The organism is Microbacterium algeriense, assembly GCF_008868005.1.
Lineage (GTDB): Bacteria > Actinomycetota > Actinomycetes > Actinomycetales > Microbacteriaceae > Microbacterium > Microbacterium algeriense.
Window position 1 is genome coordinate 507,970 of record NZ_WAAO01000002.1, and the last position, 111,206, is coordinate 619,175.

The following is a 111,206-nucleotide window of genomic DNA, read 5'->3' on the forward strand; positions in this document are numbered from 1 at the left end:
TCCCGTCTCCATCGGCATGGGCATCACGCTCCTGGTGCTGGCGCCGATCGGCGCCTGGGCGCTCGTCCGCGAGATGATGTTCGGCTTCGGCGCGGATCGTCTCGGCCGCATTCTCGACGCCGAGGGCGGGATGCCGCCGGTCGAGACGGAGCTGACGCCGAGCGGCCGCATCGCCCGGGCCGACGCCGACCCGCTGATCGCGCGGTACGCGTCCGCCGCGGATGCGGCCGCCGACGACTGGCGCGCGCGGTACCGTCTCGGTGTCGTCCAGGATGCCGCGGGCCGCCGGAAGGACGCCAGGGCCAGCATCCGGGAAGCCATCCGACTCTCTCGGCGCTGACGGCTCCCGCCGACCCTGGTGGCCCGGGTTCAGGCGAGTGTGGCTTCGAGAGTGATCTCGATGCCGGCGAGGGCCTGCGACACGGGGCAGCCGGTCTTGGCTCCGTTCGCGATCTCCTGGAACGCCTCGGGGGTGAGACCGGGGACGGCGGCGTTCACATTGAGGTGACTGCCGGTGATCCCCACGCCGGGCTTGAAGGTGACGGACGCGGTGGTGTTGACGCGCTCCGGTGGCGTGCCGTTCTCCGCCAGTGCGTTCGACAGCGCCATGCTGAAGCAGGAGGCGTGCGCCGCGGCGATGAGTTCCTCGGGGGTCGTGGTGGTGTCGCTGCCCTCGCTGCGCGCCTTCCAGTCGATGGGGAAGGTGCCGAGGTGGGACGACGAGAACGCGACCGTGCCGGATCCCTCCAGGAGCGATCCTGTCCACGTGCTGGCGGCTTCGCTGGTGACGGGCATGATTCCTCCGGTTCTCGCGCTGCGCGACTGCAGCGTCGACTCGTGATCAGCCTAGCGAGAGCCTCGACCGGGCGGAACCGCTCTCAGGAGGCGGAGGCCTCGCGTCCGACGACCCCGGAGCGCTGCAGCAGCAGATAGATCTGGCAGCCGAGGCAGAACGCGAAGGCGGCGTTGAGGAAGGCGGCGATGAAGGCGGCGGCCGTCGCGATCGGCAGTGCCCACGGCACACCGAGGAGGTGCAGCACGAGGCCGATCCCGACGACGAGGAGTCCGACGCCCTGCGCGAAGCGGGGCGGGCGGGGATCCTCGAGCTCGGTCGGCGGCGCGAGACGAGGACGGACCACCGAGCGGAACAGCGCGCTCCACGGTGCGCTACGCGGGGAGAGCACGCCCCAGAGGAAGAGCAGCGCGAGCACGAGGGCCAGCAGGAACCCGGGGTCCAGCGCGCGCTGTGCGAGCGATGCGGACGAGATCGCCCAGGGCCCACCCGGGGGGAAGACGTCTCCCGACAAGGGAGCGGTCGCCACCCAGGTGGACCGTGCCGTCGAGATGCCGATCAGCGCCAGGAACGTGGCGACCAGAAGGAGGACGGCGGTGATGGTCGCGGCGAAGCGGGGGCCTCGCGGGTCGATGCCGGCGGGTGTGGTCATCTCTGCTCCTGTGTTCGTACCTCAGACGGCGGCGAGGGCCTCGGCAAGGGCCTGTGGCCGCGGCACTCCGTGGAATCGCGCACGGACGGCACCGGAGCCGTCGACCACGAAGGTCGTCGGCGTCTGCAGCACCCGGTAGCGCGTCGAGAGATCGGGACGGTGCGTCAGGTCCACCTCCAGATGGCGGAGCCCGTCGTGCTCGGACGCGTATGCACCGAGAAGTCGACGCACCTGCGGGCACCTCGCGCACATCTCCGTGCTGAACTGCACCAGCGTCGCCCGAGCGCCGAGTTCGGTCGCCGCGGCATCGGCGGGATCGAAGCGCAGCGCACCACCGTCGCGCCGCCGCCCGTCACGGCGGCGCAGCACGATCCCCGCGACCGTCGCGAGCGCGAGAAGGGCTGCGGCGATCCCCAGGGCGAGCACGGGAGACATGGCTCGAGCGTACGGGGCCTCGTCACCCGCCGGAGCCGATGTTTCAGACCATGACGTGCGGCCGCTGCGTGCCGGGGATCCGCCCGAGAGGAGGAGCGGGAAGGTATCGTGGCTCCCATGAGCGCAGCCGTTCCGACTCCCTATGAAGACCTGCTCCGTGACGTGCTGGAGACGGGCACGCATAAGTCGGACCGGACCGGCACCGGGACCACGAGCGTCTTCGGCAGGCAGATCCGCTTCGACCTGTCGAAGGGCTTCCCGCTGATCACCACCAAGCGCGTGCACTTCAAGTCGATCGCATACGAACTGCTCTGGTTCCTGCAGGGCGACTCCAACGTCCGCTGGCTCCAGGAGAACGGCGTCTCGATCTGGGATGAGTGGGCCGATGAGTCCGGTGACCTCGGTCCGGTGTACGGCGTGCAGTGGCGCTCCTGGCCGACCCCGGACGGGGGGAGCATCGACCAGCTCTCCGAGGTGATCGAGCAGATCCGCCGCTCTCCGGACTCGCGCAGACTGATCGTCTCGGCCTGGAACCCTGCCGACATCCCCGACATGGCGCTCGCTCCCTGCCACGCGCTCTTCCAGTTCTACGTCGCAGACGGCCGGCTCTCGTGCCAGCTCTATCAGCGCAGCGCCGACATGTTCCTCGGCGTGCCGTTCAACATCGCCTCGTACGCGCTGCTCACGATGATGATCGCCCAGCAGGTGGGTCTGGAGCCCGGAGACTTCGTCTGGACGGGCGGCGACTGCCACATCTACGACAATCACGTCGAGCAGGTGCGCGAGCAGCTGTCGCGGGACCCCTACCCCTACCCGACGCTGCGCTTCGCCCGAAAGCCGGAATCCATCCTCGACTACACGTACGACGATCTCGTGGTCGAGGACTACCAGCACCACGCCCCGATCCGCGCGGCGGTGGCGGTATGACCTGGGTCGGCCTGATCTGGGCCGAGGCGCACGGCGGCGTGATCGGTGCCGAGGGCGGCATGCCCTGGCACGTTCCGGAGGATCTCGCCCACTTCAAGGAGACCACCCTCGGCGCACCCGTCGTGATGGGGCGCAAGACCTGGGACTCCCTGCCCGAGCGGTTCCGTCCCCTCGCCGGCCGCGAGAACATCGTGGTGACGCGGCAGCAGGACTGGGCGGCGGAGGGCGCTCGGCGCGCCGCGACGGTCGCGGAAGCCGTGCGGGGTCTCGACCGGGTGTGGATCATCGGCGGGGCGGAGATCTTCCGCCAGGTGATCGGCGATGCCGACCGCCTGGAGGTCACGGAGCTCGACCTCGACGTCGACGGCGATGCCTACGCTCCCTCGAAGTCCGGCTGGCGCCTGATCGATGAGGGCGAGTGGCAGACCTCCCGCTCCGGAGTCCGCTACCGCTTCCTCGGATACGAGCGCTGATGCCCACCGCGCTGATCACCGGTGCCAGTGCCGGCCTGGGTGCCGAGTTCGCCCGTCAGCTGGCTCGACGCCGCGCCGATCTCGTCCTCGTCGCGCGAACCGAGGACGCACTGAACGCACTGGGGGCCGAGTTGCGCAGCGAATACGGCGTGGCCGTCGAGGTCCTCGCCGCGGATCTGGCGGACGAGTCGGGGGTGGAGAAGGTCGCCGAGCGGCTGCGTGACACGACCGATCCCATCGACCTGCTGGTCAACAACGCCGGTTTCGGTCTTCCGCTGCAGTTCGCCGACAACGACATCGACGACGAGGTCCGTCACCTCCGCGTGCACGTCGAGGCACCCATGCGGCTCATGCACGCGGCCCTGCAGTCCATGCGAGGACGCGGTGGACGCATCATCAACGTGGCCTCCGTCGCCGGGTTCATCTCGCGGTCGACCTATTCCGCCTGCAAGTCGTGGCTGATCGGATTCAGCCGGTGGGCCAACGCCGAGTACGCGAGCGACGGGGTCACCGTCACCGCCCTGTGCCCCGGCTTCACGCACACGTCCTTCCACGAGCGCATGGGCCTGGCCGTCGGCGACGAGGGTGTTCCCGGCTTCCTGTGGCTGAACGCCCGCGATGTCGTGCGCGCGGGCCTGCGGGACGCCGCGCTCGGCCGGTCGGTCTCGGTGCCGTCGCTGCGATACAAGCTGATCGTGGGGATCTCCCGTTCCCTGCCCAGCGCCCTCACGTCCCGCGTGGCGCGTCGCGGACGGGTCTGAGCCCGCGGCTCAGCGGAACCTTCCGAGCGCGATCCCCGCCTTGGCGATGGCCGCGATCGTCTCTCCGTCCGTGATCCCGCCTCGGCCGATCATGGCCAGCACCTCCGGGAACGGAACCCACGACACCGCCTCGATGCCCTCCTCCGCCTGACTCTCGGCCGCCTCGTGCGCGGACGAGACGGGTCGGAGGCCGCGGGCCAGGAAGACGTGCTCCGGCGCCTCGGCGATGCCGTTGAGAGCGTTCATCCTGCCCAGCGGAGTCCAGGCGTCGGCCGCGTAGCCGGTCTCCTCGAGCAACTCGCGCTGGGCCGCCACCAGCGGGTCCTCTCCGTCGCTTCCGCCGGCAGGGATCTCCGTCGTCATGCCGACGGTGTAGCGGTCGATCGTGACGAGACACACGCGCTCATCATCATCCACGGCGACGACGAACACCGCCGGATGCCGCATCGTGACGACGCCGTAGATGCCTTCGTCTCCGTTCGGTCCGGTGACGCGGTCCTCGCGCACGCGGATCCAGGCATTCTCGTATGCGGTCTCCGACTCGCGTGTCACCCAACCCATCTCTCGAGCGTAGAGTGCGTCACCGCGTCTGCAGCAGCACCATTCGAACCGATACGCTGGACGCATGACGCACTCGGGCAACCCTTTCGGACAGGTTCTCGTCGCGCTCGTCACTCCGATGACGGCCGACGGCGAAGTCGACTGGCCCGCCGTCGAGAAGCACATCGATGACGTGATCACCGCAGGAGCGGACGGCATCGTCGTGACGGGAACGACCGGCGAGACCTCGACGCTGACGGACCCCGAGAAGCTCAAGCTCGTCGAGGTGGGCAAGTCCGTCTCGGCGGGTCGCGCCAAGATCATCACCGGCGGCGGTTCCAACGAGACCGCCCACGCGATCGAGCTGTACAAGGCGAGCGAGAAGGCCGGCGCCGACGGCATCATGATCGTCACGCCGTACTACAACAAGCCGACCCAGGCCGGCATCCTGACGCATTTCCGGCTCGTCGCCGATGCGACCGACCTTCCGGTGATCCTCTACGACATCCCCGGCCGCACGGGCGTGCCGATCAAGTACGAGACGATCCTGCGTCTTGCGAAGCACCCGAACATCCTCGCGGTAAAGGACGCCAAGGGCGACTTCTCCGAGGTGAGCCGCGTGCTCAACCAGACCGACCTCATGTACTTCTCCGGCGACGACGCGAACGTGCTGCCGCACCTCGCGATCGGCGCCACCGGCCTCATCGGCGTCACGGCGAACGTCGCGGCCGCGCCGTACCGCACGATCATCGACGCGGTCAACGCGGGGGACCTGGCCACCGCGACCGCCGAGCACAAGCGCCTCGAACCGCTCGTCCGTGCGGTGATGACGCACGTGCCGGGCACGGTCGCCGCGAAGTACATCCTGCACGGCCTCGGGCGCATCACGAGCCCGCGTGTCCGCCTGCCCCTGGTCGGCCCCGAGGAATGGGAGGCCGCGCTCATCGAGGATGAGCTCGACCTCGTCAAGAACGTCCCCGGCGCCGACTTCTCGAACTTCCGACCCGACCGCAACGCGGCTGCGGGTGGTGCCCTGCCCAAGGTGCACGGCACGACGCGCTGAGCCGCGTCCCCATGAACGAACGGACGCGCGGAGTGTCCGACTGAGGAGACAGCATGTCCATTCCCCTGGTAGCACCGACCGCTCTCGACGAGGGGACGCTGCGGGTCATCCCGATCGGCGGTCTCGGCGAGATCGGCCGGAACATGACCATGTTCGAGTACGACGGCAAGATCCTGATCGTGGACTGCGGCGTGCTCTTCCCCGAGGAGCACCAGCCCGGCGTCGACCTGATCCTGCCCGACTTCGAGCCGATCCGTGACCGGCTCGACGACATCGTCGGCGTCGTGCTGACGCATGGACATGAGGACCACATCGGCGCGGTGCCCTACCTGCTGCGCCTGAAGAGCGACATCCCCCTCATCGGATCCGGGCTCACGCTCGCGCTGGTCGAGGCGAAGCTCAAGGAGCACCGCATCAAGGCCTTCACCCTCACCGTGAAGGAAGGCCAGCAGGAGAAGGTCGGCCCGTTCGACCTGGAGTTCGTCGCGGTCAACCACTCGATCCCGGACGCCCTCGCCGTGGCGATCCGCACGCCTGCCGGCATGGTGCTCGCGACCGGCGACTTCAAGATGGACCAGCTGCCGCTGGACGGTCGGATCACCGACCTGCGTGCGTTCTCGCGGCTCGGCGAAGAGGGGGTCGACCTCTTCCTCGTCGACTCGACCAACGCCGACGTCCCCGGCTTCACCCCGACCGAGCGCTCGATCGGCCCCGTGCTCGATCAGGTGATCGGCAAGGCGCCCCGTCGCGTCATCGTCGCGAGCTTCTCCAGCCACGTCCACCGTGTCCAGCAGGTGATCGACGCCGCAGCCGCCCACGGCCGCCGCGTGGCCTTCCTCGGCCGCAGCATGGTGCGCAACATGACGATCGCGGAGCAGTTGGGCTACCTGAAGGTGCCGGACGGCGTGCTCATCGACTTCAAGAAGGCGCGCGATCTCCCCGACGAGCAGATCGTCTACATGTCGACCGGATCGCAGGGCGAGCCGATGGCGGTGCTCAGCCGCATGGCCAACATGGACCACGCGATCGAGGTCAGCGAGGGCGACACCGTGATCCTCGCGTCCAGCCTCATCCCCGGCAACGAGAACGCGGTCTACCGCGTGATCGACGGCCTCACCAAGCTCGGTGCGAATGTGGTGCACAAGGCCAACGCCCGGGTGCACGTCTCGGGGCACGCGGCCGCCGGCGAACTGCTGTACTGCTACAACATCCTGAAGCCGAAGAACGTCCTTCCCGTGCACGGCGAGTACCGTCACCTGATCGCGAACGCGAAGCTCGCGCAGGACACGGGCATCTCCGAGGACAACACGATCATCGCCTCGAACGGCACCGTGATCGACCTGAAGGACGGCGTCGCGAAGGTCGCCGGCCAGCTCGACCTCGGATTCGTGTATGTCGACGGCTCGACCGTCGGCGAGATCACCGATGCCGACCTCAAGGACCGCCGGATCCTCGGCGAGGAGGGGTTCATCTCCGTGATCGTGGTCGTCGACGCTGCGACGGGACGCATCATCTCCGGTCCCGAGATCCACGCCCGCGGCGTGGCAGAGGACGACTCGGTGTTCGACGACGTGACGCCGAAGATCGTGGCAGCCCTCAAGGAGGCCTCCGGCAACGGCGTGCGCGACACGCATGCCCTGTCGCAGATCGTGCGCCGGACCATCGGCCGCTGGGTCAACCAGCGTCTGCGTCGTCGTCCCATGATCGTGCCGCTCGTCATCGAGGCGTGAGGGCGGGGGAGCGGCGCCGGCACTCACGGCTGCCCGACATCGCGACGTAACACCTCGGTCCTATGCTCGCGTCATGGACAGCGGGTTCGCCCTCCGGAGGGCCGCGCAGACGGATGCCGTGTTCCTCGGTGACATGCTCGTCGAGGCGGCGAACTGGCGCGCCGGGGGAATGCGTCCGCGGCACGAGGTGCTGATGTCCCCGGACCATCGGAGATACCTGGCGGGGTGGAAGCGCGCCGCCGACGAGGGCCTCGTCGCGACCGGTGCCGACGGTGTTCCCGTCGGCGCCGCGTGGTATCGCATGCTTCCACAGGATGCGCCGGGACTCGGCTTCGTCGGCGTCGCAGTCCCGGAGCTGATCCTCGGCGTGCATCCTCTCTGGCGGGCTCGAGGAGTCGGCCGAGCTCTGCTGCGTGGTCTCATCGAGCTGGCGGGAACGCAGGGGCACGCTCGGATCAGCCTCAGCGTCGAGCGCGACAACTTCGCGCGCAATCTCTACCGGGCGGAGGGTTTCGCTGTCGTCGCCGAGGGGCTCGCGCGTGACACGATGGTGCGTCGCACGGCGTAGCCGAGTGGCTTCGGATCCGTGGAAAGCCGCGTCATTACGCGGAGATGTCGGCTGTTGGTCGTAGCGTGGGAGCATGGCCAGGAGCACCACGAAGACTGAGCGCGCGTCGACGAGCGCACCGTCACGCCCCAAGCGGCAGACGGCTCCCAAGGCCCAGCCCGCGCCCAAGAAGTACATCGACGAGGCCGACAAGCCTCCCGTGATCGTGCGCGCCTGGGTCGGGCTGGCGCACGGGGTCGGCGGGCTCTTCCGCGCGTTCGGGCCCGAGACGCTTGAGAAGGACGACCGTCGCGACGGCTTCCCCTTCCTGCTCGTGCTGCTCGCCGTGCTCGGTGCGGTCAACGAGTGGTTCTTCATCGGCAACGAGGTCGCCGCGAACATCAGCGCCTACTCCGTCGGACTCTTCGTCGGCCGCGTGGCCTTCATCATGCCGGTGCTGCTTCTGCTCCTCGCCGGGTGGCTGTTCCGCCATCCCTCCTCGGTGCATGACAACGGGCGCATCGGGATCGGTTTCGGCATGTTCGTGCTCGCACTCGCGGGCATCTTCCATGTCGCCGGCCCGCGACCTCATCCCAACCAGGGCATGCCGGCCCTCAGTGAATCGGGCGGACTGCTGGGCTGGCTCGTCGGTCAGCCGCTGACGTACCTCACCGACATCCCCGCCTACATCGTGCTGTCGCTCCTCGTGGCACTCAGCATCCTGATCCTCACCAAGACGCCACCGAACCGCATCGGCGCGCGTCTCGGCGACCTGTACGCGTGGATGTTCGACGCCGAGCGTCCCGAGAAGCCCGCCAAAGATGCCGCCACGATCGACGAGGCCGACAAGGTCGACGACCCCGACGTGCTGCCGTGGTGGCGACGCAACAAGACAGGCCGTGAGGAAGACCCGGACGAGGGCACGCTCGGCTCCGACGACATCACCGCGCTGCTGACGACCTCTGACCCCACGCCGGCCTACGACCAGGCCGTCGTCGTCGAGAACCCGTACGATGCGGCCACCGAGGTGCTGTCCGAGGTCAGGTCGGTCGCCGACTCGCTCGCCGAGCAGCAGACGACCGCGCTGCTCGACGACTCCTCGGAGACGGGGGAGGTGCCAGAGCTTCCCGGCCTGGACGGATTCGGCACCGATGGGCCCGGCGACCGAGGTCCGCAGGCCCCGGTCGCGCCGTACATCCTCCCGTCACCCGGACTGCTCGTCGAAGGACCGCCGCCCGTTCTGCGTTCGGAGGCCACCGACAAGGTGATCGAGCAGATCACCAGCGTCCTGACGCAGTTCAAGGTCGATGCGAAGGTGACCGGGTTCTCCCGCGGACCGACGGTCACGCAGTACGAGGTCGAGGTCGGACATGGCGTCAAGGTCGAGAAGATCCTCCAGCTGAGCAACAACTTCGCCTACGCGGTGGCGTCGAACGATGTGCGCATCCTGTCGCCGATCCCCGGCAAGAGCGCGATCGGCATCGAGATCCCGAACGCCGACAAGGAGATGGTCGCGCTCGGTGATGTGCTCCGGTCTCCGGCCGCGCAGAAGAGCACCCACCCCATGACCATCGGGGTGGGCAAGGACGTCGGCGGCAACATCGTGATCGCGAACCTCGCCAAGATGCCCCACCTTCTGGTCGCGGGATCCACGGGTTCCGGTAAGTCCAGCTTCGTGAACTCCATGATCACCAGCCTGCTGATGCGAGCACGCCCGTCCGACGTGCGCATGGTGCTGATCGACCCGAAGCGCGTGGAGCTCACCAGCTACGCCGGCGTCCCGCATCTGATCACGCCCATCATCACGAACCCGAAGAAGGCCGCCGAGGCGCTGCAGTGGGTCGTGAAGGAGATGGACATGCGGTACGACGACCTCGCGTCGTTCGGGTTCCGCCATATCGACGACTTCAACCGCGCCGTCCGTGCCGGAGAGGTCGAGGTGCCCGTCGGCAGCGAGCGGGTGCTCAAGCCCTACCCGTACCTCCTCGTCGTGGTCGATGAGCTCGCTGACCTTATGATGGTGGCCCCGCGCGACGTCGAGGACTCGATCGTTCGCATCACGCAGCTCGCTCGCGCCTCCGGGATCCACCTGGTCCTGGCCACGCAGCGACCCAGCGTCGACGTCGTCACCGGTCTGATCAAGGCGAACGTGCCGTCTCGGCTGGCGTTCGCCGTCACCAGCGTCACCGACAGCCGCGTGATCCTCGACGCGCCGGGCGCGGACAAGCTCATCGGACAGGGTGACGCGCTGTTCTCGCCGATGGGCTCGTCGAAGCCGTTCCGTCTGCAGGGCGCCTGGGTCGACGAGAAGGAGATCGACGCGGTCGTCAAGCATGTGACCCGTCAGGCGCGTCCGGACTACCGGCCCGACGTCCAGGAGGCTCTCGAGCCGTCCAAGAAGAAGGAAGTCGACGAGGACATCGGCGACGACCTCGAGCTGCTGCTGGCGGCCGCCGAGCTCATCGTCTCGTCTCAGTTCGGATCGACGTCGATGCTGCAGCGCAAACTGCGCGTCGGCTTCGCGAAGGCGGGTCGGCTGATGGATCTGCTCGAGTCCCGGGAGATCGTCGGTCCGTCCGAGGGGTCGAAGGCCCGTGACGTGCTCGCGACGGCGGAGCAGCTGCCGCAGGTGATGGCGAAGCTGCGGGGCGAGGACGTGCCGTCGGCCTCCGCTCCGTCCGCCGCTCCGGCCGCTCCTCCCGTCCCGCCGCTGCCGGCGCAGCACGATCCGATCGCCGCGCAGTACGAGGGACTCCCCGAGGTCGAAGCAGAGGGCGACGAAGACGCCTGGGGCCTGACGGGACGCGACTGATGGCGATCCCACGGCAGCTGCCCAACGCCATCACCGTCGCGCGCATCCCGCTCGCGGTCGTCTTCTTCGTGCTGCTGCTGCTCGGCGGCACGTACGGCGACCTGGAGCCGGCGCTGCGCTGGACGGCGGCGATCCTCTTCATCGTCGGCATCTCGACCGACTGGGTCGACGGTTACCTCGCCCGCAGGTACGACATCGTCAGCGACTTCGGCAAGCTGTGGGATCCGATCGCCGACAAGCTGCTCACCGGAGCGGGATTCGTCGGGCTCGCCATCCTCGGCGAGGTGAACTGGTGGATCGTCGCGATCATCCTCGTCCGCGAATGGGGGATCACGATCCATCGACTGATGGTCGCGAGCGAGCATGTCGTCGCGGCAGCCTGGATGGGCAAGATCAAGACCGCGTTCCAGGGGGTGGCCCTCGGCTGGGCGCTGCTTCCGCTGCATTACCTCATCGGGCTGGATGCGTGGACGCTCATCACCTTCATCCTCATGCTCATCGTGCTCGTCCTCACCGTCGCCAGCGGGATCGACTACATCGTGGCGCAGGTCCGCGGCTCGCGACGGAAGCCATGACCGGTGCGGCGCCCGCACTGGCGGAGTTGCAGCGGCGCGGATGGACCCTGGGCGTCGCGGAGTCGCTCACCGGAGGCGCGCTGTGTGCGGAGCTCGTCTCCGTCCCCGGGGCCTCGGCGGTGCTGTTCGGCGCCGTCGTGGCGTATGCGACTCCCGTCAAGGCGTCCCTGCTGGGTGTCGACGCCGATCTCCTCGCTGCACACGGCCCGGTGCATCCTCTCGTCGCGACCCAGATGGCCGACGGGGTGCGGCGCGCCGTGAGCGTGGCAGGACGCCCGGCGGACGTCGGCATGTCCACGACAGGGATCGCCGGTCCCGATTCGCCGGACGGGCAGCCGGTCGGCACGGTCCACATCGGGATCGTGACTCCGACGGCATCGCGGACGGCCGCCTTTCACTTCGCGGGCGACCGCGCCTCGATCCGTCGGCAGACGGTCGATGCCGCCATCGGGCAGCTGCTCGACACGCTCCAGGAATAGCGCCGGGGTCTCGCGGGTTATCTCTGATGTGCTCACATTCAAACCACAGAGTGCAGGGGTAGATTCTGTGCAGGTCAGCAGTACTAGACTGGCTGTCTCTTCGGGGGAGACCTCGACCGAACACATGGGGAGGAGGTTCCGATGATTCTTGTACGACAGGAAATCGGCGATGTGCTGAGGGACTTCCGCCTGCAGAAGGGGCGTACGCTCCGGCAGGTCGCAAGCAAGGCGTCGGTCGCGCTCGGCTACCTCAGTGAGGTCGAGCGCGGGCAGAAGGAAGCATCGAGCGAGATCCTCGCGTCGGTCGCTGATGCCCTCGACGTGCCCATCTCGACGATCATGCGTGAGGTCGGAGATCGCATCTCCGTGCTCGAAGGCATCCAGGTGTTCCCGGATGTCGTTCCGGACGACCTCGTCGCGTCGGTCGAGCCGCAGCTCTCGCTGCACTGACGCGCGGACCGCGAAGCGATGCGTCGCAGCGAGTTCCTTCGCGCCGTGGACACGGAGTTCCAGGCGCGTGCGACTTCTCTCGTCAACGACCTCGGGCTGACGGCGCTTCGGGGACGCACGGCCGTGGAGGCGCTGGCCGACGGCACGCCGCCGCGCGACATCTGGCTGGCCCTGTGCTCCGAGATGGACGTTCCCGAGAGCCGGCGCTACGGCGTCGGTCGGCAGGAGCCCCGCGGGCGCTGAGCGCGTGCGCCGTGTGTCCGGAACGTACGGGACATGGGTGACGATATTCGGCGTGTCGTCGAAGATGTGTTCGAAACGGGCGTAGTCTTCTGCACAAGTGGTTCAGGGAAGCGGATCTGCACATCAGGTGAGATCGCCGACGCGATGTCGGTGGCCCCTCCTACGGTGGAGAACAAGCCAAGAGCCATACGCCTTGTCGGAGAGTTTCTCCCAGCCGGGAGCGCCGCGACAGCCTACAGGCGGCACCACGCGCGCAGAAGGAGCACATCATGCCATCACCCGCCGACCGCGAGAAGTCCCTCGAGACCGCCCTCGCCCAGATCGACCGCCAGTTCGGGAAGGGCTCGGTCATGCGGCTGGGCAGCGATGAGCGCGCCCCTGTGGCCGTCATCCCGACCGGCTCCATCGCCCTCGACGTCGCGCTCGGCGTCGGAGGTCTCCCGCGTGGTCGTATCGTCGAGATCTACGGCCCGGAATCCTCCGGTAAGACGACGCTGACCCTGCACGCGATCGCGAACGCGCAGCGTGCGGGTGGAATCGCCGCCTTCATCGACGCCGAGCACGCGCTCGACCCCGATTACGCAGCCAAGCTCGGCGTCGACATCGACGCCCTGCTGGTCTCCCAGCCCGACACCGGAGAGCAGGCGCTCGAGATCGCCGACATGCTCGTGCGGTCCGGCGCCATCGACCTCATCGTCATCGACTCGGTTGCGGCTCTGGTGCCGCGCGCCGAGATCGAGGGCGAGATGGGTGACTCGCACGTGGGTCTGCAGGCCCGCCTCATGTCGCAGGCGCTGCGGAAGCTCACCGGTGGTCTGAACCAGACGAACACCACGATGATCTTCATCAACCAGCTGCGCGAGAAGATCGGTGTCTTCTTCGGCTCGCCGGAGACCACGGCCGGTGGTAAGGCGCTGAAGTTCTACGCCTCGGTCCGCATGGACATCCGCCGCATCGAGACGCTCAAGGACGGAACCGACGCCGTCGGAAACCGCACGCGCGTCAAGGTGGTCAAGAACAAGATGGCTCCGCCGTTCAAGCAGGCGGAGTTCGACATCCTCTACGGCGTCGGCATCTCGCGGGAAGGCAGCCTGATCGACTTCGGCGTCGAGCACGCGATCGTCAAGAAGTCGGGTTCGTGGTACACCTACGAAGGCGATCAGCTGGGCCAGGGCAAGGAAAACGCTCGCACGTTCCTGCTCAACAACCCCGATATCGCCCTGGCCATCGAGACGCAGATCAAGCAGAAGCTCGGCATCGGCGGCCCGGCGGCCGCTCCAGCCGCAGACGAGCTCGCTGAGCGTCGTCCGGCCTAATGAGTGACACCCGTGGGGGCGATTCCGAGCGGATCGCCCCCATCATTCCTCTGTTCGGCGATTCCTCGCGAAGGTCCGGCGACGTCGCACCGCCTTCTGGTGCGGACTCCGCGGGGGAGAAGCCCGGACATCGGGCAGGCGCCGAGCTCTGGCGTTCGACCTGGGATGAGCCGCCAGCCTCGGCCGCGGGTGCCGATCGGAGCGACGGCACGCCGAGCGAGAGGCACCCCGCCAGGGGGGCCTCCGCGCGCACGGCGTCGGAGAGATCGCCGTCCGCCCCGGCCACACCGCGGTTGCGTGCCCTGCCGGATACCGGGACGGAGACAGCCGACGTCGATGCCGCGGACGACCGTCGCGCGACCGCCGAGGAAGCGCTGGTCCGAAAGCTCCGCGCCCGCTCGCTCTCCGTTTCGGAGGCTCGGACCGTGTTGCGCGGACACGAACTCGACGCGGGCGCGGTCGACGACGTGATCGACGACTTCTGCCGCCGCGGATACCTCGACGACGACGCTCTCGCTTCGGCGCTCGTGACGTCGGGCGTGGAGCGCAAGGGACAGGGGCGCGTCGCGCTCTCCCGTTCCCTCTCGCAGCGCGGGATCCCCCGCGAAGTGATCGATCGCGCGCTGGACGAACTGCCCGATGACGACGACGAGCGAGCCCTCGACTTCGCCCGGACGAAGGCTCGATCACTGAGTCGGCTCGACCCCGACACCGCGCTGCGTCGCCTGGTGGGGCAGCTCGCCCGACGCGGCTACAACGGCGCCGTCGCGATGAAGGCCGCGAAGACGGCGCTGCGCGAGACGACGTTCGGCTCGACGACGTCCGGGGTGCGTTTCGTCGATTCCGACTGAGTCGGGCCACCGCTCCGGCCGCGCAACGGCTCGTACAATGGGATCATCATGACTATCCCGCGCAGTGAACCGACGATCATCAGCGCGTCGTCGGCGGCCGTCGACGACGACGGGCGACAGCGATCATATGAAGTGCGCACCTTCGGGTGCCAGATGAACGTGCACGACTCCGAGCGGCTCTCCGGATCGCTGGAGAGTGCCGGCTATGTCCGGGCCGCAGATGGCGCCGAGGCCGACGTCGTCATCATCAACACCTGCGCCGTGCGCGACAACGCCGCGGGCAAGCTGTACGGCACGCTCGGGCACCTCGCCGCCGTCAAGCGCCGCAAAGAGGGGATGCAGATCGCGGTCGGCGGATGCCTGGCGCAGATGGACAAGCAGGCCGTCCTCGACAAGGCGCCCTGGGTGGACGTCGTCTTCGGCACGCACAACATGGGCTCCCTGCCCGGTCTGCTCGAGCGCGCTCGTCACAACGGCGACGCCGAGCTCGAGATCCTCGAATCCCTCGAGGTATTCCCCTCGACCCTCCCGACCAAGCGCGACTCCGCCCACAGCGGCTGGGTGTCGATCTCCGTCGGCTGCAACAACACCTGCACGTTCTGCATCGTCCCGAGCCTGCGGGGCAAGGAGAAGGACCGTCGCCCCGGCGACATCCTGAACGAGATCCGTCTCCTCGTCGAGGACGGCGCGATCGAGGTCACCCTGCTCGGACAGAACGTGAACTCCTACGGCGTCGAATTCGGAGACCGGCAGGCTTTCGGGAAGCTGCTGCGTGCGGCAGGCGAGATCGAGGGCCTCGAGCGGATCCGTTTCACCAGTCCGCATCCCGCCGCCTTCACGGATGACGTGATCGACGCGATGGCCGAGACGCCCAGCGTGATGCCGCAGCTGCACATGCCGCTGCAGTCGGGAAGCGACCGCATCCTGAAGGCCATGCGGCGGTCCTACCGGAGCGAGCGCTTCCTCGGGATCCTCGAGCGCGTCCGTGCCCGCATCCCGAACGCCGCCATCACGACCGACATCATCGTCGGCTTCCCCGGCGAGACCGAGGAGGACTTCGAGGACACCATGCGCGTCGTCGAACAGGCGCGCTTCTCCGGAGCGTTCACCTTCCAGTACTCGATCCGTGAGGGCACTCCCGCCGCGACGATGGAGAACCAGGTTCCGAAGGACGTCGTTCAGGCTCGATACAACCGCCTGATCGCCCTGCAGGAGCGCATCTCTCTCGAGGAGAACCAGAAGCAGGTCGGCCGCGAGGTCGAACTCCTCGTCTCGACCGGAGAAGGCAAGAAGGACGCGGAGACCCACCGTCTCACCGGCCGCGCCGAAGACAACCGTCTCGTGCACTTCGAAGTGACCCCCGGTTCGGATCTTCCTCGACCGGGAGACGTGGTCACCGTCGTCATCACGCATGCGGCCCCCTTCCACCTGCTCGCGGACGATCCGACGGGACGACCGCTGCGCATCCGTCGCACCCGCGGTGGCGACGCCTGGGACCGCAGTCAGTCCGAGTCGTGCGCTGTGCCGACGGCGAGCAGCGACGGTGCACCGCGCGCCGTCTCCCTGGGCCTGCCGACGCTGCGCGTGGGCGTGTGACCGCAGGACCGACCCTCTGGGCCGTGGTCGGCGCCACCGGCACCGGCAAGAGCGATCTCGCGATCGGCCTCGCCGAGCGACTGCGCGCCCGGGGGAACCCCGCAGAGATCGTCAATGCGGATGCCATGCAGCTGTATCGCGGCATGGACATCGGCACGGCGAAGGTGCCGCACGAGGAGCGGCGCGGAATCCCGCATCACCTCTTCGACGTCCGCGAGGTCCACGAGGATGCCGCCGTCGCCTGGTACCAGCCGAGAGCGCGAGAGGCTGTGGAGGACATCCAGCGGCGTGGCGGCGACGCGATCCTCGTCGGCGGATCGGGCCTCTACGTCTCGAGTGTGATCTACGACTTCCGGTTCCCGCCGCGAGATGCCGCGCTCCGCGACCGGCTCGAGCGCGAGTTCGAATCGAAGGGATCCGCACCCCTGCTGGAGCGGTTGCGAGCGCTCGACCCCGACGCCGCTTCCCGTGTCGATCCCCGCAACCCCCGGCGCATCATCCGCGCGCTCGAGGTCCGCGAGCAGGGGAGTGCGACCCACGGTGCCGCGCTTCCCGAGAAGCCGACGCTCTGGCTGCCGCACACGCGCGTGATCGGCCTGCGTGTCGAACGGGAGCAGCTCGTGGAGCGGCTCGACGCCCGCGTGCGGAGAATGTGGGAGGACGGCCTGCTCGATGAGGTCTCCGGGCTTCGTCGGAACGGACTCGAGCGCGGGGTCACCGCCCCGCGGGCGATCGGCTATGCGCAGGCGCTCGCCCAGCTCGACGGAGCCCTCTCGGAAGCCGAGGCCATCGCGCAGACGCAGGCGCTCACCCGCCGCTACGCGCGCCGCCAGGTGTCCTGGTTCAAGCGCTATCCCGAGATCGAGTGGTGGGATGCTCCGGCCGACGCGGACGCGGTCCTCCAGAGCTGACGAACCAGTGTCGGCGGCTCGTGGCACGCTTGCGGCATGACGACCCACTTCTACACCGCGTCCAGTCTCGACGGGTTCATCGCCACCGAGGAGCATTCACTGGACTGGCTGCTGAAACAGGACATCGACGAGGACGGCCCGATGGCGTACCCGGGATTCGAGAAGAACATCGGGGCGCTTGCGATGGGCGCATCGACGTACGAATGGGTGATGCGCCACGAAGAGGGCGTCTGGGGTTACGCGCAGCCGACCTGGGTCTTCACCCACAGGGAGCTGGCGCTGCCCGCCGACGCGGACGTCCGGCTGACCAGGGACGACGTCCGGTCGGTGCATGCCGAGATGGTCGCGGCGGCAGGGGAGCGCGACATCTGGGTCGTGGGCGGCGGCGATCTGGCGGGCCAGTTCGCGGACGCGGGGCTGCTCGACGAGGTGTGGGTGCAGTACGCACCGGTGACACTCGGCGCCGGAGCACCGCTCCTGCCTCGCCGTCTCGATCTCGAGCTCCTGGATGTGGCGCGCAACCGCAGCTTCCTGTGCGGCCGGTACCGCGTCGTCCGGGACGGAACCCCTGGCGGGGATCTCTAGACTGGGACCATGGTCGCATTCACCAAGGGGCACGGCACGGGCAACGACTTCATCATCATCGCCGACCCCGACGGACGGCTCGAGCTGACCTCGGAGCAGGTCGCGGTGCTGTGCGATCGACACTTCGGCATCGGGGCTGACGGCGTCCTGCGCGTCGTCCGTTCCTCCGCGATCCCCGAGGGCGCGTCCGCTCTCCAGGAAGAGGCGGACGCCGAGTGGTTCATGGACTACCGCAACGCCGACGGGTCGATCGCGGAGATGTGCGGAAACGGCATCCGTGTTTTCGCGCATTACCTCGTCCGGTCCGGCCTCGCCGTCATCGAGCCCGGGTCGACGCTGCCGATCGGCACGCGGGCCGGCGTGCGCGATGTGACGGCCGGCGCGACCGGCTACCAGGTCGACCTGGGACGGTGGAAGCTCTCCGGTGACGATCCCCTCGTGCGCGTCGATGGCCTGTCCGTCACGCGTCCGGGACTCGGTATCGACGTGGGGAACCCGCACGTGGTGGTCGCGCTCGCGTCCGAGAGCGAGCTCGCGGCTCTCGAGCTGCATCGCGCGCCCGGGCTGGAGCCGGTGCTCCCCGCCGGGGCGAACATCGAGTTCGTCGTGCCGGAGGAGCCGCTCGTGCGCAACGGCATCGGTCACGTGCGCATGCGCGTGCACGAGCGCGGCGTCGGCGAGACGCTGAGCTGCGGCACCGGAGTGGCCGCGACTGCTCTCGCCGTGCGCTACTGGGCAGGCGCCGATGCCCCCGACAACTGGCAGGTCGAGGTTCCCGGCGGAACTCTCGGCGTGCGGATGTTCCCTGCGGAAGACGGCGAGCACGTCGCGCTCTCCGGCCCTGCGCAGCTCGTCTACCAGGGTGAGGTCGACCTCCTCTGAGCGTCGCACCCGCCGCTCGGCGTCAGCTCAGGGTGATCGGTTCGGTCGGCGGGTTCCCGTGCTTGCGGACCTTGAGGATCCGGTAGCCCTTGCCCGTCGCGGTGCGGAACACGCTGTAACCGGGGTGGAAGGTCGAGCCGATCCACCGCTGGAGCGAGTCGGCGCCGAGGTTGCGCTGGACGACGAGCCAGGCATCGCTGCGCTCGTCGAGCCGGGGGATCCACCGCTCCAGGAGGCCGTGGAGCTCATTCTTGCCGACCCGGATCGGCGGATTGGAGCGGATCGTGCGGAAGGACACGTGCTCGGGAACATCGTCGGGCAATGATGCGTTGACATTGGTGAGACCGAGAGCCGCAGCATTGCGTCGGACGAGATCGAGCGCACGCTCGTTCACGTCCACCGCCCACACCGTCGCGTGAGGAGAGGCCAGGGCCATCGCCAGACTGATGGGGCCCCAGCCGCTTCCGAGGTCGAGAAGATCGCCGCCCGGGGGGACCGGGGGCATGTTGGCGAGGAGCACTGCAGTGCCGGCATCCAGACGGTCCGGGCTGAAGACTCCACCGGCGGTGGTGACTTCCAGCTCGCGGCCTGCGAGCGATACGCGGATCTTACGCAGGTTCTCGGGGCTTGCCGGGGCCGCAGTGAAGTAGTGATCGGACCCCATACGGTGAGCGTACCGGACAGCGCGGGCTAAGGTTAAGGCTCGCTATGAATCCCAGAGATCAGGAACGGATGACGGAGACCACGACACCCTCCACGGATGACCAGGCAGTCGAGCGCGTGCTCCTGAACGCAGAGAAGCGCTCCGAGGTGCACGTCTTCGGCGCGGCCCAGGCCTTGCAGGACGAATCGACCGCGGCGCACGCCACGACCGACGGAGCGCAATGGGACCTCGAGGACCGGCACGCGCTGCGCCGGGTCGGAGGTCTTTCGACCGAGCTCGAAGACGTCACCGAGGTCGAGTACCGGCAGCTCCGTCTGGAGAACGTCGTTCTCGTCGGGGTATACCCGCAGGGCGCTCAGGAGGACGCAGAGAACTCGCTCCGCGAACTCGCCGCGCTGGCAGAGACCGCGGGCGCCGTGGTGCTGGACGGCGTGCTCCAGCGACGCCCGCACCCGGACGCGGCCACCTATCTCGGTCGCGGCAAGGCGCAGGAGCTCAAGGACATCGTCGCCGCCGTCGGCGCGGACACGGTCATCGCCGACACCGAGCTCGCGCCCAGTCAGCGGCGCGCTCTGGAAGACGTCGTCAAGGTCAAGGTCATCGACCGGACGACCGTCATCCTCGACATCTTCAGCCAGCACGCGAAGAGCCGCGAGGGCAAGGCTCAGGTCGAGCTCGCTCAGCTCGAGTACCTGCTCCCGCGTCTGCGTGGATGGGGTGAGTCGATGAGCCGGCAGGCCGGTGGCCAGGTGGGCGCCGGCGGGGCGGGCATGGGCTCGCGTGGTCCCGGTGAGACGAAGATCGAACTCGACCGGCGACGCATCCGAACCAAGATGGCCCTGCTGCGTCGGCAGATCCGCGACTTCGGTCCGGCTCGGGAGGCGAAGCGCGCCGAGCGCAAGCGCAACACGATCCCCTCGGTGGCGATCGCCGGATACACGAACGCCGGCAAGTCGAGCCTGCTGAATGCGCTCACCAGCGCCGGAGTGCTCGTCGAGAACGCGCTGTTCGCCACGCTCGACGCGACCGTGCGTCGAGCGGAGACGGAAGACGGTCGTGTGTACACGCTGACCGATACGGTCGGCTTCGTCCGCAACCTGCCGCACCAGCTCGTCGAGGCGTTCCGCTCCACGCTGGAAGAGGTCGGCGAGGCCGACGTCGTGCTGCACGTCGTCGACGGCTCCCACCCCGACCCCGCGGGCCAGCTGCAGACGGTGCGCGATGTCCTCGGCGACGTCGGAGTGCGTGACCTGCCGGAGATCGTCGTCTTCAACAAGGCGGACCTGATCGACGATGACGAGAGACTGGTGCTGCGCGGGCTGCAGCCCAAGGCCCACTTCGTCTCGTCGCGCTCCGGGGAGGGCATCGACGAACTCCGGGCGGCCATCGAAGCGGCGCTGCCGAAGCCCGCCGTGGAGATCCACGCCGTGGTGCCGTACGACCGCGGAGACCTGGTGGCGGCGATCCATGAGAGCGGCATGCTGCTGTCCGTGGAGCACCGGGAGGAAGGCACGGCGGTGCACGCTCGGGTCTCCGAACGCCTCGCGGCGGATCTCGCTCCGTTCACCGGTCGGGACTGACCGGCGTCAGCGCGCGAGGAATCGGGCCTCCACGGTGGCGGAGACGGTGATCTCCTCCGGCTCGTATTCCATCGCGGGGCCGGATTCGGCCGCGAAAGCCACCGCATCGCGGGCCTTCATCAGCGGGGCGCCCGGGGCCGAGGGACCGGGGGAGATCAACCCGACGTCGGCGATCTCGAGAGGCGTGACCTCGTCGAGACCGAGCGCGCTCGCGTACGCCTGCGCCCGGGTCACGGCGACACCCACGGCCCGGGCTGCGACGTCACGCTCGAGATCCGCACGCGTCTCCGGCGTGAGGTGCCAGTCGACCCAGCCGACCTCGACGCCGTCCCAGGGTGAGATGTCGGACACCCAGAGGGACAGCTCGGAGGCTTCCGAGAACGTCGCCGTGAAGTCGATGCTGGCGTAGTAGACCGGGGCGAGGCGCTTGCCTTCGCTGTTCCAAGGGCGCTCGGCGCGGACGGCGAGTCGCTTGCTGGTCCAGTCCACGACGGTCCCCGCGTCTGCGCGTTCCGTGATGCTCCGCCGCACCGGCTCCGCGAGCCGCATGGCCGTGTCGACGACGGCAGCGCGATCCGGTCCCTCGGCGCGGACGCCGACGCGGATGGTGGCGCGCTCGGGCGCGACGCGCGCCTCATGCTCGCCGCGGACGGTGACGGTGACTTCGCTCATGCGGCGACTCTACGCCAGCAGTCTCGGCGGGCGCGGAATGGCGGAGCCGGCGCGAACGTTGTAGTCTGTGATGCTCGGGTGTTCGTCATCCGAGTTGGTAATTCCACAGTGTGACAGCGGCTCCTTCGAGAGAAGGACCACGGGGCTGATCGGTTTCGACAGCGCCTGTGAATCCACGAGAAGCGGGCCGAGGATGCAGAGTTATCTCGTAAACGCTCTCTGCAAAAAAATAGTTGCCGAAACCAAGCGCAACGACTTCGCCCTCGCTGCATAAGCGAGCCCGATAGTCCGTCAGGCCGTATGTGATTCCGGTACGGATCCTGGCGTCATCTAGGAATCTTGCTGCGTGACGGCGTCTGGACGTCACGTGGGACTCTTCCCAGGCTGGGCTCGTCGACTTAGGTGTCTGTGACAAAGGTCGGAGCCGAGTAGAACGTCTTCACAGACTGCGCCCGGAGAAGGCGTGGAGACTCAGCGTTGGACGGGGGTTCGATTCCCCCCAGCTCCACCAGGTCGCTGTCACAAGCATGAAGGCCCGCCTCCCTAGTAACCATTAGGGAGGCGGGCCTTTCTGGAATCGGGACAGGCTCCCGCGTCATCCGCTGAGCTGGTCGGTGCAGAGAGTGAGACGCGCGGACGAGATGATGGCGCTGCTGTCGGCGTAGATGTCGGCGTCGTTCTTCTGCTCACCTTCGATCAGAGACATGGTGTCTGGCACTTCTCCCGCGCGGAGCCGGTCGCATGCTTCCTGACCTGCTGCGAGGAGTTGTGCATCGGTGACGTCAGGGATGATCGTCTCCACGGGCAGGCTTTCGCCGACGAGGGCGAGGAACGCCGCTTCAGCGTCTGACGCCTCCGGCTCAGCGGTCGGCGATTCCGTCACATGGGGTGGCGCCGGTTCGCTCGCTGCTGGCGCTGTGCTCTCGTTCCCCGCGCTCGGCGTCGTCCCGGTGCACCCGGTGAGTCCGACGAGAAGCAGGGCCGTCACCGCGATGGTGGTGGCTGTCACTTTGGGCATCTCGATCCTCCCGATCGGCGTCTGACCCTCATCAGCGACGGCTGGTGAGGGAGGTGGTCGCAGGTTCTGCTGTTCAGCCGTGCTCGCTGAGCTTCATGTGGAGCAGTGGGTACGGCCGACCCGCTTCATCGGTCTCGCTGCGGCTGACGACCTCGAACCCGCGGTGCGCGTAGAAGCCCGCAGCGGAATCGTTCTGCTCGTTGACATCCACCGCGGTGACACCGTGCTCCGTGATCGCATGGCTCAGGAGAGCGGTGCCGATTCCTCCGCCGCGCTGCGCCGCATCCACGAACAGCATCTCCAGATTGCCGTCGAGAACGCCGGAGAATCCCACCGGGCGACCATCGAGATCAGCGACCGAGAGAGTCACGGCAGGGAAGTAGTCCGACTGCAGGTGGCTCTCGATCTCGTCGCGGTGAGCTTCCGCGAGGAAGCCGTGAGTCGCGTCCACAGCGCTGCGCCAGATCGCAACGAGTGCCGGATACTCCTCAGCGCCAAGGGACGATCGAATGCTCAAGGCGGTCATGAGGGGTCCTTCCTGGCGGACATAGACATCGTCCTCTCAGAGCCTATGCCCGGCTGTCGACGTCGTCGAGCGTGACGGCGTTCCCCCACACCCAGCAGCGGAACGTCCGATCGCCCGCGCGGAACTCGATTCCGGCGGCGAGGGGAGAGGAGCGGACGAGTCTCGCATCCACTCGGATCGCCTCAGGCCCGAAGCGCACCCACGCTCGCACGGACTTCGGTCGCGGGTGGATCGTCAACGGCTGTTCGCGCACGTCGAGCTCGCGATCGGTGAGCGACTGGAGCGGGCCGCGCTTCGCAGCCTCGAGAATCGATCGGGCCTGCGACTGCTTGTCGCGGTACGCGGAGAGCGTCGCCCCAGGGGTCCCCATTGCCGGTGTGTTCCTTCCTCCGGCCGAGAGATCGATTCTACGTCGAGGCCTCCGACGTCGACGCCGGTGTCGCAGCAGCAGCCGAGGGTCTTTCCCCGGGTTAGGGCATGATGTAGCGCATGATCAACGCTGGATCCGGCGGAGCGACGAACGGGATCTGCGTCTTCTGCGAGATCGTCGCGGGGCGGGTTCCCAGTGACAAGGTCGCGGAAGACGCAGAGACGCTGGCGTTCATGGACATCGACCCGGGCGCGGACGGGCACCTCCTCGTCATCCCGAAACGGCACAGTGCCGACCTGCTCAGCGTCCCGACGGACGATCTCGTGGCGACGACGGTGCTCGCCCAGCGGATCACCAAAGTCATGTACTCCGAGCTCGGAGCAGACGGCGTGAACCTCCTCAACTGCTGCGGCACCGCCGGCTGGCAGACGGTCTTCCACTTCCACCTGCACGTGATCCCGCGCTACATCGACAGGAGCAAGGACAGGATGGAACTGCCCTTCACCCCGGGGGCGCCGTCGGACGCCGAGGCCAGGAAGAGGTACGCAAGAACGCTCGCTTCCGCTCTTCAGACGGACGTGTAGTCCATGCCCATCGCCGTCCGCACTTCCCGCAGCGTCGCCGTGGCGATGTCGCGCGCTCGCTCGTGCCCCACACGGAGGACCTCCTGTGCGTCGCGGACCGTGAGGGCGGCAAGGCGGCTGCGGTGATCGGCGAGGAACTCGTTGACCGCCTCGATGGCGAGGCGCTTGAGCGCGCCGGCTCCTGCTGCCCCCAGTTCGTCCGCGATACTCTGCGGGCTGCGTCCGAGGACGACCGCGGCTGTCTCGAGCAAGGCGGAGACGCCCGGCCGATCATCGGGATCATAGGTGATCGCGCGCTCGGAATCGGTGCGGGCGCGGTTGATCGCCGCGGCAGTCTCATCGGCGGTCATGCCCAGAGCGATCGCGTTGCCATAGCTCTTCGACATCTTCCTGCCGTCGAGCCCCGGCAGCTCGGGGGCGTCGGAGAGGAGCGCCTGCGGCTCGGGGAACACCCGACCATAGCGCTCGTTGAAGCGACGCGCGATGGTGCGGGTGACTTCCACATGCGGCAGGTTGTCTTTTCCGACCGGCACGAGATTCCCCTTGCAGAAGAGGATGTCGGCGGCCTGATGCACGGGATAGGTGAGCAGAAGACCGCTGAGCGCGCGACCGGAGGCGGCGAGCTCCGCCTTGACGGTGGGATTCCTGTGCAACTCGGATTCCGTCACCAGACTCAGGAAGGGCAGCAGGAGCTGATGCAGAGCCGGCACGGCGGAGTGGGTGAAGATCGTCGTCGACCGCGGATCCAATCCGGCGGCGAGGTAGTCCAGAACGGCGCCGTGGACGTTCTCCCGGAGGTTGCCGGCGGAGTCGCGATCGGTGATCACCTGGTAGTCGGCCAGCACCACGAACGTCTCGACCCCGTGCGCTTGGAGGCGGACGCGCTCCCTGATCGTGCCGAAGTAGTGCCCCAGATGCAGTCGCCCGGTCGGGCGTTCTCCGGTGAGCACCCGGAAACGCTCCGGATGATCGATGGTCGCCTGACGAAGGTCGGGCATGCGCGCCGCGGTAGCGCTGAATGAGTCCATCTCTGCTCCTCGATAAGAGAGCTGCGCCGACCCTCGAGGCCGGATGGACTCGCGGACTGCCGGGCAGCCCGCGCGTGAAAGCGTTACGGCTGCTCGTGCAGCCACCACCAGGACGAAACGGTGAAACGCATAGGCCACAGGATACAGAGACTTCAGCAGCCGCCGTCATCCGTAAAGATTCGGCACTGCGCGATAGCGTGGGGACGGTGAGCAATCCCTTCGGAGAGGTGCCGGTCCTCCCGGTCGTCGTCCCTCTCGCCCTCGTGGTCTTCATCGTGCTGCTGTGGCGTCTGCATGCCCGGCGTCTCTTCTCCGTGCCGCGGGCGTCGGTCGCCGCCGCGATGGCCGTCTATGCAGCGGGCATCGTCGGGAACACCGTCTTCCCGATCTACCTCGACGCGCCGCAGACGGGCGAACCGTGGATCCCCGCGGTCGCGCTGATCCCGTTCGCCGACTACGAGATCGAAGACGCGGTGACGAACCTGCTGGTGTTCGTGCCCCTCGGTGTGCTCATCGCCCTGTTGATGGCACGGCCCACAGCAGTCAAGGTCATCGCGGTGGCTGCCGGGACGAGCCTGGGCATCGAGCTCGCCCAGCTGGCGGCGCAGGACTTCTTCTCGGGCGGCCACATCGCGGACATCAACGACTTCCTGTCGAACGTGGCAGGAGGGGCGGTGGGCTACGGTCTGTTCGTGCTCCTGTCACGCATCCCGCCTCTCGGACGCTTCCTCGAGCGGTTCCGCTGGCGAACCGGCGGAGGAGCCCCCGCCCAACCGCGGGACACGGCCGGACGGGCCACCCCGGCGGCCGGGTCCGCGGTGTCGGATCGGGACGCAGCGCCCTCGATCTGAGCCGGCCTCGTGGCGGGTCTTCGCCGGTATGGACGGCCGCACGACCCTAGGGCAGTGGCCGGTGCCACCTATATTGAAGTCTGTGGACACCACCGCAGCGGTCGCGACCGGCCTCACGTCCGCGGAGGTCGCAGACCGCGTCGCGGCCGGAACCACGAACGCCTTCGCACCGGATACGAGCCGAAGTGCCTGGAGCATCGTCCGTGCGAACGTGTTCACGCTGTTCAACGGGATCGTGTTCGCCTGCTTCTTCGTGCTGTTCCTCGTCGGCCGCTGGCAGGACGCGCTCTTCGGGCTGGCGGCGTTCGCCAACGCGATCATCGGCTGCGTCCAGGAGTTCCGGGCGAAACGTGCGCTCGACCGACTGGCGCTGATGAACGTCCCCCGCGCTCTCGTGTTCCGAGAGGGATCCGAGGAAGAGGTCGCATCCGCTGACGTCGTGCTCGACGACGTCCTCGTCCTGCGCGCCGGTGAGCAGGTCCCCGCGGACGCGGTGATCCTGACAGCCCACGGCTTGCAGATCGACGAGTCGATGCTCACCGGGGAGTCGGACCCTGTCGAGAAGCTGCCCGGAGATGACGCGCTGTCGGGAGCGATCGTCGTCGCGGGCGAGGGCATGGCGCGGGCCACGCGCGTCGGCGCCGAGTCGTATGCGAATCGCTTCGCCGGAGAGGCGCGTCGATTCTCGCTCGTCAGCAGCGAGCTCCGCTCCTCGGTCGATCGGGTGCTGAAGTGGGTGAGCTGGATCATCGGTCCGGTGGGACTCCTCGTGCTCAACGCCCAGATCATCGTCACCGGCGGCTACAGCACGGTGTTCTCGAGCGGGGCCTGGGTGCAGGCGGTCGTCAACACGATCGCGGCGCTGACCGCGATGATCCCGCTCGGGCTCGTGCTCATGACGAGCATCGCCTTCGCGGTCGGCGCCTCCCGATTGGCCCGGCGGCAGGTGCTCGTGAACGAGCTCCCCGCGGTCGAAGGGCTCGCGCGGGTCGACGTCGTCTGCCTCGACAAGACCGGCACCCTGACGGTGGGGGAGATTGCGTTCGACGCCGCCCACACGCTTCCCGGCGCGGAATCCGCCGCGCAGGACGCGGCTGTGGTCCTCGCCTGGTACGCGGACTCGCCCGATGCGAACGCGACCGCGCGATCGATGGCGGTCGAGTACCCGGTCGGGGAGCCGCTCGTCGTGGCAGGGTACGTTCCGTTCTCCTCGGCACGGAAGTGGAGCGCGGTGTCGTTCGCCGAGCCCGCCGGGACCTGGGTGATGGGGGCGCCGGAGATGGTCTTCGGCGACAGGGCGACGGACACGGGGGAGGCGCTCGGCCGCACGGTCACGGCCCTCGCGGAGTCCGGTCGCCGCACGCTGGTGCTCGGCCGTTCGGAGCAGCCGTTGACCGCGGAGGACATCGAGGCCGAGCGGCTTCCCGTCGGCGTCTCGCCCGTCCTCGTGCTCACGTTCCGGGAGCAGGTGCGGGCGGACGCCGCGCAGACCTTGGAGTACTTCGCCCGCCAGGATGTCGGCATCCGCATCATCTCCGGCGACAACCCGCGCACGGTCGCGGCGATCGCCCGCGAGGTCGGACTCGACGTCGCCGAGGGCTTCGACGCCCGTTCGCTTCCGGAGGACGACGCCGAACTCGCCGATGTGCTCGACCGGCACGCCGTGTTCGGCCGCGTGACACCCGAGCAGAAGAAGCGCATGGTCACGGCTCTGCAGAGCCACGGACACACCGTCGCCATGACGGGCGACGGGGTGAACGACGCTCTCGCCATCAAGGCGGCGGACATCGGCATCGCGATGAACTCGGGCTCGCCGGCCACGAAAGCTGTCGCGCGGCTGGTCCTTCTCGACGGACAGTTCTCGCATCTGCCGGATGTCGTCGCGGAGGGGCGTCAGGTCATCGCGAACATCGAGCGGGTCTCGATGCTGTTCCTCAACAAGACGGTGTACGCGACCCTTCTCGCGATCATCTTCGGGGTGCTCGTGCTCGAGTTCCCGTTCCTGCCGCGTCAGCTGTCCATCACCGATGGGCTCACGATCGGCATTCCCGCGTTCTTCCTGGCGCTCATGCCGAACGCCGCGCGGTACGTTCCCGGCTTCCTCCGCCGATCGTTGAGCTTCGCCGTGCCCTCGGGCATCGTCGTCGCGCTCGGCCTGACGTGGTACTCCTTCGTCGCGCGGGGTCTCGGAGCGCATCAGGACCAGCTGCGCACCGGAGCGACCGTGATCCTGGCCGTGGTCGGCATCTGGGTGCTGGCCGTCCTCGCCCGCCCCCTCAACCGGTTCAAGGTGCTCGTCGTCGGCGCGATGTTCGTCCTGCTCATCGCCGTGTTCTCGATTCCGCTCGCCCGCCGGTTCTTCGTCCTCGTCGACCCCGGTGAGGAGCTGGCGGTCGCGCTCACCGGCATCACGGTCCTCATGGTGGTCGCGATCGAGGTCGTGCGATCAGTGCATCGCCGGTTCGTGCTCCACGACGGTGCGCGGCAGACGAATCCGCGCATCTCGGCGGCATCGACCCCGCGTATCGTCTCGATCGTCACGACGGCCGTCGCGGCGCTCGCCTACGTCTCCGGAGTGCTGGCGACGGGCTTCGGCATCGTGGTCTTCCTCGGCCGGTACGATCCGGACGTCAGCACGTCGGCGTTCTCGCTGTCCGGAGCCGCCATCGCGCTGTTCGGGCTGCTCGTGCTGGCCGTCGCCGCGGGCGTCCGTCGCGGCAGCGGGCTCTCGCGACTCATGATCACGATCTTCCTCGGACTGCTCATCGCCGTGAGCGCGAGCGTGCTGATCTTCGGCGACCGCTGGGACTGGGGAGCGGCCGTCGCGATGGCGGGAGCGGCCGGGGTGATCACCCTGCTGTGGACGCCGCCGGTCACGCGTGGATTCGGACCGATCCGCGAGAGTTCGATGGGTACGGCGCGGACGTGAGGTGCGAAGGGGCTCAGCCGGCCCATTCGATGAGGATCAGTCCCTGACGGGTGTCGGCGAAGCGGACCCAGCCGTCTCCGAAGAGGTAGGTCATGCCGTAGCCCTCCTCATCCGTACCCATCGAGTAGCGGGGGTCTTCGGTGATGTACGTCCCGTCCGGGCCGTCTTCGCGCTTCCAGCCTTCAGCGAGCAGACCCGCTTGTGCCTCGGCTGCCGCTTCTGCGCCCAGCGCGGCCCACCCGTAGAGCTGCCCGTGGTCCGAGGCGACCGAGTAGTCCGCCCAGAAGCACAGGAGCCCTTCCGTGAGCTCGACGCCTCCCGCGACGAACTCCTTCGGCTTCGCCGTCCACCCGGCCTCGGTGAGGGCCGCGACGGTGCCCGCCGAGATCATCGACTCGCAGGTGAGCTCCGTGGCGGTGGCACTCGGCTCCGGCGACGCAGCGGTGTCGCCCCCGGATGACGGGGTCGGCGTGATGACGTTCGGCGTCGGCGCGGGAGCAGGTTCCGCGGGTGCCGCGCACGCGGTGAGGGCGGCGAGCAGAAGCAGCGTGCCCGCGGTCGCGGCAGTGATGCGGGGGATCATCGCAGGCCTCGCGGTTCGTTCAGTCCTGCAGGAGTGCCAGGAAATCGTCGTGGAGCACGCCGTTGGTGGCGAGCGTGGATCGCGCGGAGATCGTCTCGGCCCCGTCGATCGCGGTCATCCTTCCGCCGGCCTCGCGGACGATCGCCACGGCGGCGGCGATGTCGTACTCCTTGACGCCGAACTCCGCGACCATGTCGATCCGCCCCTCGGCGAGCAGCATGTAGGCGTAGACGTCGCCGTACGCCCGGTCGCGCCAGACGCGCTCGGCCAGCGCGAGCAGGGAGTCCAGGCGGCCCGCCTCCGACCATTGCGCGATGCTCTGGAAGCTGACGCTGGCATCATCGAGGGTCGACACCGAGGAGGTCTGCAGGCGGCGGATCTCGCCTTCGGCGGCGGTCCACGAGCCCGCGCCGGCGGAACCCCACCAGCGTCGTCCGAGGGCGGGCATGCTCACGACTCCGACCTGAGGGACGCCATCGATCGCAAGGGCGATCATCGTGCCCCACAGCGGGACGCCGCGGAGGAAGTTGGCGGTGCCGTCGATCGGGTCGATGATCCACTGCCGGTGGGTGCTGCCCTCTGCGCCGAACTCCTCGCCGAAGATGCCGTCCTCCGGGCGTTCCTGCGCCAGGATCGCGCGGATCGCGCGCTCCGTCGCGAGGTCAGCATCCGTGACATGCGAATTGTCGGCCTTGGTCGAGATCTCGAGGTCGGCGGCGTCGAAACGGGGGAGGGATTCGGCGTCTGCGGCATCGGCGAGGCGGAGCGCGAGTTCGAGATCGCTGGACAGGTCATCGGCGCGGGGGGAGGCGGTCACGCTCTCAGAATAGTCGGCGGATCCGGCGCCCCAGAGGGACCGATGGCCATGTTTCCCCCCGCGTCGACGGAGGGCCACGCCCGGGCCGAGCTCGATTTCGCGTGGGGCCGGTCGGCTGGTAATGTAATTCCTCGGTCGGGGTTATCCCGGGCCACGCACCTCTAGCTCAATCGGCAGAGCAACTGACTCTTAATCAGTGGGTTCAGGGTTCAAGTCCCTGGGGGTGCACGGATCAGCCTCGGAATCTCTCGCCAGATTCCGGGGCTTTTTCGCATCCGCGAACGGGCGCTATTTTTGTGCAGGAGTGCCGGATGGCGCTCGCACTCGGAAGGCACTCCATGCAGTTTCTCTCGGAACGGATCCTCGACGGCGGTGTCGTCGAGCGGGAGTTCCTTCTCGACGACTTTCCCGGCATCCTCTGGACACCGCCCGCAGCGTCCCCGGCTGCTCCCGTTCCGCTGATCCTGATGGGCCAGCCGGGCGGTATCGGCCTCCGACGGATGCATCCTCGTCTGGCGTCCCGTGCGCAGAGCTCCGCCGCGCAGGGATTCGCCTCCGTCGCCATCGAAGCCCCCGGGGCGGGGGAGCGTCCACCGCTTCCCGGAGCAGAGCAGGTGCGCGCGGAGCTCCGCCGCGTGCTCGGTGCCGGCGAGCGACCAACCGATGACCTCATCGACCGGTTGATCCTCCCTCTCGTCGAGCAGGCGGTGCCGGAGTGGCAGCGCACCCTCGACGAGGTCCTCGAGCTTCCGGAGATCGACGAGCGCGTCGGATTCTCCGGAGGTGTGATCGCCGTCGCCACACGCCTTGCCGTCGTCGACACGCGCATCCGGGCTGCGGGACTCTTCGCCGGCAGCTACGTGCCGCGCGTGACGATGGACGAGGCGCGCCTCGTCACCATCCCGCTGCACGTCCTCCTGCAGTGGGACGACGAAGGCAACGACCGAGGGATGGCGCTGGAGCTGTTCGACGCCTTCGGGTCAGAGGAGAAGACGCTCTACGCCAACATGCGCGGCCATACCGGCGTTCCGCGGTTCGCGGGTGAGGACGCGGCCCGCTTCTTCTCTCGCCACCTCGGCACGCCCGCAGGGTGACCTCGACCCGGTGAAGCGCTCAGGCGACGGGGACGACCGTGCCGCCGGTGAGCTCCCGCAACTGCGCGAAGGTCAGCGGCATCACTGTGTGCGGGTGTCCCGCCGCCGCCCATAGCTCGTCATGCTCCTGCAGCGCTTCGTCGATGAACGTGCGCAGCGGTGCGGGGTGGCCGACGGGTGCGACGCCGCCGATCGCCTGACCGGTGGCCGACCGCACGACGGGTGCCGGGGCCATCGTCACCTCCTCCGCTCCCATGCTCCGCGTCAGGACAGCGAGATCGACCCGATGACCGCCGCTGGTCATGACCAGCACCGGCTCGCCGTCGGCGACGAACACCAGGCTGTTCGCGATGGCGGCGACGTCGCATTCGATGGCCGCCGCCGCCTCTGCGGCCGTGCGGGCGGAGTCGGGCAGGACTCGGATCGTGGTCTCGACACCGGCCGCGGTCAGCTGGTCCTGCACAGGTCGGCTGCGTTCGGGAAGGGGCGCATCGATGCTCATCACCCCACGATATCCATCTGGCAGCGACGCCCGGCCGGTCGTCGCTGACCCGCCGGGCGCCGCAGTCCTGAGCTCAGGCGGCGTCGCCCAAGAGGATGGCCTCGGCGTCCTCGGTCACGGCGTCCGTCGGCTCGTCGTCGATGTGGGCCAGCACGCGGCGGCCGAGGAAGACGGTGAGCGCGGCGAGCAGCACCGACACGGCGGCGAAGACATACGGAACCGTCGCGTTGAACGCGTGCCACAGCAGAGCGGCGAGCGGGGGAGCCATCGCGCCGCCGAGGAAGCGCACCGCGGAGTACGCGGAGGACGCGACGGAGCGGGGAAGATCCGTGGCCTCCATCACCGCTTCCGTGAGGACGGTGTTCATCACGCCGAGCAGGAGTCCGCCGATGACGATGCAGACCACCAGCGCGGCCGCGCTGCCGACGACGAGTCCGGCCGCGACGAGGTCGACGGCGAGCAGCGGCAGCACGATCAGGATGATGCGCGTGCGCGGCATCCGACGCATCAGGACGGGTGCGACCCAGACGCTCGTGACGGCGAGGGCGACACCCCAGCCGAAGAAGGTGAAGCCGATGCCGAGCGCACCGAATCCGAGGGGGAACGGCGAGAAGGCCAGGAGCACGAAGAACCCGATGTTGTAGAACAGGGCGGCGACGGCGAGGATCGCGAGGGCCGGACGACGCAGCGCCGTGAACGGTGCGGAGAACGGCACCGGCACCCGCTTCTCGCCGGGGCCGCGCAGCAGGACGAGGACGGCGACGAAGGCGATGGCCATGAGGGCGACGACGCCGAAGAACGGTCCGCGCCAGCTCTGCTCGCCGAGGATGCCGCCGAGAAGCGGGCCGATCGCGATGCCGAGACCGAGCGCGGCCTCGTACAGGATGATCGCCGCGCTGCTGCCGCCGGAGGCGGCTCCGACGATCGTGGCGAGTGCTGTCGAGATGAACAGTGCGTTTCCGAGGCCCCATCCGGCACGGAACCCGATGACGGCGTCGACGCTGCCGCTCAGCGCGCACAGGAGCGAGAAGCAGACGATCAGCGCGAGGCCGATGAGCAGGGTTGCCTTCGCGCCGATGCGGCTCGAGATCCAGCTCGTGACGAGCATCGCCAGGCCGGTCACGAGCAGGTAGCTGGTGAACAGCAGCTCTGTCTCGACGGGCGTCGCCTCGAGGGACTCGGCGATCGCGGGGAGGATCGGGTCGACGAGCCCGATGCCCATGAAGGCGACGACGCACGCGAAGGCGACGGCCCAGACCTGTGCGGGCTGCTTCCACACCGATGGCGTGGTGGGGGCGGATGAGTTCACCGGGATTCTCCTGTCCGGTCGGCGATGGTACGAGCGGCGAGGATCTCCGCCGCCCGGGTGAGGGCAGCCCAGTCGTCGTCGCTCAGGTCGATGAATCGTGGGGCGATCGTGTCGCGGAACTCCGTGCGCCAGGCGCTGAGCGCGTCCGAGCCGTCGGGCGTGATGCCGACGACGATGGCTCGGGAGTCATCGGGGTCGGGGGAGCGGTGAACGAGTCCGTCCCGCTCCAGGCCGCCGATCAGTCGCGTCATGCCCGGCTGTGTGGTCCGCGCGGCTGCGGCGAGTTCTCCGACGCGCCGGGGCCCGGTCTGATCCAGGAGGCTCAGAACGCGCCACTGCGCGGCGGGTGCCTCGTTCCCGGCGTCCTGCGCGGCGATCCTCCCGAGCGCGTAGCCCGAGAGGACGAGTGAGGGGATGACCTCCGAACGATTCATACCAAGAAGTATATACCTGTTGGTATGTATGTGTCTTACCGCCTGGCGTTGGCGATCCGCGCGGAGAGCTGGTGCGCATGCGCCAGGAGGATGCGCCCGAGCTCCGCACGGCGCTCCGGCCCGAACCGGAACTCGACCCCCGTCAGGCTCAGCGCCCACTCCGGTCGTCCTGCCCGGTCGAAGACGGCCGCGCCCAGCCCCCAGCTGCCCTCGACGATCAAGCCGGGGTTGACGGCATAGCCGCGTTCCTTCGTCTCGGCGAGGCGCGTGCGAAGGGGCCGGACACCGTGCGCACGGCCCCAGCCGGTCTCGAGCTCGGGATGGCGTTCGAGGTAGGCATCCACATCGTGGTCAGGGAGGAAGGCGAGGATGGCCAGGCCGGCACTGGCGACACCGAGGGGGAACCGCACGCCCTCGCTGAGGACGAAGGAGCGGATCGGGAAGGATCCCTCTTCGCGAAGAAGGCACACGGTCTCGTCCGCCCGGCGAACCGAGAAGAACGCGCTCTCCTCGGTCTTGACGGCGAGCGAGCGGACGATGTCCCTGGCGAGGGCGGTCACGTCGTACCGAGCCGCCGCGACCGATCCCATCAGGAAGAGCTCGGGGCCGGGCATCCACCGAGCGCTCTCCTCGTCGCGGTCGACGAGTCCCTCGGCCTTCAGGGCGCTGAGGAGACGGTGAGCCGTCGAGCGCGAGAGCTGAGCGGCCTCGGCGAGCTCCTGCAGGGGGACGCCCTCCGCCCCTCCTGCGGTGACGAGTCGCAGCAGGCGAGCCGCCCGCGCGATCGCCTGGGCTCCGGCGACGGGAGTGGCCACCTGTTCCATAATGTGGACGCTACCGGTCGATTCGGCCACATCGCAAGATGCTGGTTCCGTCGACCCCGGTCACGGGCGGATGCTGGAGGGAGCACGGAATCGAAGGAGCTGACGTGATCGACAAGCAATGGGAGTCCGCGGCGCACGCCGTCGCGGACATCGAGGACGGATCCTCGCTCGCGGTCGGCGGATTCGGCCTGTCCGGCAACCCGATCGCCCTGATCGAGGCTCTGCTCGCGCAGGGCACCAGGGATCTCCGTGTCGTGAGCAACAACTGCGGCGTGGACGACTGGGGCCTGGGGGTCCTGCTCGCGGCCCAGCGCATCCGCAAGATGACCTCGTCCTACGTGGGGGAGAACAAGGAGTTCGAGCGGCAGTTCCTCAGCGGCGAGCTCGAGCTGGAGCTGACGCCCCAGGGGACTCTGGCGGAGAAGCTCCGCGCCGGCGGGTCGGGCATCGCCGCCTTCTACACCCAGACGGGCGTGGGCACCCAGGTCGCCGAGGGCGGCCTCCCTCGTCGCTACGGTGCCGACGGCAGCATCGCCGTGGCGTCGCCGGTCAAGGACGTCCGTTCCTTCCTCGTCGACGGCGAAGAGCGCGAGTTCGTGCTCGAAGAAGCCATCACCACCGACTTCTCGCTGGTGCACGCCGCGCGCGGTGACCGGCACGGCAACCTCGTGTTCAACAAGGCCGCGCGCAACTTCAACCCGCTCGCCGCGATGGCCGGTCGCATCTGCATCGCGCAGGTCGAGGAACTGGTCGAACCCGGCGAGCTCGACCCGGACGCCGTGCATCTTCCCGGTGTCTTCGTGCATCGCATCATCGAGGTCGGCGTCGACATCCCGAAACGCATCGAACGGCGCACCGTCGCCGCGGAAGGAGCCTGAGATGGCGCTCACGCGCGACCAGATGGCCGCCCGCGCGGCGGCGGAGCTCGAGGACGGCGCCTACGTCAATCTCGGCATCGGCCTTCCCACGCTGGTACCGAACCACGTGCCGCCGGACGTCACGGTGGTGCTGCAGTCCGAGAACGGCATCCTCGGGGTCGGGCCGTATCCCACGGAGGACGCCGTCGACCCGGACCTCATCAATGCGGGCAAGGAGACGGTGACGACCTTGCCGGGAGCCGCCTTCTTCGACTCCGCGACCAGCTTCGGGATGATCCGCGGAGGGAAGATCGACGCGGCGATCCTCGGCGCGATGCAGGTCTCCTCGTCCGGCGATCTCGCGAACTGGATGATCCCCGGCAAGATGGTGAAGGGCCCCGGCGGCGCCATGGACCTCGTGCACGGTGCCGGGCGGGTGATCGTGCTCATGGAGCACGTGGCGAAGGACGGATCCGCGAAGATCGTGGATTCGTGCACGCTCCCGCTGACCGGACGCGGAGTCGTCGATCGCATCATCACCGATCTGGCCGTGATCGACGTCACGGAAGCCGGACTCATCCTCGTCGAGACGGCCCCCGGCGTCGCCGTCGAGGACGTCATCGCCGCCACGGAACCGCCGCTCACCGTGGCCCCCGAACTGCTCACCGGAAGGACCAAGGACCATGACTGAGAACGATGTCGTCATCGTCGCCGCTGCCCGCACCCCGCAGGGACGGCTGAAAGGACAGCTCGCCGCCTTCACCGCGCCGCAACTCGGGTCCTTCGCGATCCGCGGTGCGCTGGAGCAGGCCGCCATCGACCCCGAGACGATCGATGCGGTGATCGTGGGGCAGGTGCTCGCCGCGGGCTCAGGGCAGAACGCCGCGCGACAGGCCGCGATCGGAGCAGGTATCGGCTGGGATGTCCCCGCCCACTCCGTGAACAAGGTGTGCCTGTCCGGTCTGACGGCGATCATCGACGCGGCCCGGATGATCCGCACCGGTGACGCCGAGGTCGTGGTCGCGGCGGGCATGGAGTCCATGACCCGCGCACCGCACCTGCTGATGGGCTCTCGCGAGGGGTGGACGTACGGCAGCGTCGAGGTGCTCGACCACATGGCCTACGACGGTCTCACCGACGCCTACGACAGGGAGAGCATGGGGGCATCGACCGAACGTCACAACGCCCGCTACGAGCTCACCCGCGAGGCCCAGGACCGCGTGGCCGCGCTGTCGCACCAGCGCGCCGCCGCGGCGCAGGAGGCCGGGGTGTTCGACGCCGAGATCGTCGCCGTCGACGTCCCGCAGCGCCGGGGCGAACCCGTGCGTGTGACGAAGGACGAGGGCGTCCGTCCCGAGACCACGGTCGAGACGCTCGCGGGACTGCGCCCCGCCTTCGCCGAGGGCGGCTCCATCACGGCGGGAAACTCCTCCCAGATCTCGGACGGCGCGTCGGCCGTGGTCGTCACGACGCGCGGCATCGCCGAGGCGAACGGGTGGCCGGTGCTCGTCACGGTCGGTGCGAGCGGGCAGACCGCCGGTCCGGACAACTCGCTGCAGGCGCAGCCGGCGCGGGCTATCCAACGGGCCTGCGAGAAGCAGGGCATCTCGCCGTCGGACCTGGACCTCGTGGAGATCAACGAGGCGTTCGGCGCGGTCGTCGCGCGCTCGGAGGTCGAGCTCGGACTGGACGACGAGATCGTGAACATCCACGGCGGCGGCATCGCGATCGGTCACCCCATCGGGGCGTCCGGCAATCGCCTCGTCGTGCACATCGCCCACGAACTGGTCCGCCGCGGGAGTGGGACGGCTGCCGTGGGACTGTGCGGCGGCGGCGGTCAGGGCGAAGCGCTCATCCTCACCCGGTGAGCGCGCGGTTCGCCGCCCCGCTCAGGAGCGCTCGTCCTTGGCGTGGTCCTGCGTGTCGGCCAGGGCCTTCTGCGAGCGGAACTGCAGGCGCTGCGCCTTCTTCGCCTTCTTGACCGACTGGGGCGAGTCGGCGTCGACCAGCACGCCGCGTCGCTCGCGGTTCATGTCGATCACGGCGCCGACGGCCAGGGCCATCGTGATGCCCCAGCTCACCCAGGACAGCACGGCGCGCCAGGTGATGGGCTGCTCGCGGGTGCCGCGCAACAGCGAGATTCCTGCGGAGATCGCAGCGACGAGTCCGGTGCTGAAGAGGTAGCGCATGTCCTTACGCTACCCGCCCGCACCCCAGCTCGCACCGAGCCTTGACAAGCCCTCCTCGATCCTGGCAGGGGAGTATGTCGTGAACGAGAGGCGGAGGGTGCGCACATCGGGGGTCCCGGAGAAGAAGGACGCGCCGGGGACGAACGCGACGTCGTGTCGGAGCGCCCGGCCGAGGGCTGCGGAGGCGTCCATTCCCTGCGGGAGCCGCGCCCAGACGAACATCCCGCCCTCCGGCCGATTCCAGGTGCTGTCCTGCGGGAGAGCCGCGGGCAGAGCCGCGAGCATGGCATCGCGGCGCTCCCTGTAAGCCTCCCGGATGCGTGCGAGGGCCGGTTCGCCGCGGCCGGAGAGCAGATAGTGTGCCGCCGCCGCCTGATCGATCGTCGAGGTGTGCAGGTCAGCGGCCTGCTTGGCGATCGTCACGGACGGACGCACGTCCGCGCTCATCCGGATCCAGCCGATGCGCAGACCGGGCGCGATCACCTTGGAGAAGCTGCCCAGGCTGATCACGTGGTCCGGCGCTGACGCCGCCAACGAGGGAAGCGCCTCGCCCGAGTAGCGCAGCTGACGGTACGGCTCGTCCTCGATGACGCGGAATCCGCGGCGCTCGGCGATCTCGGCGATCCGGCGTCGCGCCTCGAGTCCGTGTGTGCGGCCGGTGGGGTTCTGGAAGGTCGGCACCGTGTAGAAGAACTTCGGGGCGTGCGCGGCGGCGAGGCGGTCCAGCTCGTCCAGTTGGAGCTCGTCCTCCGCATACGGCACACCGATGACGCGGGCGCCCGCCAGCGCGAACGTCTGCAACGCAGCGAGGTAGCAGGGCTCCTCGACCAGCACCGTGTCGCCAGGGTCGACGAGCGCCGTCGCGAGCAGCCCGAGGCCCTGCTGGGAACCGGTGGTGATGAGCACGTCGGCGGCGGCCGTCGGGAGTCCGTCGGCGCTGTATCGACGGGCCACCTCCTCGCGCAGCACCGGGTTGCCCTCCGACGTGGAGTACTGCAGCACGGCGGGGGAGGTGAGCACCGCGTCGAACGCGGCACGGATGCCCTCGAGATCGAACAGCTCCGGCGCCGGAAGACCGCCCGCGAACGAGATCACCTCCGGCCGTTCGGTGAGGGCGAGCAGGTCGCGCACCGGCGATGTCCTGGTCTCGCCGACCCTCCGCGAGCGCAGTGGAAGGGCGGTGCGGGCGGCGCTGACCTGGGGGACGTTCGGCAATGGATCTCTCCTCGAGCTGGGCGCAGAGCCTGACAGGTGTCGCCAGACTAGTCCTCGCGTGCTCACGGCAGTCACCCGAGCACGCCCGGTATCATGGATGCCGTCGCGGCATGTCCGCGGCCGCACAACCGTGTATCTACCGGCCGTCGGCGCTCCGACGGACAGCGGCGGCACCCGACACCGCGTCTCCGACGCGCGAGAGCCATGACACACGTATCGACACATGCCTCGGAGGAGCAGCTCCACGAGCCGAGCCTTCTCCGCATCGCAGGCTTCCCGTACTTCCTGATCGCCTTCATCGCACGGCTGCCGTTCGCCATGATGGTCGTCGGCGTCCTGACCGTCGTGGTCGCGGCGCGCGGCTCCCTCTCCCTGGGCGGGCTCACCTCGGCGGCCGTCGGCCTCGGCACGGCCTGTTTCGGCCCCCTCCTCGGCGCGGCGGCCGACCGCTTCGGGCAACGCGCCGTGCTGGTCGTCCTCGCGCTCGCGAACGGGGCGATGCTGCTGCTGTTCACGCTGGTGGTCTACGGCACGGCTCCCGACGGCTTCGTCCTCCTGGCCGCCGTCGGCATCGGCGCCACCGCACCGCAGGTCGCTCCGCTCTCGCGTTCGCGGCTCGTGACGATCATCGGCGAGCGGATGCCGGAATCCCGCCGCGCCAGGACCGTGTCGGGCACGATGGCGTACGAGTCGGCGGCGGACGAGACGGTCTTCGTGTTCGGGCCGTTCCTGGTCGGGATCCTGGCATCGGCGATCGCTCCCTGGGCCCCGCTGGTGGGAGCAGCCGCCCTCACCGTGCTCTTCGTCGGTGCGTTCGCGTTGCACCCCAGCGGGCGCCATGTCTCCGCGGACCGCGACGCCGCGGGAAGGGCGCCCTCAGCGGTATCGGACCTGTTCCGTCCGCAGCTGCTCATCGTGGTCCTCGGCATTCTCGGCGTCGGCATCTTCTTCGGCACCATGCTGACCTCGCTCACGTCCTTCATGGCCGACCGCGGCGCTGCAGAGCAGGCCGGACTCCTCTACGGCGTGATGGGGGTGGGCTCCGCCGCGCTCGCCCTGGGCGTCGCCTGGCTGCCCGCGGCGTTCTCGCTCCGCGCGCGCTGGCTCGTCTTCTCCGGGATCCTGCTCGCCGGGACGCTCCTGCTCGGTTTCGTGGACTCCCCGGCGACCATGATGGTGGCCCTTGGGATCATGGGGATCGGCATCGGCCCGACCCTCGTCACGCAGTACAGCTTCGGTGCCGCGCGCAGTCCGCGCGGACGCTCGGCCACCGTCATGACGATGCTCGGATCCGGTGTCGTCGTGGGGCAGTCCCTCGGCGCGGCCGTGGCGGGCGAGATCGCCGAGAGCGTCGGCACGTCGGCGGCTCTGGTGCTGCCGATGGTCGCCGCCGCCATCGCGTTCGCGGCCGGTGTCGCGAACTGGTTCCTGAGTCGAGAGCACCCTCGTCAGGCGTCTGTCAAGGGATGACCCGCACTCCGGCGCCGATCGCGGAACCTGGGTAGGTTGGAATCAACCGTGAGGAGTCATACGTGACCGCTGCAGATTTCGTCGTCGTCGCAAACCGGCTGCCTGTCGACCGGGTGGAGGGGCCCGACGGCGAGGAGATCTGGCGCACTTCACCCGGCGGCCTGGTCGCCGCGCTCGAGCCCATGATGCGCAGTGTGCACGGGGCCTGGGTCGGCTGGCCGGGGCAGGCCGACGTGGAGCTCGAGCCGTTCGACGCCGATGGGATCCACCTCATTCCCGTGCCGCTCAGCGCGGAGGAGGTCGCCGACTACTACGAGGGCTTCGCGAACGACACGATCTGGCCGCTGTACCACGACGTCATCGCCCCTCCGCAGTACCACCGCGAGTGGTGGGAAGCGTACGTGATCGTGAACCAGCGGTTCGCGGAAGCCGCTGCCGCGGCCGTCGCCGAGAACGGCACGGTTTGGGTGCACGACTATCAGCTGCAGCTCGTCCCGCAGATGGTCCGTGACCTGCGCCCCGACGTCACGATCGGATACTTCCACCACATCCCGTTCCCCGCGCACGGCCTCTACGCCCAGCTACCCTGGCGGGACCAGGTGCTCCGTGGACTCCTGGGTGCCGATGTCATCGGCTTCCAGCGCGCGCAGGATGCCACGTACTTCCTCACGGCTGTGCGCCGTCGACTGCGCTACGAGGTCAAGGGCTCGAACATCGCGGTCCCCGAGGGCGACACCACCCGTACCGCGCTCGCCAGGGCGTTCCCGATCTCCATCGACACCGAGCCCTACCTGGAGCTCGCGGCGCGGGAGGACGTGCAGGCGCGTGCCGCCGAGATCCGCGCCAGCCTCGGCAACCCGAAGCGCATTTTGCTCGGCGTCGACCGCCTCGACTACACCAAGGGCATCGGGCACCGGATCAAGGCGTACGGCGAGCTCCTCGAGGACGGCCGGCTCGACCCCGAGGACGTCACCCTCATCCAGGTCGCGAGCCCGAGCCGGGAGCGCGTCGACGCGTACGCTCACCTGCGCGACGAGATCGAGCTGGCCGTGAGCCGCATCAACGGCGACCACGACACCGTGGGGCACTCGGCCATCCGCTACCTCCACCAGGGGTACCCGCGCGAGGAGATGGTCGCGCTCTATCTGGCGGCCGACGTGATGCTGGTCACGGCGTTGCGCGACGGGATGAACCTCGTCGCCAAGGAGTACATCGCGACCCGCGCCGACAACAGGGGAGTGCTGGTGCTCAGCGAGTTCACGGGCGCAGCGGATGAACTGCGTCAGGCGGTTCGGGTGAACCCGCATGACATCGCCGGCCTGAAGGACGCGATCATGACGGCGATCGAGATGCCGCCGGCGGAGCAGGCCAGGCGCATGCGCTCGCTGCGACGCCGCGTCCTCGACAACGACGTCAACGCCTGGTCGTCGTCGTTCCTCGCGGCCCTGGCCGACGTGCGCCGTCGCTGACGCACGCGTCTCCGCGATACTGGGATCATCCCCTCTGTGATTGGAGCACCCGTGACGCGCGCCTGGATTCCCGGAACACCCGACGCCGAGCTGAGCGCCCTGGCGGCGACGCCCCGGCTCGTCGTGGCCCTCGACTTCGACGGCACGGCCTCCCCGCTGGTCGCCGATCCGATGGCGGCGCGCGCGCTTCCGGAGGTCGCAGCCCAGGTCGCGCGCCTCGCCGCCCTGCCGGACACGGTGGTCGCCTACGTCTCCGGGCGCAGCATGCACGACCTCCGCGTGATCACCGAGCACGACGACGACTCCGCGATCGCTCTGGCCGGGTCTCACGGCGCGCAGTACTGGTTCCCCGGCGCGGGCGCTGCCGATGCGCCGGGCGAGGCCACCGAGGATGGAGCGCGCGAGGAGCTGTGGGCAGCGGCTCAGCCCATCATCGCCCGCTACGAGGGTGCGGAGTTCGAGCCCAAGACCTTCGGGATGGGCGTGCACACGCGTCGTGCCGACCGCGAGACCGAGCAGCAGGTGTTCGCCGAGATCGACGCCCTCGTCGCCGAGCGCTTCCCGCACTGGCGTCGGCGAGCGGGGCACCGCGTGCTCGAGTTCTCCTCGCGTGCCGAGGGCAAGGACGCCGCGATGACGACGCTCCGAGAGCGCTTCGCGGCGACGGGCATCCTGTTCGCGGGCGACGACGTCACGGATGAGGATGCGATGCGCGTGCTCGGCCCCGGAGACCTGGGGGTCCGTGTGGGACCGGGGGAGAGCGCTGCCGCACTGCGTGTGGACTCTCCACAACAGATCGCCGCGCTTCTGGAGACGCTGGCGGACGAACGGGCCGCCGCGCAGGAATAGACTCTCGTCATGTCCTCGCATGATCCCTCCTCCAGCGCGCCCATCGACATCAAGCCCCGCAGCCGCGTCGTCACCGACGGCATCGAGGCCACGACCTCCCGAGGCATGCTGCGTGCCGTCGGCATGGGAGACGCGGACTGGGACAAGCCCCAGATCGGCATCGCCTCCAGCTGGAACGAGATCACGCCCTGCAACCTGAGCCTGGATCGGCTCGCGCAGGGTGCGAAGGAGGGCGTGCACTCGGGGGGCGGCTACCCGCTGCAGTTCGGCACGATCTCCGTCTCGGACGGCATCTCGATGGGCCACGAGGGGATGCACTTCTCGCTGGTCTCGCGTGAGGTCATCGCCGACTCGGTCGAGACCGTGATGATGGCGGAGCGCCTCGACGGCTCGGTGCTGCTCGCCGGCTGCGACAAGTCCATCCCCGGCATGCTCATGGCCAGCGCGCGCCTCGACCTGTCGAGCGTGTTCCTCTACGCCGGATCGATCGCACCCGGCTGGGTCAAGCTCTCCGACGGCACCGAGAAGGACGTCACGATCATCGACTCGTTCGAGGCGGTCGGCGCCTGCCGTGCCGGGCTCATGAGCGAAGAGGACCTCAAGCGCATCGAGTGCGCTATCGCTCCCGGTGAGGGCGCGTGCGGCGGCATGTACACGGCCAACACGATGGCCTCGGTCGCGGAGGCGCTCGGCCTGAGCCTTCCCGGCTCAGCTGCTCCGCCCGCGGCCGACCGTCGCCGCGACTACTTCGCCCACCGCTCGGGCGAGGCCGTGGTGAACCTCCTGCGCCAGGGCATCACGACGCGCGACATCCTCACCCCGGAGGCGTTCGAGAACGCGATCGCGCTGGCGATGGCGCTCGGCGGCTCCACGAACGTCGTCCTCCACCTGCTCGCCATCGCGCGCGAGGCCGAGGTCGAGCTGAACCTCCACGACTTCAACCGCATCGGCGACAAGGTCCCGCACGTGGCGGACATGAAGCCCTTCGGCAAGTACGTCATGAACGACGTCGACCGTCACGGCGGCATCCCCGTCATCATGAAGGCCATGCTCGACGAAGGCCTGCTGCACGGCGACGCGCTCACCGTCACCGGCAAGACCCTCGCCGAGAACCTCGCCGAGCTCGACCCGCAGCCCATCGACGGCGAGGTCATCCACACGTTCGACAACCCGATCCACGCCACCGGCGGCCTGACGATCCTGCACGGCTCGCTCGCTCCCGAGGGCGCCGTCGTGAAGACCGCTGGCTTCGATGCGGCGGTGTTCGAGGGACCCGCCCGCGTCTTCGAGCGGGAGCGCGCCGCGATGGACGCCGTGGCCGAGGGCACGATCGAGCCCGGCACCGTCATCGTCATCCGCTACGAAGGACCCAAGGGCGGACCGGGTATGCGCGAGATGCTGGCGATCACCGCGGCCATCAAGGGCGCGGGGCTCGGAAAAGATGTACTACTCTTGACGGACGGACGATTCTCAGGCGGCACAACCGGCCTGTGCATCGGCCACATAGCACCCGAAGCGGTGGACGCAGGTCCTATCGCCTTCGTGCGCGATGGTGATCTGATACGGGTCGATATCGCAGCTCGCTCTCTCGACCTACTCGTCGACGACGCAGAGCTCGCCTCCCGCCGCTCTGGCTGGGAGCCGCTTCCCCCGCGCTACACCCGAGGCGTTCTCGCCAAGTACTCGCGCCTCGTGCGGTCCGCCGCCGAGGGAGCGACCACAGGCTGATCCATCGACAGGCTCAGGATCCCGTCTCCTCGGGCCTCCGCCTTCCTGCACCGTTCATCAGAAGGAAAGTCATGACTGCTGACTCCGTCTCGGCCGTGCCGAGGCCGCCCGCCCGTCAACCCTCTGCCCCGGAGATCACGGGTGCCGAGGCCGTCGTCCGCTCACTGGAGCTCCTCGGGGTCACCGACGTCTTCGGTCTTCCCGGCGGCGCGATCCTCCCGGTGTACGACCCGCTCATGGACGCCTCCGAGCTGCGCCACATCCTGGTGCGACACGAGCAGGGTGCCGGTCACGCGGCAGAGGGCTACGCCTCCGCTTCCGGCAAGGTCGGCGTCTGCATCGCGACGTCCGGCCCCGGCGCGACCAACCTCGTCACGGCGATCGCGGACGCCTACATGGACTCGGTGCCGCTGCTGGCGATCACCGGCCAGGTCTTCTCCACCCTGATGGGGACGGACGCGTTCCAGGAGGCCGACATCGTGGGCATCACGATGCCGATCACTAAGCACTCCTTCCTGGTGAAGGACGCCGCGGACATCCCCGGCGCGATCGCGGCCGCCTACGAGATCGCCGGCACCGGTCGTCCCGGGCCCGTGCTCGTGGACATCACGAAGGACGCGCAGCAGGCGACCGCGCCGTTCGTGTGGCCGCCCAAGATCGACCTGCCCGGATACCGCCCGGTGACGAAGGCCCACGGCAAGCAGATCCAGGCTGCGGCAGCGCTGCTCGCCGAAGCCAAGAAGCCGGTGCTGTACGTCGGCGGCGGGGTGATCCGCGGTCGCGCTGCGGCCGAGCTCCTCGAGCTGGCGGAGTCGACCGGCGCGCCCGTGGTGACGACTCTCATGGCGCGCGGTGCCTTCCCCGACTCGCACCCGCAGCACCTCGGCATGCCGGGAATGCACGGTACGGTTCCCGCCGTGCTCGCGCTGCAGGAGGCCGACCTCCTGGTCTCCCTCGGTGCTCGCTTCGACGATCGGGTGACCGGCAAGGCCGCGCTCTTCGCGCCGAACGCGAAGGTCGTGCACGTCGACATCGACCCGGCCGAGATCTCCAAGATCCGGACGGCGGACGTCCCGATCGTCGGCGACGTGCGCGATGTGCTCATCGACCTCGACGCGGCATTCCGCGGAGCGACCGCCGGGGGAAAGCCCGACATCGACGAGTGGTGGTCGTACCTCGACGGGCTGCGCACCGAGTTCCCGCTCGGATACGCCCCGACCACCGACGGCCTGCTGGCCCCGCAGTACGTGATCCAGCGCATCGGCGAGCTCACCGGACCCGAGGGCATCTTCGCCTCGGGTGTCGGGCAGCATCAGATGTGGGCGGCGCAGTTCATCAAGTACGAGCGTCCGAACGCCTGGCTGAACTCGGGCGGCGCCGGCACCATGGGGTACTCGGTGCCCGCAGCCATGGGCGCCAAGGTCGCCGAGCCGGATCGTCCGGTCTGGGCGATCGACGGCGACGGCTGCTTCCAGATGACCAATCAGGAGCTCGCGACCTGCACGATCAACAACATCCCGATCAAGGTCGCGATCATCAACAACTCCTCGCTGGGCATGGTGCGCCAGTGGCAGACGCTGTTCTACGACGGCCGCCACTCGAACACCGACCTGAACACGGGCCACGGCACGATCCGCATCCCCGACTTCGTGAAGCTGGCCGAAGCCTACGGCTGCCTCGCGATCCGCGTGGAGAAGGAGGACGAGGTCGACGCCGCCATCAAGCTCGCACTCGAGACGAACGACCGCCCCGTGGTGATCGACTTCGTCGTGAGCGCCGACTCCATGGTGTGGCCGATGGTGCCGCAGGGCGTGAGCAACAGCTACGTCCAGTACGCCCGCGACCACGCGCCCGCATTCGACGAGGAGGACTGACCATGTCGACCCACGTGCTGAGCCTGCTGGTGGAGAACACCCCCGGCCTCCTCACCCGCGTCGCCGGCCTGTTCGCCCGCCGCGGCTTCAACATCGACTCCCTCGCCGTCGGCGTGACCGAGGTGCCCGGCATCTCGCGCATCACCGTCGTCGTGGACGTCGACGAGCTCCCGCTCGAGCAGGTGACGAAGCAGCTCAACAAGCTGATCAACGTGATCAAGATCGTCGAGCTCGACTTCGCCACGTCGGTGCAGCGCGAGCACATGCTCGTGAAGGTCCGCACCGACAACGCCACCCGCTCGAACGTGATCGAGGTCGTGAACCTCTTCCGCGCTTCCGTCGTGGACTATGCCGCCGACGCCCTGGTCATCGAGGTCACGGGAGACAAAGGCAAGGTCGACGCGATGCTGCGGGCGCTCGAGCCGTTCGGGATCAAGGAGATCGCGCAGTCGGGTCTTCTCGCGATCGGTCGCGGCGGCAAGAGCATCACCGAACGCGTCCTGCGCGGCTGACCCTTCGAATAGCTCAGGGACCAGGTGTCCCGAACAACCACAACCAAGGAGAAACACATCGTGAGCACCGAGATCTTCTACGACGCCGACGCGGACCTGTCCCTGATCCAGAGCAAGAAGGTCGCGATCGTCGGCTACGGCTCGCAGGGCCACGCCCACGCGCAGAACCTGCGCGACTCGGGTGTCGAGGTCGCGATCGCCCTCAAGGAGGGCTCCAAGTCGGCCGCCAAGGCCGAGGAGGCCGGCTTCCCGGTCAAGACCGTCGCCGAGGCCACCGAGTGGGCCGATGTCATCATGATCCTCGCGCCGGACCAGCACCAGCGCACCATCTACAGCGAGTCCATCGCGCCGAACCTCACGGCAGGCAAGACGCTCGCGTTCGCGCACGGCTTCAACATCCGCTTCGGCTACATCGACGCTCCTGAGGGCGTCGACGTGATCCTGGTCGCCCCCAAGGCTCCCGGTCACACGGTCCGTCGCGAGTTCGTCGCCGGTCGCGGCATCCCGGACATCATCGCCGTCGAGCGCGACGCCTCGGGCAAGGCCTGGGACCTGGCGCTGTCCTACGCGAAGGCGATCGGCGGCACCCGGGCCGGCGTCATCAAGACGACCTTCACCGAGGAGACCGAGACCGATCTGTTCGGCGAGCAGGCCGTGCTCTGCGGTGGCGTCAGCCACCTCGTCCAGGCCGGTTTCGAGACGCTGACCGAGGCGGGCTACCAGCCGCAGATCGCGTACTTCGAGGTGCTGCACGAGCTCAAGCTCATCGTGGACCTGATGTGGGAGGGCGGCATCGCCAAGCAGCGCTGGTCGATCTCCGACACCGCCGAGTTCGGCGACTACGTCTCGGGCCCGCGCGTCATCGACGAGCGCGTCAAGGAGAGCATGAAGGGCGTGCTCGCCGACATCCAGTCCGGCGCCTTCGCCAAGCGCTTCATCGACGACCAGGACAACGGGGCCGAGGAGTTCCTCGCGCTGCGCGCCAAGGAGGAGCAGCACCCGATCGAGGTCACCGGCAAGGAGCTGCGTTCGCTCTTCGCCTGGAAGCAGCAGGACGAGGACTACGTCGACGGCAGCGCCGCGCGCTGATTCGATCCTCGAACGAACGGGCGTCCCTTCGGGGGCGCCCGTTCGGCGTTCTCCGCTCGAATTCCTCCGCAGACATCCGATGTCTATGCCAGGATGGACGCATGCGACAGGAATGGTTTGACCGGGCTCGGTTCGGCATGTTCGTCCACTTCGGGCTCTACAGCGGCGCTGCCCGGCACGAATGGGTGCAGAACTACGAGCGCCTCACCGACGAGGACTACCGGCCGTACTTCGAGCACTTCGACCCCGATCTCTTCGACGCCGCCGCTCTCGCGCGCACGGCGAAGGAGACCGGGATGGGCTACGTCGTGCTCACGACGAAGCACCACGAGGGCTTCTGCCTGTGGGACTCGAAGCTGACCGACTTCACCTCCGTGTCCAACGTCGGGCGCGACCTCGTGCGCGAGTACGTGGACGCTCTCCGCGCGGAAGGGCTCAAGGTCGGGCTCTACCACTCGGTGATCGACTGGCATCACCCGGACTTCACGATCGACTGGAACCACCCACGTCGCGACGACGAGAACGCGCAGGCGCTCAACGAGGGCCGCGACATGTCGCGCTACCGCGACTACCTGCACGGCCAGGTGCGGGAGCTGCTCACCCAGTACGGCGAGATCGACTACCTGTTCTTCGACTTCACCTATCCGGAGGAGAAGGACGGCTGGGCGGGCAAGGGACCCGAGGACTGGGATGCGACGGCGCTCCTCGCGCTGTGCCGCGAACTGCAGCCCGCCATGCTGGTGAACGATCGGCTGGGGATCCCCGCCGACTTCGTCACGCCGGAGCAGTATCAGCCGACGTCGCCCCTCACCAGGGACGGTGCGCCGCTGACGTGGGAGGCCTGCCAGACGCTGAACGGCTCCTGGGGCTACGACCGCGACAACACGGACCAGAAGTCGTCCACGCTCCTCGTCCAGATGCTCGTCGACTCGGTCTCCATGGACGGCAACATGCTGCTGAACATCGGGCCGGACGGGCGCGGTGCGATCGCGCCCCGTGATGCGGGCACGCTCGCGGAGATCGGCGAATGGATGCGCCTGCACCGCGACGCCGTGGTCGGGGCGGGGCATGCGCCGTTCGCCCCTCCGCGGGAAGGCGTGTACACGCGGCGCGGCGACCGCCTCTACCTGAGCCTGTTCAGCTGGCCGATGGGATTCGTGCACCTTCCGGGACTCGCCGACAGGGTGTCGTACGCCCGGCTGCTGAATGACGGATCGTGGCTGCGCACGAGCGTGTCTGATCCGGATCGCGAAGCCGATCTGATGACGCCGGCGGGGGAGGCGGAGGGCACCTTGACCGTGCACCTCCCGGTGCGGCGTCCGGACGTGCTCGTCCCCGTGATCGAGCTGACGCTCACCAGGGAGTGACGCCGGCGGTGGCGGCGGCTCAGGCCGTCGCCACCGGGATCTCCATGCCCTCCAGGGCGAGTCGAGCCGCCCCGAAGAGGATCGCGTCGGCTCCCGTGGCCGCCGATTCGATGCGCAGCCGCTGGGTCGCGAGCGGGTGGCACGCCTCGTAGACGCGGCTGCGGACGGCCGCGATGAACGGCTCCGACGCGCTCATGCTGCCGGTGAGGAACACGGCGTGCGGGTTGAAGAAGTTCACGACGCCGGACAGTGCCTGTCCGAGGTGGGTCCCGGCGGTCCGGACGAGGGTGGTCGCGAGGGGATCCGCGTCGCGCGCGAGGGCGAGCACGTCGGTGGTCGCCCGCACGCTCTGGTTGCCGCGCTCGCGCATCTGCCGGACGAGGCTCGCCCCGCTCGCGACCGTCTCGAGACACCCCGTGTTGCCGCAGGAGCAGGGGATGTCGCCGCTGCCGTCGATGCGGGTGTGGGTGATGTCTCCGGCTGCGGACGTCGCGCCGCGGTGGACGTGTCCGTCGACGATGATGCCGCTGCCGATCGCCGTCCCCGCCTTGACGGTGATGCTGTGGCCGGTGTGTCCGAAGCGTTCGCGGTGCTCGCCGAGCGCGGCGAGATTGGCGTCGTTGTCGACCGCGACGGGGACGCCGTAGCGCGCGGAGAGGTGCTCGCCGACGCGGAATCCGGGCCATCCGGGCATTCGTGAGGGCTGGTCGACGGACCCCGTGGCGATGTCGACGGGGCCGGGGAGGCTGATGCCGATCGCATGGACCCTGCCCCCGGTGCCGAGGCGGTCGAAGACGTCGGCGAGACGGTCGAGGGTCGCCTCAGGGCCCTCGGTCACGTCGACGGAGATCGACTCGCTGCCCAGCAGCGTGCCGCTGAGGGAGTGTCGGCCGATGCGGGCATGGCCGCCGCCGAGGTCGGCCGTGAGGACGAAGCCGTCCGCGGCTATCCGCAGCACCCGCGGCCGCCGACCGCCTCGGGATGTGCCGTCTCCTGCTTCTCGGAGGACGCCGGCGTCGAGCAGGGACTGCACCCGGAGCCCGACCGTCGATGCCGCCACGCCGAGCCGGGAGGCGAGCTCCGAACGGGACTGCGCCTCGCCGCGCGCGACGAGGTCGAGGATCCGCCGCGTATGGGGATCGTCGACGGTGGTGTCAGCGGTGTTCGTCATGGGAGCACTTTCCTGTCGGAGCATCGTCAGCGTAGCGGGGGATGGTCATGTTTCCCGGGAGTTACGAATTATCAAGGTCCGATAAACATCGGATGTTCAGCTTGCGGCCCGTTGCGAACTATGAAACGGTAACTTCATACGAAATCCTACTAGGTTGCTTCGGCTCTCGAAATAACCAGTTCCCTTCCAGGAGGCATTCAATGAAGAAGTTGCGTGTAGGGGCTGTGGTCGCCGTCACCGGCGTCGCAGTCGCGATGACCGGCTGCGCGAGCAGCAACAGCGGCGGGTCCGCCGACGGCGACACCATCGTCGTCGACATGTGGGCCGGCAGCGAGTCGGACGTGGACGCCCTCGAGGCCCAGGTCGCGTTCGCGCAGGAGCAGAACCCCGACATCACCATCAAGCTCCAGACGTCGCCGTGGAGCGACTTCTTCACGAAGCTGACCACGAACATGGCCAGCGGCAACATGGCCTGCGTCACCGGGATGAGCGGCGCCCAGTTGGGCGGGTACACGGGCGGTTTCCGCGAGCTCAGCGAGGACGACCTCAAGACGGCCGGCATCGACTGGGATGAGTTCAACCCGAGCGCCGACGGCATCCTGAGCTTCGAGGGCAAGGTCTACGGCGTCCCGTTCGACGTCGCGACGATGCTCGTGTACTACAACCAGGACCTGCTGACCGCGGCCGGTGCGGCGACCCCGGAGATCGGCTGGACGTTCGACGACTTCGACGCCATCGCCGCCGACGCCACGAAGGACGGCAAGTACGGCTTCGGCATGGGCATGGGCGGGTACCAGTGGATGTCGATGCCGATCGCGTACTCCGCGACCCAGCCGGCCTCCGAGGACGGAACGCTGCACATCGACGATGAGGACTTCGTCGACGCGGCCTCCTGGTACGCCGGACTGGTCACCGAGAAGAAGGTCGCCGCTCCCGTGGCTTCGGCCTCCGACACCGGCTGGGGCGAGAACCAGTACACCGGCGCCAACGCGGCGATGGCTGTCGACGGAACCTGGAACGCGGTCAGCTACCTGAACAACGAGTCCGGATTCGCCGCCGGCATGGTGCCGCTGCCCGCCGGCGTGGACGGCAACCCCGGTCCGATCCTCGGCTCCGGCTACGGCATCTCCGCCAACTGCAAGAACCCGGAGGCCGCGCTCAAGGTCATGGGATCGCTGCTCGGTGAGGACGCGCAGGACTACATCGCCTCGTCCGGTCGGTCGTACCCGGCGCGCATCTCGTCGCAGCCGCTGTACTTCGAGTCCATCGACGAGCAGTACCGCGACCAGGTGCAGTCCGTCTTCGAGGCAGCGTTCGGCGACACCGTCCCGCTCTACATGACGAAGAACTGGCAGAAGCTCGACAGCTACATCCAGCCCAACCTCGTCAGCGTCTACAACGGGCAGATGACGATGGAAGAGCTGCTGTCGAACGCGCAGGCGCAGTTCGGCGAGTGACCCGGCTCCGGCCACCGCAGCAGCAGTGCAGTAACAGAGAAAGAAACTGAGATGACGATCACGACGAGACGTCGACGATCGCTCGCCAAGGTGGAGGCCGGTCAGGCGCTGGGATTCGCAAGCCCAGCCCTGATCGGGCTCGCCCTGTTCACGATCGTGCCCGTCGGGCTGTCCATCGTGATGAGCGTCTTCGACTGGCCGACCTTCGGCGAGCGGACCTTCAACGGCGTGGACAACTACGTCAAGCTGTTCACCAGCAGCCCCGACTTCTGGCCGGCGCTGCGCAACTCGGCGGTGTACACCCTGCTGTACGTGCCGCTGAGCGTCGCTCTCTCGCTCGTGCTCGCCCTCGGCCTCAACTCGCGGATCCGCGGCCGCGGCGCGCTGCGGGTGCTGTTCTTCATCCCTGTCGTGACGCCGATGGTCGCCAACGTGCTGGTCTGGAAGATGATGCTGCAGCCGCAGGGACTCTTCAACGGCCTGTCCGTGAGCTGGTTCGGCATCGAGCTGCCCAACTTCCTCGCCGATCCGTCCTGGGCGATGATCATGGTCGTCGTGATGAGCGTCTGGCAGGGACTCGGCTACAACATGCTGATCTTCTCCGCCGCTCTCGAGCAGCTGCCCGAGAGCGTGCTGGAGGCCGCGAGCATCGACGGCGCCCAAGGGCTCCGGCGGGTGTGGAGCATCATCATCCCGATGATCTCGCCGTCGATCTTCTTCGCAACGATCATGACCATGATCACCTCCCTGCAGGTGTTCGTCCAGCCGCAGATGCTCACCGGCGGCGGCCCCGGCAACGCGACGAAGCCACTCGTCATGTACATCTGGGAGCAGGGCTTCACCTTCGGAGACCTCGGCCTGGCTGCCGCGGCCGCGTGGATCCTCTTCGCGATCATCATCGCCATCACGGGTCTCCAGTTCGCCGCGCAGAAGAAGTGGGTGCACTATGAGCACTGAGACCCTCATCCGCCCCACGGGTCGTCGGACCCGGACCGATCGCGAGCGCGCACGCGGAGCCGCGACCACGCCCGCCGCCCGCGCCCGTCTGATCCTGGCGCACGTCGCGATCTACGTCGCGGCCCTGATCTTCATCTCGCCCCTGGTCTACGCGTTCTTCTCGGCTCTCAAGCCCAACTCCGAGATGTTCTCGATGCCTCCGACTCTGGTCGGCTCGGAGCTGCGGTGGAGCAACTTCGTCGACGTGTTCGCCTACGGCCCGTTCGTGACCTACATCGCGAACTCGTTCATCGTCGCCATCCTCGGCACCCTCGTCGTGCTGATCGTCTCCACGACCGCGGGATACGCGTTCGGACGCCTGCGCTGGAAGGGGAGGGACGCCGTCTTCGTGCTGTTCCTCGCGACCCTCATGGTGCCGGCGGAGGTGCTCGTCATCCCGATGTTCCAGGTCATGCAGTGGTTCAACTGGGTCGACACGTACCAGGCGCTGGTGCTCCCGTTCGCCTTCGGGGCCTTCGGGACGTTCCTGATGCGTCAGTTCTTCCGCGGTATCCCGTACGAGCTGGAGGAAGCCGCCCGCGTGGACGGCGCGGGCCCCGTGCGGTCGTTCCTGCAGATCATCCTGCCGTTGTCGAAGTCGGCGGTCGCGGTGCTCGCGGTCTTCACGTTCCTGTCCTTCTGGAACAGCTACCTGTGGCCGCTCATCGTGACGGTCGACTACAACGCCCACGGCACGCTGCCCGTGGGCCTGGCGAGCTTCGCCGGGCTCACCGGCACGCGCTGGGATCTGCAGATGGCCGCCGCGATCATCTCGATGGTGCCGACGACGATTCTCGTGATCGTGCTGCAGAAGCACCTCGTCAAGGGCATCGCGATGGCCGGACTGGGCGGGCGCTGAACATGATCGGTCAGGAGCAGGGGATCACCATGCCCGGCGACAGCACCAGCGGCGCCGCTCTGGTGGGCATCGACATCGGAGGCACGAAGATCGCCGCCCTCCTCGTCAGCGGCGACGGAACGGTCCTCGCCAGGGGAAGCGTGCCCGCGCCGGCGGCCGCCGGGGGAGGAGCGATGGCGGATGCCGCCGCCCATCTCGCCCGAAGGCTCGCGGCGGAGGCCGGTGCGGACATCGCGGCGGCAGGGGTCGGCGCGGCCGGTGTCATCGACCACGACACCGGCACGATCCGGGCCGCCTCCGCGACTTTCGTCGGCTGGGCAGGGTTCCCGCTCGCGGACGAGCTGGAGGTTCGACTCGGCGTGCCGGTGCGGGTCGAGAACGACGTGAACGCCTTCCTGCTCGGCGAGGCGGCCGCCGAGGGTCGCGTCGAGGTCGATGTGCTCGGCGTCATGCTCGGCACCGGCGTCGGCGGCGCCCTCCTCATCGACGGCGAGCTCCACCACGGACCGCACGGCGCCGCGGGGGAGATCGGCCACACCCCCGGCTACAGCGACCTGGTGTGCACGTGCGGCCAGACCGGGCACCTGGAGACGCTGGCGTCCGGCACGTCGATCTCGCTGCGCTATCAGGAGCGGACGGGCGGTGCTCTGCTCGACGCCCGCGCGGTCGCGGATCGCGCTCGCGACGGTGACGCCGATGCGGTCGCCGTGTTCGACGCAGCCGGTCGGGCCGTCGCGCTCGCCTGCGCGAGCGCGGCGACGATCCTGGACCTGCCCTGCGCGATCGTCGGGGGAGGCGTCGCCGCCGCCTGGGACCTCCTGGAGCCCGCGATCGCCCTCACCCTGCGGACCGACTCCCCGGTGTCCGGCATCCCGCTGCGCATCATCCCCGCGGTCCTCGGCTCCGACGCGGTCGCGCTCGGCGCGATCGAGACCGCTCGCCGTGCGCTCGTGCCGGCGGGCGCACACTGAGTCCGAACCTCTTCCGACGAATCCGGCACCGACAAGGAGCGCACCCCGTGACCGCACGTCCCGAAGCCCACGAGATCTGGATGGGCGCCCTTCCGCCCGTCGCCGACGGGGGACTCCCGAAGCCCCGGATCGGCATCGCCGGGATCTCCATCGAGTCGAGCACGTTCTCCCCGCACATCTCCGGCGACGAGGCGTTCACCGTGCGCACGGGAGAGACGCTGCGGAGCTACTACCCGTTCCTGGACCGCGGGCGAGAACTGGCTGCGGCGGCCGAATGGGTGCCGCTGACGCACGGTCGTTCGCTGCCCGGCGGCGCCGTGGCTCCCGAGACGTATCGGCGGATGAAGGATGCGATCGTCGCCGGTATCCGCGAGCAGGGCCCCTTCGACGGGTTCTTCTTCGACATCCACGGTGCGATGAGCGTGGTCGGCATGGACGACGCCGAAGGCGATCTCGCGCTAGCGGTACGCGCGGCGCTCGGTCCCGACACGCTCGTGTCGACCTCGATGGACCTGCACGGCAACGTCTCGGAAGTGCTGCGCGATGCCGTCGACCTGCTCACGTGCTACCGGATGGCGCCGCATGAGGACTGGTTGAACACGAAGGAGCGGGCGGTGTGGAACCTGCTCGCCCGCCTGCGGGGGCCGCACGGCAGCGACCCCCTGCGCCGCCGGCCGTACACGGCGTGGGTGCCGGTTCCGGTGCTGCTGCCGGGCGAGAAGACCAGCACCCGGCTGGAGCCCGCGCGCAGCATCTACGCGCAGCTTCCCGAGATCGAGGCGCTCCCCGGTGTCGTCGACGCCTCGGTCTGGATCGGCTATGCATGGGCGGACGAGCCGCGGTGCCAGGCGTACGTGGTCGTGACCGGTGACGACGAGAAGCTGATCGCCCGCGAAGCGGAGCGTGTCGCCCGCATGTTCTGGGACGCCCGCGAGGACTTCGTCTTCGTGGCCGAGACCGGCTCACTCGATGAGGCGCTCGAGCGAGCCCTCGCCCCCGGCGCTCCCCATCCGTATCTGATCTCCGACTCGGGAGACAACCCGACCGCGGGCGGCGCCGGCGATGTGACGTGGACGCTCGCGCATCTGCTCGCGCGTCCGGAGCTCACCGACGGCAGTCGGACGACCCTCGTGGCCTCGGTGTTCGACAGGGAAGCCGTCGCGCACGCCGTGGCGGCGGGTGTCGGCTCCCCGGTGACGCTCGATGCGGGGGCCCGGGTGGATGCGGGGCCGAGCGGCCCCGTGCGCATCACGGGCACCGTGTTCTCGATCACGGACGGAGACGCCGACGCCGGCACCCAGGTCGTGATCGCGGTGGGCGGACTGCACGCCATCATCACCGAGCGCCGCAAGCCGTTCCACCACCTCTCGGACTTCCGGATGCTGGGCCTCGAACCCACCACCGCCGACATCGTCGTGGTGAAGATCGGCTACCTCGAGCCCGAGCTGTACGAACTCGCCGAGGGCTGGACCCTCGCCCTGACACCCGGCGGCGTCGATCAGGACCTGCTGCGGCTCGGGCATCACCGCCTCCAGCCCGGCGTCTATCCCTTCGACCCGGATGGGCGCCCCGACCTGACAGCGGTGGTCGTCCGCCGCGGAGCCGCCGAGGAGCAGAACGCATGATGAACTTCGAGAAGCGCACCGGCCCCGATCTCGGGGCGAACGCCCCCGTGTATCCGACGCAGGGCGTGCCCGAGTGGTACCGCGACGCGAAGCTCGGCTTCTTCGTGCACTGGGGCCTGTACTCGGTGCCGGCGTGGGCGGTGCAGCACGGGGAAGGAGTGAACATCCCCACCGAAGACGCCTACGCCTGGCACCAGTATGCGGAGTGGTACGGCAACACCGTGCGCATCGCCGGCAGCCCGACGTGGGAGCGGCACCAGCGACAGTACGGCCCGGGGACCTCGTACGAGGACCTGGCGGATCTGTGGGATGCTTCCGCCTTCGATGCGGATACGTTCGTGGGTGAGCTCGTCGGAGCGGGGGCGAAGTACATCGTGCCGACGACGAAGCACCACGAGGGCTTCTGCCTGTGGGACACCGCCACGACCGGCTTCAACACGGCCGCACGGGGTCCGCGCCGCGACCTGATCGCCGAGTTCCACGACGCGACGCGTCGAGCGGGCGCCAAGTTCGGCGTCTACTACTCCGGGGCGCTCGACTGGCACGTGAGCGACTTCCCGCCCATCGAGTCCGACACGGACCTCTTCCGGTACCGCCGCAACGATGAGCACTTCGCGCGCTACTCGGCCGCGCAGTTGGACGAGCTCGTGGCGCGCTTCTCCCCGGACGTGCTCTGGAACGACATCGAGTGGCCCGACGGCGGCAAGGGGCGGGACGAGTACGCGGTCGCCGCGCTCCTGGAGCGGTACTTTGACGCCGTACCCGACGGCGTCGTCAACGACCGCTGGGGCGTTCCGTACCACGGCTTCCTCACCCGCGAGTACACGGACATCCCGGAGATCATCCCGGAGCCGTGGGAGTCGACCCGCGGCCTCGGCTACTCCTTCGGCTTCAACCAGGCCGAGGACGAACGGCATTCGCTCTCGGGGGCGGCCCTGATCCGCCTGCTCGTCGACGTCGTGGCGAAGAACGGCAACCTGCTGATCAACGTCGGACCGGCCGCAGACGGCTCCATCCCGGAACTGCAGCGTCGCGCGATGCGAGAGCTCGGCGCGTGGCTGCAGACCAACGGCGCGGCGATCTACGGCACCCGCCCGTGGATCCGGATGGGGGAGCGCACCGGTGCCCCGCGGCGCTACACGACCACCGGAGAAACCGTGCACGTGCACGCTCTCGACCCGACAGTCGGCACGCTCGACCTCCCGGACGAACTCGTGCAGTCCGACCTGCGGTGGGCGGACGGCAGCGTGGTGGAGAGGGCCGACGGCGATCGTGCGGTCGTGGTGATCCCCGAGCGGCTGCGCGGCGAGGCTGTCGCGGTCCTGTCCGCAGGCTGAGACGGATCGGATCGCGACGAGGCATGGGCTCTCCCTGGATCATCCGGGAGAGCCCACGCCGTCTCGCGAGGATCAGGGGCGCGTGAGCTCGGCGAGCACTTCGATCACGTGGCGGTACGGTCGGCCGGTCGCGCGCGTCATGCCGATCTCGCAGGTGCGGTTCGCCGACACGAAGGCATCGAAACCGCCGCGTTCGACGTCGGCCGCGGCGATCTCCGCGGATTCCTGCGCGGTGGCGCTGGCGGTCAGTTCCGGGTGCAGCATGCCGCGGTCGCCCGCGAAGGCGCAGCAGCCCCATCCGTCGGGCACGAACACGTCGTCGGCGACGGCCTCGGCGATCGCGGTCAGCGCTCCCGTCGCTCCGAGCGCGGTGGTCGAGCACGTCGGATGCACGGCGACAGTGGGCAGCTTCGCGGGAACGCTCAGCCTCGGCAGCACTTCGCGCGCCACGAAGGTGGTCGCGTCCTCGATCCGCAGCCCGGTGTACCGCGGATTCTTCGCCACGGCCTGCGCGAGCATCACGTCCAGACCCTCGGTGCAGGAGGCCGCGTCGCACACCACGGGAAGGTCGCCGTGCCTGCTGGCCTCCCAGAGCGAGTCCAGCACGCGGTCGGCCATGAGCGCATAGCCGTCGAGATGTCCCTTCGACTTCCAAGGCGTGCCGCAGCAGAGGCCGCCGTTCTCCTCCGGGATGACGACAGGGATCCCGGCGCGGTCGAGCAGCTCGCGCAGGGCATCCCGCGATCCCTGGCCCTCGCCCTCGGCCCCGAACATCGTGCCGATGCAGGCGCCGAAGAACACGGCCTGCGCGTCGGACGGCGCCTCCGGGCGCGGCGGCTTCGATCCGCCGCCGGGGAGCCCGCGGTCGTAGAGCGGCACGGTGTCGGTGCCCAGAACCGCGCGGCCGAGGTGCGTGACCCCGCGGACCAGGGGTGCAGGGAGAGCGTCCGCGACGGTGAGCGCGACACCGCCGGCGCGGGTGACAGTACCCCAGTGCTTGGCGGCGGTGCCCCACACGGCACCCTCGACCGCGTTGGACTGCTCGGCCCGGAGACGGCGGACGAGGTCGCCCGTGTTGATGTCGACAGGACAGGCGACGCCGCACATGCCGTCCACCGCGCAGGTCTGGACGCCGTCGTAGTCGTAGTCCTTCTGCAGGTCGCGCAGCAGATCGGTGTCGCCCTGCTCCTCGGCCCACGCCATGTCGCGCCGGATCACGATGCGCTGTCGAGGCGTGAGCGTGATGCTCTTGCTCGGACAGGTCGGCTCGCAGTAGCCGCACTCGACGCAGCGGTCGACCTCGTGCTCGACCGTCGGCACCCGCTTGAGGTCCTTGAGGTACGACTCGGGGTCGTCGGAGAGCACGACGCCGGGATTGAGGATGCCGTCGGGGTCGAGCAGCGCCTTGATCTCCCACATCATGTCGGTGAGGGCGTCGCCGTATTGGCGACGGACGAACGGCGCCATGATGCGGCCCGTGCCGTGCTCCGCCTTCAGCGAGCCCTGCTGCGACAGTACGAGCTCGACGAGGTCGTCGGTGAAGCGCCGGTAGCGGGCGACGCTGTCGGCGTCGTCGAAGCGCTCGTTCAGAAGGAAGTGCACGTTGCCGTCCTTCGCATGCCCGAAGATGACGGAACCCTCGTAGCCGTGCGCGGCGAACAGCTCGATGAGCCGTTCGCAGGTGTGCAGCAGCCGGGGAACGGGGACCACGATGTCCTCGAGCAGAGCGGTCGTGCCGGATGGACGCGCGCCGGCGACAGCGGTGTAGAGCCCCTTGCGGACGTGCCAGAGAGCGGCACGTTCCGTCGCATCGGTGGTGAGACGCGGAGGCACCGCCAACGGCAGCGCCTCGAAGTGCGCCTGAGCGGACGCGCTCGCGTCCGCGAGGGCCTCGGCGCTCTCGGCGTGGACCTCGACGAGGAGCGCGGCGTGCCCGGCGACGGCGATCTCGGCGATCGCCGCCGGCACGTCGCTGAGGCCCTGTGCCACGCGCAGCGACGCCGCGTCCAGGAGTTCGATCGTGGCCAGACCGAGTCGTGTCAGGTCGGGGAGAGCCGTCATCGCGTCGGACAGCGTCTCGAAGACCAGGAGGCCGGTGGCGATGGCGGGTCGTACCGCGATCGTCCGGAAGCGGGCCTCCGCGACGAAGGCGAGGGTCCCCTCGGAGCCGATGATCAGGTGCTCGAGGATGCGCACGGGGTCCTCGAAGTCGAGCAGCGCGTTCAGCCCGTATCCCATGGTGTTCTTCATCGAGAACTGCTGGCGGAGGAAGGCCACGTGCTCCGGAGAGGAGAGCAGACGGGCGCGCAGGGCGAGCAGGCCCTCAGCGATCGCGGGCTCAGCCGCGCGCAGCACCTCGTCGGCGTCGGGGCGCCCGGTGTCGAGGACCGTGCCGCTGGGGAGGACGATCGTCATCGACTCGATGGTCTGATACGAGTTCTCCGTGATGCCGCACGCCATGCCGCTGGAGTTGTTCGCGACGACGCCGCCGATCGTGCACGCGATCTCGCTCGCGGGATCCGGGCCGAGCTTGCGGCGGTGACGGGCGAGACGGGTGTTGACCTGGCGCACGGTGGCCCCGGGACCGACCCGAACCGTCGCCCCGTCGTCCTCGACGCGGATGTCACGGAAGCCGCTGCGCGTGTCGACCAGGATGTCGCCGCTGACGCTCTGACCGGAGAGGCTGGTGCCCCCGGACCGGAAGGTGAGCGTGCGCCCGGCGGCACGGACGGCGCCGAAAGCACGCGCCACACCCTCGACGTCGGCGGGGGAGAGGACGGCATCGGGGATCAGCAGATAGTGAGAGGCATCGTGCGCGCGGGAGAAGCGGTCGATGGAGCGCGAGTGAACCCGGGTCGTCGAGCCCAGCAGGGCGGGGTCCAGCGGTTCGGCGAGTGTGGTCGGCACGGTGCTCCTCTGCTCCGTCGAAAGATTGTCAGACAAGTGTACCGAGCCGCGGTCCTTCATTAGGCTGGGGCGATGAGCACGACCGAGACCCCGCCCGCGCCCCTCGGGATCGTCGGCGTCGTGGACGCGGTGACCGCCCAGCTGCGGGAGCGCATCCTGAGCGGTGCCATCCGCTCCGGCGCGCCCCTCACCGAAGCGGCCGTCTCGCAGACGTACGGGGTGGCCAGACCGAGCGCGAAGGCGGCGATCGAGCAGCTCGTCGCCAGCGGGCTGCTGGTGCGCACGGCGCATCGCAGTGCTCGCGTGGTCGGCATCGACCCCGAGACGGTGCGCGACGTCTACCGCACCAGGACGCGGTTGGAGAGTGCAGCGCTGCGCGAGCTCTCCGCACGGCGAGCCGTCCCCGGGGCCGCGGTCGATGCGAACACCGAGCTCCTCGCGATGCCGGCAGGGCCCGACCCGGCGACCGTGGATCCCGACCTGCGCTTCCACACGGCTCTGATCGACGCGCTGTCGAGCGAGCGCACCGGCCGGATGTATCGCAGCGTCCTCGACGAGGTGCGGCTGTGCATGGCGCAGGTGCAGGGGAGGAAGCTGCTCGACGCCGCAGACATCGCCGCGCAGCACGCCGACATCCTCGACGCGGTCGCATCCGGGGAAGGGGAGCGCGCAGCAGCGCTCCTCGAGGCGCATCTCTCCTCCGCCGAGGAGCGCCTGGTCGAGGCGCTCTCCGGGGAGTAGCCGCGTCGCCGGCCTATTCGGCGGGCGCGTCCTCGACCTGGATCGGGGCTTCGGCGGGGTCAGCCCACTCGGGAGCGGGCAGCACGGTGTCGACCTCGCCGGCCTGGATCGCCCGCAGCGCTTCCGTGATCTCCTCGTCGTTCTCGGGGACCGGGAGGCCGCAGGTGCGCAGCTCCGAGGCGAACTGCAGCGTCAGACGGATCTTGCCGGCCTCGACGGCCTGCGCGGTCGTACCCGTGCGGATCTCGCTGCCGGTCTGGATCGCGGGCACCTCGTCGCAGACGTGATACACCTTGCCTCCGTCCACCCAGACGACCTCGTCCTTGCCGAGGAGCTGGATCACGGCCGACTGGTCGGCGGTGTACTGCTCGACGGACGGCGGGTCGAAGTCGGCGCCGATGAAGACCGCGAGGGCTGCGAGCACGACGCCGACGATCCCGGCCGTGGCCTTCTGTCCCTTGTCCATGTCCTTGTTCAGGAAGACCAGGATCACGAGCGGGAGGAAGGCGACCACCGCGATGATGGCCCCGAGCTGGTTCTGCACGAAGAACCGCGTCTTGTCCGATCGGCGTGCAGGGTCGAGGCGATTGGCCTTCTTCCACAGCACGGAACCGGTGATGGACAGGGCGGCGATCACGACGAGCAGCACGAGGAGTGTGATGAACGCCCACTGCGGGAACGTCGCCGTGACCCCCTGCTCCTCCAGCAGCCCCGTGTCGGGGTCGCGCACCAGCGTGCCGTCCTCGCCGACGAAGACCCGCTGACGCAGGAGCCAGAAGATGCCGACGCCCTCGCCGACGATCGCGAGCGCCCAGAGCACGCCGGCGATCCACCGGAAACGGGTGGCCTTCGCCTTCGCCGCGGGAGTCGGAACCCACCCTGCGGGCGGCTCTGTCGTCGGGGAATGCTCGATGCCGGCGTCGGTCCTGTCGCTCTCGGCCACGGTGCTCCCTTTCCGTCCGCTGCCCGCCGCTCCGGCTGAAGGCAACCCCGATCCTAGTGGACCGGGTGTCCTACGCTGGGGGACATGACTTCCGATTCCGACGACGCCCTGAGCTGGGACGGCGACGAGGTGGCACCCGCGAAGGACGGAGCGCTCCCGCCAGGGTGGAATGCCGTCGGCAGGGGGAGCGACGAGGTCGGACGCCTCGCGGACGACGGCACCGTCGTCGCCCCGCAGGAAGAGGAACCCGTTGGGTTGAGCACTCCGATGCTGCTGATCCTGGGCGTCGTCGGCGGCATTTACCTCCTCTACACGATCGGCTGGCTGATCGGCGGACTGCGGCTGCAGCCGCTGGCGTCGTTCCTCGTCTCGGACGCCATGTTCCTGCCGTGGTTCGTGCTGGCGATCGCCGCACCCGCGCTGTGGTTCCTCGCGAGCTGGGTCCTCACCCGAGGGCGGGCGGCGTGGATACGCATCGCGGTGCTGTTCGCCGGGGTCGTGCTGCTCGTTCCCTGGCCCTTCGTCACCGTAGGAGCGATCGGATGATGACCTCCCCCTCGAACACCGGATCGTCGGTCGCCCGATCGCCTCGCTGGCTGGTGGGTCTCGTCATCGGGCTCGCCGGACTCTTCTACGCGTATGCGGTCTGGAACGCCGTCGCCCACCTGATCACGATGGCGCAGACGGGACTGACGGGGGGCGGCTGGGCGACTCTGCTGTTCGGCGTCGTCTTCCCGGCCATCGTCTTCGCCTTCGCCTATGCCATCGGTCGGCGTCGCAGCGTCGGGGAGCTCGCGCTGGTGTTCCTCGCCGGTCTGGGCATCGTCGCCGTGTTCTGGATGAGCCTGATCGCGTTGAGCCTGACTCTTCCCAGCGCCTGATCGCTGCCGATCCCGCCCTGCGCGGGGTGTCACACGGCACGGGACCGCATGGGCCCTCGGGTAGAGTTGACGCGATCGCGCCCCCATGGTGTGCGGCGCATCGGCCCCTCCCGCCTGCCGCGCTGCCCCGAAGGATCCACTGTGCCGAAGCCCGTCGTGCTCATCGCCGAAGTACTCTCTCCCGCCACGATCGAGGCCCTCGGTCCCGATTTCGACGTCCGTGACGTCGACGGCACCGACCGCGAGGCGCTGTTCGCCGCGCTGGCGGATGCGGACGCCGTCCTGGTCCGCTCGGCCACCCGCATCGACGAGGAAGCGCTGACGCACGCCCCGAAGCTGAAGGTCGTCGCCCGAGCCGGCGTCGGTCTCGACAACGTCGACATCAAGGCCGCGACGGCTGCCGGTGTCATGGTCGTCAACGCGCCGACCTCCAACATCGTCTCGGCCGCCGAGCTCACGGTGGGCCACATCCTGAGCCTGGCCCGCCGCATCCCGGCCGCGCACGCCTCGCTGTCAGCGGGGGCGTGGAAGCGCAGCTCGTTCACCGGTGCCGAGCTGTTCGAGAAGACCGTCGGCATCGTCGGCCTCGGCCGGATCGGTGCTCTCGTCGCCGCCCGCCTGGCCGCCTTCGACATGCGCGTCGTCGCGTACGACCCCTACGTCACCTCCGCGCGCGCCCAGCAGCTCGGCGTGCAGCTCCTCTCGCTGGACGAGCTCGTCGCGGAGTCCGACTTCCTCACGATCCACATGCCGAAGACGCCCGAGACCACGGGCATGATCGGTGCCGAGCAGTTCAAGGCCATGAAGCCGACCGCCTTCGTCGTGAACGTCGCGCGCGGCGGCCTGATCGATGAAGAGGCCCTGCGCGAAGCGCTGATCGCGGGCGAGATCGCCGGCGCCGGGCTCGACGTCTTCACGTCGGAACCGCCCGTCGAAGGCGGCACGGCGCACGCGCTGCTCGGCCTGCCGAACGTCGTCGTGACACCGCACCTCGGCGCCAGCACGGAGGAGGCGCAGGAAAAGGCCGGCGTCTCGGTCGCCCGCTCGGTGCGCCTCGCCCTCGGCGGTGACCTGGTGCCCGACGCGGTGAACGTCGCCGGCGGTGTGATCGACCCCTATGTGCGCCCCGGTATCTCGCTGGTCGAGAAGCTCGGCCAGATCTTCGCCGCCCTGGCGACCTCGCCGCTCACCAGCCTCGACGTGGAGGTGCACGGCGAGCTCAACGAGTACGACGTGAGCGTGCTGAAGCTCGCTGCGCTGAAGGGCGTGTTCACCAACATCGTCAGCGAGACCGTGTCGTACGTGAACGCGCCGCTCCTCGCCGAGCAGCGCGGCATCGCGGTGCGGCTGCTCAAGGATGACGTGAGCGACGAGTACCGCAACGTGATCACGCTCACGGGAGCGCTGTCCGACGGCTCGCAGCTGTCCGTGTCGGGGACGCTGACCGGTCCGAAGCAGGCCGAGAAGCTGGTCGGCATCAACGACCACGCGCTCGAGCTGCCGATCGAGAAGCACCACGTCGTGATGCTCTACACCGACCGTCCCGGCATCGTGGCCGTCTACGGGCAGAAGTTCGGCGAGGCCGGCATCAACATCGCCGGGATGCAGATCGCCCGGCAGGCGGCTGGCGCACAGGCGCTGAGCGTGCTGACGCTGGATTCGCCCGTGTCGGACGAGCTGCTCGACGACGTGCGCGACGCGATCGACGCCGACCTGTTCCGTCAGATCGAGATCACCGAGATCTGAGCCGAAGCACGTCACGGGGGCGGGAGCGCGAAGCTCCCGCCCCCTTCCGTGTCCGCCGGCGTCAGGCGGTCGCCTTCAGGACCAGCGCGATCAGATCGGCGAGCTCGTGGCTTCGGGGGACCAGCCGCTCCGGTCCGTGCACGTCGAGCGAGTTGTTGAAGTAGAGCCCGTCGCTGACCAGCATCACGAGGTCGAGGCTGGCGCTGTCGCGCACGTGCGGGCGGATGGTCTCGGCCCACCGCCGACGGGTCTCGCGGAGAATGTCGCCCGCGCGGGTGGAGCCGCCCTGGGCGAGTCGGGTCGCGGCGATGAGCGCCCGGTCGAGCGCATCGTCCTCCATCACGGAGGTGCGCACGTAGTAGGCGACGGGACCCTCCTCGGCGGCCGTCATGCGCTCGAGGTCCAAGGTCGTGAGGTGATCGAGGCGCTCGAGGAGTCCGCCCTCGAGCTCCTCCTTCGAGCCGAAGTGATACAGCAGCCCGCCCTTGGAGACGCCCGCTGCTCTGGCGGTCGCTTCGAGCGTCGCGGCCCGCTCTCCCTCGGCGATGAGGATCTCTTCGAAGGCGTCGAGCACCTTCTCGCGGGCGAGGGGAGGTCGGGGCATCGTGGATCCTCTGCACAGCTGGGACGGGCCGGATTCTGTTACTATACCATCCGGACGGTTCACTAACCGTGCGATCACGAACCTGAGAGGTGTTCCATGACCCGTACTGCGTCGATCCCGACGACAGAGACGGAAGCTCCCCGCGTCGGAGTCCGCGGCTGGATGGCGCTCGTCGTCCTCATGCTGCCGGTGCTGCTGGTGTCGGTGGACAACACGGTGCTGAGCTTCGCGCTCCCGGAGATCTCCATCGCGCTCGCGCCGACCGGGGCCGAGCAGCTGTGGATCATCGACGTGTACCCCCTCGTGCTCGCCGGACTCCTCGTGACGATGGGCACGCTCGGGGACCGGTTCGGTCGTCGCAAGCTGCTCCTCATCGGCGCGACGGGCTTCGCCGCAGTCTCGGCACTCGCCGCGTTCGCCCCGACGGCCGGGCTGCTCATCGCGGCGCGGGCGCTGCTCGGCTTCTTCGGCGCCATGCTGATGCCGTCGACCCTCTCGCTCCTGCGCTCGATCTTCCAGAACCGCGACCAGCGCCGCATGGCGATCGCGGTGTGGGCCTCGGCGTTCTCCGCGGGGTCGGCCCTGGGCCCCATCGTGGGCGGTTTCCTGCTCGAGCACTTCGCCTGGGGCTCGGTCTTCCTCATCGCGGTCCCGGTCCTGATCCCGCTGCTGGTCGCCGCACCGCTCCTCGTCCCGGAGAGCCGCGACCCGAACCCGGGTCGCATCGACCTCCTCAGCATCCTCCTGTCCATGGCGACCATGATCCCGGTGGTGTACGCGATCAAGTCCCTGGCGGTCGACGGCCCGAGCCTCACGGCCGCTGCGTGGGCGCTGCTCGGCTTCGGAATGGGCTACCTGTTCGTGCGTCGTCAGCTCCGAGCCGCGACGCCGATGCTCGACATGGCCCTCTTCACGCGCGGCTCGTTCTCCGGGGCGATCCTGGTGAACCTGCTCAGCGTGGTGGCGCTCGTCGGCTTCCTCTACTTCGTCTCCCAGCATCTGCAGCTCGTCCTGGGCCTGTCGCCGATGGTGGCAGGGCTCGCGCTCGTGCCCGGAATGGTCGCGATGATCGTGGCCGGGCTCACCGTGGTGCCGGTCTCGCGGCGCGTCCCGCCGCACATCGTGATCCCCGCGGCCCTGGCCTTCTCCGTCGCCGGCTACCTGATCGTGGCCTTCACCACCCACGAGCACGGCGTGCTGCCGCTCGTGATCGCGTTCGTGGTGCTGGGTATCGGCATCGGCGCGGCCGAGACCATCTCCAACGAGCTGATCCTCTCGAGCGCCCCGGCGGCCAAGGCCGGTGCGGCGAGTGCAGTGTCCGAGACCGCGTACGAGCTCGGCGCCGTGCTGGGCACCGCGGTGCTCGGCGGCATCATCACGGCCTTCTACCGTGGTGCACTCGTGCTTCCGGATGGACTGCCCGCGGATGTCGCGCATGCGGCGGGGGAGACCCTCGCCGGCGCGTACACGGCCGCCCAGGAGCTGCCGGGCGCTCTGGGTGCGGCGCTGTGGGATGCCGCGGCCGCGGCATTCGGCTCCGGAGTCATGGTGACCTCGCTCATCGGCGCGGTACTCGTGGTCGCGGCGGGCGTGATCGCCGCCGTCACACTGCGCAAGGCACCCACGCACTGACCAGTACGCTGGGAGGACCGGCTCGCCTGCTCCCGGGCGGGCAGGAGCCGGTCCACCCCCGTGCAGTGCGCAAGGAGTCTCATGTCGCGTGTCGTGAAGCTGGCCGTCATCCCCGGTGACGGCATCGGTCCCGAGGTCATCGCCGAGGCGGAGAAGGTGCTCGACGCCATCACCGCGGACAGCGACGTGACCTTCGACAAGACCCGCTTCTCGCTCGGTGCCGGCCGGTTCCTCGAGACCGGCGACACGCTCACGGACGACGACCTCGCCGCGATCTCCGCCCACGACGCGATCCTGCTCGGAGCGGTCGGCGGCACCCCGGGGGACCCGCGGCTGAAGGATGCGAACATCGAGCGCGGACTGCTGCTCAAGCTCCGCTTCACGCTCGACCACTACGTGAACCTGCGTCCCTCGAAGCTCTTCGCCGGGGCGCCCGGTCCGCTGTCGAACCCGGGCGAGGTCGACTTCGTCGTCGTCCGCGAGGGGACGGAGGGGCCCTACGTCGGCAACGGCGGAGCGATCCGGAAGGGGACGCCGCAGGAGGTGGCGAACGAGACCTCCGTGAACACGGCCTTCGGTGTCGAGCGGGTCGTCCGCTATGCGTTCGCCCTCGCGGAGCGTCGTCGCAAGAAGCTGACCCTCGTGCACAAGACCAACGTGCTCGTGCATGCGGGTGCCATCTGGCAGCGCGTCGTGAACGAGGTCGCCGGCGAGCACCCCGACGTCGCCGTCGACTATCTGCACGTCGACGCCGCCACCATCTTCCTGGTCACCGATCCCTCGCGCTTCGACGTGATCGTGACCGACAACCTCTTCGGTGACATCCTCACCGACCTCGCCGGCGCCGTCACGGGCGGCATCGGCCTCGCCGCCTCCGGGAACATCAATCCCGATGGCAACTTCCCGTCGATGTTCGAGCCCGTGCACGGCTCGGCGCCGGACATCGCGGGTCAGCAGAAGGCCGACCCGACCGCCGCGATCCTCTCGATCGCGCTGCTGCTCGACCACCTCGGCCTGACGGCCGAGTCGGCGCGGGTGAGCGCCGCGGTCGAGGCGGACATCGCCGCCCGCAGCGGTGCCCGCACCACCGCGGAGATCGGCTCCGCGATCACTGCCCGTCTCTGAACGGCGGGCGTAGGCTGACAGGGCGCGAGGATGCGCCCGCCCCACGAGGATTGGATGATGACATGACGACGATCGACGCCGAGACGAGCGTGGCTCCCCTGGAGTTCGCCGTGACGAAGAACCTGAACGCGGCCTCGCCGGCCCGCCTCGCCGAGGTGCTGGAGAACCCCGGGTTCGGGGTCGTCTTCACGGACCACATGGTCGACATCTGCTGGTCGGCCAAGGGCGGCTGGCACCGTCCGCGCGTGCAGCCCTACGGTCCGATCCCGCTCGACCCCGCCGCCTCCGTGCTGCACTACGCGCAGGAGATCTTCGAGGGCATCAAGGCCTACCGGCACGCCGACGGCTCGATCCACACCTTCCGTCCCGACCGCAACGCCGCGCGCATGCAGGCGAGCGCCCGCCGCCTCGCGCTGCCGGAGCTGCCGACCGAGTACTTCATCCAGTCGTTGCGAGAGCTGATCGCGGTCGACGGCCGCTGGGTGCCCTCCGGCGCCGACCAGAGCCTGTACCTGCGGCCGTTCATGTTCGCCAAGGAGGCCTTCCTCGGCGTGCGGGCCGCGCAGAAGGTTGCCTACTACGTGATCGCGAGCCCCGCCGGCGCTTACTTCACCGGCGGCGTGAAGCCGGTCCGGATCTGGCTCTCCGAGGACTACGCCCGCGCGGGCCGCGGCGGCACCGGCAAGGCGAAGACGGGGGGCAACTACGCCTCCAGCCTCCTGCCGCAGGCCGAGGCCAGCGCGAAGGGCTGCGACCAGGTCGTGTTCCTCAACGAGAACCGCGATGTCGAGGAGCTCGGCGGCATGAACGTCGTGTTCGTGTTCAAGGACGGTCGGGTCGTCACACCCGAGTCCGACAGCATCCTCGAGGGCATCACGCGCGACTCGCTGCTGCAGCTCGCCGAGGACCGCGGCTACACGGTCGAGAAGCGTCCGATCTCGATCGACGAGTGGCGCGAGGGCGTGGCCTCCGGCGACATCGTCGAGGTGTTCGCCTGTGGCACGGCCGCGGTCGTGACCCCGATCGGCGCGCTCGTGGGCGACGGCTTCGACGAGCCGCAGCCGCTGGGCGAGCTGGCGCTGTCCCTCCGCGAGGAGCTCACCGACATCCAGTACGGCCGCCGCGAGGACAAGCACGGCTGGCTGCTCCGCCTCGACGCCTGACCCTCTCTCCCCGAGACCCCGCCTTCTCGCCGACACCCCGCCGTGTCGACGCGTGGAAGGCGGGGTCTCGGCGTGTAACCGGGGTCTCGCGCGCTGGGATGGTTCCTGCACAGGGGAGGAGGATGCGCGAGATGAGGGGTGGGAGTGTGGAGAACGGGGGGAGGAGGGGGTGAGCGGGGGAGAGTGAGGGGATGTCGCGGCGCCTCTCGTTCTCCGAAGCCTGGGATCTCGTGCGGTCGCGCGAGGAGGTCCTCGACGCGGGGATGACGGAGCGGGAGCTGGCGGCGGCGGTCGGAGTCGGCAGATTGATGCGCGTGCACCGCGGAGCGTACGTCGACGCGGATGTCTGGGACGAGCTGTGGCCCGAGGGACGGCAGCTCGTCCGGGTCTGCGCCGTCCGCAGAGCAAGCCCCGGCGGAGGTCCCGTGTTCTCGCATCTCTCCGCGGCGGCGCTCTGGGGGCTGCCGCTCGTGGGGCCGATCCGGGACGACGTGCACACCGCGATCCGCAGTCGTCGACACACCAGGACCGAAGCCGGGGTCATCCGACATCAGCTGGCGCTCGATGAGGCGGATATCGTCTCGCGGCACGGGCTCCGGTGTACGTCGCTGACTCGCACGGTGTTCGACCTCGCCCGACTGCTGCGTCCGGAGGCCGTCGTCGCCGCGGGGGACGCGGCCCTGCGCCTGGTCTCGGTCGAGGGGCACGCGGTCGACCTCGACGCCGTCGCGGCGTGGCGGGCCGAGGTCGAGGGGCTGTGCGCGGCAGGGCTCCGGGGTGTGCGGCGCGCGCGGTGGATCGCTGCCTTCGCCGACGGACGGGCCCAGCTCCCGGGCGAGAGTGTGAGCCGCCTCCAGCTCCATCGGCTCGGCTTCCGGGACGTCGATCTGCAGATCCCGATCGTGGGCTCCGACGGCGCACGCTATTTCGCCGACTTCGGTTTCCTGCGGTGGCAGGCGTTCGGCGAGTTCGACGGCGAGGACAAGTACCGGGACGCGGACCTGCGGACAGCCGCCACGGCGACCGATGCGGTGATGGCGGAGAAGCACCGCGAGGACGAGATCCGCGGGGTCACGGGATGGCGCGTGGTGCGCTGGGGCTCCCGACACATCCGCACGCCGGAGGACCTCGGGCGCCGGCTCGCCGCGTTCGGCATCCGCCCTCCCGGATGAGCTCCGCTGAGACCCCGGAATCCCCGCGAGACCCCGCCCTGCCTTCGCGAGCAGCCCGGGGTCTGGGCGACAAACCGGGGTTTCGACGGGTGGGGGACGGGACGCGGGGGATCTAGGCTGGGGGCATGAAGATCGCCCGGTTCAGCCACGACGAAGCCATCATGTACGGGATCATCGACGAGCGCGAGCTCGTGGTCCTGGCCGGGGATCCGATGTTCGCCGGATACGAGACCACGGGCGCACGCGTGCCGCTGGCGGATGCCGCTCTGCTCGCGCCGGTCATCCCGCGGTCGAAGGTCGTCTGCGTGGGGAAGAACTATCACGACCACGCGGCCGAGATGGGGGGAGTGGCGCCGGAGGAGCCTCTGCTGTTCCTCAAGCCGAACACCGCCGTCATCGGACCGGGCGACACGATCGTGCGCCCGACGCTCTCCGAGCGCACCGAGTACGAAGGCGAGCTCGTCGTCGTGATCGGGAAGATCGCGAAGAACGTCAAGGCCGAGAATGCGCTCGACTACGTGCTCGGCTACACGATCGGCAACGACGTGACGGCCCGTGATCTGCAGCGCAAGGACGGACAGTGGTCCCGGGCCAAGGGGTTCGACACCTTCTGCCCGCTCGGGCCCGTGATCGAGACGGACTTCGATCCGGCCAACGCCACGATCGAGACGCGGGTCAACGGCGAGGTGCGCCAGCACGCGCCGCTGACCGACATGATCCACTCGGTGCCGGCGATCATCGAGTACGCCTCCGCCGTGTTCACACTCCTGCCGGGCGACGTCATCATGACGGGGACTCCCGCGGGCGTGGGCACCTTCGAGGCGGGCGACGTGGTCGAGGTGGAGATCTCCGGGCTGGGCATCCTGCGCAACACGGTGCGCGACGCCGTTCCCGCGACATGACCGACATCGCCCTCACGGCGAGGCAGCAGGCGACGGTCCAGCGTCGGACCGTCCTGGTGCTGTCGTTCGGGCAGGTGCTCGGCGGGATCGCCTTCGGTGCCACGGTCTCGCTCGGCGCGCTTCTGGCGGCGGACATCTCCGGCAACGACGCGCTGTCCGGTCTGGCGACGGCCTCGGTGACGCTGGGAGCGGCCGCGTGCGCCATCCCGCTCGCCCGCCTCGCCGCTCGCGTGGGGCGTCGTCGTGCGCTCACGCTCGGCAACCTGTTCGCCCTGGTGGGCATCGCGGTCGTCATCCTCGCTGCTTCTCTGCGGATCTTCCCGCTGCTGCTCGTCGGCATCCTGATGATCGGCGCAGGCAACGCGGGGAACCTGCAGTCGCGATTCGCGGCGACCGACCTCGCGGCACCGCAGCATCGCGGCCGGGATCTGTCGATCGTCGTGTGGTCGACCACGATCGGCGGGGTCGCCGGTCCGCTCCTTCTCGGGCCGGGCGAGATCGTCGGGCAGGCGGTGGGGATGCCGCCGCAGACGGGCTCGTATCTCTTCTCGTTCGTGGCGCAGTGCGCGGCGCTCGTGCTCTACGTCGTCGCTCTGCGTCCGGACCCGCTGCTCGCGGCGCAGCGGCTCGCGAAGGCGTCCGCCGCGACCGCCGGTGCGGTGGCCGTCGATCGACCGCGCGTCGCCCGGTACGCGATCTTCGCGATCGCCGGATCCCACGTGGTCATGGCCTCGGTCATGGCCATGACGCCCGTGCATCTCTCGCACATGGCGCACGGCGCCGGGGGTATGGCAGCGACCCCCGCCGATGTGTCAGCGCTCGTGGGGATCACTATCGCGTTGCACGTGGGCGGCATGTACGCGCTGTCGCCCGTCTTCGGTGTGCTGGCCGACCGCTGGGGCAGACTGCAGGTGGTGCTGCTCGGACAGGTGCTGCTCGCCGGTGCCCTGGCGTTCGCGGTGTTCACCGGCACGGAGGCGTGGGGAGTCATGGTCGCGCTCATCCTGCTCGGCCTGGGATGGAGCGCGGCTACGGTGGCCGGTGCCGCGCTTCTCACCGAGGCGTCCGCCCCCGAGCTCCGCACTCGCAGGCAAGGCCGCAGCGATTCGCTGATGAGCTTGTCCGCGGCGGCGGGGTCGGTGCTGGCCGGCGTGGTGCTGGCGAACTTCCAGTACGCGGGGCTCGGCGTGGCCGCTTTCATCCTGGTCATCGCGATCGTGGCGCTGTCCCCGCTCGCGCGTTCCCGCGCCTGATGAAGGACTGGGCCGGCGTCGGCGAGGCGTATTCCGCCTCCTACGCCGCACTCTGTGCCGGGACCCTGCCCGCGATGCAGCGCGCACTCGGGGCACCGCACGGGCGCAGCCTGCTCGACGTCGGGGCCGGCGACGGAAGGCTCGCTGCGGCCTGGGCCGACGCGGGATGGCGCGTCCAGGCGTGCGAGCCGGAGGCCTCCATGCGGGCGGTGGCGCATCGCGACCGTCCGCAGGTCGACATGATCGATGCGGGACTGCCGGATCTGCCGTTCCCCGACGGCGCCGTCGACGTGGTCGTGGCGAACTTCGTGCTGAACCATGTCGACTCGCCACGCAGGTCGGCGGCCGAACTGCGGCGCGTGAGCCGTGGCGCCGTGGTCGCGACGATCTGGACGCTCTCGCCCTCCTGGCTCTGGGCGGACGTTGCGGAACGCGCGGGCGTGGCGCCGCTCGTCGGGGTGAAGCTCCCGGCCGACGAGGACTTCGAGCGGACCCCCGACGGCTTCGCGCGGATGCTGCGGGACGCGGGTCTGGAGCGCCCGGTGGTCGCCGAGCGCCGCTGGACCTGGAACGCCGACCCGAACAGGCTCTGGAGGTCGGTCGAAGGCGGCGTGGCCGATGCCGGCGCTCTCTACACCGCGCTCGCCTCCGATGAGCGTCGGCGGTTCCGTGCGGCGTTCGAGGCCGTCGCGGACGAGCGCGGCGTCGACGGCTTCCTGCCCCTGGAACACCGTGCGGCGGTCGCCGTGAACCTGTTGCCCTGAGTTCCCGTGGACGCGGTGCGCACTGCGCTACGGTCCGAGCCATGTCCGCTCTCGCCGGACGAGTCGCCGCAGGTGCCGTGCTCGCCGTCGCCGTCGGCGCTCCCGGCCGACAGGTGCGCGTGCGGTCCCCGTAGAATCGAAGGGCTATGGCTACCCCTCACCCCCTCACCACGACCGTCAGTGGTGCCGACGTCCGCGTCCGCTTCTGCCCCTCGCCGACCGGACTGCCGCACGTCGGCATGGTCCGCACGGCTCTGTACAACTGGGCGTACGCCCGTCACAACGGCGGGAAGATGGTGTTCCGCATCGAGGACACCGACGCCGCCCGTGACAGCGAGGAGAGCTTCCGCCAACTCGTCGATGCGCTGACCTGGCTCGAGATCGACTGGGACGAGGGCGTCGAGGTCGGCGGTCCGCACGCGCCGTACCGGCAGTCCGAGCGCCACGACATCTACCGCGAGGTCATCGACAAGCTCCTCGCTTCGGGCGCGCTCTACGAGAGCTACTCGACGGCCGAGGAGATCGACGCCCGCAATGAGGCGAACGGTCGAGCGAAGCAGCTCGGCTACGACAACTTCGACCGCGACCTCACCGACGAGCAGAAGCAGGCGTTCCGCGCCGAGGGTCGTCAGCCCGCGCTCCGCCTTCGCGTGCCCGACGAGGATCTGACCTACGTCGACCTCATCCGCGGCGAGGTCACCTTCCCCGCCGGCTCCTTCCCGGACTTCGTCGTCGTTCGCCCCAACGGCGTGCCCCTGTACACCTTCGTGAATCCCGTCGACGATGCGCTGATGGGCATCACCCACGTGCTGCGCGGCGAGGACCTCATGCCGTCGACCGCGCGTCAGCTCTCGCTCTACGCCGCCCTGATCGACGCGGGTGTCACGACGTTCGTGCCCCGCTTCGCGCACATGCCGCTCGTACTGGGGGAGACCGGGACCAAGAAGCTCTCCAAGCGCGACCCGCAGGCCGACCTGTTCCTGCACCGCGAGCGCGGCTTCATCCACGAGGGACTGCTGAACTACCTGGCACTGCTCGGCTGGTCGATCGGGCCGGACCGCGACGTGTTCTCGCTCGACGAGTTCATCGCCGCGTTCGACATCGAGAACGTCAACCCCAACCCGGCGCGCTTCGACCAGAAGAAGGCGGAGTCGATCAACGGCGACCACATCCGGATGCTCGACGTGAAGGACTTCGCCGAGCGCACGGTGCCCTACCTCGCTGCCGCCGGCCTGTTCGATGAGCCGACCCATGAGCAGCTCGTGCTCGCCTTCCGCGCGGCGCCCCTCGTGCAGGAGCGCGTGCAGCTGCTGGGCGACGTGCCCGGGATGGTCGGATTCCTGTTCCGCGACGAGGTCTCCTACGACGAGGATGCCCTCAAGGGACTGCCGGCCAACGCCGCCGACGTGCTCGACGCCTGCGTCGCAGCGCTGGAGCCGGTCGACGACTTCACGCCGGAGAGCATCCAGGACGCGCTGTCCACGGCGCTGGTCGAGAACCTCGAGCTGAAGCCGCGCGTGGCCTACGGGCCCCCGCGCGTCGCGATCACGGGCCGCCGGGTGTCGCCGCCGCTGTTCGAGTCCATGGAGCTGCTCGGCAAAGAGGAGTCGCTGCGCCGGCTGCGCGGACTCTCCGCGTTCCTCGCGCGCTGAGTCGCGACGCGCCCGAGCGGCGGCACACGCCGGTGGTTTTGGCGATCGGTCGCCGCTCGGGTAAGCTTGACTCTCGGTGCGAGGCTCCGGTTTCGCCCTTGGGGTATGGTGTAATTGGCAACACGGCTGATTCTGGTTCAGTTGTTCTTGGTTCGAGTCCAGGTACCCCAGCAGACAGATGGGCCCGGAATTCCGCTTCAAAACGGATGATCCGGGCCTCTGTCGTTTCCGGCGTCGGCGGCGCATCCCCTCCAAAACCACTCGGTTCGGTGCGCGCGAGCCTTTCGCGTCGTCTTCTGCCAATATGAGCGCTATGCACTGGTTCTTGGTTGACGAGACGAACCGCGACTACTCCGCGGATCACTTCTTCATCGTGGGCGGATTGGTCTTCACTGAGCCGCAGATCGATCTCGTTGACACCGCAGTGCGCGAGGTGCGCGACGCTTACGGCTACCGGCCCGGCGATAGCTTGAAGTTCGACACGAATGGCCGACCGGACTACATCACACCGCAGCAACACAAAGATGCCAAACAGGATCTGATTGAGCGGCTCCGCAACATCGGCGTACGGATGATCGTGTACGTCATCCTGCATGACATCTGCGTGAATGAGCCCTACGACACGAGAATGAACTTCGCGCTCAACACCCTCGTCTATGCATACGACGATCTGCTGTACCGAGACGGCGCAACGGGGCTGATGTTGATCGACCGTGACAACGGTCGATACGACCATCTGGAGTATCTGTTCCAATACGGGCTGGACTTCGAGGGTCGTCAGCTTTCGGTCAACTCCCGTATTCGACTCTTCGGCCAGACCAACGACAACGCCTCGCACCTAAGTAGTGCCACCGACGTGGCCTTGGGAGCGTTCCGGTACTGCGTTAACGCTGCGGGCGGCTGGGGTCGAAACGACGTTGCGCGCGCGATGTTCCCGCCGCTTGGCGACCTGCTGTGGGGCGTCGAAACGCAGAACGGCGTAAAGCAGGTGAGGGGCTACGGGTACCACCCGCGCCCCCAGACGGTGAAGGCCTACCGGTACAAGGAGCTATACGACAGTCTTGCCGCTGCCCTTGCGACGTTCTCGAACGACGACTGAAGCCCGAGATCGCACTCACCCGATGTCGATGATTCTCGCCAGGGCGGGGCGGCTGGCCACGGCTGCCAGGCGCGCCATGTCGTCGGTGTGGTCGTCGCTGAACAAGTGCAGGTAGTGCTTGTACATGGTGCCGATGTCAGCGTGGCCCATGTACTTGGCGACGCGCTCAATCGGGATACCCGCCGAGGCGCACGCGCTCACGTAGAAGTGTCGAAGGTCGTGCCAGCGCACAACAGGGATGCGCAGCTCCTTCAGCACCACCAGGAAGTGCTTCCGATAGAAGTTGTCGAGGTTGAACTGGATGGCGTAGTCCAGCGTCCCGCGACCGCCACCCCGACCGCTGCGCCGTCGGCCCGGCCAGAACATCGCGTCGGGGTCGTTGCCGAACGGGTGAGCTGCGACGTGCTCGCGGTGCCGCGGCACCAGGACAGGGTGCAGCGGCACCTTGCGGATCGACTTCGCTGACTTCGGCGTGATGTACTGCTAGCCCCGTTTCGGCTCGTATTGCGCCTGCCTCTGGACATGAACGTACGGCTGCCGCGCGAACAGATTCACGTCGCGGATGCGCATGCCTTGAAGCTCCCCGGCGCGCAGTCCGGTGTACGCGGCGAACTGCACCACCAGACCGTCCGGCGGCTCGGCGTCCAGGCGCTCAACAACGGCGTTGACCTGCTCGGGGGAGAGGAACGTTAGCTCGTGGTGCTCGACCTTTGGGATGCGCACCGGGATGCACGGGTCCACGTTGATGAGCCGTAGCTGCACGGCGTACTTGAACACCGCTGCCACAGCGACGTAACGCGTGCGGATGGACGACTGCGAGTGGGGTCGCTTGGTCTTGGGCGAGACCGCCGCCCGCTGCTCCGCCAGCCACGCCTTCTTGGCCCTTAGCGGTCGCCACTGGGCCTCTTCGGTCGGCTGAGTCCAGGTACCCCAGCACTTCACAGAAGCCCGGAAATCCGCTGCAGATCGGATCTCCGGGCTTCTGTCGTCTCCGCTCACACCGGGCTGACCAGCTGGATCAGATTGCCACAGGTGTCATCGAGGACGGCGATGCGCACCGGGCCGCCATCGGTCGGCGGCTGCACGAACACCACGCCCTGCCCGGTGAGCTCTCGGTAGGCTGCGTCGACGTCATCGACCTCGAACGATGCCGCGGGAATGCCCTGCTCAGCGAGCGCTCGGGTGTACTGCTTGGCGGCGGGATTCTCGTCAGGCTCCAGCAGCAGCTCGACGCCGTCGGGCGCGTCGGCGCCGACGACCGTGAGCCAGCGGAAGTCGCCGACGGGGACATCGCTCTTCGTGACGAAGCCGAGCCTGTCCGTGTAGAACTCCTGGGCCTTGGCCTGATCGTCCACGAACACGCTCATCACGTGCAGTCGTGCTCTCATCTTCTGTCTTCCTCTCCATCGATGGGCCACCGGCGCGTGATCTCGCGCAGGGGTTCGGTGCGGAGGTGGTGCACCTTGGTGCGACCCACCCTGGCGGAGCGGACGAGCCCGCACTCCTCGAGGACTGCGAGGTGCTGGGAGATCGCCTGGCGCGAAGACCCTGTCCCTGCCGTCGCGAGGCGACCGCAGATCTCGAACAGGGTCATCCCGTCGCGTTCCACCAGGAGGTCGAGGATGCCCCGACGGGTGGGGTCGGCGAGAGCCCGGTACACGTCCGTCATGCATCGCAGAATAGGCAAGTGGAGACTTGCCTGTCAAGGGTGTGGGGACACGCAGGACGGGCGGCGGACATGCTCGTGGACGGCGGCGTCGGCGGTATCCGCGAGAATACCGAGGTGATCGGAATGAAGAGCTTCTGGAGCGCCCTGCCCACCGAAGGGCGCTGGCTGCTGTCGACCGTGGCGATCCAGACTCTCGGACGCGGGATGACGCTGCCGTTCACGATCATCTACCTCCATGAGGTCCGCGGCTTCGACCTCGGGTTCTCCGGGGCTCTGATGAGCCTCATCGCGATCACGGGCCTCGTCGTCACGGGACCCGGTGGCACGCTCATCGACCGCTTCGGTGCCCGCCGCGTGCTGATCGTGGGTCTGCTGTCGATGATCGCGGGCTGCACGCTCCTGGCCTACGCCACGCATCCCGCCGTCGCGACCGTGGCGGTCGTGCTCATCGGCGTGAACTTCGGGGTGTCCTGGCCCGGGTTCAACGCTCTGATCGCCTCGGTGGTCGACGGCGAGGTCCGCCAGCAGTACTTCGGCGTGAACTTCGCCCTGGTCAACCTCGGCATCGGCGTCGGCGGCATCATCGGCGGCTTCTTCGTCGACGTGACGGATCCGTCGACCTTCACGACGATCTTCCTCATCGACGCGGCGACGAGCCTGATCCCGCTCGCGCTGCTCCTCGGGCCGCTCCGTCACGTGCGCACGCAGCCGGATCCCGACCCCGATGTCGCCGTCGAGGGCGGCTATCGCCAGATCCTCCGGCGTCCTGCGGTGCTCTGGATGACGCTGTTGACGTTCTTCTCCGTCTTCATCGGCTACGGGCAGATCGAGGCGGGCTTCCCCGCCTATGCCCGACAGATCGCTCAGGTGTCGACCGCCGTGGTCGGCATCTCGTTCGCCGTGAACACAGCGGTCATCGTGCTGCTGCAGTTCGCCGTCCTCCGCCTCATCAACGGTCGACGGCGCACGAGGGTCATGCAGGTCATGGCGCTCATCTGGGCGGTCTCGTGGGTCATGCTCGGCGCCGCCGGTCTGCTTCCCGACTCGGTCACGGCCGCGATCGCGGTGATCGCGTTCATGGGCGTGTTCGCCTTCGGGGAGACGATGATGCAGCCGACGATCCCCGCCATCTACAACGACCTGGCCACCGACCGCACGCGCGGACGCTACAACGCCCTGAACTCGGCGGCGTTCCAGGGCGGGGCGATCCTCGGCCCGCTTGTCGCCGGTGTGCTCCTGGGCGCGGGAGTGAGCGGCTGGTTCATCGCGCTCATGGTCGCCGGCAGCCTCGCCGTCGGTGTGCTGGCGTTCGTGCTGGAGCGGGTGCTTCCCACATCGGCCAACGGGAGCGTCGACGTCCATCGAACGGACGATGTCGAGCGGACGCCGCCGGTCTAGGCTCCGAGCATGGCCCTCGAACCCCTGTTCCTCCGACTGGATCGCATCGCGGGCGGGCGGCAGGCCGGCGTCCTGATCAGCGATGCCGGTCGCACCCACCCCCGGACGGTCCGCGCGTTCACCTGGATCCTCTGGCTGCTCGTCGCCGAACTGGTGCTCGGTGTCGGCGCGGTCGTCGTCGCGCTGCTGCTCGCGGTCGACGGTGAGAGCGTGCCCTTCGCGGTATGGATGCGCACGCTGATCGTGCTGGCCATGACGGCGACGCTGTTCTACTTCGCATGGAGGGCACGGCGCGGGTGGCGGTGGGCCTATCAGCGACTGCGTCTCTTCGCTCAGATCTTCCCTGTCATCACGCTCGTCATGGCAGCCATCCCCGGTCTCTATCCGGTGTGGATGGTGACGGAGCAGATCGTGTTCAGCCTCATCATGATCGGCATCGCCGATTTCCTCACCAGCGACCACATGCGGGCCGTCTTCGCGAAGGACGCACCGACCGCCTAGCACGCGGCACGGTGGCGTGACCACTCCCTTTCCCGTCGCGGCGGCATCCGCCATCGTCGTGGAGACAGCGACGAAGAGGAGAGGCGAGGGATGGCGCGACTGAGCAGAGTGGTTCCCGGTGTGGATCCGGGATTCCGTCGACAGCGTTCCGGGTCGGCATTCCGCTACGTGGATCCCAGCGGTGCGTCGGCACCGGAGGCCGACCGCGAGCGCATCAACGACCTGGTGATCCCGCCGGCCTGGCGCGAGGTGTGGATCGCTGCCGACCCGCTCGCGCACATCCAGGCCGTCGGCATCGACCAGGCCGGACGCAAGCAGTACCTGTACCACCCGCTCTGGCGGGTGTCGCGCGACCGGCGCAAGTTCGTGCGGGCGCTCGACCTCGCCGCGGCTCTGCCCAGCGCCAGAGCGCAGGTGACGAAGGCGCTGCGCGAAGAGGGACAGACGAAGGAGCGGGCTCTGGCCATCGCCTTCCGACTGCTCGACGACGCAGCGCTCCGCATCGGGTCGGAACGGTACCTCGCGCGTCACGGCAGTCGGGGCCTGACCACGCTCCGACGACGCGATGTGCGCATCGACGGGCGTGACGTCGCGATGTCGTTCCCCGCGAAGAGCGGGCGCACCGCGTCGATCGAGATCACCGACGAGTCCCTGGCCGATGCGCTCACGGATTTCGCGGCCGGATCCTCGAACGCGTTCCTGCTGGCGTACCGCCGAGGGCGTCGGCGTGTGAAGATCACACCCGCCGAGGTCAACGCGTATCTGAAGGACGTTCTCGGGGCGACGTTCACCGCCAAGGACTTCCGGACGCTGCACGGCACGATCATCGCGGCGGACGCCCTCGCCCGGATCGGCCCGTTGGATCGACGAGGACAGCGCGGCCAGGCGGAGCGCCTGGCCGTCCAGGCGGCGGCGACGGCCCTCGGCAACACGACCGCCGTCGCCCGCAACAGCTACATCGACCCCCGGGTGTTCCGCCAGTACGGACGGGGGAGGACGCTCGACCTCGACGTCACCCCGGAGACAGCGATCCGACGTCTGCTGGGTGGACCGGAGACGTCGCGGAAGGTCAATCGGCGAGAGCGATCCACGCGACGGCGATGACCAGGGGCACGAGCGGGGTGAGCACGGCCACGAGCACCGGCCACCAGCGCGCCCTGGTCTCCAGTTCCCTGGCACGGTGCGCGAGGGTGTCGCCTGCTCGTCGCACGGCTTCGGGATCCAGCGACTCGGCGTGCTCGTCCCGATAGAGCAGAGTGCGGCGTCCGAACCGGTCGTGCAGCACCGCGATAGCCGTCAGGAACCGACCGAGCTCCTCCGGGCGGGTGAGGTCGAGCGCGGGGAAGTACACGTGCAGAGTGCTGTCGACGACCTCGAGGTCGAGGTCGGCGCTGGTGTCGAGGAGCACGGCCATCAGATCAGGTGTCAGCACGTACAGCGCCGACGTCTCGTATCCCGGTGGTACGGACACCTCGAACACATCGCTGAAGTTCCCCTCGAGGCGCAGCTCCGTCCTGCCGCGAGGCCGACGGGGGAGCAGGCTCAGCGCACCGGCGCCGCGCCGAGACCGCAGCGCGATGCGCGGCACCTCGCTCGGCAGCGGGATCCGCACTGCCCGGACGGTGTGCATCGTCGCCCCCTCCCCGTCGCCGACGACGAAGGTGCGCTCCACGGAATCGAAGGGCACCTCGGTGTCTCGCGCGTCGATGAGGTCCGTGGAGGTTCGGTTCCCGCGATCGATCTGCTCATCGACAGACCCGCCCCACATGCGGTCGCCGACGTCGACGCGATAGGTCCATCCGAAGCCTGAGGCGAGGTCGGCGAGCACCGCCTGACGCCGCTGATGACGACGGATGCGCGAGGCTGTGGTGCCCACGAGCAGCGCGCCAGCGAGCAGCACGGCCAACTGAGTCGCCAGGAGCACCGACCCCTGCAGGCCGAAGCCGACCGGGAGGAGGTACAGAGCGACGGCCGCGGCGATGCCGAGGTAGGCGAGGGAGAGCCCGCCCAGGAGCAGGACGGTGGGCGCGCCCCCCGGTGCGCCCACCGCTCCCGCGCGACCGTGCCGGGTCACCGTCAGGGCTTGTAGACGATCGCGATGTTCAGCTGCCCGGCATCGCGGGCCCATGCCAGCCATCGCGGCTCGCCCAGACCGCTCAGACGCTGGATCGGGATGACGTACACGCCCTCGTCGGGCCGGCTCAGCGCCCGGAACTCCGGCTTCTTCGAGATCCAGATCGATCCACCGCCGTCCCACGGCTCCAGGCAGGTGTAGACGTAGCCGTGCTCGCGGAGGTTGATCCTGTCGGCCAGGCGGTCCGCTTCGGTCCGCAGCTCGGAGAGCAGATGCTCCGGCACGTTCCCGTCCAGCGTGAACGCGGCGACGTCGTAGACGTTGCCCTCGCCGAAGTCGCGCGAGGCGAGGATCGTGAGTTCGGTCACGCCCTTCTCCGAGGCGCGGGTCCACAGGGCGTGGGAGTTCTTCGCGCGCTTGTTCATCAGAAAGCCGCCGAAGTTCACCTTCTGGAAGGCGAAGTCGTCGAGCTTCGCGGCGATCGATGCGCGTGTGGTCATGTCGTCTGTCTCCTTGTCCGTGCGGGTGCCCGCTCCGGAGCCGAGCGTACGGAGCGCGGACAGCCTCCCGTGGAACCCCGAACGAATCCGAACGGCCGTACGTCGACGCTCTGCCCTAGGCTCAGGACATGCCCGGCCCTCGCACGTTCGACGAGCTCACTGCGGGGCTGGGGCGGCTGCGCGTCGCGGCCGGTACCCCTTCCTACGCGGAGATCGCGCGTCGGATCGGCGACCTCCGCGACGGCGACGAGCCCGCGAAGGTCACCGTCTACGACTGCTTCCGTCCCGGGCGGCGTCGGGTCGACGTCCGGCTCGTGGGGGACATCGTGCGCGCACTGGGCGGCTCGCCGGAGCACGCGGAGACGTGGCGCGCGGCGGCACGAGCGCTCAACGGCGAACGCTCCGGCGTGCATGTCGAGGTCGTGCTCGCGGCACGGGAGAGAGCGGGAACCGCGACGGGGCGGGAGGCGCTGATGGCGACGATCCCCGATGCGGACGTGGTCGTGCTGACAGGCCTTCCCGGCGTCGGCAAGACGACCCTGGCATCCGCGCTGGCCGGCCCAGACCCCGTGCTCACGGTGGAGCTGCGGGAGTCGGATCCGGACCGCCCGCTGGCAGACCCCGTGGACATCCTCCGCCGCATGCTGAGCGCGCTCGGCGTGCGCTCCCTTCCCTACGAGCTCTCACGATTACGCGCGCAACTGTCTCGAGCCGCGCACCGGACGAGAGTCGTGATCGAGGACGCCGGTGATGCAGAGCGGCTCGGCGCACTGCTCGTCCCCGGCGTCCGCTTCCTCGTGACGACGCGGCGCGACCCGGCCGACCTCGAGCTGCGGATTCCCGGCGGGGGCGTCGCGGTGGCTCGCGTCGTGGTGCCGCCGATGGCGGAGGCGGAGGCGCGGGAGCTGCTGACCATGCTCCTCGCGGACTCCCGCGGTGCCGCTTCCGGCGTTCGGGGCAGCGGGATCGACGACGAGGCGCTCGGCCGGATCGTCGCGGTCGGCGGCGGCCTTCCCCTGGATATCGCGATGCTCGCCGGCATCGTGCGGGAGCACCCGCGCTGGTCCTTCGACGACCTCGCCTCCCGCTTCGAGCACGAGCCGCGCGACGCCCGAATCCGTCCGGTCCTCGAGGCCGCGACCCGGTCCCTGTCCTCGCCGGACGCGGAGGTGCTCGCCGACGCTGCCCTGCTCGATCGCGACCTGGACGAGGCGGTGCTCCGGGCCGCCGTGGGCCCGCATGCCGAGGAGGCGCTGGGGAGGCTGGAGGCCCGGCACCTGCTGGAACGGCACGCGGGCCGCGTGACGATGCACGACACGGTGTTCGCCTTCGCGGCGGAACGGTCCCGCGCCCTGCGTCCGTCATCGACTCGGCGGCGTTTCGTGCAGCGTGCGGCGGATGCGGTGCTGGCCCTCATCGCCGAAGATCCCGACTACGCCCCCCGCGAGGTGGGCACGGTGCTCGCGGTCGCCGCTGCCGCCCGCGAGCACGACCTGGACGGGGCGGTCGAGAGGCTGGCGCTGGACGCGCACCCCGACCTCGCACGGTGGTCGCTCTGGAGCGAATCGCTGCAGCTGCACGATCTCGCCGCCCGAGGACGGGGGCTGGAGCTCGTCCCCGAGATCGCGCTCGGGGTGGCGCAGTGCGCCGAGAAGCTGGGCCGACTGGACGAGGCCCTCATCACCCTGCATCGCGTGCGACGCATCGCCGTGGGGGTGTCGTCGGCGCGGACCTGGAACCAGATCGGCAACGTCCAGCGCTGGATGAGCCACCTGGATGAGGCCCTCGTGTCGTATCGCCGAGCCATCGACATCGCTCGCGCGGTGGGGGACCGCGTGGTGGAGGGCCGGGCGAGGGGGAACCACGCCGATACGCTGCGCATCCTCGCCCGCTATCCGCAGGCGGAGGAAGGATACGCGCAGGCTCTGCGCATCGCCCTCGAAGAGGGCGACGACCTCAACATCGCGGTGGTGCGGGGCAACCGTCCGCTGCTCCTGCTCGCACGGGGTCGGTTGGCCGAGGCCGAGGCGGAGCTGGAGGAGCTTCTCGCGTCGTCGAGCGTCGCCTCCCTTCCCTTCGTGCGCAGGACGCTGGCGCTCGTCGCGGAGGCCCGCGGCGACGATGAGCTCGCTCTGCGTCGGTGCGCGGACGCCCAGGAGACGCTGCGCGTGGCGGGCGAGTTCGGCACCTCCGCAGATCTCGACCTGCTCTCGGCGCGGATCCGCGGCCGCCGAGGTGCTACCGCCGCGGCGCGGGCGACAGCCGAGCGGGTGCTCGCGGAGGCGGAGCAGGCGGGATCCCCGCTCATCGCGACGGAAGCCGCGAACTCTCTCGCCGAGATCCTCGTCGACGGGGCCGCGGCGGATGCGACGCGGTGGCGCGAGGCGGAACGGCACGCGCATGAGGCGCGCAGCGTCGCGGAGGCGACGGGCGACCGGGCGGAGGTGGCGCGGAGCGATGCGCTGCTCGCCGTCATCGCGGACGCCCGGGGTGAGAAACACGAGGCCGAGACGCGGAGGGCTGCGTCGCGTCGTCTCTACGCCGCGATGGGCCATCGTCTCGCTGCTGTCTGAGGCGTGGTCCCGATCACCAGCCTTTCCAGCGAAGATGCCAGGATGGTGGGATGCACACCGCAAATCTGACCCGGGAGGAGACGGCGGCGCGATCCGCGGCCGTCACCCTCCACCGCGTCCGCGTCGAACTCGACCTCACCGGAGCCCCGGAACGAGCCCGCACCGGTTTCCCCACGGTCACGACGCTCGAGTTCGACACGACCGGCGACAGCACCTGGATCGACTTCATCGGCGAAGAGGTCCAGCGTGTCGAGGTGAACGGCGTGGAGCAGCCCGTCGACTACGACGGCGCTCGCATCGCGCTGACGAACCTGGCCGCATCGAACGTGGTGCGCGTCGAAGCCGTGGGAGCGTACAGCCGCTCCGGCGAAGGGCTGCACCGTTTCCACGACCCCGCGGACGAGCGCACCTACCTGTACACGCAGTACGAGCCCGCCGACTCGCGACGCGTGATGGCGTGCTTCGAGCAGCCCGATATGAAGGCCGAGTACACCTTCGTCGTCGACGCGCCGTCCGGATGGCAGGTGCTCTCCAACCAGTCACCCGCCCACCTGGACCTCGGCGTCGGCGTGCAGCGGGTCACCTTCGCCCCCACGCTGCCGATCTCGAGCTACATCACCGCGGTCGCCGCCGGCCCCTACGTCCGGGTCGACGGAGAATGGACGCGCGGTGACCAGCACGTCGCGCTCGGCGTGCTGGTACGGCAGTCCCTGGCCCAGCACCTCGAGGCCGAGGAGATCCTCGACGTCACCCGGCAGGGGCTCGACTTCTTCGACGACGCCTTCGCGTACCCCTATCCCTGGGGCAAATACGACCAGCTCTTCGTGCCGGAGTACAACCTCGGCGCGATGGAGAACCCCGGGCTCGTGACCTTCACGGAGGGCTACCTGTCGCGCGGCGCGGCGACGGACGCGCAGCGGGCGGCTCGCGCCAACACGATCCTGCACGAGATGGCGCACATGTGGTTCGGCGATCTCGTGACCATGACCTGGTGGGACGACCTGTGGCTCAAGGAATCGTTCGCCGACTACATGGGAGCGCACGCGTCGGCGGTCGCCACGCGGTATCACGACGCCTGGGTCAAGTTCGCGGCGAGCCGCAAGGCGTGGGCCTACCAGCAGGATCAGCTCCCGACGACGCACCCGATCGTGGCCGACATCACCGATCTCGAGGCCGCGAAGCTGAACTTCGACGGGATCACGTACGCCAAGGGCGCCGCCGTGCTCAAGCAGCTCGTCGCGTTCGTCGGAGACGACGCGTTCTTCGAGGGGGCCAGACGCTACTTCGCCGCCAACGCCTTCGGGAACACGACGCTCGAGGACTTCCTCGTGCAGCTGAGCGCGGTCTCGGGCCGCGACATGCGCGACTGGTCGGCGGCGTGGCTGCAGACGTCCGGCGTGTCGACGCTCTGGATGGAGGCCGATGCCGACGGGCGGCGCTTCGTCGTCCAGACCGATCCGCGCCCGCATCGTCTCCGCATCGGAGCCTACGATCGGGTCGACGGACGCATCGTCCGTCGGGAGCAGCGGGAGATCGACGTCACCGGCGAGCGCACAGAGGTCGAGCTGCCGGATGCCGATCTGACGCTCTTGAACGACGACGACCTCACCTATGTGAAAGCACGTCTCGACGAACGATCGCTGCGCACCGTCGAGGAGTCCCTCTCCGCGATCGACGACCCCCTCGCTCGCGCGCTCGTGTGGTCCTCCCTGTGGAACGCCGTCCGCGATGGCGAGCTCGAACCGGGCCGCTACCTCGCGATCGTGCGGACGCACGCGCCCGCCGAGCCCAACATCGGGCTGCTCACGGGGGTGCTTGCGAACGCCGCGTACACGCTCCGCCACTTCGTCGGAGATGTCCGCCGCGACGAGGAGCAGCGCACCTGGACGGACACCGTGTGGAGTGCGCTGCAGGCCGCAGAGGCCGGCAGCGATGCGCAGCTCTCCTGGGCGCGGGCGTTCGCGACCGCGTCGAGCTTCGACGACCTGCATCACGAGCGGGTGCGCGAGCTTCTCGACGGCGAGGTGCCGGACGGACTCGTGGTCGACCCCGACCTGCGCTGGCAGCTTCTGACCGCCCTCGTGACCACCGGCCATGCCGATCAGGCCGAGGTCGAGGCCGAGCTGGAACGCGATGACACCGGCGACGGGCGCACGGCGGCGCGGCGGGCACGCGCGTCGCGTCCGGACCAGGAGGTGCGTCGCGCGGCGTGGGAGGCGGCCTGGACCGACCGGTCACTGAGCAACGACCACCTGGATGCCGAGATCAGCGGATTCCGCGCCGGCGGACGCCGCGACCTGATCGTGGGCTTCGACGGCGAGTACTTCGATCGGATCGCAGCAGCCTGGGCCGACCGCAGCATCGAGATCGCGAGGCGGCTCATCATCGGACTGTTCCCCGCCACGGAATCGCTGGAGCTCGTCGACAGCTGGCTCGCAGAGAATGCGGATGCTCCTGCCGCGCTTCGTCGCCTCATCGTCGAGCAGCGCGATCACCTGCAGCGCGATCTCAGGGTGCGGGGGATCCTGCCGCGCTGATGAGCTCGGCGGCGGTATCGAATCCGACGGCGCGGAGGTCGTCGCGGTCGTCGCTGGCGTGGCACAGGATGGCGGAGACGGCGGCGGCCCATGCGCGGGCTCGGAGCCACGTGGCCTCGTCGTATCTGTCGGCTGTGGCGCGGCGGAAGACGTGTCGCCCCTCCGCGTCGAAGACGAGCCAGCCCGCGGCGAGGTCGTAGGCGGGGTCTCCCGCTGTCACATCGCCGAAGTCGACAAGGGCCACGAGGCGGTCCCCGTCCGCCAGGATGTTCCCCGGGTGCAGGTCGCCGTGGATCCATACCGAGTCGGCGGCCGGGGCAGCGTCGAGTCCGGCTTCCCAGAGTGCGGCGAGAGGAGTGGCGACCCGCGGGGGCAGTTCGGCGAGACGCGAGCGGATGCTGTCGTCTCTGCTCCGCAGCGGCACCCCGCGCACCGGGTTGTGCGGTGCGTCATCGGGAGCCGGCTGATGGAGCGCCGACAGCACGCTCGCGAGCTGTCCGGCCCACGCCGTGTTGCGGTGACGGGGGAGTCCCAGCACGTGCTCGCCGGGGAGCCACGGCACGATCGACCAGGACCACGGGAACGTCGATGTGGGAGCACCGGCGACAACCGGCAGCGGCGCCCGCACGCCTGCCGCGGCGAGGCGCATCGCGAGCTGGGGGAGTGCGCGGTGCTCATGCCGGATCAGCGTCGCGGCGAGCTCGCGCCGCGGGACGCGGACGGCGAGGTCCGTGCCGAGGCGCCAGGTGACGTTGTCCCAGCCCTCTGCGACGCGGGTCAGCGGGAGCGAAGCGAGTCGGGGGGAGACCGTGCGCACCAGCTCGCGCACCTCGTCCTCCGCGAGTGTGCGCTCCGCCGCCGGCGAGTCCGCCATCGTCAGAGGTCGAGCGATTCGCCGGGCTCCAGCACGAAGAACTCGCCGCCGCCCTGCTCCGTGGCCCACTGCAGCCGCTGCCGGTGCATGTTCTTGCCGATCACCGACAGCGTCATGTCGTGCGTGCCGAAAGCGCGCCGCGGGGCGACGGCGAGCACGTAGTCCATGGCCTCGCCGATCTTCAGCCAGGGCGCGCCCAGAGGAGCGGCGAGAGTGGCGACCGTCACGTCTGCCGGGACGGCGTAGGAGTCGCCCGGGTAGTAGAACTCGTCGTTGACGAGCACGCCCACGTTCTCGATGGTCGGCAGCGAGGAGTGGATCACCTCGTGCGCTCCGCCGAAGAACCGCAGGCGGAAGTCACCGGCCTCGACGGCGTCACCCGGAGCGACGGTCGTGATCTCGTAGCCTTCGGCCGCCCGCGCGACTCCGGCGGTCGCGAAGATCGGCACACCGGGCGCCGCGCGCAGGATGCGGTCCAGGTGCTCGGTCGTCCAGTGGTCGGGGTGCTCGTGGGTGATCACCACGCCGACCACGTCGGCGAGGTCGTTCAGCGGGGCGGTGAAGGAGCCCGGATCGATCAGGAGGGTCTGACCCCCGGCGTCGAGACGGAGGGCGGCATGTTCGAACTTGGTGACGCGCATGTCACGAGTCAACTCCTTCCGGTGCCGCACGGCAAACGGAATTCCGTGCGCCACGCCCGGGCGTCCGCCGGGGTCGGCCTCGATTTGGCGCAGTGAGAATCGCCGTGGCATACTTGAACGGTTGTCGCGGGACGGAAACGCTCCGCAAGACGGCCCCATCGTATAGCGGCCTAGTACGCCGCCCTCTCACGGCGGTAACGCGGGTTCGAATCCCGCTGGGGTCACACAACACGCGAAAGCCCCCGGTTCTCCCGGGGGCTTTCGTCGTCTCCGGACGTGCTCGATCAGGCCGGGGAGCGCAGGGACATCGTGCGGAACGTGCGATTGCTCAGCGGCAGGACCATGAGCGCCATCATCGCCCCACCGAACACCGCGAAGGGCACCCAGAGCGCGGTCGCCGAGGCCAGCATCCCGAAGCCGGCCATCGCGAGCGGCATCAGGCAGTCGTCGCCCAGGCGGGTGAGGGATCCCATGCGGCCGAGGTAGGCCGTGTCGACCGTGGCGGAGAACGTGGCACTGAGCAGCACCGAGGCGTAACCGGCCGTGACTCCGATCACGAAGGCCGCCGTGCCGACCGTCCAGACCGGGCCGATCCCGAGCGCCGCGATCCCCCCACCCTGGACGACGAGCGCCGTGAACCCGGACAGCGCTTCGTGCCGCGGGCGCCATCTGGCGACCGAGACGGCGCCGAGCGCCGCTCCCAGACCGAGCAGGGCCTCGAACAGCCCGACCGCCTGGGCGCCCCACCCCTCGTCGTGCGCGCGCAGGGCGAGGCCGATGCCGACGGCCGGTCCGACCGCGAGGTTCAGGCCGGACAGGGCGAGCACGAGGGTGCGCGTCGTCGGGTGCGTACCGAGGTGGGCGAAGCCGCGACCGATTCCGCGCAGCGTGGACTCGCGGTCGGCCCGGGCCAGACGGAAGCGCGGGCGCAGCCAGATCGCGAGGAAGGCGACGACCAGCGAGAAGGTCAGGGCGTTGACGCCCGCGCTTCCCCCGAGACCTGCGTGCGCGACGATCACGCCGCCCAGCGCCGCTCCGGCCATGGTTCCCAGGCGAGAAGCGGTCTGCGCCGCCGCGCCGTACGACGGCAGGTCCGATGCGCGGACGAGCTGCCGCGCGATGGTTCCCGCCGACGGCTCGTAGAACGCGTCGCACACGCCGAACGCGATCGCGGCGAACAGCAGCACGGCCACGGTGGGCGGCGTCGCCAGCACCCATGCGGCGACGGCGACCAGAACGCCCACGCGCAGGACGTTGAACAGCAGCATCACGCGTCGGGCATCGGAGCGATCCGCGATGACGCCGCCGAACAGCAGGATCACCGCCCGCGGAACCGTGCCGGCGGCGACGATCAGTCCGGCCACGGCGGGGGAGGCGATCTGCACCGCCGTCCAGGCCAGGGCGATCGTCCACAGGGCATCGCCCGCATCGGACAGCGCCTTCACGCCGATCCAGGCGTGGACCAGCCGGTCGCGACGGAACGCCGGAGGTTCGGCCAGCTGGACCGGGTCGGTGACGGCGCTCATCAGGGTTCCGTGGGGAACGCGTGAGCGAACGCGAAGACGGGCCGGCGTTCGGTGCCGTCGTCGAGGTCGATCGCCTCGCGCCATTCGCGCATCGTGTGCAGCAGGCGTTCCGAGAGATCGCGCAGCTCGTCGGGGGAGGCCCAGGCCGTCGTCTCGGTGTTCGAGCCGTCATAGCCGACGTATGCGGGGTCGTCGCGGTGCCGGTGCCAGCGCTGAAGCCGTTCGATCTGCATCCGGATGCCCTGTCGCTGCGCCTCCCTGGCCAGCAGCGCATCAGCGGGGGTGTCGAGATAGTCGTCGACGGACCAGGTGAGGCCGCGCCGCGCGAGAGCCCACCAGCTCGTCCTCCGGTCGCCGGACGGGTCGGCGGCACGCTCGACGACGCCGGCTCGTTCGAGCATGCGCAGGTGATGGCTGATGCTGCCCACCTGGCTCTCGAGCGCCCGGGCCAGTGTCGTCACCTGGCTGGTGCCGTACAGGAGCAGGTAGTCGTAGATGCGGCGTCGGAGCGGGTGATGAACGGCCGTGACCGCGGAGATGTCTTCCACGCAGGAAGGCTATGCGCGGCTGCGGTGATGCACAAGACTTCTTGTATACCCCGGAAATACGCGGGTTCAGCCGTCTCTCCGCGGGCGATCACACCCCCAGGAGAGCGGTGACCGCTCACACGGTCGGGTCGATCCGCTTCTTGCCGGCGTCGGCGGGCCGTCGTGCGCGGCGCCGCGCACGACGGATGAGCCAGACGACCAGGATCACCACGGCTGCCACCGCGAGCCAGGGGAGCAGGAAGCCCAGCGCGATCACGAGTGCGTTGAGCGACACCACCAGACCGTTCCATCCGGCGAGCAGGCCGTCGCCGAATCCGGAGGGCTCGGCCGTCGTCGGCGCGGCCGCACGGGTCAGCTGCACCTGGAGCGAGGACATCGCCACCTGGTCGTCCAGCGCCGCCAGCTGCTGCTCGTAGGACTCCAGCTGCGCCTGTCGATCGGTCAACGCGACCTCCGCCTCGATCAGCTCCGAGACGCTGCCGGACTGCGCCATCAGCTGGGTGAGGCGCTCGACGGAGGCACGCGTGGAATCCACCCTGGCCTGCAGATCGATCGCGACCGCGGTCACGTCCTGTTTGGCGGTCGACGAGGAGATCACCTCACCGGTGTCGTCGAGCGCCGCGATGACCTCCGTGAGGTCGGCGGACGGGACTCGGATGGTGATGGAGCCGTATCCGGAGTCGGCGGGCGCCGACGCGACGTCGCTCTCGCCCTCGACGCCGAGCGCCTTGCCGACCTCCGTGCTCTCGACGTAGCCGCCGTGCTCCGAAGCCAGGTCGGAGATCTGCGCGGCCGCATCCGGGATGCTCTTGACCTGGACCGTGGCCTGAGCCGTGGCGATGATCTCCCGGTCGCCCTCGACGACGGCGGCGCCGGACAGGGCCGCGTCGCCGGACTCGGCGGTGGCTGGGTCGCCCGGCTGCGCGCCGGGGGCGAGCTCCGCGCTGCGCTGCGGCAGCGACGACGAGGAGTCGGCCACCGATCCGCCGGACGTGCTCCACCCGTCGGCCGTGGACACCGCGGATCCGCCCACCGCGTTCAGGATCGGCGGGGTCACGAGGACGCCGACGAGGAAGGCTGCGGCGATCCCACCGCCGGTGAGCCAGCGGCGGCGGCGCCGCTGTGCCGTCGTGCGCGCCGGCCGCGCGGGGCGTCCGTCCTGCGCGATCTCGGCGAACACCGCTCGCTCCATGCGTGCGATCGTCTCGCCGGGCAGTTCCGGGAGGGCGTCGTCGGGCGTCTGGTCGTTCATGCGTCTCTCACTTCCTTCACGGCGCCCCGCAGCTGCGTGCGCACTCGCGAGAGACGGTTCCGGACGACGGCATGGGTCACGCCGAGCTCCTCTGCGGCCGCCTGATAGGCGTACCCCTCAGCCGCGCACAGCCGGAAGATCTCGCGGTCGAGTTCGCTCAGACCGCCCACCTCCGCTGCGATCCTCGCTGCGAGGGCCGCGGTGATGACCTGCTCCTCGACGCTCACGGCATCCGCCAGCGTCTCATCGACGGCGTCGGTCGTGTGCGCCTCGTCGCGTCGGCGCCGCCGGAGCCGATTCGCCGCCTGGAAGCGGCAGATCGTCGCCAGCCACGGCAGGATGGACTCTCCCTGCAGCTCGAGGCCGGGGAGCTTGCGCCATGCGACGACGAACGTCTCCTGCGTCACGTCCTCCGCATCGGCAGCGGAACCCAGGATCCCCTGCGCGATCCAGTAGACGGGGCGCACGTGGGCGCGGTACAGCTCCCGGAAGGCGCTCTCATCGCCCGCCGCGGCCTGCGCGGCCCACTTCTGATCACTCGTCTGCACGGGCATCCTGGTTCCGTTCGGTGTCTCTCACCCGGGAAGTGTCGGTGGATGCCCCATCGTCTCAGATCCGTCCGCATCCGGTTCGCTCCCGACGCTTCATCCCGCCCCCGTGCTCCGGTAGCATTGCCCCGGCGAGAGGGAGTATCCCGGACCCGCGCGTAACGTCATCACGAGCATCGACATCGCTGCTCCGGGCGCGCGACGCCCTTCGGTGCGGGGGAGAGACTTTCGGCTCATTCCCGACCCCTCGCGAAAGGTGCAGTGCGCCCTTGGAAATCCCCCTCTGGTTCGAGATCACCTCGATGGTCGTCCTCACGATCATCCTGATCGGCGACCTGCTGCTCATCCGGCTGCGACCCCACATCCCGTCGACCAAGGAGTCCACGCTCTGGGTCGTGTTCTACGTGGGGCTGGCGCTCCTGTTCGCGGTGCTGCTGGGCAATGTCGGCGGATGGCAGAACGCGGGTGACTTCATCACCGGATGGGCGCTGGAATACAGCCTCTCGGTGGACAACCTCTTCGTCTTCGTGCTGATCATGGCGCAGTTCGCCGTGCCGCGGCGGTTGCAGCAGCAGGTGCTGATGGTGGGCATCATCATCGCCCTGGTGCTGCGCGGACTGTTCATCCTCGTGGGCGTCGCCATCATCGAGAACTTCTCGCCGATCTTCTACATCTTCGGGGCGTTCCTCATCTGGACGGCGATCCGTCAGGCGATGCCGGAGGGGGACATCGACGACGAGGTGAAGCGCGAGAACTTCATCGTCCGCCTGCTGCGCCGTCGCATCGACATCAGCGAGACCTACGACGGGTCCAAGATCCGCACGACGGTCGACGGCAAGAGGATGTGGACCCCCATGGTGATCGTGTTCATCACGATCGGCGTCACCGACCTCATCTTCGCGATCGACTCGATCCCGGCGATCTTCGAGATCACGACGAACGGATTCCTCGTCTTCGCCGCGAACATCTTCGCGCTGATGGGGCTGCGTCAGCTGTACTTCCTCCTCGGCGACCTCCTCGACCGGCTCCGCTACCTGCACTACGGCATCGCGGTGATCCTCGGCTTCATCGGCATCAAGCTGATCCTGCACGCGCTCCACGTCAACGAGCTCCCGTTCATCAACGGCGGACAGCACATCGAGTGGGTCCCCGACATCGACAACATGGTCTCGCTCGGCGTGATCCTCGTCTCCATGACCGTGGCGACGGTGGCGAGCCTGATCGCCTCCTCCCGCGAGAAGCGCGCCGAGAAGAGGTCGGCGCTCAGCGAGTGAGCCGGCGGGCGGCCTGCGTGCGACTCAGAACGCGCGCAGGTTCGCCTGCAGTCCGCCGTCCGCGTACTCGCGTCGGAGGATGCCGCGGCGCCGGAGGACCGGCACCAGCTCATCGAGTGTGCGGTGCAGCGTCACCGGGTGGAAGTCGCCCCACAGCAGCACCCCGTCGTTGCCCCACTCGCCGAGTTCCTCGATCAGGTCGGCGAACTCCTCCGCGGTGCCGACGAAGCCGCTGCGATCGGAGATGCGACCGGCGCGCGCGAGAGCGGACAGGTGCGCGCGCAGGGGAGCGTCCTCGCCGCGGTCTCCGATGAGTCTCTGGATGCTCCCGCGCGACACGTGCGCACCGAAGACCTCGAGGTCGAGCGGGCGATCCAGGTCGAGTGCGGTCAGGTCGGTCTCGAGGTCGCTGGACTGCTTCCGCGCGATCTGGACCAGAGCGGCGTCATCGGGGTGGGCTGAGGCGGCGACGATGCGGTCGGCCTCTTCCGGGGAAGCGGTGATGACGGGCTGGATGGCGAACAGGATCGTGACGTCCTCGGGGCGCCGGCCCTTCGCGATCGCGGCCTCGTGCACCTTCGCGCGGTACGCGCGCACCGAGGCCTCGTCGAGCGGGGCGAGGGCGAGCTGCACGTCGGAGTTCGCGCCGGCGAAGCCGAGTCCACGTCCGGAGCCGCCCGGCGACACGATCGCGGGTTCGCCCTGTGTGAAGGGGAGCGCGTTGAGGGGGCCGTCGAAGCGGTAGTGGTCGCCGCGATGCCGGACGGCGCGCATACGGGTGCCGTCCGCGTACACGTCCGTCTCGCGATCCTCGACCAGCGCGCCGTCGTCCCAGCTGTGCCAGAGCGCGCGGATGCCGGCGAGCCACTCCTCGGCGCGGTCATAGGCCTCGTCGTGGCCGAGCTGCGGCGCATCCGAGAAGTGCCGAGCGCTGCCGGTGTCGGTGACGACGTTGAGGCCGAGGCGGTGTCCGCTCAGGTGCTGCAGCGTCGCGAACTGTCGCGCCGCTGTGTAAGGCAGGTACGCCGCCGGGTTCACGGTCGGCACGACGCCGAGGTGGCGTGTCGCGTGGAACAGCGAGGGCGCGAGCAGGAGCGGGTCGTGCTTGGGACCGCCGAAGGCGTGCCGGACGCGGAGATCGATCGTGGCGGGCGACCCGAGCGACGGCGCGTCCTCGATGATGACGAGATCGAAGCCGGCCTGCTCCAGGGTGCGCGCCGCTTCCTGATAGATCTCGGGGCGCGTCCAGTCGTAGTCCCACTCCAGCGAGGGGTACCCCCAGCCCTGCGGACCGAATCCCCGCGCGAGGAACCACCCGAAATGCTGGAGGCGGGTCATGCCACCGTCTCCCGCACCGACTCGAGGACCCGGCTGAGGTCCGCGATGAGGTCGGCGACGTCTTCGATCCCGATCGACAGGCGGAGCGTGCCGGGGCCGACGCCGAGCACGGCGCGCTCCGCATCGGTGCGCTGGGCGTGGCTCGTGGTGCCCGGATGCAGTACGAGCGATCGCACATCACCGATGTGGGTCATGTGCGTGAAGACGCGCACGTCCTCGACGAAGCGCCGAGCGGCGGGCAGGCCGCCCCGGAGGGTGAACGTGAAGATCGAGCCGAAGCCTCCTTCGAGGTAGCGCACGGCCGTCTCGTGATGCGGATGGGAGGGGAGTCCGGCGTAGTCGACACTCTCGACGGCGTCCTGGGATTCGAGCCAGCGCGCGATCTCGAGCGCATTCCGTGACTGACGCTCGACACGCAGCGAGAGCGTCTCCGCGCCCTGGCCGATGAGGAACGCGTTCAGCGGCGACGGGGAGGCGCCGAAGCGCGGCGCGACCGACTCGCGCGCGTAGGCGATGCGGGCGCGGCCGCCGTGTCGGGAGAAGACGCTGGGAGCGCCGCCTCTCCCCGGCAGGACGAGGTGCGGCGCGTTGTGACCGGCGCGCTCCGCGTCGAAGCGGCCGTCGTCGACGATGGCGCCGCCGAGGACGGATCCGTGCCCGGCGAGGAATTTCGAGGCGGAGTGGACGACGACGGCGGCGCCGTGCTCGATCGGCCGGAGCAGGGACGGGGTGGCGAGCGTGTTGTCGACGATCAGCGGGACGGCGACCTCATCGGCGATGGCGCTCACGGCGGCGACGTCGAGCACATCGTTGCGCGCGTTCGCGAGCGACTCGGCGAACAGGGCGCGCGTGTTCGGCCGGATCGCCGCTCGCCACGCATCCGGATCGGCGATGTCCTCGACGAACGTCGTCTCGATGTCCAGCCGGGCGAGGTTGTCGAGGAAGAGGCCGCGCGTGCCCTCGTAGATGTGCGTCGAGGAGACGATGTGGTCCCCGGCTCCCACGACCGAGAGGAGAGCGGTGGACACCGCGGCCTGACCGCTGGCGACGAGCACGGCGTCTGCGCCCGACTCGAGCGACGCCAGCTGGCGCTCCACCGCGCGCACGGTCGGGTTCCCGGTGCGCGTGTATCCGAAGCCGGTGCCCGTGCTGAAGTGGTCGGCGGCGTGGTCGAAGTCGTCGAACTCGAAGCCGGCGGTGAGGTAGATCGGGGTGGCGCGGGCCGCCGCCGTCTCTCGGCTTCTCGCCGCGTGGACGGCGCGGGTGGCGAAGCGGGCGGTGTCGACGGTCATGCGGAGCCTCTCGGTCGTTCGGGTGAGCAACAGAGTGTCACGGCGTGTCTCGGCGTGTCCGAGCGGTGGTAACCTGACGTCATGCGGACCGTGCTCCTTCTTAGCGGCCGCGGCGAGACCTCGATCTGAGCCCCTCCTCGTCGCGGAGTCCATCGTGGGCCGAACCGCCATCCCCAGGAGACACGCCATGACCACCACCGCCGGTGCGGATTCCGCACGCCCCAGGACGCTCGCCGAGAAGGTCTGGGACGACCACCTCGTCGTCAAGGGCGAGGACGGGCAGCCCGACCTCATCTACATCGACCTGCACCTCGTGCACGAGGTCACCAGCCCGCAGGCCTTCGACGGCCTCCGCAGCGAGGGGCGCCCGCTCCGCCGGCTCGACCTGACCATCGCCACCGAGGACCACAACACCCCGACGTGGGAGATCGACAAGCCGATCGCCGACCTCACCAGTCGCACGCAGATCGAGACGCTGCGTCGTAACGCCGCCGAGTTCGGGGTGCGCCTGCACTCGCTGGGCGATGCGGAGCAGGGCATCGTGCACGTCGTCGGGCCTCAGCTCGGACTCACGATGCCCGGCATCACGGTGGTCTGCGGCGACTCGCACACGTCGACCCACGGCGCGTTCGGCGCGATGGCGTTCGGCATCGGCACGAGCGAGGTCGAGCACGTCATGGCCACCCAGACGCTGCCCCTCAAGCCCTTCAAGACCATGGCCATCAACGTCGAGGGCACGTTGCGTCCGGGCGTGACCGCGAAGGACATCATCCTCGCCGTGATCGCCAAGATCGGCACCGGCGGCGGCCAGGGCTACGTGCTCGAATACCGCGGCAGCGCGATCCGCGCGCTCTCGATGGAGGGCCGCATGACGATCTGCAACATGTCGATCGAGGCCGGCGCCCGCGCGGGCATGGTCGCCCCGGACGAGACGACCTTCGCCTACCTCGAGGGCCGTCCGCACGCGCCGAAGGGGCAGGACTGGGACGACGCCGTCGCCTACTGGCGCACGCTGCCGACCGACGAGGGCGCGGCATTCGACGCCGAGGTCTTCATCGACGCCGACGAGCTGGAGCCCTTCGTCACCTGGGGCACGAACCCGGGCCAGGGCAGCTCGCTCTCCTCCGCGGTGCCGAACCCGGCCGAGATCACCGACCCGAACGAGCGCGCCGCCGCCGAGCGCGCACTGGAGTACATGGACCTCACCCCTGGCACGCCTCTCAAGGAGGTGCCGGTCGATGCGGTGTTCATGGGCTCGTGCACGAACAGCCGCATCGAGGACCTCCGTGCCTTCGCGTCGATCATCCAGGGCAAGAAGAAGGCCGACGGCGTGCGCGTCATGGTCGTCCCCGGCTCGGCGCGCGTTCGTCTGGAGGCCGAGGCGGAGGGACTGGACCAGGTCATCAAGGACTTCGGGGCGGAGTGGCGGTTCGCCGGCTGCTCGATGTGCCTCGGGATGAACCCCGACCAGCTCGCCCCTGGGGAGCGCTGCGCCTCCACCTCGAACCGCAACTTCGAGGGCAGGCAGGGCAAGGGCGGCCGCACCCACCTGGTGTCGCCCCTGGTCGCCGCGGCGACCGCCATCCGCGGAACCCTGTCCAGCCCGAGCGATCTGGAGGCCTGACCATGGAGAAGTTCACCACCCACACGGGCATCGCCGCGCCGCTGCAGCGCTCGAACGTCGACACCGACCAGATCATCCCCGCGGTGTTCCTCAAGCGCGTCACCAAGACCGGCTTCGAGGATGCGCTGTTCCACGGCTGGCGTCAGGACCCGGAGTTCGTCCTGAACCAGGCGCCGTACCAGGGCGCGTCGATCCTCGTCGCCGGCCCCGACTTCGGCACCGGATCGAGCCGCGAGCACGCCGTCTGGGCGCTGCGCGACTTCGGATTCAAGGTCGTCCTGAGTCCGCGGTTCGCGGACATCTTCCGTGGCAACTCGGGCAAGCAGGGCCTGCTCGCCGCGACGATCTCGGAAGAGGATCTCGAGCGGATCTGGGCCGAGATCGAGCGGAATCCCGGGGTTTCCATGACGGTCGACCTCGAGGCGCGGGTGGCGGTCATCGGCGACATCCAGGCCGAGATCGGTATCGACGATTACACTAGATGGCGGCTCCTCGAAGGGCTCGATGACATCGGGCTCACGCTGCGCAACGAAGACAAGATCGCGCAGTTCGAGGCCCGTCGCGAGTCGTGGCGGCCCCGAACCCTTCCCGTTCAGTAGACGGTGGGGGCGGGGGAGCCAGGGGCAACCCGCCCCCGAATCCGTTGATGAAGTGAGGCTCCGAATGACGACACCTGTGCGCGATGCTCTTCCGGGCGGAGTCCCCGCACTCACCGGAGACGTCCTCGCCATTCGAGGCGGCCGTCCGCTGCGCGGTCGCGTCGACGTCAAGGGCGCGAAGAACCTCGCGACCAAGGCGATGGTCGCCTCGCTCCTCGGCGAGACGGTGAGCACGCTGCGCGATGTGCCGGCGATCAGCGATGTGGCCGTCGTGCGCTCGCTGCTCGAGGTGCACGGCGTCCGGGTCTCGGAGGGCGACGAGCCCGGCTCGCTCGTGTTCGACCCGAGCGACGTGGAATCCGCGCACTTCGAGGAGATCGACGCCCACGCGGGCGCCTCGCGCATCCCGATCCTGTTCTGCGGGCCGCTGCTGCACCGTCTCGGACAGGCCTTCATCCCCGACCTCGGCGGCTGCCGCATCGGCGACCGCCCGATCGACTTCCACCTCGACGCGCTGCGGAAGTTCGGCGCGATCGTCGAGAAGCTCCCGAGCGGCATCCGCCTGTCCACCGGGGGCAGCCGCCTGCACGGGGCGAACATCCACCTGCCGTACCCGAGCGTGGGCGCGACCGAGCAGGTGCTCCTCACGGCCGTCCGCGCCGAAGGCGTCACGGAGCTGCGCAACGCCGCGATCGAGCCCGAGATCATGGACCTGATCGCCGTGCTGCAGAAGATGGGCGCGATCATCTCCTACGAGCCCAACCGCGTCATCGTGATCGAGGGCGTCGAGAAGCTCCGCGGCTACGACCACCGGTCCATCTTCGACCGCAATGAGGCCGCATCCTGGGCCTCGGCCGCGCTGGCCACCGACGGCGAGATCTTCGTCGGCGGCGCCAAGCAGCAGGAGATGCTCACCTTCCTCAACGTCTTCCGCAAGGCGGGCGGCTGGTTCGACATCCAGGAGGACGGGATCCTCTTCCGCCGTGACGGGGACATCAAGCCGGTCGTGATCGAGACCGACGTCCACCCCGGCTTCATGACCGACTGGCAGCAGCCGCTCGTGGTCGCGCTGACGCAGGCGCACGGACGATCGGTGGTCCACGAGACCGTGTACGAGAACCGGATGGGCTTCACCGAGGCGCTGGTCAAGATGGGCGCCGACATCGTCGTGCACCCGCGCGGACTCCAGGACGGGCCTCGCCGGGTTCCCCGCCGCGATCTCGAGCAGGCCGCCGTCATCACGGGACCGACTCCGCTGCACGGCGCAGACATCGTGGTGCCCGACCTCCGCGGTGGCTACAGCCACATCATCGCGGCCCTCACCGCCACGGGCGAGTCGAAGGTCTCAGGAGTGGACATCCTCAGCCGCGGCTACGAGAAGTTCCTCGCCAAGCTCGACGCCCTCGGCGCCGACTTCGACGTCATCCGGTGACCCCGATGTCATCGCGGTCGTCGGAGACGACGCGGCCGAGCGTGTTCTGGCCGCTCGCCGCGCTCGTGATCCCGCCGATGTCGCTGATCGCGAAGATCCGGGTGACGGGTGCGGAGAAGCTGCCGAAGGCGGGGGCTTTCGTCCTCGCGCCGAACCACTACTCCGAGTTCGATCCGCTGATCGTCGCGGTCGCCGTGTGGCGGATGGGGCGTGCACCGCGGTTCATGGCCAAGGAGAGCCTGTTCCGTGTTCCGGTGCTGGGCTGGTTCCTGCGCCGCACCGGCATGATCCCCGTGGCCCGCACCTCCTCCGCCTCGTCGGCGCGCCAGACGATGAAGCAGTCCGAGGAGCTCGTCGAGCACGGCCGCGGCGTCATCGTGTATCCGGAGGGGACGCTGACCCGCGATCCCGATCTGTGGCCGATGCGCGGCAAGTCCGGCGCGGTGCGGCTCGCTCTCGCGGACGGCATCCCGCTGATCCCGATGGCGCAGTGGGGCACGCAGGAGATCATGGGCCGCTACCAGAAGGGCCTGAGCCTGTGGCCGCTGCGCAAGCCGGTCCACGTGCTCGTCGGCGATCCCGTCGATGTGGAGGACCTGCGCGCGCGTGCCGGCGAGCCGGCCGCCCTGACGGAGGCGACGAACCGTCTGATGAACGCGATCACGGCCCTGCTCGAGCAGCTGCGCGATGAGAAGGCGCCGGCGGAGCGCTGGAACCCCGCATCCCACGGCCAGAAGGAGACCGGACGCCTTGACTCCTAAGAGAACCGCTCCGGTCGGTCCGCGCGCCACCGTCATCGGCTCGGGCAGCTGGGGGACGACATTCGGCAAGATCCTCGCCGACGGCGGCGCCCAGGTGACGATGTGGGCTCGCCGTCCCGAGCTCGCCCAGGAGATCAACGAGGCCAAGCGCAACAGCCGCTACCTGCCGGGCATCAATCTGCCCCGGACCATGTCGGCCACGCATGAACTGGCGACGTCCCTCGACGGCGTCGAGCAGGTGTACCTGTCGGTGCCGAGCCAGTCCCTCCGCGAGAACCTCAAGGCGCTGCGACCTCTGCTCGCCGACAGCGACGCCAAGGTCATCAGCTTGATGAAGGGTGTGGAGCGCGGCAGCGGACTGCGCATGAGCCAGGTGATCCAGCAGGAGCTGCGCTGCGATCCCGACCGCATCGCCGTGGCTTCCGGGCCGAACCTGGCCCTCGAGATCGCCCGCGAGCAGCCGACCGCCGCCGTCATCTCCTCACGCAGCCAGGAGACCGCGGAGACCGTGGCACGCGCCGCGCGGAACGACTACTTCCGCACCTTCGTGAACACCGACGTGATCGGCACCGAGTTCGGCGGAGTGCTCAAGAACCTCATCGCGGTCGCGATCGGCATCGTCGACGGCGTCGGCTACGGCGAGAACACCAAGGCGTCGATCATCACCCGCGGCCTGGTCGAGATGACGGACTTCGCGGTCGCGAACGGCGCACACCCCGAGACCCTCCAGGGGCTCGCCGGCCTGGGCGATCTGATCGCGACGTGCCAGTCGCCGCTCAGCCGCAACAACACCGCCGGCCGCCTTCTCGGCCAGGGATACAGCTTCCAGGATGTCGTGAAGCAGATGCAGCAGACGGCGGAGGGCCTGGCATCGGTCGCGCCCATCCTGCAGCTGGCGCGTGAAGCCGACGTCCACATGCCCATCGTCGAGCAGGTGAAGATGGTGCTCGACGGGAAGATGGATCCGCGGGACATCGCGCCCCACCTGACGACGGACGACGACACCCCGCAGGGTGAGAGGACCAACCATGGACAAGCAGACGGTGGTGGTGCTCTTCGGCGGGCGCTCCAGCGAGCATTCGATCAGCTCCGCAACGGCGGGGGGAGTGCTGGGCGCGATCGATCGTGACCGCTACGACGTGATCCCGGTGGGGATCACGCGCGAAGGCGCCTTCGTCCTCGAAGAGGACGACCCCGCGAAGTTCCCCCTCGACGCGGAGCACCTCCCCGAGGTCGTCGACAACGGCACGCGCGTGCTGTGGCCGGAGCCGGGCGGCGATCGTACGCTGCGCGTCGTGCACCCCGACGGTGCCACCGAAGGGCTCGGCTCGATCGACGTCGTGCTGCCCATCCTGCACGGTCCGCACGGCGAAGACGGCACCATCCAGGGCTTCTTCGACACGCTCGAGGTCCCGTATGCCGGTGGAGGCGTCCTCGATTCGGCGCTGTGCATGGACAAGCACTTCATGAAGATCGCGCTTCAGGCCTCGGGTATCGCCGTCGCCCCCTGGGTGACCGTCCGGCGCCGGGACTGGGATCGGGAACCCGCCGCGGTCCGCGCGGAGGCGGAGGCCCTCGGGCTGCCGCTGTTCGTGAAGCCCGCGAGGGCGGGCTCGAGCGTCGGCGTGTCGAAGGTCGACGCCCTCGACGAGCTCGACGCGGCCCTGGCCGTCGCGTTCGCCGAGGATGACAAGGTCCTGATCGAGACCGGCGTGCACGGCAGGGAGATCGAGGTGGCCGTGCTCGAGGGCGCAGACGGTGTCCGTGCCTCGCTCCCCGGCGAGATCGTGCTGACCTCTCGCGGCTTCTACGACTTCGAGGGCAAGTACCTCGGCGGCGACGGCGTCGACGTCGTGTGCCCCGCCGACGTCACGGACGTCGAGCGCGCGGCGATCCAGGAGGCTGGCGTGCGTGCGTTCGAAGCCGTGGACGGTCGCGGCCTCGCCCGAGTGGACATGTTCCTGACGCCGTCCGGCGACCTCGTCGTCAACGAGCTGAACACGATGCCCGGCTTCACGCCGATCTCGATGTTCCCGAAGTGCTGGGTCGCCTCGGGGCTGAGCTACGGCGACCTGATCACCGAGCTTGTCGAGGCCGGTCTGCGACGCTGACCGTCCGGTCGGCCGCGGTCAGCTCGCGGGGAACTCGACGCGGTCGGTGCACTTCGCGGTCGCGGGGGCGAGTCCGCCCTGGATGCTCTTCGAGATCGAGTCGACGATCGACTGGAAATCGATCTGCTCGCCGCGGCGGATGTTGACCTCGACGGCGGGGTCGCGACCGTACGTGACCAGGCGCTGCCTCTCCTCCTCCTGCTCCAGGACGAGCCAGTCGACACCGCCGAGCGTCGTGCACACGAGGGCGGACGGGGCGGGAGGTTCGACGCCGCAGCGGAGCACGACAGTCGGGTCACCCCATGCGCCGGTGGCCTGGGCATCCGTCCACACGCGGTCGAAGCCCGCGACGTTGTCCGGGAGCAGCACCGACACCGAGGCGCAGGCGGGATCGTTCGCGTCGTCCGCCGGCTCGAGGTGGACGGTCGTGGAGCAGCCCGCGAGCAGCGCGGACACGGCCGCTGCGCCGGCGAGGGCAGCGAGGCGACGGGAGCGGGGCATGCTTCCAGGCTACCTTTGACAGCATGCCCTCCCGACCCGAAGCCGATGATCCGCGCCTGGGCGATGTCTCCGAAGGGCGGGTCCTCCAGGCGATCCTGACCCGCACCCCGCCGTCGGCGCACACGCTGCTGGGCCCGGGAGACGATGCCGCCGTGATCGCGGCGCCGTCGGGGTCGGTGGTCGCCACGACCGACACCCTCGTGCACGGTCCGGACTTCCGCCTGGCCTGGTCGAGCGGCTACGACCTCGGGTGGAAGGCCGCCGCGGTGAATCTCGCAGACGTGGCGGCGATGGGGGCGCGCCCGACCGCGCTGCTGGTCGCCCTCGCGGTGCCGCGCGATCTGCGCCTGTCGTTCGTCGAGCGGCTCGCCGACGGCTTCCGCGATGCCTGCACGGCGCTCGCCCCCGGGTGCGCCGTGGTCGGCGGCGACCTCACGGTCTCGGACGTGCTGACGGTGGCCGTGACCGCGCTCGGGGACCTGGAGGGCCGAGCTCCCGTCACCCGCAGCGGAGCTCGCCCCGGGGATGCGGTCGCGGTCGCGGGAGAGCTGGGCCTGGCTGCTCAAGGCCTCGCCGTGCTGTTCGGTCGGTTCCGCGACGGGGACGTCCCCGTTCCCGTCGACCCCGCCCGGCTCGGGCCGGGGGAGCGTGCGGCGCTCTCGGCGCAGTTGCGTCCGACTCCGCCGATCGCGCTCGGCGCCGTCGCGGCGACAGCCGGGGCGACGGCGATGATGGACATCTCCGACGGACTCGCGCTGGATGCGCGTCGGATGGCCGACGCCTCCGGAGTCACGCTCGCACTCGACGGTTCCGCGCTCGGTCCGGACGTGGATCGGGCGCTGGCGGGCGGGGAGGATCATGCCCTGCTCGCGACGTTCCCGGAGGGTGCGCTGCCTCCCGGATTCCGTGCCATCGGGGTCGTCCGAGCACGGGGGACAGAGGAGCTGCTGTGCGACGGGCGACCTGTCGACACCAGCGGATGGGATCCCTACCGGGACTGGGACTCGGTCTCCGGCTGAGCCGCAGAACCCTGCACCGCGTCGCCGTCGGTCTCTGCGGACGGCTCGGCCCACCACAGCGTCGTGTCGCCGTAGCTCTTCTCGCGGAAGAGCTCCAACCCTGCGGCGGTGAAGTCGGGAGGTGCGGACCGGCGCGCCCGCTCGACGACGACGACCGCGTCGGATGCCAGCAGCGGCGCGAGGGCGACGAGGTCCGCGGTCATCGCCGCGTCGTCGAGGTCGTACGGCGGATCGCTGAAGACGAGGTCGAAGGGCCCGGCGGCCCGCTGCAGGAACGCGTGCACGGAGCTCTCGTGGACCCGCCCTGCCGGCGCGCCCGTCGCCTTGGCCACCGCGGCGGCGTTGCGTCGCACGATCGCCGCGGCCTGCCGTCCGCGCTCGACGAGGTCGGCGCTCGCTGCACCGCGGCTCAACGCTTCGAGGCCGAGGGCTCCGGAGCCGGCGTAGAGATCGAGCACCCGCGCCCCGGAGATGGCGCTCAGGGATTCGAGCGCACCGAAGAGCGACTCGCGGACACGGTCGCTGGTCGGTCGTGTTCCCGCTCCCGGCACCTCGAGCCTCGCGCCTCTCGCGCCCCCTGCGATGATCCTCGTCACCTGTTCACGATACGACAGCCCCGGGGTGCCGACCGTGTCCGTGCTGTTCCCTAGACTCGGAGCATGCCGCTCACGCTCGATTCCTCGCTCGAGGATGCCCTCGGCGCGGCGTCTGCCAAGACGCTCGGACGCGCCTTCGGCATGCAGAGCGTCGGCGACCTTCTCGCGCACTACCCGCGCCGCTACGCCGATCCCGGGGAGCTGACTCCGATCCGCGATCTTCCCCTGGGGGAGACGGTCACGATCGTGGCCGAGGTGCTGTCGTCGAGTTTCCGTCGCATGCGCAATCGTCCGGGCGCGATGGTCGACGTCGTGATCGGGGACGGCGTCGGCCGGATGTCGCTGACCTTCTTCGCGAAGAACGTCGGTGCGGCGGAATGGCGCTCCAAGGATTTGGCCGTCGGGCGTCGAGGCGTGTTCTCCGGCAAGGTCGGCGAGTTCAACGGCGTGACCCAGTTCGCCCATCCCGAGTACGAGCTGTTCGACGACGAAGACGCCGCACGGCGCAGCGCCGATGCCCGGGCCGCGGTGCCGATCCCCATCTATCCCGCGACCTCGGCGATCCAGACCTGGCAGATCGCCCGTCTGATCGGACGCGTGCTGGACGACCTCCCGACCGTGCCCGACCCGCTGACCGCGGAGATCCGCGAACGCGAGGAGCTGCTCACCGCCCGGGACGCGCTGGAGCTGATCCACCGCCCCCGGACGCGCAACGACATCGACCCGGCGGTGCGCACCCTCCGCATGCATGAGGCGCTGACGCTGCAGACGGCCCTCCTGCAGCAGCGGGACGCGGTCCGCGCGCTCGCGGCGACCTCGCGCCCGGCGCATCCGGGTGGGTTGCTGGAGCGGTTCGACGCATCCCTTCCGTACACGCTCACGCCCGATCAGCAGACAGTGGGTGCGCAGATCGCCGCGGACCTCGTCGGAGCGTGGCCCATGAACCGCCTCGTGCAGGGCGAGGTCGGATCGGGGAAGACCCTCGTCGCGCTCCGGGCGATGCTCCAGGTCGCGGAGAGCGGTGGGCAGGCGGCGCTGATCGCCCCCACCGAGGTCCTCGCCGGGCAGCACCTGCGGTCGATCGCCAAGATGCTCGGCCCCGATCTGGCGGCGCAGCTGATGCCCACGCTGCTCACCGGACAGCTGACCGCCGCCGAACGTCGGAAGGCGGCACTGCGCGTCGCCTCCGGGCAGTCCCTCATCGTGGTGGGCACCCATGCCCTGCTCGGAGAGAAGACGACGTTCGCTGATCTCGGACTCGTCGTGGTCGACGAACAGCACCGCTTCGGCGTGGAGCAGCGTGAGGCCCTGCGCGCGAAGGGGTCGAGTCCGCACGCGCTGGTGCTGACGGCCACGCCGATCCCGCGGACCGTCGCCATGACCGTGTTCGGCGACCTCGACACCTCCGTGATCCGCACCATGCCGGCGGGACGAGCGGGCATCGAGACCTATGTCGCTCCGCTCGCGGAGCATCCGGGCTGGTTCAACCGGGTATGGGAGCGCGCTGCCGAGGAGATCGCCCAGGGGCGGCAGGTCTTCGCGGTCTGTGCGGCGATCGACACGGCGAAGAAGACGACCGAGCCCGGCGAACAGCCGGCGGCGGCACCGGAAGGCGGCAACGGTCCGCGCTGGGGCGTGGTGCAGCTCGACGAGGCGCTCTCCACGCATCCCACTCTGGGCGGTCTGCGACGCGCGGTCCTGCACGGCAAGATGCCCTCCGAGGAGAAGGACGCCGTGATGCAGTCCTTCGCGCGCGGTGACATCGATCTGCTCCTGGCCACCACCGTGATCGAGGTCGGCGTCGACGTCCCCAACGCCTCGACCATGATCGTGCTCGACGCGGATCGTTTCGGCGTCTCGCAGTTGCATCAGCTGCGTGGTCGCGTGGGGCGAGGGGGAGTGCCCGGCCTGTGCCTGCTCGTCACGGAGGCGGAGACGGGGTCCCTCGCGCGGGATCGCGTCGAAGCGGTCGCGGCGACACTCGACGGCTTCGCGCTCGCGGAGGTCGACCTCGAGCTCCGCGGCGAAGGTGATGTGCTCGGGGCCGCCCAGGCAGGCGTGCGCTCCTCGCTGAAGCTGCTGCGCGTGGTGAAGGACGCCGACCTCATCACCCGCGCGCGCGAGGTGGCGGAGGGCATCCTCGCGGACGACCCCGATCTCCTCGGTCATGCGGGGCTGCGGGAGGCGATCGGTCGGCGGGTGAGCGACGAGGATCGCGCCGCCCTCGCCAAGAACTGACGCCGCTTCGGCGTGCCCTAGGCTGGGGGCATGAGCAGCCGGATCGCCGTCGTCCCGGGTTCCTTCGATCCGCCTACCCTGGGTCACCTCGATGTGATCCGGCGTGCGGCCGCGTTGTACGACGAACTGCATGTGCTGGTCGTCCACAACCCCGGCAAGGAGGCGATGCTGCCGATCGCGCAGCGTCTGTCGCTGCTGGAGCGCTCGATCGCCGATGACGGCATGCGGGGGAACATCGTGATCGGCTCCTGGAGCATGGGGCTGCTCGTGGATTACGCCCGCGACGTGAACGCCGGTGTGCTGGTCAAGGGCATCCGCTCGCAGATCGACGTGGCGTACGAGTCGCCGATGGCGATCGTGAACCGGCACCTCGCCGACATCGAGACGGTCTTCCTGCTGCCCGATCCCTCGCATGCGATGGTGTCGAGCTCCCTCGTCCGTCAGGTGGCGTCCCTCGGCGGCGACGTGGCCCCGTTCGTCCCGCCGGCCGTCGCCGCGTTCCTCGACACCGGCGCGCGGGGTATCTGAGCGCCTTCCTGAACGTCGGCTCGGCCCTTCTCCCGGCGGCGCCCGGTAACATGGCCGGGTGCGATCTCGACTGAACGGCCCTTTCATCCTCCCCGTCCGCGACATCGTCCGGCGCCCGGGTGAGATGCGTGAGCACGAGTTCACGGTGACCCTCGCGGAGCAGTGGGGCGAGGGGATCGTCTCCTTCGAAGCAGGCTCCGACCTCGACGTCGATGTGCGCCTCGAGTCGGTCCACGAGGGCATTCTCGTGTCCGGAACCGCCGACGGTGAGTACGCCGGGGTATGCGGAAGATGCCTGATCGACATCGCTCGGCCCGTCGAAGTCGAGTTCCAGGAGCTTTTCGCGTATCCTGGTGAGGAAGAAACTGACTTCGAGGTTCAAGACGACCACGTGGATCTTGAAACTCTCGTCAGGGATGCGGCCGTCCTGGCCCTTCCTTTTCAGCCGGTGTGTCAGCCGGATTGCCCGGGTCTCGACCCGAAAACGGGTGAGCGACTGACCGTGAGCACCGGAACGGAGCAGGTGGCTCCCATCGATCCTCGGTGGAGTGCGCTCCAGCAGATCACAGACCAAGACGGCACGGAAGAATCTCGTGCCGCCGAGAAAGAAGAGAGCTAGTCATGGCTGGTAACCCCCCGAAGCGCAAGGTTTCCCGTTCGAACACCCGCTCGCGCCGCGCGCAGTGGAAGGCGGAGGCTCCTGCCCTCGTCAAGACCATCGAGAACGGCAAGGTCGTCTACAGCCGTCCGCACCAGGCGAAGGTCGTCACCGACTCGCAGGGCACCGAACTGTTCCTGGAGTACAAGGGCCGCAAGGTCGCTGACGTCTGATCCGCGAATCGTGACGGAGGTCCCCGGGGGGACGAGGCCTCTCCCAGCTAAGCTCCGCGTCGATATCGACGCGGAGCTTCTGGAGTTGGCGCTGACCCACCGCTCCTACGCCTACGAGCACGGCGGCATCCCGCACAACGAACGCCTGGAGTTCCTCGGCGACTCGGTGCTCGGGCAGGCGGTGACGGTCATGCTGTTCACCACCCACCCCGACCTCGACGAGGGCGAGCTGGCGAAGCGGCGCGCGAGCGTCGTCTCCACCGTCGCTCTGGCGGAGGTCGCCCGGGGGATCGGTCTCGGCGAGCATCTTCTGCTCGGCCGCGGCGAAGAGCAGACCGGCGGACGCGACAAGGATTCGATCCTGGCCGACACCATGGAGGCCGTGATCGGGGCGACGTACCTGTCGGCCGGTCCGGAGGCGGCGACCGAGCTGGTGCTCCGCCTGACGAAGCCGCTGTTGGCCGACCCGGAGCGCTATGGCGCCGCGATGGATCCCAAGACCAGCCTCCAGGAGCTCGCCGCTCGCGTGGGGGCGACCCCTCCGCAGTACTCCGTCGAGGCCAGCGGGCCCGACCACGATCGTCGGTTCACCGCGACCGTCGCGGTCGGCGACGTGCGCATGACGGGCACCGGAAGCAGCAAGAAGACGGCGGAGATGGCGGCGGCCCTCAGCGCCTGGCGCACTCTCAGCGACCGTGCCTGAGCTTCCCGAGGTCGAGGTCGTCCGGGCCGGCCTGGAACCGGCCGCCGTCGGCGCCGTGATCACCGGGGTCAGCGTGTTCGACGAACGTGCGCTGACGCGACACGTCCCTGGCGCGTCCGACTTCGTCGCGCGACTCGAGGGCCGGTCCTTCACGGCGACGTCCCGGCGCGGCAAGTTCCTCTGGCTCCCGCTCGACGACGGGGACTCCGCGCTGATCGCCCACCTCGGGATGAGCGGGCAGATGCTGCTGCGTGCGCCCGATGCGACGGCCGAGCGGCACGAGCGCGTCCGCATCGGGATCGAGCATCCCGTGCACGGAGAGCTCGCCATCGTCTTCGCCGACCAGCGGACGTTCGGCTCGCTGGCGGTCGACGCGCTCGTCGCCGACGGTCCTTCGCGTGTTCCGACGCAGGTGCGTCACATCGCCAGGGACCCGCTGGATGCCGCCTTCGATGATCGGGCGTTCCGCGCGGCGCTGTCGCGACGGCGCAGCGCGATCAAGCGCGTTCTCCTGGACCAGAGCCTCATCAGCGGAATCGGCAACATCTACGCCGACGAGTCCCTGTGGGCCGCACGCATCCACCCGGAGACCTCCGCGGATGCGTTGTCGACCCGCGCGGTCCATCGGCTGCTCGCCGAGGTGCGGCTCGTGCTCACGAGGGCTCTCGCCGAGGGCGGCACGAGCTTCGATGCGCAGTACGTGAACGTCAACGGACAGGCCGGTTACTTCGCGCGTCACCTGCATGCCTACGGCCGCGCGGGGCAGCCGTGCGAGCGGTGCGGCGGTCCGATCCGGAGGGAGCCGTTCATGAACCGCTCCAGCTTCTTCTGCCCGCGTTGCCAGCGGGTGAAGCCGGCCGCGGACTAGGCGCGCCGTCCCTGCGGAGGCGGTCACCGCGCACGCGCCGGGACCATCGGCACTGTCGCCGAGGCGACACTCGGCGAAGACTTGCAGCTCGTAGAACGAGAGGCATCACCATGACTGCACGCAACTATTCGCTCCTCGTCGCCGCTTACGACGACGTCACGACGGCCCGAGAGGAGTTCGCGGCGATCCACCAGCTCGACGATGTGAAGGTGACCGCAGGCGTCGTCCTCTCCCGTGACGAACAGGGAGAGGTCGAAGTGAAGGAGCACGGCGGCCGCCTGATCGAGGAGGGAACGGCGATCGGCGCCGTCGCCGGGCTGGTGGTCGGCCTCTTCGCACCCCCGCTTCTGCTGACAGGGGTGGTGGGTGCGGCGATCGGCGCCGGGGCCGGGGCGCTCGTGAAACGCCATGAGGAGAAGAACATCGGAGTGGACGCAGAGGCGTGGCTTCCGGCAGGTTCTTCGGCGATCGTCGCCGTCGTGGACGATCGCTACCTCGACAAGGTGGACAAGGCCGTCAGGAAGGCGACGAAGAAGGTGGCCAAGGCGATCGAGAAGGGCGACTACGACGCGGTGGTGAAGGCCGTGAACACGGGCGACGACAAGATCGTCGACGCTCTCGCCTCCTGACAGCGGCCCTCGGCATCGACCGAACAGCGGTGCCGGGCGGTCGGATCGCCGACTCGCGGGGGTCTCATGGATGTCGTGCTGGACTTCCTCGGCACGTTCTTCTTCGCCATCTCGGGGTCCCTGTTGGCGGCGCGCCGGGGATTCGACATCGTGGGGTCCGTCCTCCTGGGTGCGCTGACGGGGTTGGGCGGCGGGG

General features: G+C 69.3%; 112 protein-coding genes, 3 tRNA genes and 1 other RNA gene (2 of these 116 only partly in view). 78 read left to right on the forward strand and 38 right to left on the reverse strand.

The genetic code is table 11. The annotated features are described in order from the left end of the window. Positions 1-340, forward strand: partial view of a hypothetical protein gene (locus F6A08_RS09985; RefSeq protein WP_017204394.1) — the 3' portion only. The gene continues 95 nt to the left of window position 1, outside the view; the window shows 340 of its 435 coding nt (coding positions 96-435); the start codon falls outside the window, past its left edge; the stop codon is at positions 338-340. 29 nt (positions 341-369) lie between these two features. On the opposite strand, the gene F6A08_RS09990 is transcribed toward F6A08_RS09985, so the two are convergent. The 3 genes from F6A08_RS09990 to F6A08_RS10000 all read right to left on the reverse strand — a co-directional run bounded on the left by F6A08_RS09990 (position 370) and on the right by F6A08_RS10000 (position 1,880). After that, a complete protein-coding gene (locus tag F6A08_RS09990; RefSeq protein ID WP_017204395.1) occupies positions 370-795 on the reverse strand; it encodes an OsmC family peroxiredoxin in 426 nt (141 codons plus the stop codon). Between the two features lie 83 nt (positions 796-878). Then, positions 879-1,445: a DUF4395 domain-containing protein gene (locus F6A08_RS09995; protein WP_151459368.1), complete on the reverse strand. Its 567-nt coding sequence runs from the start codon at positions 1,443-1,445 to the stop codon at positions 879-881. A 21-nt stretch (positions 1,446-1,466) separates the two neighbouring features. Further along, entirely contained in the window at positions 1,467-1,880 is a 414-nt protein-coding gene (locus tag F6A08_RS10000; RefSeq protein WP_017204397.1) for a thioredoxin family protein, read from the reverse strand. 117 nt (positions 1,881-1,997) lie between these two features. Here F6A08_RS10000 and F6A08_RS10005 point away from each other — a divergent pair, with 117 nt between their 5' ends. Genes F6A08_RS10005 through F6A08_RS10015 form a run of 3 tightly spaced genes read left to right on the forward strand, consistent with a single transcriptional unit; the run spans position 1,998 to position 4,041 of the window. Beyond that, entirely contained in the window at positions 1,998-2,807 is an 810-nt protein-coding gene (locus F6A08_RS10005; protein ID WP_017204398.1) for a thymidylate synthase, read from the forward strand. Further along, positions 2,804-3,280, forward strand: coding sequence for a dihydrofolate reductase (locus F6A08_RS10010; protein WP_017204399.1), 477 nt, complete (start codon positions 2,804-2,806; stop codon positions 3,278-3,280). The genes F6A08_RS10005 and F6A08_RS10010 overlap by 4 nt, the downstream gene beginning before the upstream one ends. Beyond that, positions 3,280-4,041, forward strand: coding sequence for an SDR family NAD(P)-dependent oxidoreductase (locus tag F6A08_RS10015; RefSeq protein ID WP_151459369.1), 762 nt, complete (start codon positions 3,280-3,282; stop codon positions 4,039-4,041). The genes F6A08_RS10010 and F6A08_RS10015 overlap by 1 nt, the downstream gene beginning before the upstream one ends. Positions 4,042-4,050: 9 nt before the next feature. Here the strand turns inward: F6A08_RS10015 and F6A08_RS10020 are convergent, their stop codons facing one another. After that, on the reverse strand, positions 4,051-4,602 hold the full coding sequence (locus F6A08_RS10020) for an NUDIX domain-containing protein (RefSeq protein ID WP_151459370.1): 552 nt from the start codon (positions 4,600-4,602) through the stop codon (positions 4,051-4,053). Positions 4,603-4,666: 64 nt separating this feature from the next. Here F6A08_RS10020 and dapA point away from each other — a divergent pair, with 64 nt between their 5' ends. The 14 genes from dapA (at position 4,667) to dapF (ending at position 18,621) form a co-directional block, all read left to right on the forward strand. Next, positions 4,667-5,644, forward strand: a complete 978-nt coding sequence (gene dapA, locus F6A08_RS10025; RefSeq protein ID WP_017204402.1) for a 4-hydroxy-tetrahydrodipicolinate synthase — start codon at positions 4,667-4,669, stop codon at positions 5,642-5,644. 53 nt (positions 5,645-5,697) lie between these two features. Continuing rightward, complete coding sequence (locus tag F6A08_RS10030) at positions 5,698-7,374, forward strand: ribonuclease J (protein WP_124895380.1); 1,677 nt, start codon at positions 5,698-5,700, stop codon at positions 7,372-7,374. A 73-nt stretch (positions 7,375-7,447) separates the two neighbouring features. Further along, positions 7,448-7,942, forward strand: coding sequence for a GNAT family N-acetyltransferase (locus F6A08_RS10035; protein ID WP_017204404.1), 495 nt, complete (start codon positions 7,448-7,450; stop codon positions 7,940-7,942). Between the two features lie 73 nt (positions 7,943-8,015). Next, complete coding sequence (locus F6A08_RS10040; protein WP_017204405.1) at positions 8,016-10,733, forward strand: FtsK/SpoIIIE family DNA translocase; 2,718 nt, start codon at positions 8,016-8,018, stop codon at positions 10,731-10,733. Beyond that, positions 10,733-11,308: a CDP-diacylglycerol--glycerol-3-phosphate 3-phosphatidyltransferase gene (gene pgsA, locus F6A08_RS10045; RefSeq protein ID WP_017204406.1), complete on the forward strand. Its 576-nt coding sequence runs from the start codon at positions 10,733-10,735 to the stop codon at positions 11,306-11,308. The genes F6A08_RS10040 and pgsA overlap by 1 nt, the downstream gene beginning before the upstream one ends. Next, entirely contained in the window at positions 11,305-11,787 is a 483-nt protein-coding gene (locus F6A08_RS10050; RefSeq protein ID WP_124895382.1) for a CinA family protein, read from the forward strand. The genes pgsA and F6A08_RS10050 overlap by 4 nt, the downstream gene beginning before the upstream one ends. A 141-nt stretch (positions 11,788-11,928) precedes the next feature. Continuing rightward, on the forward strand, positions 11,929-12,237 hold the full coding sequence (locus F6A08_RS10055; RefSeq protein WP_026049981.1) for a helix-turn-helix domain-containing protein: 309 nt from the start codon (positions 11,929-11,931) through the stop codon (positions 12,235-12,237). Positions 12,238-12,255: 18 nt separating this feature from the next. Next, the gene (locus F6A08_RS10060; protein ID WP_017204409.1) at positions 12,256-12,480 is read left to right on the forward strand and encodes a DUF3046 domain-containing protein; all 225 of its coding nucleotides are present in this window, start codon (positions 12,256-12,258) and stop codon (positions 12,478-12,480) included. 269 nt (positions 12,481-12,749) lie between these two features. Beyond that, the gene (gene recA / locus F6A08_RS10065) at positions 12,750-13,796 is read left to right on the forward strand and encodes a recombinase RecA (protein WP_151459371.1); all 1,047 of its coding nucleotides are present in this window, start codon (positions 12,750-12,752) and stop codon (positions 13,794-13,796) included. Between the two features lie 425 nt (positions 13,797-14,221). Continuing rightward, positions 14,222-14,647 (forward strand): regulatory protein RecX, encoded by a 426-nt coding sequence (locus F6A08_RS17765; RefSeq protein WP_225855803.1) that lies wholly within the window; start codon positions 14,222-14,224, stop codon positions 14,645-14,647. Between the two features lie 48 nt (positions 14,648-14,695). Continuing rightward, positions 14,696-16,243: a tRNA (N6-isopentenyl adenosine(37)-C2)-methylthiotransferase MiaB gene (miaB, locus tag F6A08_RS10075; RefSeq protein ID WP_124895385.1), complete on the forward strand. Its 1,548-nt coding sequence runs from the start codon at positions 14,696-14,698 to the stop codon at positions 16,241-16,243. After that, positions 16,240-17,154 carry a tRNA (adenosine(37)-N6)-dimethylallyltransferase MiaA gene (miaA, locus tag F6A08_RS10080; protein ID WP_151459373.1) on the forward strand — a complete coding sequence of 305 codons (915 nt, stop codon included), beginning with the start codon at positions 16,240-16,242 and terminating at the stop codon, positions 17,152-17,154. The genes miaB and miaA overlap by 4 nt, the downstream gene beginning before the upstream one ends. A gap of 36 nt (positions 17,155-17,190) precedes the next feature. Continuing rightward, positions 17,191-17,739: a dihydrofolate reductase family protein gene (locus F6A08_RS10085; protein ID WP_151459374.1), complete on the forward strand. Its 549-nt coding sequence runs from the start codon at positions 17,191-17,193 to the stop codon at positions 17,737-17,739. A 9-nt stretch (positions 17,740-17,748) separates the two neighbouring features. Next, entirely contained in the window at positions 17,749-18,621 is an 873-nt protein-coding gene (dapF, locus tag F6A08_RS10090) for a diaminopimelate epimerase (RefSeq protein WP_151459375.1), read from the forward strand. Between the two features lie 22 nt (positions 18,622-18,643). On the opposite strand, the gene F6A08_RS10095 is transcribed toward dapF, so the two are convergent. Continuing rightward, positions 18,644-19,285, reverse strand: a complete 642-nt coding sequence (locus F6A08_RS10095; RefSeq protein WP_124895389.1) for a class I SAM-dependent methyltransferase — start codon at positions 19,283-19,285, stop codon at positions 18,644-18,646. Positions 19,286-19,353: 68 nt separating this feature from the next. Here F6A08_RS10095 and hflX point away from each other — a divergent pair, with 68 nt between their 5' ends. Then, on the forward strand, positions 19,354-20,865 hold the full coding sequence (hflX, locus tag F6A08_RS10100) for a GTPase HflX (protein WP_151459376.1): 1,512 nt from the start codon (positions 19,354-19,356) through the stop codon (positions 20,863-20,865). A gap of 6 nt (positions 20,866-20,871) precedes the next feature. On the opposite strand, the gene F6A08_RS10105 is transcribed toward hflX, so the two are convergent. After that, positions 20,872-21,537 carry an SIMPL domain-containing protein gene (locus F6A08_RS10105; RefSeq protein WP_124895391.1) on the reverse strand — a complete coding sequence of 222 codons (666 nt, stop codon included), beginning with the start codon at positions 21,535-21,537 and terminating at the stop codon, positions 20,872-20,874. A gap of 141 nt (positions 21,538-21,678) precedes the next feature. On the opposite strand from F6A08_RS10105, the gene ssrA reads away from it, so the two are divergent. Then, positions 21,679-22,048, forward strand: a transfer-messenger RNA (tmRNA) gene (gene ssrA / locus F6A08_RS10110). Positions 22,049-22,132: 84 nt separating this feature from the next. On the opposite strand, the gene F6A08_RS10115 is transcribed toward ssrA, so the two are convergent. The 3 genes from F6A08_RS10115 to F6A08_RS10125 all read right to left on the reverse strand — a co-directional run bounded on the left by F6A08_RS10115 (position 22,133) and on the right by F6A08_RS10125 (position 23,451). Beyond that, entirely contained in the window at positions 22,133-22,555 is a 423-nt protein-coding gene (locus F6A08_RS10115) for a DUF732 domain-containing protein (protein ID WP_124895392.1), read from the reverse strand. Positions 22,556-22,628: 73 nt separating this feature from the next. Beyond that, positions 22,629-23,081, reverse strand: coding sequence for an acetyltransferase (locus tag F6A08_RS10120; RefSeq protein ID WP_151459377.1), 453 nt, complete (start codon positions 23,079-23,081; stop codon positions 22,629-22,631). Between the two features lie 43 nt (positions 23,082-23,124). Further along, positions 23,125-23,451, reverse strand: coding sequence for a hypothetical protein (locus F6A08_RS10125; RefSeq protein ID WP_017204413.1), 327 nt, complete (start codon positions 23,449-23,451; stop codon positions 23,125-23,127). A gap of 119 nt (positions 23,452-23,570) precedes the next feature. On the opposite strand from F6A08_RS10125, the gene F6A08_RS10130 reads away from it, so the two are divergent. Continuing rightward, positions 23,571-24,035 (forward strand): HIT family protein, encoded by a 465-nt coding sequence (locus tag F6A08_RS10130; RefSeq protein WP_151459378.1) that lies wholly within the window; start codon positions 23,571-23,573, stop codon positions 24,033-24,035. Here F6A08_RS10130 and trpS read toward each other — a convergent pair. After that, the gene (gene trpS / locus F6A08_RS10135; RefSeq protein WP_151459379.1) at positions 24,020-25,063 is read right to left on the reverse strand and encodes a tryptophan--tRNA ligase; all 1,044 of its coding nucleotides are present in this window, start codon (positions 25,061-25,063) and stop codon (positions 24,020-24,022) included. The genes F6A08_RS10130 and trpS overlap by 16 nt on opposite strands. A gap of 206 nt (positions 25,064-25,269) precedes the next feature. Here trpS and F6A08_RS10140 point away from each other — a divergent pair, with 206 nt between their 5' ends. Both F6A08_RS10140 and F6A08_RS10145 read left to right on the forward strand, forming a co-directional pair. After that, positions 25,270-25,914, forward strand: a complete 645-nt coding sequence (locus F6A08_RS10140) for a VanZ family protein (protein ID WP_225855804.1) — start codon at positions 25,270-25,272, stop codon at positions 25,912-25,914. Between the two features lie 28 nt (positions 25,915-25,942). Beyond that, on the forward strand, positions 25,943-28,843 hold the full coding sequence (locus F6A08_RS10145) for an HAD-IC family P-type ATPase (protein ID WP_420846035.1): 2,901 nt from the start codon (positions 25,943-25,945) through the stop codon (positions 28,841-28,843). A gap of 13 nt (positions 28,844-28,856) precedes the next feature. Here the strand turns inward: F6A08_RS10145 and F6A08_RS10150 are convergent, their stop codons facing one another. Together F6A08_RS10150 and F6A08_RS10155 are read right to left on the reverse strand one after the other, a co-directional pair. Continuing rightward, a complete protein-coding gene (locus F6A08_RS10150) occupies positions 28,857-29,426 on the reverse strand; it encodes a hypothetical protein (protein WP_124895398.1) in 570 nt (189 codons plus the stop codon). 19 nt (positions 29,427-29,445) lie between these two features. Then, positions 29,446-30,243 carry an inositol monophosphatase family protein gene (locus tag F6A08_RS10155; RefSeq protein WP_124895399.1) on the reverse strand — a complete coding sequence of 266 codons (798 nt, stop codon included), beginning with the start codon at positions 30,241-30,243 and terminating at the stop codon, positions 29,446-29,448. A 155-nt stretch (positions 30,244-30,398) separates the two neighbouring features. Between F6A08_RS10155 and F6A08_RS10160 the strand changes: the two genes are divergently transcribed. Together F6A08_RS10160 and F6A08_RS10165 are read left to right on the forward strand one after the other, a co-directional pair. Then, a tRNA-Lys gene (locus F6A08_RS10160) sits at positions 30,399-30,471 on the forward strand. Between the two features lie 110 nt (positions 30,472-30,581). Then, positions 30,582-31,337 carry a dienelactone hydrolase family protein gene (locus tag F6A08_RS10165; protein WP_151459382.1) on the forward strand — a complete coding sequence of 252 codons (756 nt, stop codon included), beginning with the start codon at positions 30,582-30,584 and terminating at the stop codon, positions 31,335-31,337. A 19-nt stretch (positions 31,338-31,356) separates the two neighbouring features. Here the strand turns inward: F6A08_RS10165 and F6A08_RS10170 are convergent, their stop codons facing one another. The 4 genes from F6A08_RS10170 to F6A08_RS10185 all read right to left on the reverse strand — a co-directional run bounded on the left by F6A08_RS10170 (position 31,357) and on the right by F6A08_RS10185 (position 34,406). Then, positions 31,357-31,839 (reverse strand): YbaK/EbsC family protein, encoded by a 483-nt coding sequence (locus F6A08_RS10170; RefSeq protein WP_192576746.1) that lies wholly within the window; start codon positions 31,837-31,839, stop codon positions 31,357-31,359. Between the two features lie 73 nt (positions 31,840-31,912). Then, entirely contained in the window at positions 31,913-33,148 is a 1,236-nt protein-coding gene (locus F6A08_RS10175; protein WP_151459383.1) for an MFS transporter, read from the reverse strand. Beyond that, complete coding sequence (locus F6A08_RS10180) at positions 33,145-33,582, reverse strand: MarR family winged helix-turn-helix transcriptional regulator (RefSeq protein WP_151459384.1); 438 nt, start codon at positions 33,580-33,582, stop codon at positions 33,145-33,147. Before F6A08_RS10180 ends, F6A08_RS10175 begins: the two co-directional genes overlap by 4 nt. 35 nt (positions 33,583-33,617) lie before the next feature. Next, positions 33,618-34,406 carry an IclR family transcriptional regulator gene (locus F6A08_RS10185; RefSeq protein ID WP_124895402.1) on the reverse strand — a complete coding sequence of 263 codons (789 nt, stop codon included), beginning with the start codon at positions 34,404-34,406 and terminating at the stop codon, positions 33,618-33,620. 104 nt (positions 34,407-34,510) lie between these two features. On the opposite strand from F6A08_RS10185, the gene F6A08_RS10190 reads away from it, so the two are divergent. Genes F6A08_RS10190 through F6A08_RS10200 form a run of 3 tightly spaced genes read left to right on the forward strand, consistent with a single transcriptional unit; the run spans position 34,511 to position 37,131 of the window. After that, positions 34,511-35,284 (forward strand): CoA transferase subunit A, encoded by a 774-nt coding sequence (locus F6A08_RS10190; protein ID WP_026049985.1) that lies wholly within the window; start codon positions 34,511-34,513, stop codon positions 35,282-35,284. Position 35,285: 1 nt separating this feature from the next. Next, positions 35,286-35,954 carry a CoA transferase subunit B gene (locus tag F6A08_RS10195; RefSeq protein ID WP_192576747.1) on the forward strand — a complete coding sequence of 223 codons (669 nt, stop codon included), beginning with the start codon at positions 35,286-35,288 and terminating at the stop codon, positions 35,952-35,954. Further along, positions 35,947-37,131, forward strand: a complete 1,185-nt coding sequence (locus F6A08_RS10200) for an acetyl-CoA C-acetyltransferase (RefSeq protein WP_151459385.1) — start codon at positions 35,947-35,949, stop codon at positions 37,129-37,131. The genes F6A08_RS10195 and F6A08_RS10200 overlap by 8 nt, the downstream gene beginning before the upstream one ends. A 21-nt stretch (positions 37,132-37,152) precedes the next feature. On the opposite strand, the gene F6A08_RS10205 is transcribed toward F6A08_RS10200, so the two are convergent. Further along, entirely contained in the window at positions 37,153-37,452 is a 300-nt protein-coding gene (locus F6A08_RS10205; protein ID WP_017204425.1) for a hypothetical protein, read from the reverse strand. 9 nt (positions 37,453-37,461) lie between these two features. After that, positions 37,462-38,667 carry an aminotransferase-like domain-containing protein gene (locus F6A08_RS10210; protein ID WP_225855805.1) on the reverse strand — a complete coding sequence of 402 codons (1,206 nt, stop codon included), beginning with the start codon at positions 38,665-38,667 and terminating at the stop codon, positions 37,462-37,464. Between the two features lie 204 nt (positions 38,668-38,871). Between F6A08_RS10210 and F6A08_RS10215 the strand changes: the two genes are divergently transcribed. The 8 genes from F6A08_RS10215 to F6A08_RS10250 all read left to right on the forward strand — a co-directional run bounded on the left by F6A08_RS10215 (position 38,872) and on the right by F6A08_RS10250 (position 49,025). Then, complete coding sequence (locus tag F6A08_RS10215) at positions 38,872-40,137, forward strand: MFS transporter (protein WP_151459386.1); 1,266 nt, start codon at positions 38,872-38,874, stop codon at positions 40,135-40,137. A 62-nt stretch (positions 40,138-40,199) separates the two neighbouring features. Then, positions 40,200-41,606 carry an alpha,alpha-trehalose-phosphate synthase (UDP-forming) gene (locus tag F6A08_RS10220; protein ID WP_124895406.1) on the forward strand — a complete coding sequence of 469 codons (1,407 nt, stop codon included), beginning with the start codon at positions 40,200-40,202 and terminating at the stop codon, positions 41,604-41,606. A 51-nt stretch (positions 41,607-41,657) separates the two neighbouring features. Continuing rightward, entirely contained in the window at positions 41,658-42,455 is a 798-nt protein-coding gene (gene otsB / locus F6A08_RS10225) for a trehalose-phosphatase (RefSeq protein WP_124895407.1), read from the forward strand. Between the two features lie 9 nt (positions 42,456-42,464). Then, entirely contained in the window at positions 42,465-44,183 is a 1,719-nt protein-coding gene (ilvD, locus tag F6A08_RS10230) for a dihydroxy-acid dehydratase (RefSeq protein ID WP_017204430.1), read from the forward strand. Positions 44,184-44,254: 71 nt separating this feature from the next. Beyond that, positions 44,255-46,057: an acetolactate synthase large subunit gene (locus F6A08_RS10235; protein WP_017204431.1), complete on the forward strand. Its 1,803-nt coding sequence runs from the start codon at positions 44,255-44,257 to the stop codon at positions 46,055-46,057. A gap of 2 nt (positions 46,058-46,059) precedes the next feature. After that, positions 46,060-46,569, forward strand: coding sequence for an acetolactate synthase small subunit (gene ilvN, locus F6A08_RS10240; RefSeq protein WP_017204432.1), 510 nt, complete (start codon positions 46,060-46,062; stop codon positions 46,567-46,569). A gap of 60 nt (positions 46,570-46,629) precedes the next feature. Continuing rightward, complete coding sequence (gene ilvC / locus F6A08_RS10245) at positions 46,630-47,658, forward strand: ketol-acid reductoisomerase (protein ID WP_017204433.1); 1,029 nt, start codon at positions 46,630-46,632, stop codon at positions 47,656-47,658. Positions 47,659-47,795: 137 nt separating this feature from the next. Then, positions 47,796-49,025, forward strand: coding sequence for an alpha-L-fucosidase (locus F6A08_RS10250; protein ID WP_420846042.1), 1,230 nt, complete (start codon positions 47,796-47,798; stop codon positions 49,023-49,025). Positions 49,026-49,044: 19 nt separating this feature from the next. Here the strand turns inward: F6A08_RS10250 and F6A08_RS10255 are convergent, their stop codons facing one another. Continuing rightward, the gene (locus tag F6A08_RS10255; RefSeq protein ID WP_151459388.1) at positions 49,045-50,196 is read right to left on the reverse strand and encodes an ROK family transcriptional regulator; all 1,152 of its coding nucleotides are present in this window, start codon (positions 50,194-50,196) and stop codon (positions 49,045-49,047) included. A 200-nt stretch (positions 50,197-50,396) separates the two neighbouring features. Between F6A08_RS10255 and F6A08_RS10260 the strand changes: the two genes are divergently transcribed. From F6A08_RS10260 to F6A08_RS10285, 6 genes are all read left to right on the forward strand, one after another. Continuing rightward, complete coding sequence (locus F6A08_RS10260; RefSeq protein ID WP_225855806.1) at positions 50,397-51,653, forward strand: ABC transporter substrate-binding protein; 1,257 nt, start codon at positions 50,397-50,399, stop codon at positions 51,651-51,653. A 51-nt stretch (positions 51,654-51,704) separates the two neighbouring features. Continuing rightward, positions 51,705-52,610 (forward strand): carbohydrate ABC transporter permease, encoded by a 906-nt coding sequence (locus F6A08_RS10265; RefSeq protein WP_017204437.1) that lies wholly within the window; start codon positions 51,705-51,707, stop codon positions 52,608-52,610. Next, on the forward strand, positions 52,600-53,508 hold the full coding sequence (locus F6A08_RS10270; protein ID WP_017204438.1) for a carbohydrate ABC transporter permease: 909 nt from the start codon (positions 52,600-52,602) through the stop codon (positions 53,506-53,508). The genes F6A08_RS10265 and F6A08_RS10270 overlap by 11 nt, the downstream gene beginning before the upstream one ends. A 2-nt stretch (positions 53,509-53,510) precedes the next feature. Then, complete coding sequence (locus F6A08_RS10275) at positions 53,511-54,479, forward strand: ROK family protein (protein WP_124895410.1); 969 nt, start codon at positions 53,511-53,513, stop codon at positions 54,477-54,479. An 80-nt stretch (positions 54,480-54,559) separates the two neighbouring features. Beyond that, positions 54,560-56,104 (forward strand): M81 family metallopeptidase, encoded by a 1,545-nt coding sequence (locus tag F6A08_RS10280; protein WP_338100869.1) that lies wholly within the window; start codon positions 54,560-54,562, stop codon positions 56,102-56,104. Beyond that, complete coding sequence (locus F6A08_RS10285; RefSeq protein ID WP_151459390.1) at positions 56,101-57,441, forward strand: alpha-L-fucosidase; 1,341 nt, start codon at positions 56,101-56,103, stop codon at positions 57,439-57,441. Before F6A08_RS10280 ends, F6A08_RS10285 begins: the two co-directional genes overlap by 4 nt. Before the next feature lie 72 nt (positions 57,442-57,513). Here F6A08_RS10285 and F6A08_RS10290 read toward each other — a convergent pair whose 3' ends face one another. Then, positions 57,514-60,408 (reverse strand): FAD-binding and (Fe-S)-binding domain-containing protein, encoded by a 2,895-nt coding sequence (locus tag F6A08_RS10290; RefSeq protein WP_420846036.1) that lies wholly within the window; start codon positions 60,406-60,408, stop codon positions 57,514-57,516. Between the two features lie 12 nt (positions 60,409-60,420). Between F6A08_RS10290 and F6A08_RS10295 the strand changes: the two genes are divergently transcribed. Continuing rightward, a complete protein-coding gene (locus F6A08_RS10295) occupies positions 60,421-61,089 on the forward strand; it encodes a GntR family transcriptional regulator (RefSeq protein ID WP_151459392.1) in 669 nt (222 codons plus the stop codon). A gap of 13 nt (positions 61,090-61,102) precedes the next feature. Here the strand turns inward: F6A08_RS10295 and F6A08_RS10300 are convergent, their stop codons facing one another. Beyond that, positions 61,103-62,032 carry a hypothetical protein gene (locus F6A08_RS10300; RefSeq protein ID WP_017204445.1) on the reverse strand — a complete coding sequence of 310 codons (930 nt, stop codon included), beginning with the start codon at positions 62,030-62,032 and terminating at the stop codon, positions 61,103-61,105. An 84-nt stretch (positions 62,033-62,116) separates the two neighbouring features. Between F6A08_RS10300 and F6A08_RS10305 the strand changes: the two genes are divergently transcribed. From F6A08_RS10305 to serA, 3 genes are all read left to right on the forward strand, one after another. Beyond that, the gene (locus F6A08_RS10305) at positions 62,117-62,578 is read left to right on the forward strand and encodes a hypothetical protein (RefSeq protein WP_017204446.1); all 462 of its coding nucleotides are present in this window, start codon (positions 62,117-62,119) and stop codon (positions 62,576-62,578) included. Next, a complete protein-coding gene (locus F6A08_RS10310; RefSeq protein WP_017204447.1) occupies positions 62,575-62,913 on the forward strand; it encodes a hypothetical protein in 339 nt (112 codons plus the stop codon). The genes F6A08_RS10305 and F6A08_RS10310 overlap by 4 nt, the downstream gene beginning before the upstream one ends. A gap of 141 nt (positions 62,914-63,054) precedes the next feature. Further along, the gene (gene serA / locus F6A08_RS10315) at positions 63,055-64,659 is read left to right on the forward strand and encodes a phosphoglycerate dehydrogenase (RefSeq protein WP_151459393.1); all 1,605 of its coding nucleotides are present in this window, start codon (positions 63,055-63,057) and stop codon (positions 64,657-64,659) included. 61 nt (positions 64,660-64,720) lie between these two features. Here serA and F6A08_RS10320 read toward each other — a convergent pair whose 3' ends face one another. Beyond that, positions 64,721-65,263 (reverse strand): TetR/AcrR family transcriptional regulator, encoded by a 543-nt coding sequence (locus tag F6A08_RS10320; RefSeq protein ID WP_151459394.1) that lies wholly within the window; start codon positions 65,261-65,263, stop codon positions 64,721-64,723. 96 nt (positions 65,264-65,359) lie between these two features. Between F6A08_RS10320 and F6A08_RS10325 the strand changes: the two genes are divergently transcribed. From F6A08_RS10325 to F6A08_RS10370, 10 genes are all read left to right on the forward strand, one after another. Next, positions 65,360-66,895 carry an MFS transporter gene (locus F6A08_RS10325; protein ID WP_151459395.1) on the forward strand — a complete coding sequence of 512 codons (1,536 nt, stop codon included), beginning with the start codon at positions 65,360-65,362 and terminating at the stop codon, positions 66,893-66,895. Positions 66,896-66,976: 81 nt separating this feature from the next. Continuing rightward, positions 66,977-68,020 (forward strand): 3-isopropylmalate dehydrogenase, encoded by a 1,044-nt coding sequence (locus tag F6A08_RS10330; RefSeq protein WP_151459396.1) that lies wholly within the window; start codon positions 66,977-66,979, stop codon positions 68,018-68,020. A gap of 62 nt (positions 68,021-68,082) precedes the next feature. Further along, the gene (locus F6A08_RS10335; protein ID WP_017204452.1) at positions 68,083-69,183 is read left to right on the forward strand and encodes a branched-chain amino acid aminotransferase; all 1,101 of its coding nucleotides are present in this window, start codon (positions 68,083-68,085) and stop codon (positions 69,181-69,183) included. 191 nt (positions 69,184-69,374) lie between these two features. Continuing rightward, entirely contained in the window at positions 69,375-70,355 is a 981-nt protein-coding gene (locus F6A08_RS10340) for a hypothetical protein (protein WP_151459397.1), read from the forward strand. 125 nt (positions 70,356-70,480) lie between these two features. Further along, positions 70,481-71,257, forward strand: a complete 777-nt coding sequence (locus tag F6A08_RS10345) for a fumarylacetoacetate hydrolase family protein (RefSeq protein ID WP_017204454.1) — start codon at positions 70,481-70,483, stop codon at positions 71,255-71,257. Beyond that, complete coding sequence (locus tag F6A08_RS10350) at positions 71,254-72,510, forward strand: MFS transporter (protein ID WP_151459398.1); 1,257 nt, start codon at positions 71,254-71,256, stop codon at positions 72,508-72,510. Before F6A08_RS10345 ends, F6A08_RS10350 begins: the two co-directional genes overlap by 4 nt. Continuing rightward, complete coding sequence (locus F6A08_RS10355) at positions 72,510-73,274, forward strand: class I SAM-dependent methyltransferase (protein WP_151459399.1); 765 nt, start codon at positions 72,510-72,512, stop codon at positions 73,272-73,274. The genes F6A08_RS10350 and F6A08_RS10355 overlap by 1 nt, the downstream gene beginning before the upstream one ends. A 146-nt stretch (positions 73,275-73,420) precedes the next feature. Next, the gene (gltX, locus tag F6A08_RS10360; protein WP_124895423.1) at positions 73,421-74,926 is read left to right on the forward strand and encodes a glutamate--tRNA ligase; all 1,506 of its coding nucleotides are present in this window, start codon (positions 73,421-73,423) and stop codon (positions 74,924-74,926) included. A 99-nt stretch (positions 74,927-75,025) separates the two neighbouring features. Further along, positions 75,026-75,097: transfer RNA gene (locus tag F6A08_RS10365), tRNA-Gln, on the forward strand. Between the two features lie 7 nt (positions 75,098-75,104). Then, on the forward strand, positions 75,105-76,025 hold the full coding sequence (locus F6A08_RS10370) for a DUF3800 domain-containing protein (RefSeq protein WP_151459400.1): 921 nt from the start codon (positions 75,105-75,107) through the stop codon (positions 76,023-76,025). A gap of 15 nt (positions 76,026-76,040) precedes the next feature. On the opposite strand, the gene F6A08_RS10375 is transcribed toward F6A08_RS10370, so the two are convergent. The 4 genes from F6A08_RS10375 to F6A08_RS10390 are packed head-to-tail and all read right to left on the reverse strand — an operon-like array spanning position 76,041 to position 77,694. Then, positions 76,041-76,448: a tyrosine-type recombinase/integrase gene (locus F6A08_RS10375; protein WP_151459401.1), complete on the reverse strand. Its 408-nt coding sequence runs from the start codon at positions 76,446-76,448 to the stop codon at positions 76,041-76,043. A 60-nt stretch (positions 76,449-76,508) separates the two neighbouring features. Next, complete coding sequence (locus tag F6A08_RS10380) at positions 76,509-76,967, reverse strand: tyrosine-type recombinase/integrase (RefSeq protein ID WP_192576748.1); 459 nt, start codon at positions 76,965-76,967, stop codon at positions 76,509-76,511. A 53-nt stretch (positions 76,968-77,020) separates the two neighbouring features. Next, positions 77,021-77,413, reverse strand: coding sequence for a VOC family protein (locus F6A08_RS10385; protein WP_192576749.1), 393 nt, complete (start codon positions 77,411-77,413; stop codon positions 77,021-77,023). Further along, complete coding sequence (locus tag F6A08_RS10390; RefSeq protein ID WP_017204459.1) at positions 77,410-77,694, reverse strand: ArsR/SmtB family transcription factor; 285 nt, start codon at positions 77,692-77,694, stop codon at positions 77,410-77,412. The genes F6A08_RS10385 and F6A08_RS10390 overlap by 4 nt, the downstream gene beginning before the upstream one ends. A gap of 39 nt (positions 77,695-77,733) precedes the next feature. On the opposite strand from F6A08_RS10390, the gene F6A08_RS10395 reads away from it, so the two are divergent. The 3 genes from F6A08_RS10395 to F6A08_RS10405 all read left to right on the forward strand — a co-directional run bounded on the left by F6A08_RS10395 (position 77,734) and on the right by F6A08_RS10405 (position 80,697). Next, a complete protein-coding gene (locus tag F6A08_RS10395) occupies positions 77,734-79,092 on the forward strand; it encodes an MFS transporter (RefSeq protein WP_225855807.1) in 1,359 nt (452 codons plus the stop codon). Positions 79,093-79,101: 9 nt separating this feature from the next. Continuing rightward, on the forward strand, positions 79,102-79,593 hold the full coding sequence (locus tag F6A08_RS10400; protein ID WP_017204461.1) for a hypothetical protein: 492 nt from the start codon (positions 79,102-79,104) through the stop codon (positions 79,591-79,593). A 90-nt stretch (positions 79,594-79,683) separates the two neighbouring features. Then, complete coding sequence (locus F6A08_RS10405; protein ID WP_151459403.1) at positions 79,684-80,697, forward strand: DNA topoisomerase IB; 1,014 nt, start codon at positions 79,684-79,686, stop codon at positions 80,695-80,697. Here the strand turns inward: F6A08_RS10405 and F6A08_RS10410 are convergent. Both F6A08_RS10410 and F6A08_RS10415 read right to left on the reverse strand, forming a co-directional pair. Further along, positions 80,663-81,667, reverse strand: a complete 1,005-nt coding sequence (locus tag F6A08_RS10410; RefSeq protein WP_225855808.1) for a hypothetical protein — start codon at positions 81,665-81,667, stop codon at positions 80,663-80,665. The genes F6A08_RS10405 and F6A08_RS10410 overlap by 35 nt on opposite strands. A gap of 2 nt (positions 81,668-81,669) precedes the next feature. Continuing rightward, on the reverse strand, positions 81,670-82,167 hold the full coding sequence (locus F6A08_RS10415) for a hypothetical protein (protein WP_017204464.1): 498 nt from the start codon (positions 82,165-82,167) through the stop codon (positions 81,670-81,672). Between the two features lie 128 nt (positions 82,168-82,295). On the opposite strand from F6A08_RS10415, the gene F6A08_RS10420 reads away from it, so the two are divergent. Together F6A08_RS10420 and pepN are read left to right on the forward strand one after the other, a co-directional pair. Continuing rightward, positions 82,296-84,740 (forward strand): tetratricopeptide repeat protein, encoded by a 2,445-nt coding sequence (locus F6A08_RS10420; protein ID WP_151459404.1) that lies wholly within the window; start codon positions 82,296-82,298, stop codon positions 84,738-84,740. A 50-nt stretch (positions 84,741-84,790) separates the two neighbouring features. Next, on the forward strand, positions 84,791-87,277 hold the full coding sequence (gene pepN / locus F6A08_RS10425) for an aminopeptidase N (protein WP_151459405.1): 2,487 nt from the start codon (positions 84,791-84,793) through the stop codon (positions 87,275-87,277). On the opposite strand, the gene F6A08_RS10430 is transcribed toward pepN, so the two are convergent. Continuing rightward, the gene (locus F6A08_RS10430; RefSeq protein WP_151459406.1) at positions 87,249-88,151 is read right to left on the reverse strand and encodes an aminoglycoside phosphotransferase family protein; all 903 of its coding nucleotides are present in this window, start codon (positions 88,149-88,151) and stop codon (positions 87,249-87,251) included. The two genes, pepN and F6A08_RS10430, sit on opposite strands and share 29 nt — an antisense overlap. A gap of 2 nt (positions 88,152-88,153) precedes the next feature. Next, positions 88,154-88,792, reverse strand: coding sequence for an MBL fold metallo-hydrolase (locus F6A08_RS10435; RefSeq protein WP_151459407.1), 639 nt, complete (start codon positions 88,790-88,792; stop codon positions 88,154-88,156). Positions 88,793-88,943: 151 nt separating this feature from the next. On the opposite strand from F6A08_RS10435, the gene F6A08_RS10440 reads away from it, so the two are divergent. Continuing rightward, a tRNA-Glu gene (locus tag F6A08_RS10440) sits at positions 88,944-89,016 on the forward strand. A 60-nt stretch (positions 89,017-89,076) separates the two neighbouring features. Here F6A08_RS10440 and F6A08_RS10445 read toward each other — a convergent pair. The 4 genes from F6A08_RS10445 to F6A08_RS10460 all read right to left on the reverse strand — a co-directional run bounded on the left by F6A08_RS10445 (position 89,077) and on the right by F6A08_RS10460 (position 92,672). Beyond that, positions 89,077-90,318 (reverse strand): MFS transporter, encoded by a 1,242-nt coding sequence (locus F6A08_RS10445; RefSeq protein WP_151459408.1) that lies wholly within the window; start codon positions 90,316-90,318, stop codon positions 89,077-89,079. Then, positions 90,318-90,866 (reverse strand): winged helix-turn-helix domain-containing protein, encoded by a 549-nt coding sequence (locus tag F6A08_RS10450; RefSeq protein ID WP_017204470.1) that lies wholly within the window; start codon positions 90,864-90,866, stop codon positions 90,318-90,320. The genes F6A08_RS10445 and F6A08_RS10450 overlap by 1 nt, the downstream gene beginning before the upstream one ends. 115 nt (positions 90,867-90,981) lie before the next feature. Continuing rightward, the gene (locus F6A08_RS10455; protein ID WP_151459409.1) at positions 90,982-92,118 is read right to left on the reverse strand and encodes a DUF4349 domain-containing protein; all 1,137 of its coding nucleotides are present in this window, start codon (positions 92,116-92,118) and stop codon (positions 90,982-90,984) included. Next, positions 92,115-92,672: an RNA polymerase sigma factor gene (locus F6A08_RS10460; RefSeq protein WP_017204475.1), complete on the reverse strand. Its 558-nt coding sequence runs from the start codon at positions 92,670-92,672 to the stop codon at positions 92,115-92,117. Before F6A08_RS10460 ends, F6A08_RS10455 begins: the two co-directional genes overlap by 4 nt. Positions 92,673-92,935: 263 nt before the next feature. Between F6A08_RS10460 and F6A08_RS10465 the strand changes: the two genes are divergently transcribed. Beyond that, a complete protein-coding gene (locus F6A08_RS10465; protein WP_017204476.1) occupies positions 92,936-93,940 on the forward strand; it encodes a TerC/Alx family metal homeostasis membrane protein in 1,005 nt (334 codons plus the stop codon). A 24-nt stretch (positions 93,941-93,964) separates the two neighbouring features. Here the strand turns inward: F6A08_RS10465 and F6A08_RS10470 are convergent, their stop codons facing one another. Then, complete coding sequence (locus F6A08_RS10470; protein WP_151459410.1) at positions 93,965-95,278, reverse strand: LLM class flavin-dependent oxidoreductase; 1,314 nt, start codon at positions 95,276-95,278, stop codon at positions 93,965-93,967. Continuing rightward, positions 95,275-96,570 (reverse strand): O-acetylhomoserine aminocarboxypropyltransferase/cysteine synthase family protein, encoded by a 1,296-nt coding sequence (locus F6A08_RS10475; protein ID WP_151459411.1) that lies wholly within the window; start codon positions 96,568-96,570, stop codon positions 95,275-95,277. The genes F6A08_RS10470 and F6A08_RS10475 overlap by 4 nt, the downstream gene beginning before the upstream one ends. Before the next feature lie 187 nt (positions 96,571-96,757). Here F6A08_RS10475 and leuC point away from each other — a divergent pair, with 187 nt between their 5' ends. The 6 genes from leuC to F6A08_RS10505 all read left to right on the forward strand — a co-directional run bounded on the left by leuC (position 96,758) and on the right by F6A08_RS10505 (position 103,097). Beyond that, entirely contained in the window at positions 96,758-98,194 is a 1,437-nt protein-coding gene (gene leuC / locus F6A08_RS10480; protein ID WP_124895436.1) for a 3-isopropylmalate dehydratase large subunit, read from the forward strand. Positions 98,195-98,196: 2 nt separating this feature from the next. Next, positions 98,197-98,793, forward strand: coding sequence for a 3-isopropylmalate dehydratase small subunit (gene leuD / locus F6A08_RS10485; RefSeq protein WP_017204479.1), 597 nt, complete (start codon positions 98,197-98,199; stop codon positions 98,791-98,793). 64 nt (positions 98,794-98,857) lie between these two features. Next, positions 98,858-100,225, forward strand: coding sequence for a UDP-N-acetylglucosamine 1-carboxyvinyltransferase (murA, locus tag F6A08_RS10490; RefSeq protein ID WP_151459412.1), 1,368 nt, complete (start codon positions 98,858-98,860; stop codon positions 100,223-100,225). 5 nt (positions 100,226-100,230) lie between these two features. Further along, a complete protein-coding gene (locus F6A08_RS10495) occupies positions 100,231-100,986 on the forward strand; it encodes a lysophospholipid acyltransferase family protein (protein WP_151459413.1) in 756 nt (251 codons plus the stop codon). After that, positions 100,976-102,115 (forward strand): NAD(P)H-dependent glycerol-3-phosphate dehydrogenase, encoded by a 1,140-nt coding sequence (locus F6A08_RS10500; protein ID WP_017204482.1) that lies wholly within the window; start codon positions 100,976-100,978, stop codon positions 102,113-102,115. The genes F6A08_RS10495 and F6A08_RS10500 overlap by 11 nt, the downstream gene beginning before the upstream one ends. After that, positions 102,015-103,097: a D-alanine--D-alanine ligase family protein gene (locus F6A08_RS10505; protein ID WP_017204483.1), complete on the forward strand. Its 1,083-nt coding sequence runs from the start codon at positions 102,015-102,017 to the stop codon at positions 103,095-103,097. Before F6A08_RS10500 ends, F6A08_RS10505 begins: the two co-directional genes overlap by 101 nt. A gap of 18 nt (positions 103,098-103,115) precedes the next feature. On the opposite strand, the gene F6A08_RS10510 is transcribed toward F6A08_RS10505, so the two are convergent. Beyond that, on the reverse strand, positions 103,116-103,598 hold the full coding sequence (locus tag F6A08_RS10510; RefSeq protein ID WP_017204484.1) for a DUF3515 domain-containing protein: 483 nt from the start codon (positions 103,596-103,598) through the stop codon (positions 103,116-103,118). Positions 103,599-103,621: 23 nt separating this feature from the next. On the opposite strand from F6A08_RS10510, the gene thiL reads away from it, so the two are divergent. Continuing rightward, positions 103,622-104,617 carry a thiamine-phosphate kinase gene (thiL, locus tag F6A08_RS10515; protein WP_151459414.1) on the forward strand — a complete coding sequence of 332 codons (996 nt, stop codon included), beginning with the start codon at positions 103,622-103,624 and terminating at the stop codon, positions 104,615-104,617. Here the strand turns inward: thiL and rsmD are convergent. Beyond that, the gene (gene rsmD / locus F6A08_RS10520; RefSeq protein ID WP_124895443.1) at positions 104,587-105,213 is read right to left on the reverse strand and encodes a 16S rRNA (guanine(966)-N(2))-methyltransferase RsmD; all 627 of its coding nucleotides are present in this window, start codon (positions 105,211-105,213) and stop codon (positions 104,587-104,589) included. The two genes, thiL and rsmD, sit on opposite strands and share 31 nt — an antisense overlap. A 63-nt stretch (positions 105,214-105,276) precedes the next feature. On the opposite strand from rsmD, the gene F6A08_RS10525 reads away from it, so the two are divergent. The 8 genes from F6A08_RS10525 to F6A08_RS10560 all read left to right on the forward strand — a co-directional run. Beyond that, positions 105,277-107,451, forward strand: coding sequence for an ATP-dependent DNA helicase RecG (locus F6A08_RS10525; protein ID WP_017204486.1), 2,175 nt, complete (start codon positions 105,277-105,279; stop codon positions 107,449-107,451). A gap of 30 nt (positions 107,452-107,481) precedes the next feature. Beyond that, positions 107,482-107,979, forward strand: coding sequence for a pantetheine-phosphate adenylyltransferase (gene coaD / locus F6A08_RS10530; protein WP_124895445.1), 498 nt, complete (start codon positions 107,482-107,484; stop codon positions 107,977-107,979). Between the two features lie 70 nt (positions 107,980-108,049). Continuing rightward, positions 108,050-108,598: a YceD family protein gene (locus F6A08_RS10535; RefSeq protein ID WP_225855838.1), complete on the forward strand. Its 549-nt coding sequence runs from the start codon at positions 108,050-108,052 to the stop codon at positions 108,596-108,598. Positions 108,599-108,600: 2 nt separating this feature from the next. Then, positions 108,601-108,810, forward strand: a complete 210-nt coding sequence (gene rpmF, locus F6A08_RS10540; RefSeq protein WP_013586329.1) for a 50S ribosomal protein L32 — start codon at positions 108,601-108,603, stop codon at positions 108,808-108,810. 10 nt (positions 108,811-108,820) lie between these two features. Continuing rightward, positions 108,821-109,513: a ribonuclease III gene (rnc, locus tag F6A08_RS10545; protein WP_026049998.1), complete on the forward strand. Its 693-nt coding sequence runs from the start codon at positions 108,821-108,823 to the stop codon at positions 109,511-109,513. Further along, on the forward strand, positions 109,506-110,381 hold the full coding sequence (gene mutM / locus F6A08_RS10550; RefSeq protein ID WP_151459415.1) for a bifunctional DNA-formamidopyrimidine glycosylase/DNA-(apurinic or apyrimidinic site) lyase: 876 nt from the start codon (positions 109,506-109,508) through the stop codon (positions 110,379-110,381). The genes rnc and mutM overlap by 8 nt, the downstream gene beginning before the upstream one ends. Positions 110,382-110,491: 110 nt before the next feature. After that, entirely contained in the window at positions 110,492-111,010 is a 519-nt protein-coding gene (locus tag F6A08_RS10555; RefSeq protein WP_151459416.1) for a DUF1269 domain-containing protein, read from the forward strand. A gap of 66 nt (positions 111,011-111,076) precedes the next feature. Further along, on the forward strand, positions 111,077-111,206 hold the start of the coding sequence (locus F6A08_RS10560; RefSeq protein WP_017204492.1) for a trimeric intracellular cation channel family protein. Its footprint extends 494 nt past the window's final position; 130 of the gene's 624 nt are visible here — the first part of the coding sequence; its start codon is at positions 111,077-111,079; the stop codon falls past the right edge of the window.

Bases quoted from the DNA above. Each gene is read 5' to 3' on its own strand.
- F6A08_RS09990 (WP_017204395.1), bottom strand. From the start codon at position 795: ATGCCCGTCACCAGCGAAGCCGCCAGCACGTGGACAGGATCGCTCCTG.
- F6A08_RS09995 (WP_151459368.1), bottom strand. From the start codon at position 1,445: ATGACCACACCCGCCGGCATCGACCCGCGAGGCCCCCGCTTCGCCGCG.
- F6A08_RS10000 (WP_017204397.1), bottom strand. From the start codon at position 1,880: ATGTCTCCCGTGCTCGCCCTGGGGATCGCCGCAGCCCTTCTCGCGCTC.
- F6A08_RS10005 (WP_017204398.1), top strand. From the start codon at position 1,998: ATGAGCGCAGCCGTTCCGACTCCCTATGAAGACCTGCTCCGTGACGTG.
- F6A08_RS10010 (WP_017204399.1), top strand. From the start codon at position 2,804: ATGACCTGGGTCGGCCTGATCTGGGCCGAGGCGCACGGCGGCGTGATC.
- F6A08_RS10015 (WP_151459369.1), top strand. From the start codon at position 3,280: ATGCCCACCGCGCTGATCACCGGTGCCAGTGCCGGCCTGGGTGCCGAG.
- F6A08_RS10020 (WP_151459370.1), bottom strand. From the start codon at position 4,602: ATGGGTTGGGTGACACGCGAGTCGGAGACCGCATACGAGAATGCCTGG.
- dapA (WP_017204402.1), top strand. From the start codon at position 4,667: ATGACGCACTCGGGCAACCCTTTCGGACAGGTTCTCGTCGCGCTCGTC.
- F6A08_RS10030 (WP_124895380.1), top strand. From the start codon at position 5,698: ATGTCCATTCCCCTGGTAGCACCGACCGCTCTCGACGAGGGGACGCTG.
- F6A08_RS10035 (WP_017204404.1), top strand. From the start codon at position 7,448: ATGGACAGCGGGTTCGCCCTCCGGAGGGCCGCGCAGACGGATGCCGTG.
- F6A08_RS10040 (WP_017204405.1), top strand. From the start codon at position 8,016: ATGGCCAGGAGCACCACGAAGACTGAGCGCGCGTCGACGAGCGCACCG.
- pgsA (WP_017204406.1), top strand. From the start codon at position 10,733: ATGGCGATCCCACGGCAGCTGCCCAACGCCATCACCGTCGCGCGCATC.
- F6A08_RS10050 (WP_124895382.1), top strand. From the start codon at position 11,305: ATGACCGGTGCGGCGCCCGCACTGGCGGAGTTGCAGCGGCGCGGATGG.
- F6A08_RS10055 (WP_026049981.1), top strand. From the start codon at position 11,929: ATGATTCTTGTACGACAGGAAATCGGCGATGTGCTGAGGGACTTCCGC.
- F6A08_RS10060 (WP_017204409.1), top strand. From the start codon at position 12,256: ATGCGTCGCAGCGAGTTCCTTCGCGCCGTGGACACGGAGTTCCAGGCG.
- recA (WP_151459371.1), top strand. From the start codon at position 12,750: ATGCCATCACCCGCCGACCGCGAGAAGTCCCTCGAGACCGCCCTCGCC.
- miaB (WP_124895385.1), top strand. From the start codon at position 14,696: ATGACTATCCCGCGCAGTGAACCGACGATCATCAGCGCGTCGTCGGCG.
- F6A08_RS10085 (WP_151459374.1), top strand. From the start codon at position 17,191: ATGACGACCCACTTCTACACCGCGTCCAGTCTCGACGGGTTCATCGCC.
- dapF (WP_151459375.1), top strand. From the start codon at position 17,749: ATGGTCGCATTCACCAAGGGGCACGGCACGGGCAACGACTTCATCATC.
- F6A08_RS10095 (WP_124895389.1), bottom strand. From the start codon at position 19,285: ATGGGGTCCGATCACTACTTCACTGCGGCCCCGGCAAGCCCCGAGAAC.
- hflX (WP_151459376.1), top strand. From the start codon at position 19,354: ATGACGGAGACCACGACACCCTCCACGGATGACCAGGCAGTCGAGCGC.
- F6A08_RS10105 (WP_124895391.1), bottom strand. From the start codon at position 21,537: ATGAGCGAAGTCACCGTCACCGTCCGCGGCGAGCATGAGGCGCGCGTC.
- F6A08_RS10115 (WP_124895392.1), bottom strand. From the start codon at position 22,555: ATGCCCAAAGTGACAGCCACCACCATCGCGGTGACGGCCCTGCTTCTC.
- F6A08_RS10120 (WP_151459377.1), bottom strand. From the start codon at position 23,081: ATGACCGCCTTGAGCATTCGATCGTCCCTTGGCGCTGAGGAGTATCCG.
- F6A08_RS10125 (WP_017204413.1), bottom strand. From the start codon at position 23,451: ATGGGGACCCCTGGGGCGACGCTCTCCGCGTACCGCGACAAGCAGTCG.
- F6A08_RS10130 (WP_151459378.1), top strand. From the start codon at position 23,571: ATGATCAACGCTGGATCCGGCGGAGCGACGAACGGGATCTGCGTCTTC.
- trpS (WP_151459379.1), bottom strand. From the start codon at position 25,063: ATGGACTCATTCAGCGCTACCGCGGCGCGCATGCCCGACCTTCGTCAG.
- F6A08_RS10145 (WP_420846035.1), top strand. From the start codon at position 25,943: ATGGACGGCCGCACGACCCTAGGGCAGTGGCCGGTGCCACCTATATTG.
- F6A08_RS10150 (WP_124895398.1), bottom strand. From the start codon at position 29,426: ATGATCCCCCGCATCACTGCCGCGACCGCGGGCACGCTGCTTCTGCTC.
- F6A08_RS10165 (WP_151459382.1), top strand. From the start codon at position 30,582: ATGCAGTTTCTCTCGGAACGGATCCTCGACGGCGGTGTCGTCGAGCGG.
- F6A08_RS10170 (WP_192576746.1), bottom strand. From the start codon at position 31,839: ATGAGCATCGATGCGCCCCTTCCCGAACGCAGCCGACCTGTGCAGGAC.
- F6A08_RS10180 (WP_151459384.1), bottom strand. From the start codon at position 33,582: ATGAATCGTTCGGAGGTCATCCCCTCACTCGTCCTCTCGGGCTACGCG.
- F6A08_RS10185 (WP_124895402.1), bottom strand. From the start codon at position 34,406: ATGGAACAGGTGGCCACTCCCGTCGCCGGAGCCCAGGCGATCGCGCGG.
- F6A08_RS10195 (WP_192576747.1), top strand. From the start codon at position 35,286: ATGGCGCTCACGCGCGACCAGATGGCCGCCCGCGCGGCGGCGGAGCTC.
- F6A08_RS10200 (WP_151459385.1), top strand. From the start codon at position 35,947: ATGACTGAGAACGATGTCGTCATCGTCGCCGCTGCCCGCACCCCGCAG.
- F6A08_RS10205 (WP_017204425.1), bottom strand. From the start codon at position 37,452: ATGCGCTACCTCTTCAGCACCGGACTCGTCGCTGCGATCTCCGCAGGA.
- F6A08_RS10215 (WP_151459386.1), top strand. From the start codon at position 38,872: ATGACACACGTATCGACACATGCCTCGGAGGAGCAGCTCCACGAGCCG.
- ilvD (WP_017204430.1), top strand. From the start codon at position 42,465: ATGTCCTCGCATGATCCCTCCTCCAGCGCGCCCATCGACATCAAGCCC.
- F6A08_RS10235 (WP_017204431.1), top strand. From the start codon at position 44,255: ATGACTGCTGACTCCGTCTCGGCCGTGCCGAGGCCGCCCGCCCGTCAA.
- ilvN (WP_017204432.1), top strand. From the start codon at position 46,060: ATGTCGACCCACGTGCTGAGCCTGCTGGTGGAGAACACCCCCGGCCTC.
- F6A08_RS10250 (WP_420846042.1), top strand. From the start codon at position 47,796: ATGTTCGTCCACTTCGGGCTCTACAGCGGCGCTGCCCGGCACGAATGG.
- F6A08_RS10255 (WP_151459388.1), bottom strand. From the start codon at position 50,196: ATGACGAACACCGCTGACACCACCGTCGACGATCCCCATACGCGGCGG.
- F6A08_RS10260 (WP_225855806.1), top strand. From the start codon at position 50,397: ATGAAGAAGTTGCGTGTAGGGGCTGTGGTCGCCGTCACCGGCGTCGCA.
- F6A08_RS10265 (WP_017204437.1), top strand. From the start codon at position 51,705: ATGACGATCACGACGAGACGTCGACGATCGCTCGCCAAGGTGGAGGCC.
- F6A08_RS10270 (WP_017204438.1), top strand. From the start codon at position 52,600: ATGAGCACTGAGACCCTCATCCGCCCCACGGGTCGTCGGACCCGGACC.
- F6A08_RS10275 (WP_124895410.1), top strand. From the start codon at position 53,511: ATGATCGGTCAGGAGCAGGGGATCACCATGCCCGGCGACAGCACCAGC.
- F6A08_RS10280 (WP_338100869.1), top strand. From the start codon at position 54,560: ATGGGCGCCCTTCCGCCCGTCGCCGACGGGGGACTCCCGAAGCCCCGG.
- F6A08_RS10285 (WP_151459390.1), top strand. From the start codon at position 56,101: ATGATGAACTTCGAGAAGCGCACCGGCCCCGATCTCGGGGCGAACGCC.
- F6A08_RS10290 (WP_420846036.1), bottom strand. From the start codon at position 60,408: ATGAAGGACCGCGGCTCGGTACACTTGTCTGACAATCTTTCGACGGAG.
- F6A08_RS10295 (WP_151459392.1), top strand. From the start codon at position 60,421: ATGAGCACGACCGAGACCCCGCCCGCGCCCCTCGGGATCGTCGGCGTC.
- F6A08_RS10305 (WP_017204446.1), top strand. From the start codon at position 62,117: ATGACTTCCGATTCCGACGACGCCCTGAGCTGGGACGGCGACGAGGTG.
- F6A08_RS10310 (WP_017204447.1), top strand. From the start codon at position 62,575: ATGATGACCTCCCCCTCGAACACCGGATCGTCGGTCGCCCGATCGCCT.
- F6A08_RS10320 (WP_151459394.1), bottom strand. From the start codon at position 65,263: ATGCCCCGACCTCCCCTCGCCCGCGAGAAGGTGCTCGACGCCTTCGAA.
- F6A08_RS10325 (WP_151459395.1), top strand. From the start codon at position 65,360: ATGACCCGTACTGCGTCGATCCCGACGACAGAGACGGAAGCTCCCCGC.
- F6A08_RS10330 (WP_151459396.1), top strand. From the start codon at position 66,977: ATGTCGCGTGTCGTGAAGCTGGCCGTCATCCCCGGTGACGGCATCGGT.
- F6A08_RS10335 (WP_017204452.1), top strand. From the start codon at position 68,083: ATGACGACGATCGACGCCGAGACGAGCGTGGCTCCCCTGGAGTTCGCC.
- F6A08_RS10340 (WP_151459397.1), top strand. From the start codon at position 69,375: ATGTCGCGGCGCCTCTCGTTCTCCGAAGCCTGGGATCTCGTGCGGTCG.
- F6A08_RS10345 (WP_017204454.1), top strand. From the start codon at position 70,481: ATGAAGATCGCCCGGTTCAGCCACGACGAAGCCATCATGTACGGGATC.
- F6A08_RS10350 (WP_151459398.1), top strand. From the start codon at position 71,254: ATGACCGACATCGCCCTCACGGCGAGGCAGCAGGCGACGGTCCAGCGT.
- F6A08_RS10355 (WP_151459399.1), top strand. From the start codon at position 72,510: ATGAAGGACTGGGCCGGCGTCGGCGAGGCGTATTCCGCCTCCTACGCC.
- gltX (WP_124895423.1), top strand. From the start codon at position 73,421: ATGGCTACCCCTCACCCCCTCACCACGACCGTCAGTGGTGCCGACGTC.
- F6A08_RS10370 (WP_151459400.1), top strand. From the start codon at position 75,105: ATGGGCCCGGAATTCCGCTTCAAAACGGATGATCCGGGCCTCTGTCGT.
- F6A08_RS10385 (WP_192576749.1), bottom strand. From the start codon at position 77,413: ATGAGAGCACGACTGCACGTGATGAGCGTGTTCGTGGACGATCAGGCC.
- F6A08_RS10390 (WP_017204459.1), bottom strand. From the start codon at position 77,694: ATGACGGACGTGTACCGGGCTCTCGCCGACCCCACCCGTCGGGGCATC.
- F6A08_RS10400 (WP_017204461.1), top strand. From the start codon at position 79,102: ATGGCCCTCGAACCCCTGTTCCTCCGACTGGATCGCATCGCGGGCGGG.
- F6A08_RS10405 (WP_151459403.1), top strand. From the start codon at position 79,684: ATGGCGCGACTGAGCAGAGTGGTTCCCGGTGTGGATCCGGGATTCCGT.
- F6A08_RS10415 (WP_017204464.1), bottom strand. From the start codon at position 82,167: ATGACCACACGCGCATCGATCGCCGCGAAGCTCGACGACTTCGCCTTC.
- F6A08_RS10420 (WP_151459404.1), top strand. From the start codon at position 82,296: ATGCCCGGCCCTCGCACGTTCGACGAGCTCACTGCGGGGCTGGGGCGG.
- pepN (WP_151459405.1), top strand. From the start codon at position 84,791: ATGCACACCGCAAATCTGACCCGGGAGGAGACGGCGGCGCGATCCGCG.
- F6A08_RS10430 (WP_151459406.1), bottom strand. From the start codon at position 88,151: ATGGCGGACTCGCCGGCGGCGGAGCGCACACTCGCGGAGGACGAGGTG.
- F6A08_RS10435 (WP_151459407.1), bottom strand. From the start codon at position 88,792: ATGCGCGTCACCAAGTTCGAACATGCCGCCCTCCGTCTCGACGCCGGG.
- F6A08_RS10445 (WP_151459408.1), bottom strand. From the start codon at position 90,318: ATGAGCGCCGTCACCGACCCGGTCCAGCTGGCCGAACCTCCGGCGTTC.
- F6A08_RS10455 (WP_151459409.1), bottom strand. From the start codon at position 92,118: ATGAACGACCAGACGCCCGACGACGCCCTCCCGGAACTGCCCGGCGAG.
- F6A08_RS10460 (WP_017204475.1), bottom strand. From the start codon at position 92,672: ATGCCCGTGCAGACGAGTGATCAGAAGTGGGCCGCGCAGGCCGCGGCG.
- F6A08_RS10470 (WP_151459410.1), bottom strand. From the start codon at position 95,278: ATGACCCGCCTCCAGCATTTCGGGTGGTTCCTCGCGCGGGGATTCGGT.
- F6A08_RS10475 (WP_151459411.1), bottom strand. From the start codon at position 96,570: ATGACCGTCGACACCGCCCGCTTCGCCACCCGCGCCGTCCACGCGGCG.
- leuC (WP_124895436.1), top strand. From the start codon at position 96,758: ATGACCACCACCGCCGGTGCGGATTCCGCACGCCCCAGGACGCTCGCC.
- leuD (WP_017204479.1), top strand. From the start codon at position 98,197: ATGGAGAAGTTCACCACCCACACGGGCATCGCCGCGCCGCTGCAGCGC.
- murA (WP_151459412.1), top strand. From the start codon at position 98,858: ATGACGACACCTGTGCGCGATGCTCTTCCGGGCGGAGTCCCCGCACTC.
- F6A08_RS10495 (WP_151459413.1), top strand. From the start codon at position 100,231: ATGTCATCGCGGTCGTCGGAGACGACGCGGCCGAGCGTGTTCTGGCCG.
- F6A08_RS10505 (WP_017204483.1), top strand. From the start codon at position 102,015: ATGGACAAGCAGACGGTGGTGGTGCTCTTCGGCGGGCGCTCCAGCGAG.
- F6A08_RS10510 (WP_017204484.1), bottom strand. From the start codon at position 103,598: ATGCCCCGCTCCCGTCGCCTCGCTGCCCTCGCCGGCGCAGCGGCCGTG.
- thiL (WP_151459414.1), top strand. From the start codon at position 103,622: ATGCCCTCCCGACCCGAAGCCGATGATCCGCGCCTGGGCGATGTCTCC.
- F6A08_RS10525 (WP_017204486.1), top strand. From the start codon at position 105,277: ATGCCGCTCACGCTCGATTCCTCGCTCGAGGATGCCCTCGGCGCGGCG.
- coaD (WP_124895445.1), top strand. From the start codon at position 107,482: ATGAGCAGCCGGATCGCCGTCGTCCCGGGTTCCTTCGATCCGCCTACC.
- rpmF (WP_013586329.1), top strand. From the start codon at position 108,601: ATGGCTGGTAACCCCCCGAAGCGCAAGGTTTCCCGTTCGAACACCCGC.
- F6A08_RS10555 (WP_151459416.1), top strand. From the start codon at position 110,492: ATGACTGCACGCAACTATTCGCTCCTCGTCGCCGCTTACGACGACGTC.